This window comes from Nonomuraea sp. B12E4 (assembly GCF_039871825.1).
Taxonomy (GTDB): domain Bacteria; phylum Actinomycetota; class Actinomycetes; order Streptosporangiales; family Streptosporangiaceae; genus Nonomuraea.
Genome location: NZ_JBDPME010000013.1, coordinates 1 through 113,915, shown reverse-complemented (window position 1 = coordinate 113,915; position 113,915 = coordinate 1). Strand labels below are relative to the sequence as shown.

The 113,915-nt window shown below is 70.0% G+C and carries 104 protein-coding genes, 2 tRNA genes and 1 pseudogene (1 of these 107 running past the window's edge); 48 read left to right on the top strand and 59 right to left on the bottom strand.

Annotated elements, in window-relative coordinates:
• The 3 genes from ABGB18_RS27535 to ABGB18_RS27525 all read left to right on the top strand — a co-directional run.
• Positions 1-769 carry the 3' portion of a DMT family transporter gene (locus ABGB18_RS27535; protein ID WP_347698498.1) on the top strand. It extends 107 nt beyond the left edge of the window, so 769 of the gene's 876 nt are visible here — the last part of the coding sequence; its start codon lies beyond the left edge, outside the window; its stop codon occupies positions 767-769.
• A 234-nt stretch (positions 770-1,003) separates the two neighbouring features.
• Positions 1,004-2,677, top strand: a complete 1,674-nt coding sequence (locus ABGB18_RS27530) for a fumarate hydratase (protein ID WP_347698497.1) — start codon at positions 1,004-1,006, stop codon at positions 2,675-2,677.
• 393 nt (positions 2,678-3,070) lie between these two features.
• A complete protein-coding gene (locus ABGB18_RS27525; protein ID WP_347698496.1) occupies positions 3,071-3,295 on the top strand; it encodes a hypothetical protein in 225 nt (74 codons plus the stop codon).
• Between the two features lie 270 nt (positions 3,296-3,565).
• Here the strand turns inward: ABGB18_RS27525 and ABGB18_RS27520 are convergent, their stop codons facing one another.
• Together ABGB18_RS27520 and ABGB18_RS27515 are read right to left on the bottom strand one after the other, a co-directional pair.
• Positions 3,566-3,874: an N-acetyltransferase gene (locus tag ABGB18_RS27520; protein WP_347698495.1), complete on the bottom strand. Its 309-nt coding sequence runs from the start codon at positions 3,872-3,874 to the stop codon at positions 3,566-3,568.
• Positions 3,871-4,059, bottom strand: a complete 189-nt coding sequence (locus ABGB18_RS27515; RefSeq protein ID WP_347698494.1) for a DUF5999 family protein — start codon at positions 4,057-4,059, stop codon at positions 3,871-3,873. The genes ABGB18_RS27520 and ABGB18_RS27515 overlap by 4 nt, the downstream gene beginning before the upstream one ends.
• A 934-nt stretch (positions 4,060-4,993) precedes the next feature.
• Between ABGB18_RS27515 and ABGB18_RS27510 the strand changes: the two genes are divergently transcribed.
• The 3 genes from ABGB18_RS27510 to ABGB18_RS27500 are packed head-to-tail and all read left to right on the top strand — an operon-like array spanning position 4,994 to position 9,282.
• Positions 4,994-6,106 carry a serine/threonine-protein kinase gene (locus ABGB18_RS27510; protein ID WP_347698493.1) on the top strand — a complete coding sequence of 371 codons (1,113 nt, stop codon included), beginning with the start codon at positions 4,994-4,996 and terminating at the stop codon, positions 6,104-6,106.
• A gap of 35 nt (positions 6,107-6,141) precedes the next feature.
• Positions 6,142-7,839 carry a protein kinase gene (locus ABGB18_RS27505; RefSeq protein WP_347698492.1) on the top strand — a complete coding sequence of 566 codons (1,698 nt, stop codon included), beginning with the start codon at positions 6,142-6,144 and terminating at the stop codon, positions 7,837-7,839.
• A 57-nt stretch (positions 7,840-7,896) separates the two neighbouring features.
• On the top strand, positions 7,897-9,282 hold the full coding sequence (locus ABGB18_RS27500) for a class II fumarate hydratase (RefSeq protein ID WP_347698491.1): 1,386 nt from the start codon (positions 7,897-7,899) through the stop codon (positions 9,280-9,282).
• Here the strand turns inward: ABGB18_RS27500 and trpD are convergent.
• A complete protein-coding gene (gene trpD, locus ABGB18_RS27495; RefSeq protein WP_347698490.1) occupies positions 9,279-10,340 on the bottom strand; it encodes an anthranilate phosphoribosyltransferase in 1,062 nt (353 codons plus the stop codon). The genes ABGB18_RS27500 and trpD overlap by 4 nt on opposite strands.
• A 236-nt stretch (positions 10,341-10,576) precedes the next feature.
• Between trpD and ABGB18_RS27490 the strand changes: the two genes are divergently transcribed.
• The 5 genes from ABGB18_RS27490 to ABGB18_RS27470 are packed head-to-tail and all read left to right on the top strand — an operon-like array spanning position 10,577 to position 16,727.
• On the top strand, positions 10,577-11,329 hold the full coding sequence (locus tag ABGB18_RS27490) for an SDR family NAD(P)-dependent oxidoreductase (RefSeq protein ID WP_347698489.1): 753 nt from the start codon (positions 10,577-10,579) through the stop codon (positions 11,327-11,329).
• Positions 11,330-11,351: 22 nt separating this feature from the next.
• Positions 11,352-13,253, top strand: coding sequence for a GAF domain-containing protein (locus ABGB18_RS27485; protein WP_347698488.1), 1,902 nt, complete (start codon positions 11,352-11,354; stop codon positions 13,251-13,253).
• 55 nt (positions 13,254-13,308) lie between these two features.
• A complete protein-coding gene (locus ABGB18_RS27480; RefSeq protein ID WP_347698487.1) occupies positions 13,309-14,583 on the top strand; it encodes an MFS transporter in 1,275 nt (424 codons plus the stop codon).
• Entirely contained in the window at positions 14,580-15,584 is a 1,005-nt protein-coding gene (locus ABGB18_RS27475) for an alpha/beta hydrolase (protein ID WP_347698486.1), read from the top strand. Before ABGB18_RS27480 ends, ABGB18_RS27475 begins: the two co-directional genes overlap by 4 nt.
• Positions 15,585-16,727, top strand: a complete 1,143-nt coding sequence (locus tag ABGB18_RS27470) for a tannase/feruloyl esterase family alpha/beta hydrolase (protein WP_347698485.1) — start codon at positions 15,585-15,587, stop codon at positions 16,725-16,727.
• On the opposite strand, the gene ABGB18_RS27465 is transcribed toward ABGB18_RS27470, so the two are convergent.
• Entirely contained in the window at positions 16,720-18,708 is a 1,989-nt protein-coding gene (locus ABGB18_RS27465) for a glycosyltransferase family A protein (RefSeq protein WP_347698484.1), read from the bottom strand. The genes ABGB18_RS27470 and ABGB18_RS27465 overlap by 8 nt on opposite strands.
• A gap of 70 nt (positions 18,709-18,778) precedes the next feature.
• Positions 18,779-19,489 (bottom strand): lytic transglycosylase domain-containing protein, encoded by a 711-nt coding sequence (locus tag ABGB18_RS27460; protein WP_347698483.1) that lies wholly within the window; start codon positions 19,487-19,489, stop codon positions 18,779-18,781.
• Between the two features lie 267 nt (positions 19,490-19,756).
• Between ABGB18_RS27460 and ABGB18_RS27455 the strand changes: the two genes are divergently transcribed.
• The 3 genes from ABGB18_RS27455 to ABGB18_RS27445 are packed head-to-tail and all read left to right on the top strand — an operon-like array spanning position 19,757 to position 22,349.
• Positions 19,757-20,431: a response regulator transcription factor gene (locus ABGB18_RS27455; protein ID WP_347698482.1), complete on the top strand. Its 675-nt coding sequence runs from the start codon at positions 19,757-19,759 to the stop codon at positions 20,429-20,431.
• On the top strand, positions 20,428-21,840 hold the full coding sequence (locus ABGB18_RS27450; protein WP_347698481.1) for a HAMP domain-containing sensor histidine kinase: 1,413 nt from the start codon (positions 20,428-20,430) through the stop codon (positions 21,838-21,840). Before ABGB18_RS27455 ends, ABGB18_RS27450 begins: the two co-directional genes overlap by 4 nt.
• Positions 21,837-22,349, top strand: a complete 513-nt coding sequence (locus ABGB18_RS27445; RefSeq protein ID WP_347698480.1) for a hypothetical protein — start codon at positions 21,837-21,839, stop codon at positions 22,347-22,349. The genes ABGB18_RS27450 and ABGB18_RS27445 overlap by 4 nt, the downstream gene beginning before the upstream one ends.
• Here ABGB18_RS27445 and ABGB18_RS27440 read toward each other — a convergent pair.
• From ABGB18_RS27440 to ABGB18_RS27390, 11 genes are all read right to left on the bottom strand, one after another.
• The gene (locus tag ABGB18_RS27440) at positions 22,339-23,658 is read right to left on the bottom strand and encodes a PhoH family protein (protein WP_347698479.1); all 1,320 of its coding nucleotides are present in this window, start codon (positions 23,656-23,658) and stop codon (positions 22,339-22,341) included. The two genes, ABGB18_RS27445 and ABGB18_RS27440, sit on opposite strands and share 11 nt — an antisense overlap.
• A 205-nt stretch (positions 23,659-23,863) precedes the next feature.
• Complete coding sequence (locus tag ABGB18_RS27435) at positions 23,864-24,625, bottom strand: isoprenyl transferase (RefSeq protein ID WP_347698478.1); 762 nt, start codon at positions 24,623-24,625, stop codon at positions 23,864-23,866.
• A 57-nt stretch (positions 24,626-24,682) separates the two neighbouring features.
• Positions 24,683-25,159 carry a hypothetical protein gene (locus ABGB18_RS27430; RefSeq protein WP_347698477.1) on the bottom strand — a complete coding sequence of 159 codons (477 nt, stop codon included), beginning with the start codon at positions 25,157-25,159 and terminating at the stop codon, positions 24,683-24,685.
• 280 nt (positions 25,160-25,439) lie between these two features.
• A complete protein-coding gene (locus tag ABGB18_RS27425) occupies positions 25,440-25,913 on the bottom strand; it encodes a hypothetical protein (RefSeq protein ID WP_347698476.1) in 474 nt (157 codons plus the stop codon).
• Entirely contained in the window at positions 25,910-26,761 is an 852-nt protein-coding gene (locus ABGB18_RS27420; protein ID WP_347698475.1) for a DUF692 domain-containing protein, read from the bottom strand. The genes ABGB18_RS27425 and ABGB18_RS27420 overlap by 4 nt, the downstream gene beginning before the upstream one ends.
• Before the next feature lies 1 nt (position 26,762).
• A complete protein-coding gene (locus tag ABGB18_RS27415) occupies positions 26,763-27,710 on the bottom strand; it encodes a TIGR04222 domain-containing membrane protein (RefSeq protein ID WP_347698474.1) in 948 nt (315 codons plus the stop codon).
• 188 nt (positions 27,711-27,898) lie between these two features.
• Entirely contained in the window at positions 27,899-29,692 is a 1,794-nt protein-coding gene (locus ABGB18_RS27410) for a phosphoenolpyruvate carboxykinase (GTP) (protein WP_347698473.1), read from the bottom strand.
• A gap of 248 nt (positions 29,693-29,940) precedes the next feature.
• Positions 29,941-30,462 carry a hypothetical protein gene (locus tag ABGB18_RS27405; RefSeq protein WP_347698472.1) on the bottom strand — a complete coding sequence of 174 codons (522 nt, stop codon included), beginning with the start codon at positions 30,460-30,462 and terminating at the stop codon, positions 29,941-29,943.
• A 113-nt stretch (positions 30,463-30,575) separates the two neighbouring features.
• Positions 30,576-31,802 carry a C40 family peptidase gene (locus ABGB18_RS27400; RefSeq protein WP_347698471.1) on the bottom strand — a complete coding sequence of 409 codons (1,227 nt, stop codon included), beginning with the start codon at positions 31,800-31,802 and terminating at the stop codon, positions 30,576-30,578.
• A 41-nt stretch (positions 31,803-31,843) separates the two neighbouring features.
• On the bottom strand, positions 31,844-32,344 hold the full coding sequence (gene greA, locus ABGB18_RS27395) for a transcription elongation factor GreA (RefSeq protein ID WP_043628806.1): 501 nt from the start codon (positions 32,342-32,344) through the stop codon (positions 31,844-31,846).
• Between the two features lie 108 nt (positions 32,345-32,452).
• Positions 32,453-32,872: a DUF4307 domain-containing protein gene (locus ABGB18_RS27390; protein ID WP_347698470.1), complete on the bottom strand. Its 420-nt coding sequence runs from the start codon at positions 32,870-32,872 to the stop codon at positions 32,453-32,455.
• Positions 32,873-33,001: 129 nt separating this feature from the next.
• Here ABGB18_RS27390 and mca point away from each other — a divergent pair, with 129 nt between their 5' ends.
• The 3 genes from mca (at position 33,002) to ABGB18_RS27375 (ending at position 34,607) form a co-directional block, all read left to right on the top strand.
• Positions 33,002-33,886, top strand: coding sequence for a mycothiol conjugate amidase Mca (gene mca, locus ABGB18_RS27385; RefSeq protein WP_347698469.1), 885 nt, complete (start codon positions 33,002-33,004; stop codon positions 33,884-33,886).
• A gap of 258 nt (positions 33,887-34,144) precedes the next feature.
• Entirely contained in the window at positions 34,145-34,318 is a 174-nt protein-coding gene (locus ABGB18_RS27380; RefSeq protein ID WP_347698468.1) for a hypothetical protein, read from the top strand.
• On the top strand, positions 34,308-34,607 hold the full coding sequence (locus ABGB18_RS27375) for a GNAT family N-acetyltransferase (RefSeq protein ID WP_347698467.1): 300 nt from the start codon (positions 34,308-34,310) through the stop codon (positions 34,605-34,607). Before ABGB18_RS27380 ends, ABGB18_RS27375 begins: the two co-directional genes overlap by 11 nt.
• Here ABGB18_RS27375 and ABGB18_RS27370 read toward each other — a convergent pair.
• Positions 34,590-35,738: a hypothetical protein gene (locus ABGB18_RS27370; RefSeq protein WP_347698621.1), complete on the bottom strand. Its 1,149-nt coding sequence runs from the start codon at positions 35,736-35,738 to the stop codon at positions 34,590-34,592. The two genes, ABGB18_RS27375 and ABGB18_RS27370, sit on opposite strands and share 18 nt — an antisense overlap.
• 91 nt (positions 35,739-35,829) lie before the next feature.
• Between ABGB18_RS27370 and ABGB18_RS27365 the strand changes: the two genes are divergently transcribed.
• The 3 genes and pseudogenes from ABGB18_RS27365 (at position 35,830) to ABGB18_RS27355 (ending at position 38,387) form a co-directional block, all read left to right on the top strand.
• Complete coding sequence (locus tag ABGB18_RS27365; protein WP_347698466.1) at positions 35,830-35,970, top strand: DUF255 domain-containing protein; 141 nt, start codon at positions 35,830-35,832, stop codon at positions 35,968-35,970.
• A 77-nt stretch (positions 35,971-36,047) separates the two neighbouring features.
• Complete coding sequence (locus tag ABGB18_RS27360) at positions 36,048-36,341, top strand: hypothetical protein (RefSeq protein WP_347698465.1); 294 nt, start codon at positions 36,048-36,050, stop codon at positions 36,339-36,341.
• A 35-nt stretch (positions 36,342-36,376) separates the two neighbouring features.
• Positions 36,377-38,387, top strand: a pseudogene (locus ABGB18_RS27355) (thioredoxin domain-containing protein).
• 6 nt (positions 38,388-38,393) lie between these two features.
• On the opposite strand, the gene ABGB18_RS27350 reads toward ABGB18_RS27355, so the two are convergent.
• A complete protein-coding gene (locus ABGB18_RS27350; RefSeq protein WP_347698464.1) occupies positions 38,394-40,457 on the bottom strand; it encodes a transglycosylase domain-containing protein in 2,064 nt (687 codons plus the stop codon).
• A 215-nt stretch (positions 40,458-40,672) separates the two neighbouring features.
• Positions 40,673-41,152, bottom strand: coding sequence for an Lrp/AsnC family transcriptional regulator (locus ABGB18_RS27345; RefSeq protein ID WP_347698463.1), 480 nt, complete (start codon positions 41,150-41,152; stop codon positions 40,673-40,675).
• A 130-nt stretch (positions 41,153-41,282) separates the two neighbouring features.
• On the opposite strand from ABGB18_RS27345, the gene hppD reads away from it, so the two are divergent.
• Genes hppD through ABGB18_RS27330 form a run of 3 tightly spaced genes read left to right on the top strand, consistent with a single transcriptional unit; the run spans position 41,283 to position 44,284 of the window.
• Positions 41,283-42,365 (top strand): 4-hydroxyphenylpyruvate dioxygenase, encoded by a 1,083-nt coding sequence (hppD, locus tag ABGB18_RS27340; RefSeq protein WP_347698462.1) that lies wholly within the window; start codon positions 41,283-41,285, stop codon positions 42,363-42,365.
• Positions 42,366-42,399: 34 nt separating this feature from the next.
• Positions 42,400-42,843 (top strand): RDD family protein, encoded by a 444-nt coding sequence (locus tag ABGB18_RS27335; RefSeq protein WP_347698461.1) that lies wholly within the window; start codon positions 42,400-42,402, stop codon positions 42,841-42,843.
• Between the two features lie 46 nt (positions 42,844-42,889).
• Positions 42,890-44,284 (top strand): M1 family metallopeptidase, encoded by a 1,395-nt coding sequence (locus tag ABGB18_RS27330; protein ID WP_347698460.1) that lies wholly within the window; start codon positions 42,890-42,892, stop codon positions 44,282-44,284.
• A gap of 4 nt (positions 44,285-44,288) precedes the next feature.
• Here the strand turns inward: ABGB18_RS27330 and ABGB18_RS27325 are convergent, their stop codons facing one another.
• Positions 44,289-45,464, bottom strand: a complete 1,176-nt coding sequence (locus ABGB18_RS27325) for an FIST N-terminal domain-containing protein (protein ID WP_347698620.1) — start codon at positions 45,462-45,464, stop codon at positions 44,289-44,291.
• 170 nt (positions 45,465-45,634) lie between these two features.
• Here ABGB18_RS27325 and ABGB18_RS27320 point away from each other — a divergent pair, with 170 nt between their 5' ends.
• The 4 genes from ABGB18_RS27320 (at position 45,635) to ABGB18_RS27305 (ending at position 50,377) form a co-directional block, all read left to right on the top strand.
• Positions 45,635-47,026, top strand: a complete 1,392-nt coding sequence (locus ABGB18_RS27320) for a sigma 54-interacting transcriptional regulator (RefSeq protein ID WP_347698459.1) — start codon at positions 45,635-45,637, stop codon at positions 47,024-47,026.
• A 61-nt stretch (positions 47,027-47,087) separates the two neighbouring features.
• Positions 47,088-47,849, top strand: coding sequence for a hypothetical protein (locus ABGB18_RS27315; protein ID WP_347698458.1), 762 nt, complete (start codon positions 47,088-47,090; stop codon positions 47,847-47,849).
• A 51-nt stretch (positions 47,850-47,900) separates the two neighbouring features.
• Positions 47,901-49,868, top strand: a complete 1,968-nt coding sequence (locus ABGB18_RS27310) for a hypothetical protein (protein ID WP_347698457.1) — start codon at positions 47,901-47,903, stop codon at positions 49,866-49,868.
• A 53-nt stretch (positions 49,869-49,921) separates the two neighbouring features.
• Positions 49,922-50,377, top strand: coding sequence for a GNAT family protein (locus ABGB18_RS27305; RefSeq protein ID WP_347698456.1), 456 nt, complete (start codon positions 49,922-49,924; stop codon positions 50,375-50,377).
• 181 nt (positions 50,378-50,558) lie between these two features.
• On the opposite strand, the gene ABGB18_RS27300 is transcribed toward ABGB18_RS27305, so the two are convergent.
• Positions 50,559-50,981 (bottom strand): DUF6292 family protein, encoded by a 423-nt coding sequence (locus ABGB18_RS27300; protein WP_347698455.1) that lies wholly within the window; start codon positions 50,979-50,981, stop codon positions 50,559-50,561.
• Positions 50,982-51,120: 139 nt separating this feature from the next.
• Here ABGB18_RS27300 and ABGB18_RS27295 point away from each other — a divergent pair, with 139 nt between their 5' ends.
• Both ABGB18_RS27295 and ABGB18_RS27290 read left to right on the top strand, forming a co-directional pair.
• Complete coding sequence (locus ABGB18_RS27295; protein ID WP_347698454.1) at positions 51,121-51,255, top strand: hypothetical protein; 135 nt, start codon at positions 51,121-51,123, stop codon at positions 51,253-51,255.
• 10 nt (positions 51,256-51,265) lie between these two features.
• Positions 51,266-51,700 carry a hypothetical protein gene (locus ABGB18_RS27290; protein ID WP_347698453.1) on the top strand — a complete coding sequence of 145 codons (435 nt, stop codon included), beginning with the start codon at positions 51,266-51,268 and terminating at the stop codon, positions 51,698-51,700.
• 60 nt (positions 51,701-51,760) lie between these two features.
• Here ABGB18_RS27290 and ABGB18_RS27285 read toward each other — a convergent pair whose 3' ends face one another.
• A complete protein-coding gene (locus ABGB18_RS27285) occupies positions 51,761-52,900 on the bottom strand; it encodes a cystathionine gamma-synthase (protein WP_347698452.1) in 1,140 nt (379 codons plus the stop codon).
• Between the two features lie 120 nt (positions 52,901-53,020).
• Positions 53,021-53,206 (bottom strand): hypothetical protein, encoded by a 186-nt coding sequence (locus tag ABGB18_RS27280; RefSeq protein WP_347698451.1) that lies wholly within the window; start codon positions 53,204-53,206, stop codon positions 53,021-53,023.
• A gap of 139 nt (positions 53,207-53,345) precedes the next feature.
• On the opposite strand from ABGB18_RS27280, the gene ABGB18_RS27275 reads away from it, so the two are divergent.
• Positions 53,346-54,488 (top strand): histidine kinase, encoded by a 1,143-nt coding sequence (locus ABGB18_RS27275; protein WP_347698450.1) that lies wholly within the window; start codon positions 53,346-53,348, stop codon positions 54,486-54,488.
• 275 nt (positions 54,489-54,763) lie between these two features.
• Here ABGB18_RS27275 and ABGB18_RS27270 read toward each other — a convergent pair whose 3' ends face one another.
• Complete coding sequence (locus ABGB18_RS27270) at positions 54,764-56,134, bottom strand: cystathionine beta-synthase (protein WP_347698449.1); 1,371 nt, start codon at positions 56,132-56,134, stop codon at positions 54,764-54,766.
• Positions 56,135-56,261: 127 nt separating this feature from the next.
• On the opposite strand from ABGB18_RS27270, the gene ABGB18_RS27265 reads away from it, so the two are divergent.
• The 3 genes from ABGB18_RS27265 to ABGB18_RS27255 all read left to right on the top strand — a co-directional run bounded on the left by ABGB18_RS27265 (position 56,262) and on the right by ABGB18_RS27255 (position 59,947).
• Complete coding sequence (locus ABGB18_RS27265) at positions 56,262-57,245, top strand: SGNH/GDSL hydrolase family protein (RefSeq protein WP_347698448.1); 984 nt, start codon at positions 56,262-56,264, stop codon at positions 57,243-57,245.
• Between the two features lie 68 nt (positions 57,246-57,313).
• Positions 57,314-58,669 (top strand): PQQ-binding-like beta-propeller repeat protein, encoded by a 1,356-nt coding sequence (locus ABGB18_RS27260; RefSeq protein WP_347698447.1) that lies wholly within the window; start codon positions 57,314-57,316, stop codon positions 58,667-58,669.
• A gap of 60 nt (positions 58,670-58,729) precedes the next feature.
• A complete protein-coding gene (locus ABGB18_RS27255; protein ID WP_347698446.1) occupies positions 58,730-59,947 on the top strand; it encodes an acetyl-CoA C-acetyltransferase in 1,218 nt (405 codons plus the stop codon).
• A gap of 191 nt (positions 59,948-60,138) precedes the next feature.
• Here the strand turns inward: ABGB18_RS27255 and ABGB18_RS27250 are convergent, their stop codons facing one another.
• The 16 genes from ABGB18_RS27250 to ABGB18_RS27175 form a co-directional block, all read right to left on the bottom strand.
• A complete protein-coding gene (locus tag ABGB18_RS27250; RefSeq protein ID WP_347698445.1) occupies positions 60,139-60,546 on the bottom strand; it encodes a PPOX class F420-dependent oxidoreductase in 408 nt (135 codons plus the stop codon).
• A 54-nt stretch (positions 60,547-60,600) separates the two neighbouring features.
• The gene (locus ABGB18_RS27245) at positions 60,601-60,834 is read right to left on the bottom strand and encodes a DUF4287 domain-containing protein (protein ID WP_347698444.1); all 234 of its coding nucleotides are present in this window, start codon (positions 60,832-60,834) and stop codon (positions 60,601-60,603) included.
• Positions 60,835-61,003: 169 nt separating this feature from the next.
• A complete protein-coding gene (locus ABGB18_RS27240; protein ID WP_347698443.1) occupies positions 61,004-61,795 on the bottom strand; it encodes a Bax inhibitor-1/YccA family protein in 792 nt (263 codons plus the stop codon).
• A 463-nt stretch (positions 61,796-62,258) separates the two neighbouring features.
• Positions 62,259-62,331, bottom strand: a tRNA-Leu gene (locus ABGB18_RS27235).
• Positions 62,332-63,374: 1,043 nt separating this feature from the next.
• Entirely contained in the window at positions 63,375-63,887 is a 513-nt protein-coding gene (locus ABGB18_RS27230; RefSeq protein WP_347698442.1) for an ACT domain-containing protein, read from the bottom strand.
• Positions 63,888-63,970: 83 nt separating this feature from the next.
• Entirely contained in the window at positions 63,971-65,287 is a 1,317-nt protein-coding gene (locus ABGB18_RS27225) for an NAD(P)/FAD-dependent oxidoreductase (RefSeq protein WP_347698441.1), read from the bottom strand.
• Positions 65,288-65,382: 95 nt separating this feature from the next.
• Positions 65,383-66,177 (bottom strand): uracil-DNA glycosylase, encoded by a 795-nt coding sequence (locus ABGB18_RS27220; RefSeq protein ID WP_347698440.1) that lies wholly within the window; start codon positions 66,175-66,177, stop codon positions 65,383-65,385.
• A 224-nt stretch (positions 66,178-66,401) separates the two neighbouring features.
• The gene (locus tag ABGB18_RS27215) at positions 66,402-67,613 is read right to left on the bottom strand and encodes a hypothetical protein (protein ID WP_347698439.1); all 1,212 of its coding nucleotides are present in this window, start codon (positions 67,611-67,613) and stop codon (positions 66,402-66,404) included.
• A 173-nt stretch (positions 67,614-67,786) separates the two neighbouring features.
• Positions 67,787-68,734 (bottom strand): Ppx/GppA phosphatase family protein, encoded by a 948-nt coding sequence (locus tag ABGB18_RS27210; RefSeq protein ID WP_347698438.1) that lies wholly within the window; start codon positions 68,732-68,734, stop codon positions 67,787-67,789.
• A complete protein-coding gene (locus tag ABGB18_RS27205) occupies positions 68,725-69,213 on the bottom strand; it encodes a DUF501 domain-containing protein (RefSeq protein ID WP_347698437.1) in 489 nt (162 codons plus the stop codon). The genes ABGB18_RS27210 and ABGB18_RS27205 overlap by 10 nt, the downstream gene beginning before the upstream one ends.
• The gene (locus ABGB18_RS27200) at positions 69,203-69,619 is read right to left on the bottom strand and encodes a septum formation initiator family protein (RefSeq protein WP_347698436.1); all 417 of its coding nucleotides are present in this window, start codon (positions 69,617-69,619) and stop codon (positions 69,203-69,205) included. Before ABGB18_RS27200 ends, ABGB18_RS27205 begins: the two co-directional genes overlap by 11 nt.
• Positions 69,620-69,864: 245 nt before the next feature.
• A complete protein-coding gene (gene eno, locus ABGB18_RS27195; protein ID WP_347698435.1) occupies positions 69,865-71,142 on the bottom strand; it encodes a phosphopyruvate hydratase in 1,278 nt (425 codons plus the stop codon).
• Between the two features lie 49 nt (positions 71,143-71,191).
• Positions 71,192-72,148 (bottom strand): MazG family protein, encoded by a 957-nt coding sequence (locus ABGB18_RS27190; RefSeq protein ID WP_347698434.1) that lies wholly within the window; start codon positions 72,146-72,148, stop codon positions 71,192-71,194.
• Positions 72,149-72,150: 2 nt separating this feature from the next.
• A complete protein-coding gene (locus tag ABGB18_RS27185; RefSeq protein WP_347698433.1) occupies positions 72,151-72,765 on the bottom strand; it encodes a hypothetical protein in 615 nt (204 codons plus the stop codon).
• 30 nt (positions 72,766-72,795) lie between these two features.
• On the bottom strand, positions 72,796-76,284 hold the full coding sequence (gene mfd / locus ABGB18_RS27180; RefSeq protein WP_347698619.1) for a transcription-repair coupling factor: 3,489 nt from the start codon (positions 76,282-76,284) through the stop codon (positions 72,796-72,798).
• 143 nt (positions 76,285-76,427) lie between these two features.
• The gene (locus ABGB18_RS27175; protein WP_347698432.1) at positions 76,428-76,796 is read right to left on the bottom strand and encodes a signal peptidase I; all 369 of its coding nucleotides are present in this window, start codon (positions 76,794-76,796) and stop codon (positions 76,428-76,430) included.
• A 62-nt stretch (positions 76,797-76,858) separates the two neighbouring features.
• On the opposite strand from ABGB18_RS27175, the gene ABGB18_RS27170 reads away from it, so the two are divergent.
• The 3 genes from ABGB18_RS27170 (at position 76,859) to ABGB18_RS27160 (ending at position 79,791) form a co-directional block, all read left to right on the top strand.
• Complete coding sequence (locus tag ABGB18_RS27170; protein WP_347698431.1) at positions 76,859-77,578, top strand: class I SAM-dependent methyltransferase; 720 nt, start codon at positions 76,859-76,861, stop codon at positions 77,576-77,578.
• Between the two features lie 70 nt (positions 77,579-77,648).
• The gene (gene cysC, locus ABGB18_RS27165) at positions 77,649-78,863 is read left to right on the top strand and encodes an adenylyl-sulfate kinase (protein ID WP_347698430.1); all 1,215 of its coding nucleotides are present in this window, start codon (positions 77,649-77,651) and stop codon (positions 78,861-78,863) included.
• A gap of 7 nt (positions 78,864-78,870) precedes the next feature.
• Entirely contained in the window at positions 78,871-79,791 is a 921-nt protein-coding gene (locus ABGB18_RS27160; protein WP_347698429.1) for a sulfite exporter TauE/SafE family protein, read from the top strand.
• Between the two features lie 128 nt (positions 79,792-79,919).
• Here the strand turns inward: ABGB18_RS27160 and ABGB18_RS27155 are convergent, their stop codons facing one another.
• Entirely contained in the window at positions 79,920-80,981 is a 1,062-nt protein-coding gene (locus ABGB18_RS27155; protein ID WP_347698428.1) for a hypothetical protein, read from the bottom strand.
• A gap of 375 nt (positions 80,982-81,356) precedes the next feature.
• On the opposite strand from ABGB18_RS27155, the gene ABGB18_RS27150 reads away from it, so the two are divergent.
• Genes ABGB18_RS27150 through ABGB18_RS27125 form a run of 6 tightly spaced genes read left to right on the top strand, consistent with a single transcriptional unit; the run spans position 81,357 to position 87,876 of the window.
• Entirely contained in the window at positions 81,357-82,661 is a 1,305-nt protein-coding gene (locus ABGB18_RS27150; RefSeq protein WP_347698427.1) for a Wzz/FepE/Etk N-terminal domain-containing protein, read from the top strand.
• On the top strand, positions 82,658-83,956 hold the full coding sequence (locus ABGB18_RS27145) for a hypothetical protein (RefSeq protein WP_347698426.1): 1,299 nt from the start codon (positions 82,658-82,660) through the stop codon (positions 83,954-83,956). The genes ABGB18_RS27150 and ABGB18_RS27145 overlap by 4 nt, the downstream gene beginning before the upstream one ends.
• Complete coding sequence (locus ABGB18_RS27140) at positions 83,953-84,849, top strand: hypothetical protein (RefSeq protein WP_347698425.1); 897 nt, start codon at positions 83,953-83,955, stop codon at positions 84,847-84,849. Before ABGB18_RS27145 ends, ABGB18_RS27140 begins: the two co-directional genes overlap by 4 nt.
• Positions 84,846-85,700 carry a sulfotransferase domain-containing protein gene (locus ABGB18_RS27135; protein WP_347698424.1) on the top strand — a complete coding sequence of 285 codons (855 nt, stop codon included), beginning with the start codon at positions 84,846-84,848 and terminating at the stop codon, positions 85,698-85,700. The genes ABGB18_RS27140 and ABGB18_RS27135 overlap by 4 nt, the downstream gene beginning before the upstream one ends.
• Positions 85,688-86,968 (top strand): lipopolysaccharide biosynthesis protein, encoded by a 1,281-nt coding sequence (locus ABGB18_RS27130; protein ID WP_347698423.1) that lies wholly within the window; start codon positions 85,688-85,690, stop codon positions 86,966-86,968. The genes ABGB18_RS27135 and ABGB18_RS27130 overlap by 13 nt, the downstream gene beginning before the upstream one ends.
• Entirely contained in the window at positions 86,965-87,876 is a 912-nt protein-coding gene (locus tag ABGB18_RS27125) for a sulfotransferase (RefSeq protein WP_347698422.1), read from the top strand. The genes ABGB18_RS27130 and ABGB18_RS27125 overlap by 4 nt, the downstream gene beginning before the upstream one ends.
• Positions 87,877-87,959: 83 nt before the next feature.
• On the opposite strand, the gene ABGB18_RS27120 is transcribed toward ABGB18_RS27125, so the two are convergent.
• The 12 genes from ABGB18_RS27120 to ABGB18_RS27065 all read right to left on the bottom strand — a co-directional run bounded on the left by ABGB18_RS27120 (position 87,960) and on the right by ABGB18_RS27065 (position 99,643).
• Entirely contained in the window at positions 87,960-88,877 is a 918-nt protein-coding gene (locus ABGB18_RS27120) for a WecB/TagA/CpsF family glycosyltransferase (protein WP_347698421.1), read from the bottom strand.
• Positions 88,878-89,026: 149 nt separating this feature from the next.
• Positions 89,027-89,935 (bottom strand): glycosyltransferase family A protein, encoded by a 909-nt coding sequence (locus ABGB18_RS27115; protein WP_347698420.1) that lies wholly within the window; start codon positions 89,933-89,935, stop codon positions 89,027-89,029.
• Positions 89,932-90,831 (bottom strand): sulfotransferase, encoded by a 900-nt coding sequence (locus ABGB18_RS27110; protein ID WP_347698419.1) that lies wholly within the window; start codon positions 90,829-90,831, stop codon positions 89,932-89,934. Before ABGB18_RS27110 ends, ABGB18_RS27115 begins: the two co-directional genes overlap by 4 nt.
• 91 nt (positions 90,832-90,922) lie before the next feature.
• Positions 90,923-92,185, bottom strand: coding sequence for a sulfate adenylyltransferase subunit CysN (gene cysN / locus ABGB18_RS27105; RefSeq protein WP_347698418.1), 1,263 nt, complete (start codon positions 92,183-92,185; stop codon positions 90,923-90,925).
• A complete protein-coding gene (gene cysD / locus ABGB18_RS27100; protein WP_347698417.1) occupies positions 92,185-93,099 on the bottom strand; it encodes a sulfate adenylyltransferase subunit CysD in 915 nt (304 codons plus the stop codon). The genes cysN and cysD overlap by 1 nt, the downstream gene beginning before the upstream one ends.
• Before the next feature lie 18 nt (positions 93,100-93,117).
• On the bottom strand, positions 93,118-93,957 hold the full coding sequence (locus tag ABGB18_RS27095) for a 3'(2'),5'-bisphosphate nucleotidase CysQ (RefSeq protein ID WP_347698416.1): 840 nt from the start codon (positions 93,955-93,957) through the stop codon (positions 93,118-93,120).
• Positions 93,957-95,396 (bottom strand): sugar transferase, encoded by a 1,440-nt coding sequence (locus ABGB18_RS27090; protein WP_347698618.1) that lies wholly within the window; start codon positions 95,394-95,396, stop codon positions 93,957-93,959. The genes ABGB18_RS27095 and ABGB18_RS27090 overlap by 1 nt, the downstream gene beginning before the upstream one ends.
• A gap of 114 nt (positions 95,397-95,510) precedes the next feature.
• Positions 95,511-96,095, bottom strand: coding sequence for an aminoacyl-tRNA hydrolase (pth, locus tag ABGB18_RS27085; protein WP_347698415.1), 585 nt, complete (start codon positions 96,093-96,095; stop codon positions 95,511-95,513).
• Between the two features lie 64 nt (positions 96,096-96,159).
• A complete protein-coding gene (locus ABGB18_RS27080; protein ID WP_347698414.1) occupies positions 96,160-96,777 on the bottom strand; it encodes a 50S ribosomal protein L25/general stress protein Ctc in 618 nt (205 codons plus the stop codon).
• Between the two features lie 175 nt (positions 96,778-96,952).
• Positions 96,953-97,930, bottom strand: a complete 978-nt coding sequence (locus ABGB18_RS27075) for a ribose-phosphate diphosphokinase (protein WP_347698413.1) — start codon at positions 97,928-97,930, stop codon at positions 96,953-96,955.
• A gap of 64 nt (positions 97,931-97,994) precedes the next feature.
• Entirely contained in the window at positions 97,995-99,446 is a 1,452-nt protein-coding gene (gene glmU / locus ABGB18_RS27070) for a bifunctional UDP-N-acetylglucosamine diphosphorylase/glucosamine-1-phosphate N-acetyltransferase GlmU (protein WP_347698412.1), read from the bottom strand.
• Positions 99,447-99,571: 125 nt separating this feature from the next.
• Positions 99,572-99,643 (bottom strand) — tRNA-Gln (locus ABGB18_RS27065).
• Between the two features lie 301 nt (positions 99,644-99,944).
• Between ABGB18_RS27065 and ABGB18_RS27060 the strand changes: the two genes are divergently transcribed.
• From ABGB18_RS27060 to ABGB18_RS27045, 4 genes are all read left to right on the top strand, one after another.
• Complete coding sequence (locus tag ABGB18_RS27060) at positions 99,945-100,883, top strand: acyl-CoA desaturase (protein ID WP_347698411.1); 939 nt, start codon at positions 99,945-99,947, stop codon at positions 100,881-100,883.
• 79 nt (positions 100,884-100,962) lie between these two features.
• Positions 100,963-101,862, top strand: a complete 900-nt coding sequence (locus ABGB18_RS27055; protein WP_347698410.1) for a TetR/AcrR family transcriptional regulator — start codon at positions 100,963-100,965, stop codon at positions 101,860-101,862.
• Positions 101,863-101,977: 115 nt separating this feature from the next.
• Positions 101,978-104,038, top strand: a complete 2,061-nt coding sequence (locus tag ABGB18_RS27050; RefSeq protein WP_347698409.1) for an RNA degradosome polyphosphate kinase — start codon at positions 101,978-101,980, stop codon at positions 104,036-104,038.
• Positions 104,031-104,861: an NUDIX hydrolase gene (locus tag ABGB18_RS27045; protein WP_347698408.1), complete on the top strand. Its 831-nt coding sequence runs from the start codon at positions 104,031-104,033 to the stop codon at positions 104,859-104,861. The genes ABGB18_RS27050 and ABGB18_RS27045 overlap by 8 nt, the downstream gene beginning before the upstream one ends.
• 84 nt (positions 104,862-104,945) lie before the next feature.
• Here ABGB18_RS27045 and ABGB18_RS27040 read toward each other — a convergent pair whose 3' ends face one another.
• From ABGB18_RS27040 to ABGB18_RS27025, 4 genes are all read right to left on the bottom strand, one after another.
• Positions 104,946-106,118 (bottom strand): cytochrome P450, encoded by a 1,173-nt coding sequence (locus tag ABGB18_RS27040; protein ID WP_347698407.1) that lies wholly within the window; start codon positions 106,116-106,118, stop codon positions 104,946-104,948.
• On the bottom strand, positions 106,115-107,596 hold the full coding sequence (locus ABGB18_RS27035; RefSeq protein WP_347698406.1) for a CYTH and CHAD domain-containing protein: 1,482 nt from the start codon (positions 107,594-107,596) through the stop codon (positions 106,115-106,117). The genes ABGB18_RS27040 and ABGB18_RS27035 overlap by 4 nt, the downstream gene beginning before the upstream one ends.
• 49 nt (positions 107,597-107,645) lie before the next feature.
• A complete protein-coding gene (locus ABGB18_RS27030) occupies positions 107,646-107,996 on the bottom strand; it encodes a glyoxalase (RefSeq protein ID WP_347698405.1) in 351 nt (116 codons plus the stop codon).
• Between the two features lie 91 nt (positions 107,997-108,087).
• Positions 108,088-108,873, bottom strand: coding sequence for a trans-aconitate 2-methyltransferase (locus ABGB18_RS27025; protein WP_347698404.1), 786 nt, complete (start codon positions 108,871-108,873; stop codon positions 108,088-108,090).
• A gap of 57 nt (positions 108,874-108,930) precedes the next feature.
• On the opposite strand from ABGB18_RS27025, the gene ABGB18_RS27020 reads away from it, so the two are divergent.
• A complete protein-coding gene (locus ABGB18_RS27020) occupies positions 108,931-109,437 on the top strand; it encodes a MarR family transcriptional regulator (protein WP_347698403.1) in 507 nt (168 codons plus the stop codon).
• A gap of 188 nt (positions 109,438-109,625) precedes the next feature.
• Here ABGB18_RS27020 and ABGB18_RS27015 read toward each other — a convergent pair whose 3' ends face one another.
• The gene (locus ABGB18_RS27015; RefSeq protein ID WP_347698402.1) at positions 109,626-111,557 is read right to left on the bottom strand and encodes an ABC-F family ATP-binding cassette domain-containing protein; all 1,932 of its coding nucleotides are present in this window, start codon (positions 111,555-111,557) and stop codon (positions 109,626-109,628) included.
• A gap of 152 nt (positions 111,558-111,709) precedes the next feature.
• Positions 111,710-112,540 carry a sigma-70 family RNA polymerase sigma factor gene (locus ABGB18_RS27010; protein WP_347698617.1) on the bottom strand — a complete coding sequence of 277 codons (831 nt, stop codon included), beginning with the start codon at positions 112,538-112,540 and terminating at the stop codon, positions 111,710-111,712.
• Positions 112,541-112,649: 109 nt separating this feature from the next.
• Here ABGB18_RS27010 and ABGB18_RS27005 point away from each other — a divergent pair, with 109 nt between their 5' ends.
• Positions 112,650-113,024 (top strand): hypothetical protein, encoded by a 375-nt coding sequence (locus ABGB18_RS27005; RefSeq protein ID WP_347698401.1) that lies wholly within the window; start codon positions 112,650-112,652, stop codon positions 113,022-113,024.
• Positions 113,025-113,915 lie beyond the last annotated feature (891 nt).

Sequence of the window (113,915 nt, the reverse complement as noted above, 5' to 3'; positions counted from 1 at the left end):
GCGGTATCTCGTGGCAGCGGTCGTTCTGCTTGTCATAACGGGAGCGCTCGGCCTGCGGTTCGTACGCATGACGCCGCGCGAGATCCTCTGCCTCGTCGGGCTCACCCTGCTCGGCCTGGTGATCTTCAACGTCTGCGTGATCGAGTCCACCCGCGACTCCGGGCCAACGCTGGTCGGGACCGTTCTCGGCACCGTGCCGCTGGCACTGGCGCTGGCCGGCGGGCGGCCCAGGCCCCGGCTGCTCGCCGCGGCCGGCGTGGTGGTGGCCGGGGCGACACTGGCCACGGGGCTCGGCAGCGGCACCACCACCAGCCTGCTGTGGGCGCTCGGGGCGCTCGTGGGCGAGGTGGCCTTCTCGCTGCTGGCCATCCCGCTGCTGCCCAAGCTGGGTGCGATCCGGGTGTCGGCCTATTCGACGGCGCTGGCCGTACCGATGCTGGCCCTGATCGGGCTGGCCGACGAGGGCACGGGCATGCTCCGCGTGCCCACGACCGCCGAAGCGCTCGGGCTCGCCTACATGGCGCTGGTGATCACGGTGGGCGCGTTCTTCCTCTGGTACACCTCGCTGCCCAAGCTGGGTCCCGGCCGGGCCGGGCTGTTCGCCGGGCTCATCCCGGTGGGGGCGATCGTCACCGGGACGGTGCTCGGGGTGGCCGCGCCTACCGCATACGACCTGCTGGGCGCGGGGCTGGTGATCACGGGCATCCTGCTGGGCCTCACCGCCCAACGGTCCGGGGCGCGGGCGGCCGTCTCTCCGTCCGAGGCGTAATCTTGGAGCACCGAAAGGATGGACGTGACCCCTCCGCGCTCGAAAGAAGCGGCGTCCCAGGCCGCTGCCGTGTCCCGGCGGGCAGACCGTGCCCGCGGGACGGCGGGTGCCCCGGCGATCACTTGCCCCTTGTGGCCGGTCAATAGTATCGGTCAGCACTGACCGACATCCGAAAGGAGGAAGCGCGGGCACCAGGCTCGGACACGACGTCCGAAGACCTCCGCGCGGACTTTGATGGGCGAGTTCGACTACACCGACCTGCTTCCGCTTGGCGCCGATGAGACCGAATATCGGCTGATCACATCGGAGGGGGTGCGGAAGGTCGAAGCGGCCGGGCGTACGTTCCTCGAAGTCGAGCCGGAGGCTTTGCGGCTGCTGACCGAGACGGCGATCCATGACATCTCCCACTTCCTGCGCTCCTCCCACCTCGCCCAGCTCAGGAAGATCGTGGACGACCCGGAGTCCAGCGGAAACGACCGGTTCGTCGCGCTCGACCTGCTGAAGAACGCCTCCATCTCCGCCGGCGGCGTGCTGCCGATGTGCCAGGACACCGGCACGGCGATCATCATGGGCAAGCGCGGCCGCCACGTGCTGACCGACGGCAACGACGCCGAGCACATCTCGCGCGGCGTGTACGACGCCTACACCCGCCTCAACCTGCGTTACTCCCAGATGGCCCCGCTCACCATGTGGGAGGAGAAGAACACCGGCGACAACCTGCCCGCCCAGGTCGAGCTCTACGCCGAGGACCCGCACGGCCACCCCGACGAGTACAAACTGCTGTTCATGGCCAAGGGCGGCGGCTCGGCGAACAAGTCGTTCCTGTACCAGGAGACCAAGGCGGTGCTCAACGAGAAGCGCATGATGGCCTTCCTGGAGGAGAAGATCCGGTCGCTGGGCACGGCCGCCTGCCCTCCGTACCACCTGGCCGTGGTCGTGGGCGGCACCTCGGCCGAATACGCACTCAAGACGGCGAAATACGCCAGCGCCCGCTACCTCGACTCGATCCCGACCGAGGGGTCACCGTCGGGGCACGGGTTCAGGGACCTGGAGATGGAGGCCAAGGTCTTCGAGCTGACGCAGAAGCTGGGCATCGGGGCGCAGTTCGGCGGCAAATACTTCTGCCATGACGTACGCGTGATCCGCCTGCCCCGGCACGGGGCCTCCTGCCCGGTGGCCATCGCCGTCTCCTGCTCGGCCGACCGGCAGGCGCTGGCCAAGATCACTCCGGAGGGGGTGTTCCTGGAGAAGCTGGAGACCGACCCGGCCCGCTTCCTCCCGGAGACCACGGACGAACACCTCTCCGAGGATGTCATCCAGGTCGACCTCAACCGCCCGATGCCGGAGATCCTCGCTCAACTGACGAAATATCCTGTTAAAACCCGCCTCTCCCTCAGCGGACCGCTCGTCGTCGCCCGCGACATCGCCCACGCCAAGATCGCCGAGCTCCTGGACAACGGCGGCGAGATGCCCCAATACCTCAAGGACCACGCCGTCTACTACGCCGGCCCGGCCAAGACCCCCGAGGGTTACGCCTCGGGCTCGTTCGGCCCGACGACCGCCGGGCGGATGGACTCGTACGTGGGGCGCTTCCAGGAGGCCGGCGGCTCGATGGTGATGCTGGCCAAGGGCAACCGCTCGAAGCAGGTCACGGAGTCCTGCGCCCAGCACGGCGGCTTCTACCTGGGCTCGATCGGCGGCCCGGCGGCCCGGCTGGCCCAGGACTGCATCAAGAAGGTGGAGGTCCTCGAATACCCGGAGCTGGGGATGGAGGCGGTGTGGAAGATCGAGGTGGTCGACTTCCCCGCGTTCATCGTCGTGGACGACAAGGGCGACGACTTTTTTGACCAACGGCAACTAGACGGTGGAGCTACCTTCGTCGGCATCCCGACACGTTCGCCCAGGTGAAGGGCCCTCGACATCAGCCTAAAGCCCCATCTCACGGCATTCGCCGCGAGATGGGGCTTTTGCTGGGTCGGGGTTGATCGACCGACAGACGGCAACCGCGATCGTCATCCAGGGTCGTAGGGCCCTTCCAGCAGGTCAGAGGAAGATGATCTCTTCGTAGGCCAAGTTGACCTTCGGCCCACATAAGCTCAGAATCCACATTCAGTGCATCTTGTGCCATGTTTCTCCTGGCCAGGGGGCCGCTGGACGGTGCCGGGAAAGGGGCCACGGTTCGGGGGTTCCGGCTCGAACATGGCGGGATAAGTCCGGCACGATAACGATCAGCGGGGACCGGCGCAGCCGCCCGACGATCTCGGCGGCGGCCTCGGGCTACTCTGGGGGAGGGAGGATGACATGACCGACGAGAGCGACCAGGCGGACCCCGGCACGGACGATGCCGACGGGCAGCGCTGGAGCCGGCGGACCTTCAGCCCCGAGGCGGTCGAGCGAGTCCGCGCGAAGATCCGCGCCGAGCAGGCGGAGCGCCGTCGGCGATTGTTCGGCGACCGGCAGCCGTTCGCGATTCCCGAGGACGACATCGACGTCGACTTCGATCCGAACGTCGACCCCGGGGCCTGACACAGCGCTCCGGTCAGCGTGATGGGGCGCTCGCAGCCGCCGAGTGCGCAGGTCGCAGATCCCCGAGCCCAGCCGCCGATCACGCCCGCAGCCACCGACCAGACAGGCCGGAAGCGGGTCGTAGGGGGCCGCGGCGGCGACCCACGCCTCCAGGTCCTCGGCGCCGGAACGCGTGCGCATCATGTCCTTGTGCCGCAGTGACCCATGCGCGGCGCACAACCCCCACACCGCCCCGTCCCGCGGGCAGCCCGCCAGGATGCAGGGCTCGGTTCAGTCGTCGATCACCCGGTTGCGGTCCGGGACGAAGCCGCCACGCCGCTGATGGGCGGGCAGCACGGCGCAGGGCGCGAGGGCGAGCGCGGGGCTGCCGTCGATGTGGCAGCGGGTGAACAGAGCATGACCGGCGACGACCCCGTCGAGCTCGGCCACGATGGACAGGCCGGGAATCCAGGCGGGGTCCTTGCGGAGCGCGTCGACCAGGTCGGCTTCGAGCGCGGTGGTGAAGGCGGCGAGGTTGACCTCGCGGATCACCGGCACGTCACGCGCTTCCTCCGGCCTGGCGAGCCAGGAGAGCGTCACGCGGCGACCGGCGACCGGTGCGGCGCCACGACGGAGCCGTCAGGCAGCAGCAGGCCGGTGTCCTCGAACAGCACGACGCCGTTGCAAAGAAGGCTCCAACCCTGGTCAGGGTGAGCCGCGATCACGTGCGAGGCCTCACGGTCGGGAGACTCGGCACTCGGGCAAGCGGGGTAGTGACTGCACATGGCGCACCTCTCAGATTGCGCTCCAGATTGCGAGTTTTCAAAAGGGCAGGGAACGCCCTGACGGAGTGCGAAGGTCCAGGGCGGCTCTGGTCGGCCGCTTGGGTCGGCGACGAACCTGAGTCTGGCGCATCTTCATCACGTCCTTCTTAATGGTCGGTCATCAGTGGTGGAACCTTGGTGGTATGTCCTCAGTGTGACGATCGGTGCTGACACTTTCCGTCGGCTCCGGGAGCTTGCCTTGTTGCTTGGCCCAAGCATGCCCCCGTTCCCTTACGACAGCCTTACAACTCGCTGACGGGGTCCGGTGGTTCCTGTCAGCAAGCCTGCCGCACACGTGAAGTGTCCCTACTAGGCATCATGCACATTTATTCGCCATGCGAGTGTGCCGGTCGGCACAGACCGGGGGTGAGCTGGGGTAACAGCATCCAAAAAACCCGGCCAAGATGCGGGCATGCGGCGGCGGTAAGCCATCCGCGCAGGGGGACCCAACTGAGCCTCAGCACTTTGTCAAGGCGAGGCCTAGGCCACAAACCAGATGCAATTGAGAGCTATAGCGCGACCGCACCACGCGGTCAGGAGCCACGCAACCCCGACGTCGGGGAGTCGCGACGACACCCTCGGCACCTCACCGTATGCCAGGAGCAAAGGTGACGGCGAACGGGGACAGCCCCGCCGGGGCGGCCGGCGGCCGACATGGGTGCCGCCCGGCCGCCGCCTCGCCATCGAGCGAGGTCCGCCTGGACATGAGCACGGCCTCGCCGCGGGCGTTCGACGCCTGGAGGCGGCCGCCCCGACCGCGCCGAGCGCCCGCGGGCGTCGCCACCCGGACGAGGGCATGCTGACGTGACGAGTCAGGCGGGTTGACTTAAGTTCGCAACATTTTATCGGCCCCGCCTCTACTGGTCGGTTTACACAAATAGGTAAGCTGCCTGGCATGCGTGCGCCCTCCGGTTACCTACTCGCCGCGCGCTACCGGCTCGTGGAGCCGGTTGGTCGGGGCGGCATGGGCACCGTTTGGCGGGCACATGACGAGCTGCTCGACCGGGACGTGGCGGTCAAGGAAGTGCGGCTGCCGTCCGTGCTGGACGAGGAGCTGCGCGCCGAGCTGTGCGCGCGTACCGAGCGCGAGGGCAGGGCGACCGCGATGGTCGCGCACCCCTCGGTGATCACCGTCTTCGACGTGGTCACAGAGGACGACCGGCCGTGGATCGTGATGGAGCTGCTGCGGGCCAAGTCCCTGGAGCAGCTCATCCAGGAGGAGGGACCGCTCCACCCGCGCAAGGCGGCCGAGATCGGCCGGCAGATCCTCGGGGCGCTGCGTGCCGTGCACGCCAAGGGCATCCTGCACCGCGATGTCAAGCCGAGCAACGTGCTGGTGACCGAGGACCGTGCGGTTCTCACCGACTTCGGGCTGGCCGCGCTCGAAGGTGACGTTTCCATCACCCAGGCGGGCATCGTCCTGGGGTCGGCGGGATACATCGCTCCAGAGCGGGTGCTCGGTTCGAAGGCCAGTCCCGCCGGCGATCTGTGGTCGCTCGGGGCGACCCTCTACACCGCCGTCGAGGGCCGGGGACTGCACGGCCGCCGTACGGCCGCCGCCGCGCTCGCGGCCCTGACCAGCGGCGAGCCGATCCCGATGACCAAGGCCGGCCCGCTGGCCCCGGTGCTTGACGCGCTGCTCAGGATCGACCCGCAGACCAGGCTCGATTCCGTACGCGCCTCACTCATGCTGGCCAGGGTGGCCGCGGGCGGCTCGGCGGAGGAGCCGCTGGCCCCGCGCAGGCCCGTACGCCCCGCGCCCCAGCCCGGCCCGCCCCCTTCCGTCGCGCGCAGGCCCACGCACCGCGGGCTGCACCGGGCAGAGACGGCGGTGACGGCCGTGGCGACACCCTCGCCACGGCAGGAACGTAAGCCGGGCGAGGGCGTACACCGGAAGCGAGTTACGGCGCGACCGGCTCCGTCCGCTTATGCCCGTTTCAAAGCTACGGTGATAAAGTTGTGTCTTCCTCGGCGGTTCTGGCCCAGAGAACTTCGCAAGCGAGGGTAAAGCACTTCCCAAGCGAGAATCGATATCTTCTTCGTATGCCGGAACAGCAGACCCGCCTTCTCGCGGAGCGTTACGAGCTCGTCGCCCCTCTCGGCCGGGGCACGATGGGCACCGTGTGGCGCGCCCGCGACCGCGCGCTCGGGCGCGAGGTGGCGGTCAAGGAAATCCGTCAGGATCCCGGGCTCACCGAGGAACAGCGGGCCGAACTACGCGAGCGCATGGTGCGCGAGGGCCGTCTGGCCGCGCGGATCAACCATCCGTCTGTCGCCTCCATCCACGACGTGCTGATCCAGGACAACAGCCCGTGGATCATCATGGAGCTCATCGAGGCCCGCTCGCTGGAGCAGGTGATCGACGAGGAGGGGCCGCTCCCGCCGCGGCTGGTGGCGGAGATCGGTGTCGATCTGCTCGGGGCGCTGCGCGCCGCGCACGCCCGGGGGATCACGCACCGCGACGTCAAGCCGGGCAACGTGCTCATCACCGAGGGCGGCCGGGTGGTGCTGACCGACTTCGGCATCGCCAAGGCCGAGGGCGACTCGCGGCTCACGAAGACGGGCATGGTGATCGGCTCCCCCGGCTACACCGCGCCGGAACGTGCCAGGGGTGAATACACCGGACCCGAGTCCGACATCTGGTCCCTCGGGGCGACGCTCTACTTCGCCGTCGAGGGGCGGCCCGCGTACGAACGGGCCACGATCGCGGAGACGCTGGCGGCGCTGCTGACCGAGAGCGCCGACCCACCCACGCAGGCGGGGCAGCTCAGGCCCGTCCTGAACGGGCTGCTCAACAAGGACTACCGGCAGCGGCTCAGCGCTGCCAAGGCGGAGACCCTGCTGCGCATGGTCGCCGACACCCCGACGAGCGAGATGCCGGTGCTCACGGCCGAGGCTCTTACGGCGCAGGAGGCCGCTTTGTCCGACCCGTTCGCCGCCCCTGGTCAGGCATCCGGCCCCCATAACCTCGGAGGCCATGCCCCGGCCCATCCCGGACCGTACGGCGGCCCGCCCCAGGGCGGGCCAGGACGTCCCGGACCGATGCCCGGCGGCCCCGGGATGCAGGGACCTGGCGGACCGGTGCCCGGCGGGCCTGGGCAGCGTCCGCCGGTCGGGCAGCGGCCCCCGTCCGGCCCGCAGGGGCCGACGCACGGTCCGAGTTCGCCCACCGTGCCGCAGAACCCGATGCCCGGACGTCCCGGCCAGCAGCAGCTCGGCTCGCCGGCTCCCGGAGGCCAAGGGCCGGGCGGCGCCCCGGGCCCGTACGCGCGCGGGCCCCAGACCGGCCCTCAGGGTCCCCAGTACGGCGGGCCACCGGCCCCCGAGGCGGGCTACGACCCCGAGCAGACCATCAACATCGCCCGGCCCAAGTTCCCCGCGGCCCCGCAGCAGGCACGGCCGCCGCAGGGGCCGGACGATGAGAGCGCCGTCACCACCCGCCTCCGCACCCCGAAGAGCGGTCCCCCGGGGCAGCAGGTCTACCCCGTGCCCGCGCCGGACCGGCCGCCGCTGCCGCAGGGCCCCCAGGAGCGCCCGCAGCAGGGGCAACCGGGGCAGCAGGGGCAGGGGCAGCAGGGCCAACAGCACCACGGTGGTCTGGGCACGGACCTGTTCGCCATCGCCGGGCAGCCCGAGCAGCGACCGGCGGGCAACCGCAACGGCATGCTCGTGCTCATGGCGGTGGCCGCCGCCGCGGCCGTGGTGATCGCCGTGCTCATCGTGGCCCTGCTCTCAAGCTGACCACCATGGGGCGGTGCGGGCCCGGCTGATCAGGTGGCCGTGCATCAGACTGGAGTCATGAGCGAGTTCAGAATCGAACATGACTCGATGGGCGAGGTACGTGTGCCCGCCGGTGCCAGGTGGCGCGCCCAGACCCAGCGGGCAGTGGAGAACTTCCCGGTCTCGGGCCGGCCGCTGGAGCCGTCCCACATCGCCGCCCTCGGCCTGGTCAAGGCGGTGGCCGCCGAGGTCAACGGCGAGCTCGGTGTGATCGACAAGGACATGGCCGAGGCCATCGCCCAGGCCGCCGCCGACGTCGCCGAGAACGAGCACGACGCCCACTTCCCGATCGACGTCTTCCAGACCGGCTCGGGCACCTCGTCCAACATGAACGCCAACGAGGTGATCGCGACGCTGGCGGAGGAGCGGCTGGGCCGTCCCGTGCACCCCAACGACCACGTGAACGCCTCCCAGTCCTCCAACGACGTCTTCCCGACCTCGATCCACGTGGCGGCGGCGACTGAGGTGAGCTACCACCTGCTGCCCTCGCTCAAGCACCTGGCGGAGGCGTTGCGGGAGAAGTCGATCGAGTTCGGCGGGGTGGTGAAGTCGGGGCGCACGCACCTGATGGACGCCACTCCGGTGACACTCGGCCAGGAGTTCGGCGCGTACGCCACCCAGATCGAGCACGGGGTCGCCCGCGTCGCGTCGGCGCTGGACCGCGTGCTGGAGCTGCCCCTGGGCGGCACCGCGGTGGGCACCGGCATCAACACCCCGCCGGGTTTCGCCCAGGAGGCCATCGCCAAGCTGGGCGAGGCGACCAGCATCCCGTTCCGCGAGGCCGCCGACCACTTCGAGGCCCAGGGCGCGCAGGACTCCATCGTCGAGCTGTCAGGGCAGCTCAAGGTGGTGGCGGTCTCGCTCACCAAGATCTCCAACGACCTCCGCTGGATGGGCTCTGGCCCGCGCGCCGGGCTCGGCGAGATCAACCTGCCAGACCTGCAGCCCGGCTCGTCCATCATGCCCGGCAAGGTCAACCCGGTGATCCCCGAGGCCACGGCCATGGTCGCGGCGCAGGTCATCGGCAACGACGCGGCGATCACGTTCGCCGGCGCGTCCGGGAACTTCGAGCTCAACGTGCAGCTCCCGCTCATCGCCCGCAACATCCTGGAGTCGATCAGGCTGCTGGCGAACGTCTCCCGCCTGCTCGCCGACCGCTGCGTCAGCGGCATCACGGCGAACGTGGAGCGCCTGCGCGAATACGCGGAGTCGTCCCCGTCGATCGTGACGCCGCTGAACAGGTACGTCGGCTACGAGGAGGCGGCCAAGATCGCCAAGCAGGCCCTGGCCGAGCGCAAGACCATCAGGGAGGTGGTCATCGAGCGCGGCCACGTGGCCGACGGCGCCCTCACGGAGGAGCAACTCGACGCCGCGCTCGATGTGCTCTCCATGACCAGGCCCTAGCTACCGGGGGCCTGGCCGGCGGTGACGCGGGTGGCGTGGACCCAGCGGGTGAGCAGGGACAGGGCGGCGCCCGAGTCGACGGCGTCCGCGACCCGCTTGTACGCCGCGGTCAGGGCCGGCGTGAGCTCGGCCGCGGGCGGGGTGCCGTCCGCGGCCACCACGGCGGCGGCCGCGTTCAGCAGGACGATGTCCCGTACCGGCCCGTGTTCACCTGACAGGACCGCCCGCGCCACGCCCGCGTTGTGGGCGGCGTCACCGCCGCGCAGGTCCTCGGGGCGGGCCCGCGGGATCGACAGGTCGGCTGGGTCGAACGCGGTCGGCGTCACGGCGCCGCGGCGCACCACCCACACCGAGGAGGAGCCGCAGGTGGTGAGCTCGTCGAGCCCGTCGTCGCCCCTGAAGACGAGCGCGGAGGCGCCGCGCTCCGCCAGCACCCCGGCGATGACCGGCGCCATGACCGGGTGGTAGACCCCGACCGCCTGGGCGGACGGCAGGGCGGGGTTGGTGAGCGGGCCGAGGAAGTTGAAGACCGTGGGCACGCCCAGCTCGCGGCGCGGCTTCGAGGTCCGTTTCAGCGCGGGGTTGAAGGCGGGCGCGAAGCAGAACGTGATGCCGACCTCGTCCGCGATCCCGGCCACCGCGGCCGGCGGCAGGTCGATGACCACGCCGAGCTCCTCCAGCACGTCGGCGGCGCCTGCCATGGAGGAGGCCGCCCGGCCCCCGTGCTTGGCCACCTTCACGCCCGCGGCGGCGGCCACGACGGCGGCCATGGTGGAGATGTTCACGGTGTTGGCCCGGTCGCCGCCGGTGCCGACGAGGTCCACCAGGTCCCCGCGGATCCTGATCGACGCCGCTCTGCGCAGCATGCCCTCGGCCAGCCCGGCCACCTCCGCCACGCTCTCGCCCTTAGCCCGCAGCGCGACGGCGAACGCGGCGATCTGGGCGTCGGTCGCCGCATCCGACATGATCTGGTCCATCGCCCAGGCGGCCTGGCGCGAGGTGAGGGACACGCCGTCGAGCAGCGTGCTCAGCAGTCGTGGCCAGGTGGTGTCGGTCATGGTGAGCTCCCCTTGTTCCGTCAGTGCTCGACGGGGGGCCACACATGTCGAACGGCCGCCTCGTCGAGGCGGCCGTGCGTATGTCGCTGGGCGGTCCGCCTAGGAGGCGGGCCACCACGAGAACGAATACGCGATCACGGTCAACATAGCAGATCAGCACATCCACATAGGGCGGCCCGGATCTATGTCGGTGGCACCCATGCGTCCGGGTGCGATGACCGCCTAGGGTCGGGGGTATGGCGAAGGAGCTGACGGGGCGGACCGCGCTGGTGACGGGGGCAGGGGGCGGCATCGGGGCGGCCTGCGCCCGGCGGCTGGCCGCGGCCGGGGCCAGGGTGCTGGTCGTGGACATGCGGGCCGAGCCCGCCGGGAAGGTGGCCGCCGAGATCGGCGGAGTGGCCGTGGTGGCCGATCTGGGCGACCCGGGGTTCGTCACGGCGCTGCCGGACGAGCCCGTGGACATCGTGGTGAACAACGCCGGGTTCCAGCACGTCGCGCCGATCGAGGAGTTCCCGCCCGAGGTGTTCGCCACGATGCTGCGGGTCATGGTGGAGGCGCCGTTCCTGATCGCGCGGCGGGTGCTGCCCGGCATGTACGCCAGGGGCTGGGGACGGTTCGTGAACATCTCGTCGGTCCACGGGCTGCGGGCCTCTCCGTACAAGTCGGCCTACACGACGGCCAAGCACGCGCTGGAGGGGTTCTCCAAGGTCGTCGCGCTCGAAGGGGCGGCCCACGGGGTGACCTCGACCTGCGTCTGCCCCGCCTACGTGCGGACCGGGCTGGTCGAGGCGCAGATCGCCGACCAGGCCAGGGTGCACGGCATCCCACCCGGCGAGGTGGTGGAGAACATCATGCTGCAGCCCGCCGCGATCAAGCGGCTGATCGAGCCGGAGGAGGTGGCGGAGCTGGTCGCATACCTGTGCGGGCCGAGCGGGGCGTTCATCAGCGGCGTCTCCCTGCCCATCGACGGCGGCTGGACGGCGCGCTAGTGCCAAGCCGAGGACCCCGGGCATGACCAGGCGTTTCCTCGAACTGCTGGCCAGGGAGGCCTCGGCGGTCGAGTTCGAGGGGCCGATCATCCAGGCCAGGGCGGCGGGCGCGGACGCGGCCGCGATCGAGGCGCTGGAGCAGGCCAAGGTCGAGGCGCTCAAGGTGCGTGACCTGCTCAGGAGGCGGGCCAGGCGGGAGGCCGAGCTGTCGGCGCTCTACGACACGGCCGGCGACCTGGCCGCGCTGCGCGACCTCGACGCCGTGCTGGAGGCGATCGTGCACCGGGCCAGGCAGTTGCTGGCCACCGACACCGCCTACCTCACGCTGCACGATCCCGAGCGCGGCGACACGTACATGCGGGTCACCGACGGGACGATCTCGGCCAAGTTCCGGGCGGTGCGGCTGCCCATGGGGGCGGGGCTGGGCGGGCTGGTGGCGCAGACGGCCACGCCGTACGCGACCGCCGACTACTTCGCCGACGCCCGATTCCGGCACAAGGACGACATCGACGAGGCTGTGAAGGAGGAGGGCCTGGTCGCGATCCTGGGCGTGCCGCTGCGGCTGGGCCAGCGGGTGATCGGCGTGCTGATGGCGGCCAACCGCAGCGCGCGTCCGTTCCACCAGGAGGAGGTGGCGCTGCTGGCCAGCCTGGCCGCGCACGCCGCCGTCGCGATCGACAACGCCAGGCTGCTGCAGGAGACCAGGAACGCGCTGGAGGAGCTCTCCCAGACCCACCGGGCGCTCAGGGAGCACGGCGAGCACGTGGAGCGGGCGGCGCTGGCGCACGACCGGATGACCTCGCTGGTGCTGCGCGGCGGCGGGATCGAGGACGTGGCGGCCGTGGTGACCGACGTGCTGGGCGGGTCGCTGGCGGTGCTCGACGACCTGGGCCGGCCGCTCGCCGGCGAGGTGGGTCAGGTGGACGCGGGGGTGTTCGAGGCGGCGCAGGCGTCCAGGGCGCTGGGGCGTACCGTGCGCAGAGGCGATCTGCTGATCGCCTCGGTGGACGTGGGCGGGGAGCCGCTGTGCACGCTCATCCTGCGCAGCGACGACGCCGACGAGCGCATCCTGGAGCGGGCGGCGCTGGTGTGCGCGCTGCTGCTGCTGTTCCGCAGGAGCGTGGCGGAGGCCGAGGGGCGGGTCAGGGGCGAGCTGCTGGACGACCTGATCGCGCGGCCGGACTCCCCCGGCCTGGCCGAGCACGCCCGCCGGCTGGGCGTGGACCTGTCTGCGCCGCACGTCGTCGTGGTGGTGCGGCACGAGGGCCAGCGCGAGCGGGCGGCGTTCTGGGCCTCCTCGCAGGCCGCGCTGCGGCACGGGCTGGCCGCCGGGCGGGCGGGCGAGGTGGTGCTGCTGCTGCCGGGCGAGAACGCGGGCGGGCTGGCCCGCCGGGTGGCCGCCGAGCTGTCCGCATCGCTGCACGTACCGGCGACGGCGGGCGCGTCCGGGATCAGCACGGGCGGGACCGATCGGGGCGCGTCCGGGATCGATCCGGGCGCGTCCCACCGTCCGCGGGTGGGTGACGTGGCCGCCGCCTACCAGGAGGCGCGCCGGTGCGCGGAGGCGCTGATCGCGCTCGGGCGGGCCGGGGACGGGGCGAGCGCGGCCGAGCTGGGCTTCGTGGGCCTGCTCGTGGGCGACGGCCGCGACGTGCGCGGCTTCGTCGGCGAGGTGCTCGGCGCCGTCATCGACTACGACGCCCGCCGGGGCACCGCGCTCACCGAGACGCTGGCCGCCTACTTCGGCTCGGGCGGCTCCCCCTCCCGTACGGCCGAGGCCATGCACATCCACGTCAACACCGTCACGCAGCGGCTCGACCGGATCGGCAAGCTGCTCGGCGAGGGCTGGCTGGAGCCGGAGCGCGCCCTCGAGATCCAGCTCGCGCTCCGCCTGCACCGGCTGGGCCACACATCCATCGCCTAGACTGTGGGCTCCGGCCCCATATAAGTGACGCCGGTCACTCCTTACCGTGACCGGCATGGCCACTTCCATCAAGAAGATCGTCGCCGCGAGCCTGATCGGCACCACCATCGAGTGGTACGACTTCTTCCTGTACGGCTCGGCAGCCGCGCTCGTGTTCAACAAGCTCTTCTTCCCCGAGTCCGATCCGCTGACCGGCACGCTGCTGGCATTCCTCACCTATGCCGTGGGATTCGTCGCCCGCCCGCTCGGCGGCCTGGTCTTCGGCCACTTCGGCGACCGGTTCGGACGCAAGACGCTGCTGGTCCTCAGCCTGCTGATGATGGGCGCGGCGACGTTCCTGATCGGCTGCCTGCCGACGTACGAGAGCCTGGGCCCGGCGGCGGCGCTGCTGCTGACGGGGCTGCGGCTGGTGCAGGGCTTCGCGCTCGGCGGCGAGTGGGGCGGCGCGGTGCTGATCGTCTCCGAGCACGGCGACACCGGCCGGCGCGGCTTCTGGGCCTCCTGGCCGCAGGCCGGCGCGCCGGGCGGGAACCTGCTGGCCACCGGCGTGCTGGCGGTGCTGGCCGCCTGGCAGTCGGAGGAGGCGTTCCTGTCGTGGGGGTGGCGGGTGCCGTTCCTGCTGTCCGGGGTGCTGGTGCTGATCGGGCTCTGGATCCGGTTGTCGATCAGCGAGTCGCCGGTGTTCCAGCAGGCCGAGCCCGAGGAGCGGGCGCCGATCGTGGGCGTGCTCCGCGATCACTGGCGGGACGTGATCGTGGCCATCGGGGCCCGGCTGGCGGAGAACATCTCCTTCTACCTGCTGACCGTCTTCGTCATCACCTATGCCAAGGAAGTCAAGGTCGACAACTCCACGGTACTGAACGCCGTGCTGATCTCCTCGGCCATCCACTTCGTCACGATCCCGATGTGGGGCGCCCTGTCCGACCGGGTCGGCCGCCGCCCGATCTACCTGGCGGGCGCCGCCGGGATCGGGGTGTGGATCTTCGCCTTCTTCCCGCTGGTGGAGACGGGCAGCTTCCTGGCGATCACCCTCGCCGTGACCGTCGGCCTGCTGTTCCACGGCATGATGTACGGCCCCCAGGCGGCCTTCTTCTCCGAGCTGTTCGGCACCAGGATGCGCTACACCGGCGTCTCCATCGGCGCGCAGCTTTCGGCGATCGTGGCCGGGGCGCTGGCCCCGCTCATCGCGGTCGCGCTGCTGCAGGCCTATTCGAGCAGCGTGCCCATCTCCCTCTACCTTGGGCTGGCGGCGGTGCTCACCCTGGTCGCGGTCTACGCCGCCCGCGAGACCCAGGGCCGCGACCTGGCCGAGAGGATGCACGCTCGATGAAGGTCACCACGCCGAGGCTGACCCACCATGTCCTGACCGTCGAGGGCAGGACCACCGGAGAGCCCGTGCTGTTCGTGCACGGGAACGTCTCCTCCAGCGCCTTCTGGCGCGACACCATGGCGGCGCTGCCGGAGCGTTACCGCCCGCTCGCGGCGGACCTGCGCGGCTTCGGGGAGAGTGACCCGGCGCCGGTGGACGCCACCCGGGGCGTGCGCGACTGGTCCGACGACCTGGCCGAACTGGTCGAGTCGCAGGGACTGACGGAGCTCCACCTGGTCGGCTGGAGCCTGGGCGGCGGTGTCGTGCTGCAGTTCCTGCGCGACCACCCGGCCGCCGTCCGGAGCCTCACGCTGGTCAACCCGGTCTCCCCGTACGGCTACGGCGGCACGGAGGGTCCCGAGGGCCGGCTGACCCACCCCGACGGCACGGGCGCGGGGGCCGCGGCCGCCAACCCGGACTTCGTAGCCCGGCTCAAAGCAGGCGACATGTCGGACGAGTCCCCCACGTCCCCACGCAACGTCTTCCGCACGTCCTACGTGAAGAACCCCGACGGCATCTCCGACGAGGACTTCTACGTACGCTCGATGCTCACCACCCGCGTCGGCGAGCACAACTACCCGGGCGACCCCGTCACCTCCCCGGCCTGGCCCGGCGTGGCCCCCGGCAAGTACGGCGTGCTCAACGCCCTGGCCCCCACCCACTTCCGGCTGGACGACCTGCACGAGATCGACCCCAAGCCGCCCATCCTGTGGATCAGGGGCGCCGACGACGTGATCGTCTCCGACGCGTCCCTGTTCGACCTGGCCCACCTGGGCGCGCTCGGCGTGGTGCCCGGCTCCCCCGGCACCCCGGCCCAGCCCATGGTGACCCAGACCAGGGCCGTGCTGGAGCGCTACGGCCGCTACCGCGAGGCCGTGCTGGACGACTGCGGCCACAGCCCGCACCTGGAGCACCCGGCCGAGTTCCGGCGGCTGCTCACCGACCACTTCGGAGAGGCATAGATGATCGTCGCACTCACGCTGGTGGCGAGCCTGTTAACGGCACCTCACCAGCTCACCGTGCCCGGCGCCGAGCGGCAGGTGGTGGCCTCGCTCGCCGACCTGACCACGGCGGGCACCACGCAGACCGGCCACACCGACCCCGCGGACTGGGCCGGGCTGCACTCGTCCGCCACGGTCAACCCGACGGGCGTGCCCGGCATCCAGATCGACGGCTACTTCCCCGACACCTCCACCACCAACGCCACACACGGCTGGAACCATGACTCCCAGTTCGTGATCAGGCTCCCGGAGAAGTGGAACGGCGGCCTGGTCGTCGGCGGCACCCCCGGCAACAGGGAGCAGTACGCCAACGACTACACGATCTCCGACTGGGTCCTGGCCAAGGGCTACGCGTTCGCCTCGACCGACAAGGGCAACGTGGGCGCCGCCTTCCACGAGGACGGCCGCCGCCCCGGCGACGCCATCGCCGAGTGGAACGACCGCGTCACCCAGCTCACCGTGGCCGCCAAGGCCGTGGTCAGGCAGCGGTACGGCAGGCAGCCCAGGCGCACCTTCGCGGCCGGCATCTCCAACGGCGGCTACCTGGTCAGGTGGCAACTGGAGAACCGGGGCCGGCTCTACGACGGCGGCGTGGACTGGGAGGGCACCCTCTGGCGGGTCAAGGGCGACAACCTGCTGAACTTCCTGCCGCCGGCGCTGAAGGCGTACCCGGACGAGGCGGGCGTGCGGGCCGCCGGGTTCGCGGCGGGCTCGGAGTTCCTGTGGCCCTTCCACCGGCAGTACTACTGGGAGCTGACCCAGGAGCTCTACCAGAAGGAGCTGGACCCGTCCTACCAGGGCGCGGCGGCCGACTACGACTACGACGAGCGCAAGCCGTACGCGGCCATGGCGAAGATCGCGCTGACCGGCCGGATCACCAAGCCGCTGATCACCCTGCACGGCACGCTCGACACGCTGCTGCCCATCTCCCGCGACTCCGACGTCTACGCGAAGATGGTCGGCCCGCACCGGCCGTTCCGCTACTACCGGGTCGAGGGCGGCAACCACCTGGACAGCCTGGTGGACACCTATCCCGATCAATTGAAGCCGATGCTGCCCGTCTTCAGGAACGCCTTCGAGGAGCTGGAGGGCTGGGTCAGCTGAGGTAGCGGTGCTTGCCCACGCGCGCCAGGCGCACCAGGTGGCGCACGCCGGGCAGCCGCCGGCCGATGCGGTGCAGCACGGTGTCGCGGCCCAACGGCGAGCGCCGCCCGGGGTCCACCGCGGCGGCGGGGCGCACCTGGACCCTGCCCCTGCGCACGTCCAGCGAGAACCGCAGCCCGAGCTCCTCCTCCGTCGAGCGCAGCGACGGCAGCCAGCCACCCGCGCCGAGTTGGTCGCCGTCCGCCGCCAGCCGCCTGACCGGCACCCTGGCCACCAGTTGCCCGGCGAACCGACCCGGCACCCCGGCCTCGACCAGCGCGGGTACGGACACCTCCCGGCGCCGCCGCCCGGCGCTGCGCAGCACCAGCTCCAGCGGCGGCCCGCCGCTCGGCGGCACGTACGGCACCGGCAGCACCACGTACAGGGACCCGTCGAGCTGCTTGACGTCGGCCCCCGGCGAGACCAGCGCGATCGACTCCGAGAACGAGCGCGGCTCGATCGCCAGGCCCAGCTCCCCGTTGTCGCTCCAGCACGGCAGCACCAGCCGCGTCCGCGGCCGCTGGGCCAGCACGCCCAGGCAGTTGAGCGGGCCCTCGGTCCGGCTGACCCGGCTCCTGGCCTGGTTGGCGCCGCCGAACATGCGGACGTGCACCTCCCACTGGCCCGGCTTGAGCGGCCCGCCGAGCGCGACGGTGGCCACGTCCACCCGGGACTCGGCCTTGATCTGCACACGGGCGCGGCAGCCGTCCACGGTGCGTTCCACCCGCTGGGTCAGCGGCAGGAAGTGGATGACGCCGGTCTCCGCGTGCCGCACGTAGAGCTCGATGCGGGCCCGGTCGACCGCCTCGGTGACGTCGGTGACGCCCTCCGCCAGCGACTTGGTGTCGATCGAGCGCGGCGGGATCCAGTGCAGGCGGTCACCCTCCACCCGGTAGTGGTCGGGGGTGCCGTCGCCCGACATCACCTCCACGGTCAGCCCCAGCACCAGGACGTCGGCGTCCCAGCTCACCTCGGTCAGGTCCGCGCGCAGCCCGGCACGCCTGGTGGAGTTCGACAGGAGCACGATCTGGTCCAGGCGGCCCTCGCGGACGTAGGCGGCCACCACCCGAAGCTGGACGGGCAGGTAGCGGTCGAGACGCTCGGGGAAGCGCTCGGAGACGAGCTTCTGCACGACCCGGAAGTGCGGCCCCCTGTCGACGGAGGACTCGGCGAACTTGCTGGTCACCAGCGGGCGCAGGACGGCCGAGCGGAGCCAGTGGCTGTATATGCGGTCGCGCTGGCGGCCCTCGCCGACGAAGGTGTCGATGTCGTCGAGGAGCGATCGCAGTTCTTTCGCCATCGCCCGCGGCTCCTCGGCACCGGGCCGCTCGCCGAGGTGGCAGCAGACGTGCTCGGCCAGCACGGCGATGACCTTGGCCCGCAGGTAGGCACGCAGTACGAACGCCTGCTCGGCCAGCCGCCCGCCGGGCACCGCGAAGCCCAGCTCGTACACCTCCAGGAAGGCGCGACGGTAGAGCTGCTGCGGGACGAGCACGGTGAGCAGGCGGTCGCGCAGGATGTCGGCACGGGCGACGCTGCGCTCGAAGGCGGTCATCGGCGGCCCGAAGTCCCGGATCAGCCGGCCGACCAGCACGTCCGCGTCGGTCTCCACGGCCCGCTCGTACATGAGCTCGAGCGCGTCCCTCTCCAGCCGGTCGCCCTGGTCGAGGAAGTAGACGTACTCACCGGCGGCCGCCGCCAGGCCCACGTTGCGGGCCCGCGCCGCCGAGCCCGTGTGCGGCAGGTGCACCGCGCGCGCGTTGTCGCGGACGGTGGCGATGGCGTCGAGGCGATCCGCGATCCCGTTCGTGGACCCGTCGTCCACGAAGATCACTTCGTAGTCGTCCGCGGGCATCGTCTGCTCCAGAGCGGAGCGCATGCACGCGTCGTCGGCGCCACCCGGATTGTGAACATTGACGATCACGCTGACCTTCACACCCATGCGGCCAGCGTGCGCCCGTATATCCGAAAGGGCGCGACGGCTTGCCGATTGGAGAAGGAAAGTTGACCTGTTAGTACCAGCCCACCGACTGTGAGTGGCCCCAAGCGCCGCAGGGCGTGCCGTAGCGGCCCTTGATGTAGCCGAGACCCCACTTGATCTGGGTGGCGGCGTTGGTCTGCCAGTCGGACCCGGCGCTGGCCATCTTGCTGCCCGGCAGGGACTGCGGGATGCCGTACGCGCCGGAGTAGCGGTTCATCGCCCGCTCGTTCCAGCCGCTCTCCTTGGTCCAGAGGGCTTCCAGGCATCCCCACTGGCCGCTCCACCCCATGGAGGCGAGCATGGCCTTGGCGGTGGCCTTGTTGCTGCCCGGCGAGGGGTCGCTGCCCGGCGGGAAGTTCGCCGCGGGGAACCCGTCGCCGCCGGGGGCCTGCTTGGGGACGACCCAGCTCAGCTTGTCCTTGCCGTCGCCCGAGCGGTTCTTCTTCAGCAGGTCGGCGCGGTAGGCCTGCTCCGCGGCGTTCTTGAGCGCGTCGCCCTTCGGGTCCGGCGCGGACAGGTCGCCACCGGCCAGCATGCCGAGCTGTTCGAGGGTGAAGCCGTCGGTGGGCGGCTTGCTGGCGTTCTGGACGGCGCGGTAGGCGACGAATCCGCCTCCGCCGAAGACGATCGCCACCGACACGACGGTGATGAGGACGCGCTTCGGGGTGATACGCGAGGGCCGGCGCGGCACGGGGACCTCTTCCCGTGGGGCGCGCTCGCGCGTCTGCTGGCGGGGGCTCACGATCCATGAGCTTGCCCTGTCATGGGGGGTGGTCCGCAACCGAAACGCGGGAATCGCTTTACGCTAGTTTGGCTAACCACCAGGTTAGCACGGCGTTTCGGTCTCAGTGTGACATTGGTCACACAAGGCCGACTCCCCTTCGGGCGCCCGCCGACCGAAGGGGAGTGCCTCTCCAGAGTCGCCCAGGATCTTCCTGATCACATCTGCGACATGTCACAGTTTGGTGACTTAGTTCGGGCAATCAGGACATGGAATAATAATGTGCGCGTGGCTGGCATCCTCCTTGTTGAAGACGACCCCTCGGTCCGTACGGCTCTCGAGCTGGCGTTGACCCGGCAGGGGCATTCAGTCACCTCCTACGCGACGGGCGAGGAGGCCCTTGAGCACATCAGGGCGCGCCGCCCGGAGATCGCGATCCTCGACGTCATGCTCCCCGGCATCGACGGGGTGGAGGTGTGCCGCCGCGTACGCAAGCTCGACCAGCTCCCCGTCATCCTGCTCACGGCCCGCGGCGACGACCTGGACGTGGTGGTCGGGCTGGAGGCCGGCGCCGACGACTACGTGGTCAAGCCGGTCGAGCCGCGGGTGCTGGACGCGCGCATCCGCGCCGTCCTGCGGCGCGCCGAGTCCGCCGCCTCCGACCGCATCACCTTCGGCGACCTCGTGATCGACCGGGGCGCGCTCAAGGTCACGCTGGCCGGCAAGGAGATCCACCTGACGCCGACCGAGCTGCGGCTGCTGCTGGAGCTGGTCCGCCACCCCGGCCAGGTGCTCAACCGCCGCTACCTGCTGCGCGTGGTGTGGGACCACACGCACATCGCGGACTCGCGGCTGGTGGACGCCTGCGTGCAGCGGATCAGGGCGAAGATCGAGCCGCGTCCCGCCGAACCCGTGTTCATCCACACCGTGCGCGGGTTCGGCTACCGGTTCAGCCCGCCGTGATACCGCTGCCCACTGGGCTGCGCGCCCGGCTCGTCATCACCTTCACGCTCGTCGCCGTGGCCGCCTCGACGCTGGTCGCCACCATCGGCTTCGAGCTGGCCAAGACGGCGCTCGTGACGCGTACCGAGACCGCCTCTCTCAACCTGGTGACCAGGGAGCTGTCCGGCATCACCTTCCCAGTCGGCCGGCTCGCGCCCGGCGAGGCCCCGCCGACGACCAAGGAGCTCCAGCGCCTGGCCAACGCCATGTACGGGCCGGGACGCGGGGTGCTCATCGAATACCACAAGCTGATCGCCAGCGACGGCCCCATGACCATGAGCGACGTCCCCAACGAGCTGTACGGCCGGGCCAAGCAGAGCGTCGTCACCCAGCGCGCGATCATCCGCAACGAGCTCTGGCTCATCGTCGGCGCCGAGGTCTACCGCAGGACCGGCAACAGGGCCGAGGCCACGGGGCTGCGGGCGTTCGTCTTCTTCCCGATGCGCGACGACGAGCAGCAGCTTTCCACGCTCAGGAGCAGGTTCATCCAGGGAGGCGTGGCCATCGTGCTGATCGCCCTGGTCGTGGCGCTGCTGTCGGCCCGCCAGGTGCTGCTGCCGGTCAGGCGGCTCAGCGCGGCCGCGCAGGCGCTCGGCCAGGGCAGGCTCGACACCCGCCTGCCCGTCCACGGCCAGGACGAGCTGGCCGAGCTGACCGCCAGGTTCAACGACGCGGCGGCGGCGCTGGAGCTGAGCGTGTCCGAGCTGCGCTCACTGGAGGCCATGTCACGCAGGTTCGTGGCCGACGTCTCGCACGAGCTGCGCACGCCGCTGACCGCGATGACGGCCGTGGCCGACATGCTCTCCGAGGAGGCCAACCGGCTGCCCGAGGCGCCCGCGGAGGCCGTACGGCTGGTGCTGCGCGAGATCGCCCGCCTGCGCGTGCTGGTCGAGCACCTCATCGAGGTCAGCCGCTTCGACGCGGGCACGGCGACGCTCAACATGGAGCCGGTGAACGTGGCCGACGCCATCCAGGACTGCCTGGAGGTGCGCGGATGGAGCGACGACGTGAGCGTGCACGCCTCCCAGGGCTTGACCGCCAACCTCGATCCGAGGAGGTTCGACGTTATCGTGGCCAATCTCGTCGGAAACGCCCTCAAACACGGAGGCCCCCCGGTGGTGGTCAACGCCAGGGGCACGGAGAACGGACTGGAGGTCAAGGTGCGCGACCACGGCAGGGGCATCCCGCGCGACGCGCTGCCCCACGTCTTCGATCGTTTCTTCAAGGCCGGCGCGGGCCGGGCCCGCAGCCAGGGCAGCGGCCTCGGCCTGGCCATCGCCCGGGCCAATGTCCACCTGCACGGCGGCACGATCTCGGTACGGCTCCAGAGCCCCGGCACCCTGTTCACGGTCTGGCTGCCGCACTCATGAGAGCCGTCCCCGCCCTGGTGGCCGCTGCCCTGCTGGCCGTGACGGGCTGTGGCATCTCGCCCACCGACGTGCAGGACCGGGGCGCCACCCCGACGATCACGATCCCGCCGCCGTCCAAGACCTACTTCCTGATCAAGGACGGCAAGCTCTCGCTGGAGCCGGCCGACGTGGAGAACGACACCGTGGACAGCCTCCTGGGAGCGCTGTTCGAGGCCTCCGAGCAGCCGCTCGGAGACCGGGACACGGCGTTGCGCGGCTTCACGTACGACGGGATCGAGGACTCGGTCAACCCCGTGACACGTGACGAGGTCCCGCTCCCGCGCACCTCGACGCTGACCGTCTACCTGCGGGGCGACGGGATCCTGAGCAAGATCGCCATGGCCCAGATCGTCTGCACGGCGCAGCAGGACGTGGTGTTCGAGCAGGTCAAGATCGTGCGCGAGAACGAGGGCCGCCCCTCCAAGTCGGAGGGGCAGTACACCTGCGGCGAGCTCAAACCTACATCGTGATGTCTTCCAGCATCTCCGTCACCAGGGCGGCGATCGGGGAGCGCTCGGAGCGGGTCAGCGTGACGTGGGCGAAGAGCGGGTGGCCCTTCAGCTTCTCCACCACGGCCACCACGCCGTCGTGCCGCCCGACCCGCAGGTTGTCACGCTGCGCGACGTCGTGGGTGAGCACGACCCGGGAGTTGGCCCCGATCCTGCTCAGCACGGTCAGCAGCACCCCGCGTTCGAGCGACTGGGCCTCGTCCACGATCACGAAGGCGTCGTGCAGCGAGCGGCCGCGGATGTGCGTCAGCGGGAGCACCTCCAGCATGCCCCGGTCGAGCACCTCCTCGATCACCTCGGGCGAGGTGATCGCGCCCAGCGTGTCGTAGACCGCCTGCGCCCACGGGCCCATCTTCTCGCCCTCGCTGCCCGGCAGGTAGCCGAGCTCCTGGCCGCCCACGGCGTAGAGGGGACGGAAGACGACGACCTTGCGGTGCTGGCGACGCTCCAGCACGGCCTCCAGGCCCGCGCAGAGCGCCAGCGCCGACTTTCCCGTGCCGGCCCTGCCCCCGAGCGAGACGATCCCGATCTCGGGGTCCATGAGCAGGTCGAGCGCGATGCGCTGCTCGGCGGAGCGGCCGTGCAGGCCGAACACCTCGCGGTCGCCGCGGACGAGCCGCACCGACTTGTCGGCCTGCACCCTGCCGAGCGCCGAGCCCTTGGCCGACAGCAGCCGCAGGCCGGTGTGCGTCGGCAGGTCCCTGGCCTCCTCGAAGTCAGCGGTGCCCCGCTCGAAGAGCGTCTCGACGTCCTCGGCGGTGACCTGCAGCTCGGCCATCCCGGTCCAGCCGGACTCGTGCACCAGCTCGGCGCGGTATTCCTCCGCGGCCAGGCCGATCGAGGCCGCCTTGACCCGCAACGGCAGGTCCTTGGACACCAGGACGACGTCGCACCCCTCGGCGGCCAGCGAGCGCGCCACGGTCAGGATGCGCGTGTCGTTGTCGCCCAGGCGGAAACCCACGGGCAGGATGGACGGATCGCTGTGATTGAGCTCAACCCTGATCGTGCCGTCTCCCGTCGGCATCTGCTCGTCCAGTCTTCCGTACTGGATTCGCAGGTCGTCGAGGTAGCGCAGCGCCTTCCTCGCGAAGTAGCCGAGCTCGGGGTGGTGCCGCTTGCCTTCCAGTTCCGTGATGACCACGATCGGAAGAACGACGTCGTGCTCAGCGAATCTCGTCATGGCCGCCGGGTCGGCGAGCAGGACAGAGGTGTCCAGCACGTACGTTCGCTTGGTCGGCTTGGTCGAAGGGTTGCTCGAGGACACTGCCACACGTTCTCCCCCGGGCGCCCGATGGTGCGGCACCCTGCAGACGAGGCGGGAATCGGAAGGGACCCGCGTCCCCGACCGCGAACTGCCGGCGGTGCCGGGGACCGGCCCCCCTCGGCAGGTCTTGGTGCAAGGCGGACCCTCTCCGAAATGTCCGCCCTGTGGGCGGACATTTCCAACGTTACGTCCTGAATACCCAGTTGTCGCGTCAGGAACCGTAACGCCGGTGTCTCGCAGCGTAGTCACGCAGTGCTCGTAGGAAGTCGACCCTGCGGAAGTCCGGCCAGTAGGCCTCATGGAAGTAGAACTCGGAATGAGCGCTCTGCCACAGCATGAATCCCGACAAGCGCTGCTCGCCCGAGGTCCGGATGAGGAGGTCCGGATCGGGCTGGCCGCGAGTGTAGAGATGCTCGGCGATGTGCTCGACATCGAGTACCTCGACGAGGTCCTCGATGCTGGCCCCCTTGCTCGCTTGCTCCTGGAGCAGTGAGCGCACCGCATCGGCAATCTCACGCCTTCCTCCATACCCAACTGCAACGTTCACAATCAGGCCTGGACGGTGTGATGATGCTTCCTTTGCGTGTTTCAGGACATTCGCCGTCCTATCCGGCAGCAGATCGAGCGCGCCGACCGGGCTGATCCGCCAGCCCTCGGCCACCAGCTCCTGCGTCACGTCCTCGATGATGCGCAGCAGCGGCTCCAGCTCCTCGCGCGGGCGGTTGAGGTTGTCGTTGGACAGCATCCAGACCGTCACGACCTCGACGCCGGTCTCGCGGCACCAGCTCAGCAGCTCGGAGATCTTGTCCGCGCCCTTGCGGTGCCCGGAGGCCACGTCGCGCATGCCCATGGCGCGCGCCCAGCGGCGATTGCCGTCGATGATGACCCCGACGTGCCGGGGGATACTGTCTTTCGACAGCTTGGCCTCCAGCCGGTGCTCGTACAGCCGGTAGACCAGATCGCGCAGGCCCACGAAGTGCCTCCCACAGCGGTGCTGTGCCTTTTGGTCGAATGACCCAACAGGCAATTATCACCGCGTTTCGCCCGTGCCTGCTCCCTCTCCCGGATTCCTCTCCAGCTCTCTACCTTCCAGACACCCCTCGGCCTCGTGGACGAGACCTCGCATGAACAACGACAACTCCGCCGACGTCAGCACCGCCCGCATGCCCACTCCCGTGCTGCCCCACGCCTCCACGTAGGCCCTCCTGATGAGCCGCCAGCGGCCTGGGGCGGGCTGCCAGACGGGGATGGTCCTGAGCTGGCAGCGCAGTTCGCCGCCGCCCACCAGACCCATCCGCGTGCGATAGCGGAACGAGAACAGCTCGCTGTCCGGCTCCTCGTCGGGAAACCTGTCGTCGGGATCGGTCCACCGCCGGGCCGCTCCCCGGCCCTGACGGGCCTCGTCGACGCCGCGCGCCAGACGCGCCAGCAGCCAGCCGCACCGCTCTCCGACGCTCCCGTACGGGGTGCCGTCGCGGTGCAGCTCAAGGGTTATCTCGTACGGCATGCCGACGCTGTCCATGCACGCCACAGGCGTGACGGTCAGATAAGATCCGTCAACACAACGTAGTCCCCCCACTTTTCTCACAGTTTCCGGAGGCAAAGTGGGTTAAACGCCCCCATGTCGGGGGTTGCCAGTCGTGTTCCCGCCAACCGGGGGGCTGGCCATTGACCCATGTTGACGACCCGCGTGCTGCCTCCCAAGCGCTTGCTAAGATCAGCTTACGACAGGGGATCACAGGTGGGGCCTGCTCACCGCAGGAGGCGAGACCGCCAGCGGGGCCTGCTCACGGCAGGAGACGAGACCACCAGCGGGCTCTGCGGGGCGGATCCGGCAGGCGGCCGCGCTCGCGTAACCAGGCGGCGAAGTCGTCGGCGTCGGTGCGGTAGTCGGGCGGTGGCGCGGTACGGGCCCGGGCGTAGGCGGCGAACTCCGCGGCCAGGTCGCCGCCCGCCGCGGCGACGACGTCGGGACGGATCCTCGCCACGATGCCGCGCCGCTTGGAGATCAGGCTCGCCGCCTGCGCCCTCATCCGCTCGGGATCGAACCCCTCCGGCGGCTCCGCACCGGCGACCAGGGCGGCGACCACCCGCCCCTGCGCCTCGGCCAGCCGCCGCTGAACCACGTCCATACCCACCGCCTCATCGGCCGCCTCGCCCGCTTCCTCGTCGGCCGCCCTGTCGATCACCTTGTCCCTCGCACTGTCGGCCGTCCCGTCCGTCGCTCGGCCCCCGCACGCCGCCGTCGTCGTGACCGTCACCTGGGGCTCTTCGCCTTGACCCGGGACATCGCGGCCCGGATCCGTGACAGCTCGGTCGCCAGAGCCGCGTCGCTCGGGTAGTCGTCGTCCCACTCCAGCAGCACGCCCGGCGGGGTCACCCGGGCGCACAGCTCGCTGAGCACGTCGAGGACGGCCTGCGGCGCGGCGGTGGTGTGCGTGTCGTGCCAGATGCCGTGGCGCTCGTACCCGCCGGCGACGTGCACGTACGCCAGATGCTCCAGCGGCAGCGCGTCCAGCGCCGCCACGGCCGACAGGCCCAGGTTGAACTGGTTGGTGTAGAGGTTGGCCACGTCGATCAGCAGTTTGACCCCCGTACGCGCCACCAGCTCGGCCAGGAACTCGGCCTCGGTCAGCTCGTCGTCGGGCCAGCCGAAGATGGCGGCCACGTTCTCCAGGGCCAGCGGGACGGGCAGGGCGTCCTGGGCCCGGCGCACGTTCTCCGTGATGACCCTCAGGGAATCACGGGTACGCGGCACGGGCAGCAGGTGCCCCACCTCGATGCCGCCGCCACGGACGAACGCCAGGTGCTCGCTGACCAGCGGCGCGTCCAGCGCCTGCGCGCAGGCGGCCAGGTGGGCGAGCCGGTCCGGGGAGGGCCGCTCGGCGCCCCCGACACCGAGCGACACCCCGTGCGGAATCACCGGGAGCCCGCGGGCGCGCAGCACCCGCAGAGACTCCGGCAGGTCCGCGGGCCTGATGTTCTCGGCGACCACTTCGAGGAAGTCGACCCCCGCCATGCGCTCGATCGTCAGGTCGAGTTCGGCCCGCCAGCCGATGCCCACCCCGAGCCCCGACATATCGCGCTTCGAACCATCAAGCCCCGTCATATCAGCCTCCGCCGCCACAACCACCGCCGCCACAGCCGCCACCACCGCCGCAACTGCTGCTGCCGCCGCCACAGCCGTGGGACCCGCCCCCGCACCCGTGCGCGGGCACACCGGCCGAGCAACCGGACGAGCCGCCCCCGCCGGACGAGCCGCCCCGCCGGTACGACCGCCGCCCATGGAGCTGAGCGGGCCCGACCCCGAGCAGCTCTGCCTGCAGGCCAGGATTGCGCAGCTCGCCGAGCCCGTGGAGGGCGACGGCCACGGGGAGGTTCGTGTCACCCCGCGGGGCCGCGCGCCTGGCCGCCTCCAGCACCTCCCGGCCGAGTGAGGTCAGCGTGGCCCGCACGGTGCGCTGGTTCCGCCAGGCGACCACCATGGCGGCCACGCTCGCGCCCGTGCAGATGATCACCGCCGGGAACAGCAGCAGGCGCGTGCCTCCGAGCACGATGAGCACCAAGGAGAACAGCGCTCCGACGAGCGACACGGTCGACAGCGCCCCCAGCCCTCCGCCCAGCCGGCGCGCCCGGGTGAAGGAGCCGTCCGGCGGGATCATGCCGAGCCTCGCGAGATGCTGCTTGATCGTCTCCACGGCCAGGCTCCCGGCGACCATGCGCCTGAGCGAGCCCGCCGAGATGCCGGAGTTGGAGGCGACCGTGCCCAGCACCGTCTCCTCGACCGGCTCGCGCGACACCCTGGCGCCCTCGACGTGGTGCACGCGCCCCCCGCGGGCCACCCGGATGTCCCCGGCGTCGGCCAGCAGTCCGATGGCCGTGTCCGCCACCCGCTGCGCGCCGCCCGCCAGATAGGCCAGTTCGTAGTGGTCGAGATCGCGAGCGCGGTAATCCTCCGTGGCCGCGCCGATGGCGGCATGCTCGCGTTTGATCGTCAGAGTCGTGATGGCGGTGCCCGCCGCCAGGACCACTGAAAGAATCAGCAGGAACAGGTCCACGTACGGCCTCCCCTCATGCAGTCATCCGAGCTGGATGCCGGAAATGACGCGTAGGGAAAGCGTAGATAGCCCACTACCAGTGAAGCGGGTTTCGCGCAATTAGCTCACACCTCGGCCAGGTTTTCAGCCGTTGCGGTGCCATGCGGTACGGCGGAGCCCGCCGTACCGCATGGAGAGTCGTCCGCTGCTCAGCCGAGGCGGTCGAGCAGGGCGTCGTACTCCTCCCACAGCCGCTTCGGCAGTTGCGCGCCGAACTTCTCGAAGTGGGCCGGGATCAGTGCGGCCTCCTCGCGCCACACCTCACGGTCCACGCTGAGCAGCGTGCGCAGGTCCTCCTCCGACAGGTCGAGCCCCTCGGTGTCGAGGTCCTCCGGCAGGAGGCCGATCGGCGAGGGCACGGCCTTGGCCGTACCGTTGAGCCGCTCGACGATCCACTTGAGCACCCGGCTGTTCTCGCCGAAGCCCGGCCAGATGAACTTGCCGTCGGCGTTCTTGCGGAACCAGTTGACGTAGTAGATGCGGGGCAGCCGAGCGCCCGCGCGGCGGCCGATGTCGAGCCAGTGGCCGAAGTAGTCGCCCATGTTGTAGCCGCAGAACGGCAGCATGGCGAACGGGTCGTGGCGCAACTCGCCCACCTTGCCCTCGGCAGCGGCGGTCTTCTCGGAGGCGACGTTGGCTCCGAGGAAGACGCCGTGCTCCCAGCTCAGTGACTCCGTCACCAGCGGTACGGCGGTCGCCCGGCGGCCGCCGAACAGGATCGCCGAGATGGGCACGCCCTTGGGGTCCTGCCATTCGGATGCGATGGTCGGGCACTGGGCCGCGGGTGTGGTGAACCGAGCGTTCGGGTGGGCGGCCGGCTCGTCGCTGCCGGGCGTCCACGATCGGCCCTTCCAGTCGGTCAGGTGCGCCGGCGGCTCCTCGGTCAGGCCCTCCCACCACACGTCGCCGTCGTCGGTGAGGGCGACGTTGGTGAAGATGCTGTTGCCCCAGAGCGTCCTGATCGCGTTGGCGTTGGTCACCTGGCCGGTGCCGGGCGCGACGCCGAAGAAGCCGGCCTCCGGGTTGATCGCGTAGAGGCGGCCGTCGTCGCCGAAGCGCATCCAGGCGATGTCGTCGCCGATCGTCTCGACCTTCCAGCCCGGGATCGTGGGCTGGAGCATCGCCAGGTTGGTCTTCCCGCAGGCGCTCGGGAAGGCCGCGGCGATGTAGCGGGTCTCGCCGCTCGGCGGGGTGAGCTTGAGGATCAGCATGTGCTCGGCCATCCAGCCCTCGTCGCGGGCCATGACGCTGGCGATGCGCAGGGCGTAGCACTTCTTGCCGAGCAGCGCGTTGCCGCCGTAGCCCGAGCCGTAGGACCAGATCTCGCGGGTCTCCGGGAAGTGACTGATGTACTTGGTCGGGCTGCAGGGCCAGGGCACGTCCTCCTGGCCGTGCTCCAGCGGCGCCCCGACGGAGTGGACGGCCTTGACGAAGTCGTCGCGCTCTTCGATGAGACGCAGCGCCCGGTCACCCATCCTCGTCATGATCCGCATGGACACGGCCACGTACGCCGAGTCGGTGATCTCGACGCCGAGCTGCGAGATCTCGCCGCCCAGCGGGCCCATGCAGAACGGCACGACGTACATCGTGCGGCCGCGCATACAGCCCTTGAACAGCTCGCCGAACGTCTGGCGCATCTCGACCGGCGGGATCCAGTTGTTGGTGGGACCGGCGTCCTCCTGCCGCTCTGAGCAGATGAACGTACGGTCCTCGACCCTGGCCACGTCGCTGGGATCGGACTTGGCGTAAAAGCTGTTGGGCCGGGCGGCCAGGCGCGTGAGCGTGCCCTGTTCGACGAGGAGGTTGGTCAGACGCGTCCACTCCTCCTCCGACCCGTCACACCACTCGATCCGGTCGGGCTGGGTGAGGGTGGCGATCTCCTTCACCCACGCGGCCAACTCCCGATTGCTGGTAGGCGCCGGGACTTCTACGGAAACGGACACGACTACGACTCCTCCACTCTCTCAAGGCCCAGTCATCATTAACGACGAAGCGGCCTTGAAGCCAATTGGCATAGACCTATTGGCGTGGCCGTCGCCGCAGGCAGCGGCCCTGACGATTGGGGGAGCCTACCCAAGTCGAGCGAGTTTAAAAGAATGAATTTCGCGCAGTGGTCCAGTCCAATGGCGCTGGTCTAAACCAATTTCCGGACTGGTTTAGTCCATTCTCCGGGCCGTTTCCGCTGCGTGGTCTAGGAATTGACGTCGGGTCCCGCGGAGCGAACTCTGTCGACATGCTGGAGAGCATCCCGCAAATCGGCCAGCCACGTGTCGGTGTGCTTCCCGACCAGGCGCACGCACCAGGCGAGCGCGTCACTGCGACTCCTGGCCACGCCGGCGGCCACGAGCGTGTCGAGAACCTGGCGCTCCGCCTGGCGCAGCCGGGTCATCACCGGGACGGAGAGTGTGGTGAACATCACAGTCTCGCCGCCACAGACGATGCCCCACGACACCTTCTGCCGGAACTTGTGCTCGGCCTCTCTGGCGATCTCGATGCGCCGCTCGCGCGTCTCCTCCCTGAATCGCCGGGCCAGCCCCTCGATCATCGCGGCCCGCTCGGCCTCCGGGACATCCTCCGGCAGGTCGGGCAGCGTGCCGAGCACCGCGATCTCCTCGCGGTCCCTGACGATCTCGGGCGCACCGGTGAACCACCCCTCGGGCATCCGGCCGGCGAACCAGCCGTGCAGCTGTGCCGTCGTTTCATCCGTAGACATGTAATTAAGATTACACAGTTGCGGCCTGATTGCACGCACAAGTTTCGGACGCTGTGCGCGAAAACGAGCGGGCCGACCGGACCCGGGCGGGAGCCGGCGGACCGGGGCGAGGGCTAGCGAACCTGGGCGGCGGCGGCAGGGCTCACCCGGACGACCCCGGCCAGATTGCGGGTGTAGACCGGGGAGATCTTGACCACATCTCCGGTACGTGGCGCCTGGATCATCTTCCCGTCGCCCCAATAAATCGCCACGTGCGAGATGTAATCCGGATTTGTCGGGTCGAGGCGCCAGAAGATCAGGTCGCCGGGCTGCGCGTGCGCCAGGTCCACCTGCGGGCCGGTCACCCACTGCTGGTGCGTCACCCTGGGCATCCGCACCCCGGCCTGGGCATAGGCCCACTGGACCAGGCCCGAGCAGTCGAAGGTGTTCGGGCCCTCGGCACCCCACACGTACGGGCGGCCGAGCTTGGAGGCGGCGGCCTTGAGCGCGACCGTGATCTGCTCGCCCGTCATGAACGAGCCCGACGGCCAGTTCTGTGTGGCCTTCTGGGCCGGCGGCAGCACCGGGTTGATCGTGGCCACCTGGGTGCCCTTGGGCAGGTTCTTGAGGATGAGCCGGCGCAGCTTCGCGGAGTCGGTCTTGGGGGCGCTGACGATGAGCGCGTTGTCGTGCGGCAGGCCCAGCGTACGGCCGACATCCCTGGACACCAGGGCGTCCACGGCGCCGAACCCGGTGGTGGCGTACGCGCCGATCCGCAGTGGCCCGGCCGGGCCGTTCACCTGCCGGTGCAGCGTCAGCCCGCCGTCGTTGCCGAGCACGAACGAGACCGCCACGTCACCGGCCGCGACGTTGTGCCACAGCGCGTCGGACGAGGCGGTCACCTTGGGGGTGAAGGCCCGGAAGGTCGAGGGATTGACGGCCAGCGTCTGCACGCGTTTGCCGTCGAGCGTGATGGAGGCGGCGTCGGCCAGCTCCAGAGCCCGCACACCGCGCAGCTTGGCGACCTTCTGTAAGAGCTCGTTGGTGAACGGCTTGGTGGTGAGCACGAACAGGTTGGCCTTGTGCAGCGGCCCCAGCGGCGCCACCGGCTGGACGACCCTGGCCTGCGGCGGCTGCTGCCGCTGGTCCGCCATCAGCGTCTGCCGGGGCGCCGGCGGACGGGTGCGCTCGGCCACCGGCCGCGCCCCCTCCTGCGCCTGCGCCAGCAGCAGCACGTCCGCGGTCAGCACCGCGACCAGCACCACCACGATGAACGGCACCAGCTTGTACGTGTTGCGCCGCTTACGGGACTTGACGAGAAAGCTCAGGTCCTGCCGGATTTCCGAGGAATGCGAAAACACCGCCGGGCCGACGTGGGCCCGGCGGTCGCCGTCGAGGGGGGTCAGTTGCCGATGTACGGGACTGCCTCAAGGATTTCGACGGTGTTCTGGCGCCCGTTGGGCAGGGAGTAGGTCGCCTTCTCCCCGATCTTCTTCCCGTTGATCGCCGCACCGAGGGGGGACTTGGGGGAGTAGACGTCGATGGGGGCGCCGCTCTCCTCGCGGGAGGCGAGCAGGAAGGTGACCTCGTCATCGTCGCCGACGAACCGGATGGTCACGGTCATGCCGGGACCGACCACGCCCTCGGCCTTGGGGGCCTCTCCCACCTGGGCGTTGTCGAGAATCTGCCGGAGATGGAAGATCCGGGCTTCCATCTTGCCCTGCTCGTCCTTGGCGGCGTGGTATCCGCCGTTCTCACGCAGGTCGCCCTCTTCGCGGGCAGCCTCGATCTTCTTGGCGATGTCGACGCGCCCGGGGCCAGAGAGATACTCGTACTCCGCCTTCAGACGGTCGTACGCCTCCTGCGTCAGCCATGTGACGTTCTCATCACGAGAGTCGGCCACGGGTTCTCCTTGCTTGCCTAGGGGGCCCTGTGATCACTTGGGGTTACGCCTGGTTGAATTGCGAAAGGCTAACAAGTTAACCGCTCGCGCGCTTCCCCAAATGTCTCACTATACGAGATTGCAGTACTGGACGTGGACGGAAGTGGCCTCGCCGCTCGTGTCGAGGCTTTCCTTGAGCTGCTTACTACCCTCACCTGGCGGGATTCTTACTTCCTTGCTACCAACTTCCGCGTGATTGACGTCCAGTGCCCTGATCCGGCAGACGGCCACCCTATCGTTCGGCTTGTACACCTCAAAGGTGATCTCAGCCCGGCTCGGGCCGTCCACCTCGAACGTCACCACCTGCGACGGCACCTCCGTGCCGCCCGCCGTCATCGACCACATCACATAGCCCCAGCCACCTGCGATGATGGACACCAGCACACCGATCACGACGTGCACGACCAGCCGGCCGCCTCGTCTGGGACGGTCGGGGAAGTCGTCGGGGGTGCCGAGAACTGGCCCGTTCTCGACATCTCTGGTGGCCATGGCGGAATCTCCCTGCACTCCCTCGGCGTTATCCGAGACAATTGTCGCTCGCGGGGGGAGTGCCCTCGCGACCGCCCAGCAGAAACCGACCTCTGGGCGACTGACTGGTCCAATGAGGAGAGCTCATCCGTGAGTGCACCGCTGAGGCTGATGGCCGTCCACGCCCACCCTGACGACGAGTCGAGCAAGGGCGCCGCCACGATGGCGCGTTACGTGCGCGAAGGTGTGGAAGTGCTGGTCTGTACCTGCACGGGTGGTGAACGCGGCTCGGTGCTCAACCCCAAGATGGACCGGCCCGAGGTCGTGGCCAACATCGGGGAGGTGCGCAGGGCCGAGATGGCGCGGGCACGCGAGATCCTCGGCGTCGAGCAGCGTTTCCTGGGTTTCGTCGACTCCGGCCTGCCGGAGAACGAGGAGGAGGAGCTGCCCGAGGGCTGCTTCGCCGTACAGAAGATTGAAGACGCCGCGGCACCGCTGGTGGCGGCCGTACGCGAGTTCAGGCCGCACGTCATCATCACCTACGACGACGACGGCGGCTATCCGCACCCCGACCACATCATGACCAACAAGGTCTCCGTGGAGGCCTTCGAGGCGGCGGGCGACCCCGACCGCTACCCGGGCACCGGCGACCCCTGGCAGCCGCTGAAGCTCTACTACCAGATGGGCTTCACCAAGGAGCGCTTCGAGGCCCTCCACGAGGCCATGAACGAGCGCGGCCTCGGCTCCCCCTACTCCGACTGGATCTCCCGCTGGGAGGACCGCCCCGCCAAGTGGCCGGTGACCACGCGGGTGCCGTGCGGCGACTACTTCCAGATCCGCGACGAGGCGCTGCTCGCGCACGCCACCCAGGTGGACCCGGAGGGCTTCTGGTTCGTCTGCCCGCGCGAGCTGCAGCAGGAGATCTGGCCGACGGAGGACTACCACCTGGCGCGCTCGCTGGTGGACACCGAGCTGCCGGAGGACGACCTGTTCGCGGGCATCCACGCCGAGGACGTCTCCCCGGCCTGCCACTGACGGGACCTCCCAGCGCCCAGCGCCTACCGGCAACCGGCCGAAGCCCGGTGACCGGAGACCCGGCCACCGGAGCTTGGCCGCCGCCCACCGGCCAAGCTCTCCCCCCGGGCCGCCCGGCCCCGTGGTTTTGCCTGCCGCTGACCCGGACCCGCCTCATCCGCCATCGACAGGGCCTGACTTTGCCCGCCGATGACCTGACCGCATTCACCCCCACCGGCCGCTGGCCGGACCACCATCCGCTGGTGGCACACTGAAGGTGTGACAGTTCTAGCAGCGGATGATGTCAGTCCGGGTCTGCTCGGTTTCGTCGTGGTAGCCCTCCTCGGGCTGGCGCTGTATATCCTGATCAAGTCGATGAACAAGCAAATGTCGAAGATTCAGGTGCCACACGAGGGCGACCCAGACAAGAAGGCTGACGTAGATGCCGATTGAAGTAGTCGACAACTCGACCGAAAACCGCTTCGAGATCCTCGTTGACGGCAAGGTCGCCGGGTTCGCCGACTATCGCCTGCTGCCCAACAAGATCGCCTTCACGCACACCGAGGTGCTGCCCGCCTACGAGGGGCAGGGCCTGGCGAGCCGGCTCGTCGAGCACGCCCTGCGGGCCAGCGCCGACACCGGCCTCGGCGTCGTGCCGCTCTGCCCCTACGTGAAGGCGTACATCGAGCGCCATCCCGAGTTCCAGGACCTGGTGGACGGCAGCTCAGTCCCCGGGAGCTGACCAGGCGCGTTCGAGTGCCTTCGGCAGTCCCCACCAGCCCAGCGGCGTCAGCACCTCGTCAGCGTCCACGATGCCGAGATAGCCCCACAGGCTCACCACGGGCGTGAAGAGCCCCTCCGTGGCTGCGAGGTCGTCGACATCCGCCTCGTCCGCGTAGGTGTCCTCAGACTCGGCGATGAGCCGCGCCATGCGCTCGGGCGAGGCCAGCACCCCCGGCCCCAGCCGGGCCAGCGCCGTCACCCCGGCCAGCCAGTCGGCGTACTGGATCGTGCAGAGCTTGGCCAGCGTCGCGTCCTCCACGCTCAGCTCCCCGTCGAGATCGGCGAACTCCTCCACCAGGTCGCCGTCCTCCGACAGGTCCGAGACGGGATCGGCCACGCCCGCCGCCACCGACAACCACAGCTCCTGGTCGTCGTCGGGGAGCGGCTGGTCCTCGAACCCGGCGCACGCCCGCAGCACGTTGGCCGGGTAGCCGGGCAGGCCGAGCAGCTCGCGCAGGCGCGTCGCCGCCGTCTCCAGCTCGCCCAGCGGCAGGTCGGGCTGCTTGGGCAGGCCCGCGACGATGCGCCGCAGCTCGGAGAGCGCGAACGCCTCCTCCTCACCCCAGCCCGAATACGGCTCCTCGACCTGCTCGTCACCGACCGCGTAGCGGGGCACCCGGCCGTCCGGCAGCGGCGTGGACAGCCAGCGCTCCTGCAACTCCTCGTACGCGCCGCGGGCGGAGGAGTCCCCGCTCACCAGCGCGTCGGGATCGATCTCCCCGGCCTGGACCCGCTCCTCCAGGTGGGCGACCAGCAGCGCGAACATCTCGGCCGCCACCGGCCCGCGCTCGTCCTCCTCCGGCCACACGAAGTAGCCGGGCGTCAGCATGATCGGCTCGGTGCCGGTGGACTCGATCCAGCGCTGCACGTCACCGACCGTGGCCATGCCCGCCTCAATCGAGCGGAGCGTCGCCTGGGCCGACTCCCAGAACACCGGGGAGAGCCCGTTGCCCGCCGCCGCCATCGCACGCCGCAGGTCGGGCAGCGCCACGAGCGCCACCCCCGATGGCACCGCGAGCAGCGCGCGTGCCACGTCGCGGCGCGTGAGCGCGGTCACCGGACGTCCGGCGCGGCTGCAGACGAAAACCATATCCACGCCATGTAACCTACGCCGTTCCGCCCTGGCGAGTCAGCCGCGGCCCGCCCGTGCCCAGCGGTCTATGGCGAAAGGGGAGGTCCCGATGAACCGCTTGAAAGACGCCACGAGCCCTTGCCTGCTGCAGCACGCGGCCAACCCGGTGGACTGGCACCCATGGGGTGAGGAGGCGTTCGCGGAGACCCGCCGCCGTGACGTGCCCCTGCTGATCAGCGTGGGCTACTGAGCATGTCACTGGTGCCAGGTACTTCATGCGAGTAATGGAGATCTCGTCGTAGGCTGAAGGACGTGAAAGGTGGTGTCATGAGCGCTCAGCCGGTTCACAGTGGCGCAGTGGGGCATCCGAGAGTGCCGAGAACCATCGGCGGCATCTCCAGCGCGCTACGGGGCGGTCGCCGTGCGCAGTTCTTCGCCGAGCTCCTGGAAGCCCAGCAAGGTCCCGAGCTGGATGGTGTGCTCAACGCCTGGTGGGGCCGCGCGATGCTCGACACCGATCCCGACCGCGACCGGATCCGAGCGGCAGCCGAAGCCGGCACCTTGCCGACCACCTCGATGGACGACGTCCTGCGCCGACGGCAGCAGCGCGGCGCACGGTGAGCGAGGACGACCTATCCGTGTGAGAGCCTGGTCTCATGAACAGGCTTGGTAGAGAGACTTCTCCCTACCTCCTCCAGCACGCCAACAACCCGGTTGATTGGTGGCCATGGGGAGAGGAGGCGATGCGAGAAGCGAGTAGGCGGGACGTACCCCTGTTGATCAGTGTGGGGTACTCATCCTGCCATTGGTTACTCGCTTCTTGACATCACCTGGTGCCACGTCATGGCGCACGAGAGCTTCGAGGACGCCGAGACCGCGCGGCTCATGAACGAGCATTTCGTCAACGTGAAGGTCGACCGCGAGGAGCGGCCCGACGTGGACGCCGTCTACATGAGCGCCACGCAGGCGATGACGCAGCAGGGCGGCTGGCCGATGACGGTGTTCGCGACGCCCGAGGGACACCCGTTCTACTGCGGCACCTACTTCCCGCGCCCGCACTTCCGGCGCCTGCTCACCGAGGTCCACAACGTGTGGACGGGCGAGCGGGAGTCCGTGCTGCGGCAGGGGGCCAAGGTGGTGGAGGCGCTCAACGCGCACGCCACGCTGCCCGGCGGGCCCCTGCCCGGCGAGGAGACGCTGGCGCGCGCCGTGGACAACCTGCGGGGCTCCTACGACGAGGTGAGGGGCGGGTTCGGCAGGGCGCCGAAGTTCCCGCCGTCCATGGTGCTGGAGTTCCTGCTGCGCTCCGGGGAGCGCGAGATGAGCGGGCACACGCTGGCGGCGATGGCCCGCGGCGGCATGTACGACCAGCTCGGCGGCGGGTTCGCGCGCTACAGCGTGGACGCCGCGTGGGTCGTGCCGCATTTCGAGAAGATGCTCTACGACAACGCCCTGCTGCTGCGGGTCTACACGCACTGGTGGAAGGCGGGCGGCGGAGAGCTGGCCCGGCGGGTCGCCCTGGAGACGGCCGACTGGCTGCTGCGCGAGATGCGCACGCCCGAGGGCGGGTTCGCCTCGGCGCTCGACGCCGACAGCGAGGGCGTGGAGGGCAGGTTCTACGTCTGGACGCCCGAGGAGCTGCGTGAGGTGCTCGGCGCGGACGACGGGCAGTGGGCGGCGGACCTGTTCGAAGTGACCGGCACGTTCGAGCACGGCACCTCCGTGCTGCAGCTCCCGCGCGACCCCGAGGACCCCGAGCGCTTCCGCGCCGTACGCGAGCGCCTGCTCGCCGCCAGGGAGCGGCGGGTCCGCCCCGGACGCGACGACAAGGTCGTGGCCTCCTGGACCGGGCTGGCCATCGCCGCGCTGGCGGAGACCGGCTTGGTGTTCGAGCGGCCCGACCTGGTGGCGGCGGCCACGACGGCGGCCGAGCTGCTCGCCGGCACGCATCTGGTGGACGGCAGGCTGCTGCGCACCTCGCGGGACGGCCGCGCGGGTCAGAACGCCGGGGTGCTCGACGACTACGCCAATGTGGCGGAGGGACTGATCTCCCTGTACGGCGTCACCGGCGAGACCCGGTGGCTCCGGCTGGCGGGCACGCTGCTGGACACCGTGCTAGACCGGTTCACCGACGGGGCCGGCGGCTTCTACGACACGGCCGACGACGCCGAGCGGCTGTTCCAGCGGCCCCAGGACGCCACGGACAACGCCACCCCCTCCGGCCAGTACGCGGCGGCGGGCGCGCTGCTCTCCTACGCCGCGCTGACCGGCTCGGCCCGCCACCGGGAGGCCGCCCACGCCGCGCTCGGCACGGTGTCGGTCCTGGCCACCGGGCACGCCAGGTTCGCGGGCTGGGGCCTGGCGGTGGCCCGGGCGGCGCTGGCGGGGCCGGTCGAGGTGGCCGTCGTGGGCCCGCCCGGCGACTCGCGCACGGCCGCGCTGCACCGGGCCGCGCTGCTGGCCGACGTTCCCGGGCTGGTGGTGGCGCTCGGATCCGGTGACGACGGCGCTCCGCGTGATCCCCTGGCGGCCGGGGAGACGTTCCCGGGCCTGCTGGAAGGCCGCGGGCTGGTCGGCGGCGCGCCCGCCGCCTACGTCTGCCGGAACTTCACCTGCCGCATGCCCGTCACCACGACCGCGGACCTCCAGGCCGAACTGGGCGGATGACCGCGCTCACTCGATGCCGTCTCCTCCGCGGCCGCCCCGGTCAGGGCCCTGGACCGAGCCTCGGTCGGAGCCGAACGAGGGCGGCTGCTGCTGCTGGGGGATCTCCTCCATCGGCTGGTCGCTCTCCTGCGGCCGGTCCTCGGGCTGCTCCTCCGGGCGATCGGAGTCCGGCATGTCCGTCGGCGGCTCGTCGGTGAACGGAGGCTGGGTGAGGTCGGACTCGGGCGTGTCCCAGTCGTCCCGATAGGCCGGCGGGGACTGCTCCGGGTCGGACATGTCCCCGCCCCGGTCCGGGGAGGAGTAGTAGTCGTCATAGCCGTAATCGGACGGCTCGGGGAACTCCTCGACCGGCTTGCCCGCCATCGCCTCGGTCATGAACTCCCGCCAGATCTGCGCGGGCAACTGGCCGCCGAACTGCGTGCCGTACCCGGGGATCGTGACCGTGGCGTTGTCGTCGCGGAACATGTCCACCGCCACCGCGAGCTGCGGCGTGAACCCGTTGAACCAGACCGACGCCGACTCGTCCGTGGTGCCCGTCTTGCCGGCCACCGGGCGGTCGTAGAGCCTGGCGGCGGTGCCGGTGCCGTTTTTGACGACCTGCTCCATCGCGTACGCGGTGTCCGCGGCGGCCTGCTCGGCGATCACCCGCGTGGAGACCGGATCGACCACCTGCCTGCGCCCGGCCCCGTCGGTGACCGAGCGCACCACGTGAGCCTCCACGTGCACGCCCTTGTTGGCGAACGTGGCGAAGCCGGAGGCGTTCTGGACGGCGCTGACGGAGGCCACGCCGAGCGGGAACGAGGCGGCCTTCTCGTGCTGCTGGAGCTGGTCGGCGGGGATGCCCGCCTTCTCGGCGACGGCGGCGACCTTGTCCAGGCCGACCTTCTGGCCGAGGTCCACGAACGCGGTGTTGACGGAGTTCTCGGTGGCCGTGACCAGGTCGATCTGGCCGTACGAGCGGTCGCTGTCGTTGGGGATGGGCTGGTCCGCCGAGGCGACCTTCAACGGCGAGTTGCCGTTCACCCTGGTGGACAGGTCGAAGCCGTTGTCGAGCGCGGCGGCCAGCGTGTACGGCTTGAACGTCGACCCGGCCTGGACCTTGGCCGAGAAGGCGCTGTCGTAGTAGGCCGACTGCGAGGGACGGCCCCCGTAGAAGGCCACGACCTCGCCCGTGGCGGGATCGACGGCCGCCAGCCCGGTGCGCACCTTGGCCGGCGTGTCCTTGGGCAGCACGGCCTTGACCGCCCGCGCGGCGGCCTCCATGAGCTTCTTGTCGAACGTGGTGACGACCTTGAGCCCGCCGCCGTTGATGTCCTCGTCGGTGTAGCCGCGCCGGTTGAGCTCGGCGGTCACCTGTTCGAGCATGTAGCGGGACTGGCCCTTGAGCTCGAACGGCTTCTTCGGCGTCTTGAGCTCGGGGAAGTGCTGGGCCGCCACCTGCGCGCGGGACAGCGCGCCGGTCTGCCCCATGGCGTTGATCACCGCCTGCCAGCGGTATTTGACCGCCGCCAGGTCGGAGCCCTTGGGATCGGCGAACCGGCTGGGCTGCTGGATCACCGAGGCCAGGTAGGCGCCCTCGGCCACGGTCAGGTCGCCCACGTCCTTGCCGAAGTAGGCGCGGGCTGCGGACTGGACGCCGTTGGCACCGCGGCCGAAGTAGATCGTGTTGAGGTACTGCTCCAGCACCCAGTCCTTGGACTTGGACTGGTCGACCTTCATCGAGATGAGGATCTCTTTGAACTTGCGGGTGATGGAACGTTCCTGGCTGAGGCCGCTGTAGTAGTTGCGGACGAGCTGCTGGGTGATGGTCGAGCCGCCCTGGAGCTGCTGCCCGGTGATGGTCGACCACAGGGCCCGCAGGGTGCCCTTGAGCGAGACGCCGGCGTCCTGGTAGAAGGAGCGGTTCTCGGCCGCGATGACGGCGTCGCGTACGTGCTTGGGCACCTGGGCCAGTGCCACGTTCTTGCGGTCGACGCCCTGGCGCGCCAGCACGGACTTGCCGTCGCGGTAATAGATCACCGAACCCTGCGCGGTCGCCTGTTTCTGGGTGGTGTCAGGAATGGGAGTCATAGCCCATGCGATGGCGAAAAGTCCGACCAGCACGAGGATTCCAGCGCCGAAAGAAATCAACAGAAGTCGAAATATTCGCCGCTTCCGCATCCTGCTACCACCACCGATCCGCACCCTCGACCCCCTAGCCAAGCCTCGCCCAACCCCCGCAAGCTGGGCGAATGCCAAGGGTAAACGATCGACAATAGTGCCTCGTCCCTCAGGCGATATTACGACTACCGCGCTCCCCGACGCGGTACATCGGCCACCAATGGCAACACACGGTAGGGAACCGGAGTGTCCAGGGCGATGATCGAATTTGTCCTGAGCACGCCCCGAACTCCGACGATCTGATCAATAACCCTTTGCAGATCGGCATTTGTCCGCGCGACCACCCGGCAGAGCAGATCGCTGTCGCCGGTGATCGTGTGCACCTCCAGCACCTCGGGGATGAGGGCCAGCCGGTCCGCCACCGGGTCGTGCCCGGCGACCTGCCTGATCTCCAGGGTGACGAACGCGGTGACGTCGTAGCCGAGCGCCTCCGGCGACACGTCGGGCCCGAACCCGGTGACCACTCCCCTGTCCAGCAGGCGGTCGAGCCTGGCCTGGACCGTGCCACGGGCCACGCCGAGCCGGCGCGAGCATTCGAGCACGCCCAGCCTGGGCTCGGCGGCCAGGAGGGCGATGAGCCGGGCGTCCAGATCGTCGATCGTCATGCTGTACAGATTTACCCGATGTCTCGCGAATCAGCTAGGCAGATTGTGCACTCTCTGAGGTAACTGTTGCGCAAGTCGTCCAGATAAATCGAGAGTTGGAGGTATGAGTGATGTCTTTCCAGTCAATGGCATGGACGCCGTGGTGTTCGCCGTGGGCAACGCCAGGCACGCAGCGCATTACTACTCGACCGCGTTCGGCATGCGGCTGGTGGCCTACCGCGGCCCCGAGACCGGCACCCGCGACGAGGTCGGCTACGTCCTGAGGTCGGGCAGCGCCACGTTCGAGTTCCGGGCCTCGCTCCGCCCGGGCACGCCGCTCGCCCGGCATGTCGCCGAGCACGGTGACGGGGTGATCGACCTGGCCCTTCAGGTGCCCGACGTGGAGGCGGGCTACGGGCACGCCGTCGCCCATGGGGCCGAGGGGCTGGCGGAGCCGTACACGATGGAGGATGAGCACGGCAAGGTGCAGCTCGCGGCCATCGCCACCTATGGGCAGACGCGGCACACCCTGGTCGACAGGACCAACTACCACGGCCCGTACCTGCCAGGCTACGTGGCCGCGGAGCCGCTGGCGGCGCCGCCCGCGACGCGGACCGGGCGGCTGTTCCAGGCCATCGACCACTGCGTCGGCAACGTCGAGCTGGGCAAGATGGACGAGTGGGTGGCGTTCTACCGGAACGTGATGGGCTTCACGAACATGGCCGAGTTCGTCGGCGAGGACATCGCGACCGAATACTCGGCGCTCATGTCCAAGGTCGTGGCCGACGGCACGCGCAAGGTCAAGTTCCCGCTCAACGAGCCGGCCGTCAGCCGCAGGAAGTCGCAGATCGACGAATACCTGGAGTTCTACGGCGGTCCCGGCGTGCAGCACGTCGCGCTGGCCACCAATGACATCCTCGCGACGGTCGACCACATGCGGGCGGCCGGGGTGCAGTTCCTGGACACGCCCGACTCGTACTATGAGGACCCCGAGCTGCGGGAGCGCATCGGCGAGGTGCGGGCGCCGATCGAGGAGCTGAGGAAGCGCAAGATCCTGGTGGACCGCGACGAGGACGGCTACCTGCTGCAGATCTTCACCCAGCCGGTGCAGGACCGGCCCACGGTCTTCTTCGAGCTGATCGAGCGGCACGGCTCGCTCGGGTTCGGCAAGGGCAACTTCAAGGCGCTCTTCGAGGCCATAGAGCGGGAGCAGGAACGCAGGGGCAACCTTTAGTTTGTGCTGACTTGACGGTGGCGATCAGGACTTCATGGGATCGCCGCCACCGGGGCTGGCGGGGCGCTGGCGGCGGTTGTTCGCCGGCGTCCTCGACTGGCTCATCGTCAACCTCCTCACCGCACCCCTCGGCTGGGCGAGCTGGAAGGCCGCCTGGGACGCCGGCAGGGGCGTGTGGGAGGGCTACACGGTGCAGCACACATTCGCGGCCGCCCTGGTGGGATTCCTGTACTTCTGGCTGCTGCACTCCTTCTGGAACGGCCAGACGCCGGGCAAGAAAGTGTTCGGCATTAGAGTGGTGCAGGACGACGGCGCGAAAATACAGGTGGGGCAGACCGCGGTCCGGCAGGCCGTGGCTAGCGTGTTCGAGTGGCTCTGCGGCATAGGCATCCTGCTGGATCTCGGCTGGATTCTCTTCGATCCCCGCAAACAAGCCCTGCATGACAAGGCGGCCAGGACAGTCGTCGTCTATGCCTGACCCAGCGTAATATTCAGGTCACCATCCGAAGGGGGTCTCTACGTCGATGCGTTCCAACAGGCGCGGAATGGCTGTGGCGGCCGCGCTCATCAGCGTGCTGGCCTGTGCGCCCGCAGACGGTCCCGCGTTCCCGGCCGACGCCCGCCCGGGCGCGCCCGGCATCGGCGACGCCGACTTCCCCACCGACGGCAACGGCGGCTACGACGTCTCCCACTACGACCTGACCGTCGACTACACGCCCGCGACCAAGCGGCTCGACGGCGTGACCACCATCCGGGCCGCCGCCACCCAGGACCTGTCCAGCTTCAACCTCGACCTGGCCGGGCTCGACGTGAGCGACGTCACCGTGGACGGCTCCCCGGCGAAGTTCGCCCACAAGGGCGACGAGCTGACCGTGACGCCCACGACGGCGATCGGCGACATGAGCCGCTTCACCGTCAAGGTCACCTACTCCGGGGTGCCCACACCGGCCAGGGACCGTGCCAATCTGGGCTCCTACGGCTTCATGGCCACCGCCGACGGCGCGTTCGTGGCCTCCGAGCCCGACGGCGCCAAAACGTGGTTCCCCGGCAACGACCACCCTTCCGACAAGGCCACGTTCGACTTCACGATCACCGTGCCCGCCGGGGTGACGGCACTGGCCAACGGCGAGCAGGTGGGGCAGCCCACGACCGACGGCGGCCGGACCACGTTCAGGTGGCGCGAGCGCCATCCGATGGCGACCTACCTCGCGACCGCCACGCTCGGCAGGTTCGAGCTGCGCCAGGGCAGGACCCCCGGCGGCGTGGTCAACCTGGCCGCCGTCGATCCGGCCTTCAAGAACGCGCTCGACAAGCTCTACCAGACCTCCGCCGAGGTGACCGACTACTGGTCGACGGTCTTCGGCCCCTACCCGTTCTCCTCGACCGGCGGCGTGGTCGACAACTACGCGGCCGGCTACGCGCTGGAGACCCAGACCAAGCCGATCTACGGCGGCTTCGACCCCGACGCGACCATCATCGCGCACGAGCTGGCCCACCAGTGGTTCGGCGACAGCCTGACGATCAGCCGGTGGAAGGACCTCTGGCTCAACGAGGGGTTCGCCACCTACGCGGAGTGGCTCTGGTCGGAGCACAAGGGCGCGAAGACCGCCGACGCGATCTTCGACGACTATCACAGCCGCCCGGCCGACGATCCGATGTGGTCATACCCGCCGGGGCAGGCCAGGCCGCACGACCTGTTCAACCATTCGGTCTACGTGCGCGGCGCCATGACCCTGCACGCCCTGCGCAAGGCTGTGGGCGACGAGACGTTCTTCCGGCTGATCCGGACGTGGGCCGCCGCCCACCGCTACGGCAACGTCACCACCGAGCAGTTCGTCGACCTGGCCCAGCAGTTGTCCGGCAGGGACCTGCGGCCGCTCTTCGACGCCTGGCTCTTCCAGCCCCGCCGCCCGGCCTAGCGGCTCAGGCCGAGCCCGCGGCGCTGGAGAACACCAGCACCGAGGCCGTGAAGCCGTGCACGTGGTTGTGGCCCGCCACCGGGCCGACCTCGCCGGCCGCGAAGAAGCCCGCCACGCCGATGGGGCCGAGCGTGTCGCGCAGCGCGACCGGGTCATGGTCCGCCGTGCCGAACATGGCCGAGCCCCGCCCGTTGCAGGAGAACAGCAGCGCCCCCTCCACCTTGCCGAGCTCCTCGCGGTGGGCGTCAAGCAGGTCGTACAGGTCCTCGTCGGCGGTGGCCGCGTCGCGCACCTGGAACCGCACGGTCCTGCCGACCTCCACGATGTCACCGATGGCCACGGCCTCGCGTTCGGGGTCGATGCCGATGACTCCCCTGATGAGGAAGTCGCCGCGTTCGTGGCGTTCGGCGTACTCGTCCATGGCCAGGCCGATCTGCAGGCCGGAGGCGACCAGCTCGCGGTCGTCCTCGTCCAGCTCGCTGACGATGTCCTCCAGCCGGGCCAGCGCGGGCTGCCCGGCCAGCTCCAGCAGCATGTTCTCCTCGGCGGCCGTGACCGCCATGCTGGGGCCGATGGGCCGGCAGCCCTGGCTGACCACGGTGCTGACCTTGATCGGCCCGCTGAGCAGCACGCCGATCGCGCCCTCGGTGTAGATCTCGCCGTCGGCGAACAGCCGTACGGAGCCCCGGCCCTGCAGCCCGTTGGCCAGCCCGCCGATCAGCGGCAGGTCGCCGAGCACCTCCACCGAGCGCTCGACGAAGGCGTCGGTCGGGAACGAGTACGGGTCGGCGAGCAGGATGGCCACGTGGTCGTCTCCCCCGCGCTCCGGGAGCCCCACCACCACGAACCGGTCCTCCGCCGCCAGCGTCTCCAGCGCGAACGTGGTCAGCCGTGCCCCGTCCAGCGTCGCCGCCCAGGCGCTCACGGCCGGCGTCAGCTCCACGCCCTGCCCGTCGCCGATCACCCCCGTGGCGCTGCACCCGATCACGTGCGCCTCGGGCGCGAGCCTCATCGCCGCCTGCCCGGCCTTCACGACGTCCTCGGGGTCGTCGCCGCAGATGAAGAAGCAGACCAAGTCGGCTCGGCCGCTGAGCCTCGACAGGGCCCGCCCGACGGCGTTCTGCGCGGCCTCCACCAGGTCGGAACCCACGGCGAGGCCGTCGGCGAAGCGGCTTGTCATCAAGGCCACACGTCTCGCCTCCTCGACATGTCCAAGTTCCCTAGGCCCGATTCTCCCCACTAAAGGGACAAGCACGCCCACGAACCGTCACGCAATGGTCAAGATCCGAAATCTCCGCCAGGTGCGAAACTCTCTGCCACATTCCCCTCAGGGGACGTAGTCTCGATCCCGTGCATCAGCCACGTATTCTCCGCGAGTTGCGAGAGAGCGGCCACGTTCATCGCACCGTCAAAGCCGAGGTCAGGGAAAACCTGCTGGCCAAGCTGCGGGATGGCGAGCCCCGCTTCCCCGGCATCGTGGGCTTCGACGAGTCCGTCCTGCCCCACTTGGAGCGGGCTTTACTGGCCGGACATGATTTGGTGCTCCTCGGTGAGCGTGGGCAGGGCAAGACCCGGCTCATTCGCACCGTCACCCAGTTGCTGGACGAGTGGACCCCGGTGGTCGAGGGTTGCGAGATCAACGACCACCCGTACGCGCCGGTCTGCACGCGTTGCCTCGCGCTGGCACGAGAACTGGGAGAGGAGCTGCCCGTCGCGTGGAAGCACCGCGACGAGCGCTACGGCGAGAAGCTCGCCACGCCCGACACCTCCGTGGGTGACCTGATCGGCGACGTCGACCCGATCAAGATCGCCGAAGGGCGCACGCTCGGTGACCCGGAAACCGTGCACTACGGCCTGGTCCCGCGCACCAACCGGGGTGTCTTCTCCGTCAACGAGCTGCCCGACCTGGCCGAGCGCATCCAGGTGTCGCTGCTCAACGTGCTGGAGGAGCGGGACATCCAGGTGCGCGGCTACAACCTGCGGCTGCCCCTCGACATCCTGCTCATCGCCAGCGCCAACCCCGAGGACTACACCAACCGGGGCCGGATCATCACCCCGCTGAAGGACCGGTTCGGCGCCGAGATCCGCACGCACTACCCGCTCACGGTCGAGGACGAGCTCCGGCTCATCCGCCAGGAGTCCATGCCGGACATCGGGGCCGACATCCCCGAGCACCTGGTCGAGGTGATCGCCAGGTTCACCCGGCTGGTGCGGGAGTCGACCGCCGTGGACGCCCGTTCCGGCGTGTCGGCGCGCTTCTCGATCGCGGCGGCCGAGACCGCGTCCGCCTCAGCGGTGCGCAGGGCCGCGATCACGGGCGAGACGACGGCCGTCACGCGCGTGGTCGACCTGGCCCCGATCGTGCACAGCCTGCGGGGCAAGGTGGAGTTCGAGGTCAGCGAGGAGGGCAGGGAGACCGAGATCCTCGCCCATCTGCTGCGGCGGGCCACGTCGGAGACGTTCAGGAGCCGGCTGGGCGGGATGGACCTGTCGCCGGTGACCGACAAGTTCGCCGAGGGCAACCAGGTGGAGTCCGGCGAGTTGGTGCCCGCCGGGGAGCTGCTCCACCGGATCGGTCCCGTCACCGGCCTGGCCAAGGTCATGGCCCGGCTCGGCATGGGCGCCGGGGAGGAGTCGCCGGGGCACGCGGCGGCCGCGCTGGAGTTCGCGCTCGAAGGGCTCTACCTCATGCGCCGGCTGTCCAAGGAGGACCTCGACGGAGTAACGGTCTACCGGACGTGAACAATCGGGTGGTCTCCCTCGTCATAGAGAGTGTCGATAGCACTACCGGGGGAGACCATTCATGCGTCCGTTCGTCTGTGCCGCCGCTGCCGCCCTGAGTGCCGTCGTCGCGCACTCCGTGCCCGCCGAGGCGGCCACCACTCCGGTCGTCCACGGGATCGTTCACGGATACGCCTGGTCCGCCGGCCAGGGCCAGCTGCGGATCATGCCCCGGTCCGCCACCAGGGTCGACCGCGGTGGACACGTCCTCCACGCGCTGAAGCCCCTCTCCAAGGCCAAGGAGCTGCGGCTCGACTACACCACGGCCACCTACGGCCGGGTCACGACGGCCTGCGACCTGAAGGAGACCGAGGGGCGGGTCGCGGTGGACCGCGACGGTCTCGGACGCACCCGGTGCGAGCCCGCCGACCTGACCGACGCGCTGGCGCGCGGGCCCGTCCCGCTGCGCGCCGAGCTCCGGAACGGGAAGGTGACCAGGATCAACGAGTTCCTGGTCGCCGACTGGCCCGACCCGCGCACGGCCCGCGGCACGATCAGCCGGATCAACGACACCACGGTGTTGTTCGCGACCGGCAGAACGCGGCTCAAGCTCGGCTCCACGTCCGCCACGGGCTTCCAGCGCACCACCGCCCGGTGCGGGGACAAGTGGCTGGCGGGCCGCCCGGTCAACGCCGACGGGGACGGGCTCGGCAAGAAGAACTGCACGTCAGCGGACCTCACCAAGGTGCTCAAGACGGCCGGGCACCCCGTGCTGGTGAAGATCGACTACACGCCCGAAATCGGTTCCCTGAACCACGTGTGGGAGGTCTACGGGGACGCGTAGGTCCCGAGGGGTACGGCACGCGCGGGCGGATCGAGTTAGCTTGGGTTGGTGATGGCCTTCCGCTATGGCGAGTACCACGACGGCCCCGACCCCCTCGCTCCGCCCTACGACGTGCGGGCCGCCCTCGACGAGATGGGCGATGCGATCCTTTCGGGCTCGACGCCGGTCCACGCCCTGCGCGACCTGCTCAAGCGCGGCCTGCCCGGCGCGCAGGACCGCCGGGGGCTGGACGACATGCTCAGGGAGGTCCGGCGGCGCCGTCGTGACCTGCGCGAGCGGGGGCGGCTCGACGGGACGCTGGAGAAGGCGCGGGCGCTGCTGGACAAGGCGATCGGGCAGGAGCGGGCCGAGTTGTTCCCCGATCCCTCCGATGACGCCCGGCTGCGCGAGGCGGGGCTCGACGCGCTGCCCGAGGACACGGCCAGCGCGATCCAGGAGCTGAGCACGTACGACTGGCGCTCCAACGCGGCCCGCCAGACGTTCCAGGAGCTGCGCGACCTGCTGCGGCGGGAGGTGCTCGACAGCCAGTTCAAGGGGCTGCGGGACGCGCTGGCCAACCCTGATCCGGAGGCGATGGAGCGCGTCCGCCAGATGATGTCGGATCTGAACGACATGCTGGAGAAGGACGCCCGTGGCGAGCACAATCAGGCCGATTTCGACGCCTTTATGGGGAAATATGGCGATTTGTTCCCCGAAAAGCCGCGGAACCTTGAGGAGCTCGTGGACATCCTGGCCCGCCGCGCCGCCGCCGCGCAGCGCATGCTGGCCTCCATGACCCCGCGCCAGCGCGAGGAGCTCGGCAACCTCATCAACCAGACCCTCGAACAGGCCGGGCTCGCCGACGAGATGCGCCGCCTGGGCGAGTCCCTCTACGCCCGCCGCCCCGACCTGGCCTGGAACGCCCCGGAGCGCCTCACCGGCGAGGAGCCGCTGGACATGGGCGACGCCGTCACCGCCCTGGAGGAGCTGGCCGACCTCACCCAACTGGAGACCGCCCTGCGCCAGGACTACCCGGGCGCGCGGCTCGACGACATCGACGAGGCCGCCGTACGCCGGGCGCTCGGCCGCTCGGCGGTGGACGACCTGGAGGCGCTCAAGCGGATCGAGCGGGAGCTGGAGGAGCAGGGCTACCTGCTGCGCCGCCGCGGCAAGCTGGAGCTCACCCCCAAGGCGGTGCGGCGGCTGGGCGAGACGGCGCTGCGCCGGGTGTTCGCCTCACTGGACGCGGGCCGGCGCGGCGACCACGACCAGCACGACGCGGGCTCGGCCGGCGAGCTGACGGGCTCGTCCCGCCCGTGGCGCTTCGGCGACGAGCAGCCTCTCGACGTCGTACGCACTCTGGTCAACGGCGTCCGCAGCGGCGGCGTGACCACGGCCGGCCCGGGAGAGCGGGCGGCGGTGCGCCTGTCGGTCGACGACTTCGAGGTGGCCGAAACCGAGCGCCGCAGCGCCGCGGCCGTCTGCCTGCTCGTGGACCTGTCCTACTCGATGGCCCTGCGCGGCACCTGGGCCGCCGCCAAGCAGACGGCCCTGGCCCTGCAGGCCCTGGTGGCCTCGAAGTTCCCGCAGGACGCCGTGCAGATCATCGGCTTCTCCAACTACGCCAGGGTGCTGCAGCCGGATGAGCTGGCCGGCCTCGACTGGGACATGGTCCAGGGCACCAATCTGCACCACGCCCTGCTCATCGCGGGCCGCCACCTCGACCGCCACCCCGACTTCGAACCGGTGGTCCTGGTGGTCACGGACGGCGAGCCGACCGCCCACCTCATGCGGAACGGCAGGTCCGCCTTCGAGTGGCCGCCGTCGCACGAGACGCTGGAGCTGACGCTGGCGGAGGTGGACAAGATGACCCGCCGGCGGGCCACGATCAACATCTTCATGCTGGCGGCCGACGACCGGCTGAAGGAGTTCGTGGACGAGGTGGCCCGCAGAAACGGCGGCCGCGTCTTCTCCCCCAGCGCCGAACGCCTGGGCGAATACGTGGTCAGCGACTTCCTCCGCCTCCGCCGCGTCCGCTGATGCCGGGAGGGGTCGCGGGGATTCTGTCGGTGCCCTCCGGCAGAATCCCCGGCATGGACAACGGTGCCGTGCGGCTGAGAGACGTGGTGGAGGCGGATCTGGAGGTGTTCCTGGCGCAGGAGCACGATCCGGAGGCGGTGCGGCGGTCCAGGTTCGCGCCCCGGCCGCGGGAGGCTTTCCTGCGGCACTGGACCACCCAGATCCTCGACGACCCCACGGTCCACGTGCGGGCGGTCACCGTCGAGGGCGCCCTGGCCGGAAACCTGGTGGCCTGGTGGGAGGCGGACAAACGGTTCATCGGCTACTGGCTCGGTCGCGAGTTCTGGGGGCGCGGCGTCGGCACCAGGGCGCTGGGGCTCTTCCTGGAGCTGGAGAAGGTCCGTCCGCTGCACGCCGACCCCTTCCATGCGAACACCGCCTCGGTCCGCCTCCTGGAGAAGCACGGCTTCCAGCGGACGGGGACGGTCCAGCACGGCGAGGATGAGCACATCATGCTGGTGCTCGCCTGACCGCGAAGCGCCGGGCGACCCCGGAAACGCCGCAGCACAGACAACCCTGAGGGCAGATGATGACCGGTCGTGAGTCACTCAAGATCAGGCGGTGAGCCGGTCACAGGTATGCAAAGTCCGGCGACGAGCCGGCCCGCGAGGAGTGCGAGGCCCGCCGACGAGCCGGTCGAGTGGTTCGAGGTCAGGCGTCGACCAGGGACGAGTAGAAGGTGAGGGCGACGTCGAAGCCGTCGCGGCAGTTGCGGTGTGAGCGGTAGCAGGGCCGCCAGGCCGAGCTGGCGCCGATTCCCGCCCTGGCCTCACGCAGGGCCGTCGGCACCCGCTCCGGCCGGGGCAGCAGCCCGTGGCCCAGATAGCGGACGCCGTCCAGCTCGGTGTGGGTGTTGCGGGCCCCGGAGACGAACCCGCCGAGGCGCCAGCCGCTCTCCTCGTCCCAGACCAGCGCGTTCCCGTCGGCCAGCCGGAGCGTGACGCCGCGCGGATCGCACGGGCCGTCCCACCAGTCCGCCACCTCGCCTCCCAGCATGTCAACGACCTGGCGCGCATAGCCGATCGGCTGCTGCAGCCATTCGTCGGAGTAGGGCTCGACATGCCTGATGGCCACGGACGGCACCTCCTTGTGCCCTGGGGGTAAGAAAAAAGCGACGGTGAGTAACGATACCGGGGACGAACTTATTCCGTTGCCCAACCGTCTAGTCATTAAGGACGATATTGAGGTCCGCACCGGGGAGGGAGGGGTACCCATGATTGCCGCGATCGCCGCGACAATTCTGATCGTGCTGATGATCGTCGCCGTAGTGGCCAGGGAGCTGATCATGCGCTGCCCCGTGGAGGGCAAAGAGAGTGTCGAGTCCCCCACCGAGATCGCCGGGGACTAGTCTCTGCGGCATGTCGTCCCTGCTTCTCTGGCTGCACATCGGCTTCGCGATCTTCACGATCGGCCCGGTCACCGCCGCGACGATGACCGCGCCGCGCGTCATCCGTGACAAGAACGTGCCCGCTCTGCAAATCATCCAGCGCCTGACGAGGATCTACAGTGTGGGCACCCTGGGCGTCTTCGTCTTCGGACTGGTGCTCGGCGTGGTCCTCGGCAACGGGCTGCTCGGCAAGTGGTATATGACGGCTTCGATGACGTTGTTCATCGTGGCCGCCGTGCTGCTCGTCATCATCGACCGCGACCTGCGTACCGCTGTCCGCGTGCTCTCCAGCGAGAGCGCGGACGACGACGCGAAGGTCCAGAACGGGCGGATCGCCGCGATCAGCGGGCTGATCGCGGTCATCTGGCTGGTGATCCTCTTCCTGATGGTCGTTCCCAGCGGCTGAGCCGGCCCCGGGCGCTCCGGCCGGAGTGCCCGGACCGTGGCCAGGCGCCCGGGGTGGTGGTCAGCCCAGTGCCTGGGTCAGGTCGGCGAGCAGGTCGTCGATCGTCTCGATCCCGACCGACAACCGCACCAGGTCGCCGGGGACCTCCAGCGGCGACCCGGCCGCCGAGGCGTGCGTCATCCTGCCCGGATGCTCGATGAGCGACTCGACCCCGCCCAGCGACTCGCCCAGCGTGAAGAGCCTGGCCCGGTCGCAGACCGCCACGGCCTCGGCCTCCCCGCCCTCGACGCGGAACGAGACCATCCCCCCGAACCGCCTCATCTGCTTGGCCGCCACCTCGTGACCGGCGTGCTCGGGCAGCCCCGGGTAGAGCACCTGGGTCACCCGCGGGTGCGCGGTCAGCAGGTCCACGACGCGCTCGGCGTTGTCGCAGTGGCGGTCCATCCGCACGCCGAGGGTCTTGAGCCCGCGCAACGTCAGCCAGGCGTCGAACGGCCCGGCCACCGCGCCGATCGCGTTCTGGTGGTAGGCGAGCTCCTCGCCCAGCCCGCGGTCGGCGGTGATCAGCGCCCCGCCGACCACGTCGGAGTGCCCGCCCACGTATTTCGTGGTCGAGTGCACGACGATGTCCGCGCCCAGGGAGAGGGGCTGCTGCAGGTACGGCGAGGCGAACGTGTTGTCCACCACCAGCAGCGCCCCGCACTCGTGCGCCAGCTGGGCCAGCGCGGCGATGTCGGCGATGCCGAGCAGCGGATTGGTCGGCGTCTCGACCCACACCACCTTCGTCTTCTGCGTCATCGCCGCGGCCACGGCGTCGAGGTCGTTCAGCGGCACCGGGTCGAAGTGCAGGTCCCAGCGCTGATTGACCTTGGAGAACAACCGGTAGGTGCCCCCGTAGGCGTCATTGGGGATGAGGACGTGGTCCTGCGGCTTGCACACCGTGCGCAGCAGCGTGTCCTCGGCGGCCATCCCCGAGGCGAACGCCAGCCCGCGCACCCCGCCCTCCACCGCCGCCAGCGCTTCTTCGAGCGCGGTCCTGGTGGGATTGGCCGAACGGCTGTACTCGTATCCGGCGCGCAACCCGCCGACGCCGTCCTGTTTGTACGTGGACGTCGCGTAAATCGGCGGCACGACCGCACCCGTAGCCGGGTCGGGCTCCTGACCAGCGTGAATGGCCAGAGTCTCAAAACCGTTGCTCATAAAGGCCACGTTAACGGAAGTCGGCCCGCGATCCGTTCCCCTCCGGATCGCGGGCCGCTCGCGGGCCGTCCCCACGGTGCCCGCATGGCCCGCACCACTTTCCCGCGCGAGCCGGGCTGGTCAGGCCGCCTCGAACTCCCGGTGGTCCCCGCCTGACCGGGGCGGGAGCCGTACCACATCGGCCTCCGGCCGGCCGTCTTCCGTGCCCGCCCCACCGACACGGGAGAGCAGCACGGGATCGGCGAGCGCGAGCAGCACTGCCATGACCAGTCCGGCGCCCAGTAGCAGGAATCCGATGGCAACCATTTCCTTGTCCCCTTTCCGACATATCCCAGCATGGGCGACACATCCGCTCGCCGCCTCCGCTGAAGGGCGGGTCTCCGGCGAGCTCTCTCGGCCGAACGGTTGATACGACATGTCCGACTTCCGGCCTAGGCTCGGGGTCGTGGGGGATTCCAACCGCCTCGTGTACTGGATCCGCCGGCTGAGCGAGATCGCGATGCTCGGCTGGCTGGGCATGCTGCTCCTGCTCGACCTCGCGCTCGCGGTCAACATCGGCGGCCTGCAGTGGCTGGTGTTGGGCTGCGGGATCGCCGGCATCGTGTTCGTGGTGCTGCGGAGGCGGCTGCGGCTGGAGGGGTTCAGCGTCATGCTGGCCCTGTCGTTCAGCGTCTCCGCGATGATCGGAAGCGCCGGGGTCAAAGGCGTTCCCGGCCTGGTCGAGACGGGGTCACTGCTCATCCTGCTCATCGGGGTGCTCCGGCACGTCGAGCCGGTACGCCGGGCCGCCCAGTTGGCGTGCGTGAGCCTGATCGTCCTGATGGCGGAGTCCATGGGGCGCCACCACAACGAGTCGGAGCTGGCGCTGTCGTTCCTGCTGTTGGCGGCATGGTCGACGGCGGCGGGCATCGGCGGCTACCTGCGTTTCGTGAAGGAACGCCGCGCGGAGGCGGTGCACTCCGTACGCAAGGCCGAGCGGCTGGAGCTGGCCAGGGAGCTGCACGACCTGGTCGCCCACCACATCACCGGCATCGTGGTCCAGGCCCAGGCCGCGCGTACCGTCGCGGAAACCAGGCCGGATGCGGTGGCACCCGCGCTGGACGCCATCGCCACGGCCGGGTCGGAGGCGCTGACCTCGATGCGGCGCATGGTCACGGTGCTGCGTACCGAGGACGAGGCGGACCACAAACCGGGCATCATGCTGGCCGACCTGCGCCTGCTGGCCGACCGGTTCTCGGCCGACGGGCCGAAGGTGGCCTTCGAGATCGGGCCGGGGCTGGACGACCGCACGTTGCCGCCGGAGGTCATGACCACCCTGCACCGAGTGCTCCAGGAGTCGCTGACCAACGTGCGCAAGCACGCCTCGCGTACGGCCTGGGTCGAGGCGACCCTGCGGCGCTACGAGAAGGCGGTGGTGTTGCGGGTCCGCAACTTCGGCGCGGCCGCGGACCCACGGGCCTCCCGCCTGGGCGGCGGGTTCGGGCTGGTCGGGATGGCCGAACGAGTGGAGGCACTGGGCGGCCGCCTCCACGCCGGCCCGTCCCCCGAGGGTGCCTGGGAAGTGGTGGCCGAATTCCCACCACCCTGAGCCGAACTCTCACTCCCTGACCGGATCTCACTCCGTGAGCCGAACTCTCACTCCCAGAACCGGACTCCCACCGCCCGAACCGGGTTCCGCTCCGTGAGTCGGACTCCCATCCGCCCGGAGGCGACCTCCGACCACTTCGAGGCGATCCGCACATCCCCAAGGCGCCCAGGAGGCATTTCCGGCACGCCGCGGGTGGCCTCCCACCGCTCCGAGCCGACCTCCCCGGCCCCCCGGCGGCTTCGCGCCGCCCGCGGCGCATCGAGCCGAAACACCAGCTAGTGGTTGGCGAGGAAGGCGAGCAGGTCCTGGCGGGTGATGAGCCCGGCGGGTTTGCCGTTCTCCAGCACCACGGCGGCGTCGGCCTTCTCCAGCGCCTCGACCGCCCGCGCCACAGGTTCGCCGCTGCCGATCATGGGTAGCGGGGCGGACATGTGATCGGCGATCGAGTCATCGGAGGAGAGCCGGCCGTGATAGAGGGCTTCCAGAAGGTCCCGCTCGACGATGGAGCCGATCACCTCGGCCGCCATGACCGGCGGCTCCTCCTTCATGACCGGGAGCTGGGACACCGAGTATTCCCGCATGATCGAGATCGCCGTACCGACCGACTCGTGTGGATGTGCGTGCACGAACTCCGGCAGCCCCGGCCGCTTGCGCGCCAGCACGTCGCCGACCAGCCCCTCGTCGGACGAGGTGGTCAGGAAGCCGTAGTCGGCCATCCAGTCGTCATTGAAGATCTTCGACAGGTAGCCGCGGCCGCCGTCGGGCAGCAGCACGACCACCACGTCGTCGGGCCTGGCCGTGGCCGCCACCCGCAGCGCCGCCACGACGGCCATCCCGCAGGAGCCGCCGACCAGCAGCGCCTCCTCACGGGCGAGCCGGCGGGTCATGTTGAAGGAGTCCTTGTCGGACACCGCGATGACCTCGTCGCAGATCTCGGTGTCGTACGTGGCCGGCCAGATGTCCTCGCCGACCCCCTCCACCAGGTACGGACGGCCGGAACCGCCGGAGTAGACCGAGCCCTCCGGGTCGGCCCCGATGATCTTCACGCGGCCGTCGGAGACCTCCTTGAGGTAGCGGCCGGTGCCGCTGATCGTGCCGCCGGTGCCGATGCCGGCCACGAAGTGGGTCACCTGGCCCTCGGTCTGCTCCCACACCTCCGGGCCCGTCGAGTGATAGTGCGAGTCCGGATTGTTGACGTTGGAGTACTGGTCGGGTTTCCAGGCGTTCGGCACCTCGCGGGCCAGCCGGTCGGACACCGAGTAGTAGGAGTCGGGGTGCTCGGGCGAGACGGCGGTCGGGCAGACCACGACCTCCGCCCCGTACGCGCGCAGCACCGCGATCTTGTCCTGGGCCACTTTGTCCGGCACCACGAACAGGCACCGGTATCCCTTCTGCTGCGCCACGATCGCGAGGCCCACGCCGGTGTTGCCGGACGTCGGCTCGACGATGACGCCGCCGGGGCGCAGTGCCCCCGACTTCTCAGCGGCCTCGATCATGCGAACCGCGATGCGGTCCTTGACGGAGCCGCCCGGGTTGAAATATTCCACCTTGGCCAGCACACTGGCCGGCACTCCCGCCGTGACCTTGTGCAGTCTGACCAGCGGAGTGTTCCCCATCAGGTCGACCAGGGAATCGTAAACGCGCACCGAGGTGTTCACCTTCTTTGCCGAAGCTTGATCAGCTTGCCCGTGGCCGAGATCCAGTGGGGGTGGCAGGCGCTCGGCTAGCTTTCAAGCAAACGCTACCGCCGAGTTCGACGAGGAGGGCACTTACGTGGTCTGGGCACCTGGCATGGCAAGGGCGGCGCGCAAGATCGCCACTGCGGCGGCGCTCGGAGGAGGCGGGCTGACCGCCCTGGGAGCCACCGCGTACGGTCTGCTGATCGCGGAAGGGATGCTCGCGCGCAAAGCCATCGGGCGCCCCCACGGCATGGACGGCCCGGCCTCCGACGGCAGCTACGGCGAGTTCTCCGGCCCGCCGCTCAAGCTGGCCATGCTGGGCGATTCCACCTCGGTCGGACTCGGCCTGACCGATCACAACGAGACCCCCGGCGTCCTGCTCGCCACCGGCCTGGCCGCGGCCGCGGAGCGGCCGGTGCGCCTGCTGGTCGCCGGGAAGTCGGGCGCTTCGTCGGCCGAGCTGGGAGACCAGGTGGACGCGGCCCTGGCCATGCGGCCGGACGTGGCGGTGATCTTCGTGGGCGCGAACGACATCATCACGCAGACGCCGCCCGCGTTCGCCGTACGCCATCTGTCCAAGGCCGTGCGGCGACTGCGGGATGAGGGGATCGAGGTGGTCGTGGGCACCTGCCCCGACCTCGGCACGGTGCGGCCGATCGCGCAGCCGCTGCGCTGGGTGGCGCGGCGCTGGAGCCGCCAGCTCGCCGCGGCGCAGACGGTGGCCGTGGTGGACGCGGGCGGGCGGACGGTGGCGTTCGCCGACGTCCTGGGACCGGAGTTCGCGACAAATCCGACAGAAATGTTCGGACCCGATCGTTTCCATCCATCTGCCCGAGGTTACGCGCAGGCCGCTCACGCGGTGCTACCGTCAGTGTGCGCTGCGTTGGGGCTGTGGCCTGAGCCGGGGCCCGCGCGCGAGGAAGCACTGCAACCGATCTACCTTGCGGCGGCCACGGCCGCGGAGGAGCCCGGCACCGAGGTCACCGCGACCCGGGTCGACGGGCGGGCGACGGGCCTTTACGGCAAGTGGGTGACGTTGTTCCGCCGGCGGCTCGGCGCGACGGTCAACGACGCCTGACTTCGGCCAGAGCCGGTCACTCTGCGTGCCAGTGTCGCCACTCTTCGTCCCCTTGGAGTGGATTGCCCGTGCTGCGGCCCCGCTGGAAACCGTCCCTCGCCCTCGCCGGCACCCTCGCTGGAACCCTCGCCGTGCCCGCCTGCTCCGGCAGCGACGCGGCCACCTCGACATTCCCGGCCTGGGAGAACACCCAGGTCAACGTGGTCAGCCGGATGGCCGTCGCGAGCGGGGTCGCCGCCGCCACCTCCATGAAGTCCGACGGCACGCTCGAAACCGTCGCCATGGACCTGCGTGACGGCCGGCGGCTGTGGGCTCACCCGGCCACGATGGCGGGCAGGCTGCCCGGCATGGGCGTCTCCACGCCGGCGATCGTGGAGACCGCCAAGGGCCAGGGCATGGTCGTCGCGCTCGACCCGGCCAAGCAGGGGCGCTGGAACGCCACCCTGATGGCCCGTGACGCCCGCTCCGGGGCGCAGAAGTGGACCAGACCGGTGCATTCTACGTTCGGTCCGCAGCGCTGCGGGCCCTACATCTGCGTGTCCGAGCACACCGCGCTGGCCAAGGCCCGCATGGTGGTGCTGGAGCCGTCCACCGGCAAGCAGTTGTGGACACTGCCGGGCATCGCCGAGGTGGAGTGGTCGGGTCCGGACCAGGTCCTGCTCCTCAGGCTGGCCACCAATCCCATGATCGAGTCGTACGAGGTCAAGACCGGCAAGCTCCAGTGGCAGCAGCCGATCGAGCAGGCGCTCGGGCCCGGACTGGACCTGTCGGGCGGGTGGGCCTTCGGCGCCGCCGGCGACAACCTGGTCGGCTACGTCGCCCCCTACACGAACCCGCAGACGAAGAAGGTCTCCACGTTCGGCCTCTTCTCCATCAAGATCGGCAACGGGACGGTCAACTGGATGCGGCCCTCGGTCGTACGGGTCTATCCGAGCGGCAGCCCCGGATACGCCCCCGTCGTACGCCCCGTCGACCGCCAGGGCGCCTACGGCGGCTTCGCCCGGCTGGACTCGGAGAGCGGCCGGGTGCTCGGCCAGATCACCGCCTCCGACGTGCCCGGGTCCGGCTGGTGGCTGGCCTTCCCCGACCACATGGACAAGCTGGGCTTCCTCCAGCACAACGCCAAGGGCACGGCCTTCGACCTGGCCTCCGGCAAGGCGGTGCCGGTCAAGGACCAGCGCGGGTGGTCGTTCTGCGTCACCGACCCCAAGCCGCTGCCGCTGCGCGGGCAGGCTCCGGGCTTCTACCCGACGGCCGCGCTGTGCGAATACGACCTCACCACCGGAAAGCGGGTCTCCCCCGCGACGGCGCCGCCGCCCTGGTTCACCGGCAGCCAGGGAGGATGGCGGTTGTGGCGCGACGAAAAGGGAGCGATTCACGCCATCAACGACCAGACGGCGACCGCTCCGGGCATGTACGGCTAGAGGCGCTTGCGGGTAGAACTGGAATATAGTTCTACTATTAGCGCCGACAAAGGAGGAGTCATGCCCGAGGCAGTCATCGTCGCAACCGCGCGTTCCCCCATCGGACGAGCCTTCAAGGGATCCATGAAGGAGATCCGCCCCGACGACCTGACCGTGCAGATGATCCAGGCGGCGCTGGCCAAGGTTCCCCAGCTCGATCCGTCGACGATCGAGGACATCATGCTCGGGTGCGGGCTGCCCGGGGGTGAGCAGGGGTTCAACATGGCGCGGGTGGTGGCGGTGATGCTCGGGCTCGACAACGTGCCCGGCACGACCGTGACCCGCTACTGCTCGTCGTCGCTGCAGACCACGCGCATGGCCTTCCACGCCATCAAGGCGGGCGAGGGGGACGTGTTCGTCTCGGCCGGGGTGGAGACCGTCTCCCGCTTCGTCAAGGGCAACTCCGACTCGCTGCCCGAGACGCACAACCCGATCTTCCTGGACGCGCGGGACCGGACGAAGGAGTTCGGCGAGGGCGGCCACGTCTGGCACGACCCGCGCCAGGACGGGAACGTCCCCGACGTCTACATCGCCATGGGGCAGACCGCCGAGAACCTGGCCCAGCTCAAGGGGATCACCCGCCAGGAACAGGACGAGTTCGGGGTGCGCTCGCAGAACCTGGCCGAGAAGGCGCTGGCGGACGGGTTCTGGCAGAAGGACATCACGCCGGCGACCATGCCGGACGGGACCGTGGTGAGCAAGGACGACGGGCCCCGGGCGGGGACCACGTACGAGAAGGTCGCCGCGCTGGACCCGGTCTTCCGGCCGGACGGGACCGTCACGGCCGGCAACTGCTGCCCGCTCAACGACGGGGCGGCGGCCGTGATCGTGATGAGCGACGTCAAGGCGGCCGAACTCGGGATCACCCCGCTGGCCCGGATCGTGTCCACCGGGGTGAGCGGCCTGTCCCCCGAGATCATGGGCCTGGGCCCGGTGGAGGCCTCCCGCCAGGCGCTGTCCCGGGCCGGGATGGCGATCGACGACATCGACCTGGTGGAGATCAACGAGGCGTTCGCCGCCCAGGTGATCCCGTCGTACCGTGAGCTGGGGATCGACCTGGACCGCCTCAACGTCAACGGCGGCGCCATCGCGGTGGGCCACCCGTTCGGCATGACGGGCGCCCGCATCACCTCCACCCTGATCAACAGCCTCCAGCACCACGACAAGTCCATCGGCCTGGAAACCATGTGCGTCGGCGGCGGCCAGGGCATGGCAATGCTCCTCGAACGCTTGAGCTGAGTGAATTCCACCGATCGCGGCATGCCACCGGCTGTGGCATGCCGCTCCACATTTACGGGCCAATTCCATCCGTAACGATCCGTCACACGTGACAAGCAATTCCATCCGTTACGGCATGCCGTAACGGATGGAAGTTACCCGCCACATGCGGCCGATGGCCGAGCGCGACGTGTCGTGGCAGATGGCTGTGTTCAGCCGTGGCGATCGGGACCTGCCGTGATGGGGGTGATGGAGAGCAGGACGCGGCGGTCGCGCAGCATGGAGGCGCGGTAGTCGTCCCAGTCGGGGTGCTCGCCTGAGATGCCCCGGTAGTACTGGACCAGCCCGTCCATCGCCTCAGGCAGCGAGATGACCTCCGCCGTGCCCTCCACCTGGATCCAGTCGCCGTAGAAGGCGTCCGTGAACGCGCATACCGAGACGTGCGGGTCCCGGCGGGCGTTGCGGGTCTTGGCCGCGGTTTCGCGGGTGCTGATGACGATCCGCCCGTCATCGACCCCCGCGACCACCGGTGACATCTGCGGACGCCCGTCGCGGTGCCGGGTCAGCAGGATGGCGCGGTGGTTGGTACGGAGAAAGGCCAGCGCCTTGTCGAGGTCCATCACCCCATGATGACGCGCCCGCGCTTCTGGCACGGGCGCGGGGGATGGATGGGCTTAGATGAAGCCCATGCGGTTACGGCGGTGCCGCTCGTGCTCACGCACGATCGCCGCGGCATAGCCGTGGGACAGCCCGTGCTCGTCGGCAAGCCAGTTGGCCCGCTCGTCGCACCTCAGGAAAGCCGGGCCGTTGTCGATGGCTTGGAACCACTCTGGGAGTTCGCGTCCCGTTATCGTAGGGACCCTTGCGATGAGCTTCGTCTGCGTCTCCGGTGAGTGGTTCAAGGACATGGGCACCTCCGCGGATAAAGGTCCTTTGCTAGACACTGCAACACCCACGTCCAGATGGCAAGCCCCTAATCAGGCATCATTCGGTGACGGCACGTAGATTTTCGGTCGCAGACAGAGAGGGCTCCGCCGGGATCGGCGGAGCCCATGGAGATGACGAGCGGCTGAATGATCAGTCGCTGCTACTGAAATAGTGGATGAAACGCAGCACCTCGAGGTAGATCCACACGAGGCTCAGCGTCAGGCCGAACGCGCACTGCCACGCGAACTTCTCCGGCGCCCCCTGCCGCACGCCCTGCTCGATCGAGTCGAAGTCGAGCAGCAGGAAGAAGCAGCCGACCAGGATCATGACGATGCTGAACACCCAGCCGATCGGGCTGTCGGTGCGCAGGCCGAGCCCGCCGTCGTTGAACAGCCCGACGAGCATGTTGACGAGCAGCAGCCCGACCACCGCGATGGCGGCGGCGATGCCGAATTTCACGAGTTTGGGCGTGACGCGGATGATCCGCAGCGTGTAGACGGCCAGTACGGCGCCGAAGGCGAACGCCGTGCCGAGCACCGCCTGGAGCACGATGCCGCTGATGAGGCCGTCGAAGACGGAGCTGATCTTGCCCATGAACACGCCCTGGAAGAGGGCGTAGCCCAGGATGAGCGCCGGGTTGGTGCTCTGGGTGAACGAGGCGATCAATCCCAGGATCAGCGCGACGACCGCGGCGCCGATGGCGACCATGGGCGGGACGTTGAGCACCCACGACGCGGCCGCCGCCACGACGAGTGTGCCGAGGGTGAGGAACCCGCGCACCACCACGTCATCGAGCGTCATGGTCCGGTAGGCGGGCCTGGTGGGGGGTGCGTACGACGGTGAGTCGTACATGTTCTGCAGCTGGGCCGGGGACGGGGACGGCCCAGCCCAGCCACCGGTCTGCTGCCGCGACCTGCTGAATACGGGGTTCTTGCTCTCCATCGCTGCCTCCTGTGACGCCGAGCCTACGGGGCCTGGCGGCACCTTGGTCAACTGACGCGTCAGATCGATGTTCATTCGGGAACTTCGGCAGCGATCCAACGAACGACCGCGCCGCCGAGTTCCCAAGGTCATCCGACCACGGCCACCGCCTCTCCGGCAGGAGCACCGCCGGGCCGACCGGCGCTGTTTCCAGCCCGCCGGCCACCGTTGCGAAAAGGTTGTATGTAATCCGTAGTCAACCATTCACAGAAAGAAAACTTCGAGAAAGCAGAAACGGGGCGGCTTGTCAATATGCGGGAGCGAACTCGGCCAGAAGAGGACAGGAGCGACCGGTCCCCCGACATCGAGGTGGCGACCAGTCGGTAACAACTCGATATCGGCCGTGAACTGCGGAAGCCGACTCCGTCGGACGATGGCGGTAAATCCCCAGGTCAGTGACCCTAAAGCCAATGAAGATGGCAAGTGCCCCCGGCGGGATTCGAACCCGCACGTCAACCCTTTTAAGGGGTTTGCCTCTGCCATTGGGCTACGGGGGCGCCGCAATCATACGAAACGGACCATGCTTCCGAGGAGCACAACTTCGCATCAGGCGTCACAAGTGTGAAGTCTGCGGTGAAGTGATAGTGCTCCGGGGACTCTGTCCAAGAAGAGTAGACCGTCCAGATGGTCCAGTTGGTGCTGAATGCAACGAGCTTCGAAGGCATCAGCCTCGATGGTGACGGGCTCGCCGCTTCCTGGCAAATGCCCATGTACGGTGATACGCGTGGCGCGGCGCACATCCGCAGTGAGCCCGACGACCGACGCGCACCCCTCCCTGGCGTGGTCCCAGTGGGAGGCGGCCACGAGCCGAGGATTGACCAGGACGAGCTCTCCGGCCCATGACCGGGTCCTGGGGTGGAGCCGGGTGTCAAAGGCGATCAGGCGCCAACTCAGGCCGATCTGAGGGGCCGCCAGGCCGGCCGTGGACGATACGTGTCGCAGGGTAGCCAGGAGATCGGCGGCGGCGGCCACGACCTCGGGGGCGCACGGGTCCACCGGCACGGCCGCCACGGACAGCAACCGATGCGGCGCCCCCAGCACCTCACGTGGCCTCCCCACCTCACTCGACGTCCCCGCCGAATCCGACGCCCCCGCCGAACCCGAAGTTCCCATCGAATCTGACGCCCCCGCCGAACCCGAAGTTCCCACCGAATCCGACGTCCCCGCCGAACCCGACATCGGCACCGCGCCCGACATCCTCCCCGGGCCCGGCGTCCCGACCTCACGCGGCGGCCCCGTGGCGTCCTGGGACTCCGGCCCCGGCGTCCCCTCGGCATCCTGGAGTCGCCCACCGGACGTGCCACTGAGGTCGCAGGGCTTCTCCGGAGGCGCTCCTCCGGCGCCCCTCTGCCCTCCGGGCCGGTTCACCTGTGGCCCGTAGTGTGGGGCGCCTGTCTTTCAGGGCGGCAGGAGAACGCGGAACGGTAAGTCATGAGGGACTCCCAGTTTTGTCGGTGAGGGTCGCTAGCGTGCTCGGCATGTCGCGTTACCGACTCGCCCAGTGCCGTTGGAGTCCCCGGCCTTCAGGCAGGGGAGGATGTCAGATGAGGTCCGGTTCGACGGGGCGGAAGGTGATCTCGGAGTCGAGGCTGGCGCCGACGGCCGCCAGCCTGCGCATGAGCGCCACCACGTCCACCTCCTTCGGCAGCTCGACATCGGCGATCAGCACATACAGGCGCCCGGTGAGCCTGGTGCTCATGCCGGTGATGTTCCCGCCGTCCGCCGCGAGCACGGCGCTGACCGCGGACACGATGCCGGGCCGGTCCGGGCCGTGCACGGTCAGCACATAGCCCAGGCCGTCCCCCTCGTCGCAGAAGTGGCGGCGGGCCTCGATGGCCGAGGCGGTCACCACGAGGTCGGACGCGCGCAGCCGCTTCAGGAGCTCGGCCGAGTCCAGTTCGCCCGACACCAGCAACATCATCGCCACATGACCGCCGAGCAGCGTCATGGTCGAGTCCTGGATGTTCGCCCCGCACTCGGCGAGCGAACCGGTGACCGCGGCGATCACACCGGGCCGGTCCATGCCGAGCACGGTCACCGCTGAGAGCCCCACCCCGTGACACCCCTTCCGCCTCACATCCCAGGAGCGCCGAAACGCCCCGGCGAATCGATCGCCGGGGCGCAGCCGTATCCGGGCTAGCGGTGGGTCGTCGCCACGGCGGCCCTGAAGCCCTCGCGCGGGTGCTCCATCTCACCCAGTGAGATCGTCTCTCGCTTGAAGAACAGGGTCAGGGTCCAGTCGACGACGACACGGACCTTGCGGTTCAGCGTCGGCACCCGCGACAGATGGTAGGTGCGGTGCATGAACCACGCAGGAAATCCGCGAAGCTTGACGCCATAGACATTGGCGACGCCCTGATGGAGGCCCAGCCCGGCAACCGATCCGACATACTTGTGGCGGTATTCGACCAGTTCTTCGCCGCGCAGGTGGCGGACGATGTTGTCGGCGAGCACCTTGGCCTGGCGGACCGCGTGCTGGGCGTTCGGGGCGCAGAACTGGCCGGGGTTCGTCACGTCGGGCACGCCGGCGGCGTCCCCGGCCGCGAAGGCGTCGGGGGTGCCCGCGACGGTGAGCCGGGCGGTGCCCTTGATCCGGCCGCGCTCGTCCAGGGGCAGGTCACTGTCCCGGACGACGGGGCTGGCCTTGACGCCCGCGGTCCACACGAGCGTCTCGGCCTCGAACTCCGTGCCGTCCGACAGCATCACGTGCCCGCCCACGCAGGACTCCAGCCGGGTTTCGAGCCTGACGTCGATCCCGCGCTCGCGGAGCTGCTCCAGGGTCCACTTGCCCATTTCGGGGCCGACCTCGGGCAGCACCCGGTTCGTCGCCTCGACGAGCACCCAGCGCAGGTCGGACGGCCCGATGTTGCGGTAGTAGCGCCTGGAGTCCTTGGCCATGTCCTCCAGCTCGGCCAGCGCCTCCACGCCGGCGAAGCCCGCCCCGACCACGACGAACGTCAGCGCCCTGCGCCGCACGTCCGGGTCGTCGGTCGACTCGGCCAGGTCGAGCTGGTGCAGCACGCGGTTGCGCAGCGCGATGGCCTCGCCCACGGTCTTGAACCCGATGCCGATGTCGGTGAGACCCGGGATCGGCAGCGTCCGCGAGATCGATCCCGCCGCCATCACGATCACGTCGTACGTCAGTTGCCGCGGCTCCCCCTCGGCCGGCTGGAACGTGACGGTGCGGTCGGAGTGGCTGACCTTGGTGACCGTGCCGTTCAGAATGCGCGCCTTGGGCAGGATGCGCCGGAGCGGGGCCACGACATGCCGAGGCGAGAGGTTACCCGCCGCCGCCTCAGGCAAGAAGGGCTGGTAGGTCATGTAGGACTGGGGGTCGATGATCGTGATGCGAACCTCGCCACCGTGCAGCTCCCGACGGAGTCTGCGCTGCAGCCGGAGCGCCGTGTACAAGCCGACGTACCCACCGCCGACGATCAAGATGTGCTTCTTCATCCTGAGGCCCCATCCCTCGTGGAGTGCTTGTGAAAGCATTCACAAGCTTACGTCAAGCCCCCGCGACGGATCCAATCCAGGCGTGGTGCAACGCGTCACACAGCCAGTGACCTGGCCCTGGTGAAGATGTCGTCCAGCATTTGGGCGGTGACGCGGCCGGTGAAGGTGTTCTGCTGGCTCGGGTGATAGCAGCCGATCAGGGTCACCGGCGCGTCGCCGTACCGGACCTCGGTCTCGGCCCCGTGCCCGAACGGCGGCCTGGCCGGGGGCAGGTCGTAGCCCGCGTCCTTGAGCGCGGGCCACATGGCCTGCCAGGCGTAGCCGCCGAGCGCCACCACCACCCGCACGTGCGGCGCGACCAGCGCCACCTCGCGTGACATCCACGGCAGACACGTGCCCTTCTCCTCCGGCGTGGGCTTGTTCGCCGGCGGCGCGCAGCGCACCGGCGCCACCACCCGCACGCCCAGGAGCCGCTGGCCGTCGCCCGCGTGCGTGCTGGTCTCCTTCTCGGCCAGGCCGCAGCGGTGCAGCGAGGCGAACAGCCAGTCGCCGCTGCGGTCGCCGGTGAAGATCCGCCCGGTCCTGTTGCCCCCGTGCGCGGCCGGCGCCAGGCCGACCAGCAGGATCCGCGGCCGCTCGTCGCCCCAGCCCGGGACGGGACGGCCCCAGTACGTCTCGTCCGCGAACGCCCGCCGCTTCACCGTGGCGACCTCCTCCCGCCAGGCCACCAGCCGCGGACAGGCCCGGCAGACGGACTGCGCGGCCGTGAGCTCCGCGAGGGTGTCGCAGGCGGAGGCGAGGCGGCGCACGTCCGCGGGGTCGTGGGCGACCGGGGTGTCAGCGGTCGCCGGGTCGCCGGGCCAGCCGGTGCCGGGAGGTACGAAGGTCATGACACCGATGGTGCCCGATCACTTCGTCGCGCTCGGACTGGGCGTGGGCGTCGGGGTGGCCGAACCGCTCGAACCGGGCGCGCCGGAGCGGGCGTCGGAGCGGCCGAGCCGCTTGAAGCGGGCGTCGGGATGGCCGAGGTGCTCGGGCAGGGAGACATGGCAAACGAAAAACCGGGTGACACCCGAAGGTGTCACCCGGTCAGGTCACTCGACCTCTGGATCGCTTACTTGACCGGCAGCGGAAGCGTCGTCGCCGAAGCGGTCGGAATCGCGGTCGCGGTCGTGGTCGGCTTCGGAGCCGGCGCCGCCGGCTCCGGAGCCTTGCAGGCGCTGTAGGACGCCGTGTACGACTCGCTGTTCCTCGGGCCCGAGACCTTCAGGGTGACCGAGCCACCCTTCGCGGCCGAGCCGTTCAGCGCCCGGGTCATGCTCACGCCCTGCGTGCCACCGTCGCGGCCGAAGGAGACGTTACCGCCACCCGCCGTCTGCCCGTTCAGCAGCCAGGTGTAGCTGACCTTGGCGGCACCGGTCGTGAAGATCGAGCCGCTCGCGCTGACCTTGCAGTCGCTGGTGGTGGACGCCGACACGCTGGCGTTCACCTTGGCACCGTAGGACGGAACGGAGTGCGAGTGCTCGTCCCTGTCCTTGCCCTTGCACCAGACCTTGTAGGCGGCCCGGTTGGAGGAGGCGCGGTCGGGGCTCAGCACCTGCAGCTGGGCATAGCCGTGCTGGCTGTGCCGCGGCGAGATGGAGAAACCGACCTTGCGGCTGTCGTGCACCTTGATCTTGCCGTAGTCGACCACGTGACCGTTGAGAACCCAGCGGTAACGCACCCACGCCGACCGGTTGGACGAGATCACACCGGTGAAGGAGATCCGCTTGCCGAAGGTGCAGGAGCCGACGTACGTGCTGGGGCTGGCCCAGGCGCGCGCCGACACGTTGAGGTGCGTACGCGCCTCGTTCAGCTTCATCGGCTCCTTGCAGGAGACCGAGAAGTAGCCCTTCTTGGACGTGACCTTCTTCGGACCGAGGACCTGAACGGCCTCCCAGCCCTTGACGTCGTCCTTGAAGGCGATGGACTGCTTGACCGTCACCGACTTGCTGCCATGGCCGGTGAGCGTGAGGCTCTTGACCTTGCCCTTGGACCCGTCGCCGTGCAGCCAGCGGTAGGCGAGCTTGGTCTTGCCCTTGACGGGCACCGTGATCTTGGCCGAGAAGTCGACCTCGGTCGGGCAGGACCCCTCGTAGTCACGCACGGCGGCCTTCGGCGTGGAGACCGAGACCTTCGCGGACCCCGACGTGGCCTTGGAAGCGGCGGCCGTGGCCGAGGTCGCCGCCTGAGCGGGACTGGCCACCAGCCCCGCGCCCAAGGCGGCCAGCACGGCGGCGGACGCGCCGGCAGCCGCCGCCTTACGTGCCAACCCAACAGACATCATGTGAGAGTGCTCCATTCCGTGAGAGGAAGAGACGCGCTCGGGAACGGTCGCCACGCCGACACCTCCTGTGCACGGCTATATGGCAAAGCCCCCGTAATGCCCCTTTACCTAATCACAATACTGATTGCACGCTCAACATGATCCATGTTCACGAAATGTCCGGATTTCTTCAGCTAACGCGCGATGGTCCAGGCAATACCGTCGAGGATGTCGTGTTCGCTAACAATGACCTGCGAAAACGCGAAACGGCGAACGATCCTGTCGAGAATAAGCGCGCCGGCGCCAATCACATCGACCCTTCCCGGATGCATGACCGGGACCTGGGCACGGTCACGATGCGTCATCGCGAGCAACCGACGGGTAACCTGGTGCACCTGCACGTCCGAAATCCGCGAATGGTGGATCCGGGCCGAGTCGTAGGCCGGCAGATCGAGCGCCATTCCCGCGATCGTCGTCACCGAGCCCGCCAGGCCCACGAGCGTGTGCGCCCGCTCGACCGGCACCTCGGCCGCCACCCGGTCGAGCGCCGCCTCGATGTCGGCCACCACGGCCTCCAGGGCGGGCGCGGCGGGCGGGTCGCCCGCGTCCCGCAGGTGCCGTTCGGTGAGGCGCACGCAGCCGATGTCCACCGACAGCGCCGCCTCGGCGTGCACGGTGCCGACCACGAACTCGGTGGACCCGCCGCCGATGTCCACCACCAGGTAGGGAGGCAACGGTCCCTGCGGCAGCTCGGTCTCCGGCGACAACCGGAGCAGGCCCCTGGTCGCGCCGACGAACGACAGCTCGGCCTCCTCGGCCCCGGCCACGACCTCGGGCTCCACCCCGAAGATCTCGCGGACGCCGTCGACGAACTCCTGCCGGTTGGCCGCGTCCCGGGTCGCGCTGGTGGCCACCACACGGGTCTCGGTCGCGCCGTGCCGGTCGATCAGCTCGCGGTAGCCCCGCATGGCCTTGAACGTGCGTTCCAGGGCCTCAGGGGCCAGCCTGCCGGTCCTGTCCACGCCCTGGCCCAGGCGGACGATCTCCATCAGCCGCTCGACGTCGTCCAGCACGTCGTCGCGGACGTCCGCGATGAGCAGGCGTACCGAATTGGTGCCGCAGTCCACGGCGGCTACACGCATGGTCCGTCACTCCACCACTCGGGGAGCGCGTCCAGCGCCTCCCTGCCGAACGGGTTGGCACCGGGCACCGCGAGCTCGTGCGCGACGAGCGCGTGCAGGCACTTGACCCGCCGCGGCATCCCGCCCGTGCTCTGCATGTCGCCGGGCAACGGCGCCAGCCCCTGGTCGTGTGCCGCCTTGTCCCGCCTGGCGACGTAGTCGTCGTGCGCGGCCTGGTAGGCGGCGGCCAGCTCGGGCTCGGCGGCGAGCCTGTCCTGCATCTCGCGCATCAGCCCCGAGCCTTCGAGCGTGCCGATGGCCGAGGCCGCCTTGGGGCAGGTCAGGTAGTAGAGAGTCGGGAACGGCGAGCCGTCCGGCAGCCGTGGCGCGGTCTCCACCACGTCGGGGTGGCCGCAGGGGCAGCGGTGCGCGACCGCGCGCAACCCCCTGGGGGGCCGCCCGAGCTGCTTCCGCACGACCTCGACGTCATCACTGTCCAACGGTTTCCTTTCCGGTGACCGCCCTGCGTCCGGTGCCCTTGTCGGCGGCCTCCACGGACTCCCAGAGCGTCTGGTACCACGGCGGCACCGCCACCGGCTGCTTCACGGCCTTCTGTTCCTTGCCCTGGTGGGGCTCCATCACCACGTAGCACTTCTCGCCGGGCCCGCAGTAGTGCAGCCGCTCCTTGGCCGTCTTCTTGATCCAGTTGGGATCGCGGCTCTGCCGGTCGCGGGCCAGCAACGCCTGCTTCTCCGCCTCGACCTCGGCCCGCTCCGCGCGCAGCTCGGAGATGCTGCGGCGCAGACTGATGTACTCGCGCACAGGGTAGGCCAGGCTCATCGCGATCGCGCACACCACGACCGCCAGGATGGCGGCCCGCCCGGTAAGCTGCGGCCTCTTCGCCACTTGCTGCACCCCCTGATCACTGCGTCCACGGCCTCACCACGTGAGGCGGGCTCGGTCGCGAGCGAGCGCCGATGCCGCGCTCCCTCGCAGTGTTGATGGCCTCACTCCGTTCGGCAGCTCGGTCGCCCGGATGCCCACCGCCTTCCAGCGCTGATGGCCTCACTCCGTGAGGCAGCTCGGTCGCCCTGATGCCGCTCCCTCGCCGGGTCACGGCCGATTCGGGGCGCCGCGAGCCGTACTCGAAACTAGCGCTGAAAACGCGGGAATGCCGCGCGACCCGCGTAACGGGCGGCGTCGTCGAGAAGTTCTTCGATGCGGAGGAGCTGGTTGTATTTGGCCACCCGGTCGGAGCGGGCCGGGGCGCCGGTCTTGATCTGACCGCAGTTGATCGCCACCGCCAGGTCGGCGATCGTCGTGTCCTCGGTCTCGCCGGAGCGGTGGCTCATCATGCACCGGTAGCCGCTGCGGTGGGCCAGGTCGACCGCGTCGAGGGTCTCCGACAGCGTGCCGATCTGGTTGACCTTGACCAGCAGCGCGTTGGCGGCGCCCGCCTTGATGCCGCGCTCCAGCCGCTCGGGGTTGGTGACGAACAGGTCGTCGCCGACGAGCTGCACCTTGTCGCCGAGAGCCCGGGTGATGGCCTGCCAGCCCTCCCAGTCCTCCTCGTTGAGCGGGTCCTCGATGGACACCAGCGGGTAGTTGGCGACCAGGTCCTCGTAGAACGCGATCAGCTCCTGCGAGGACAGGCCCTTGCCGTCGATCGTGTAGACGCCGTCCTTGTGGAACTCGGAGGCGGCCACGTCGAGCGCCAGCGCGATGTCCTCACCCGGCGTGTAACCGGCCCGCTCGATGGCGACCAGGATCAGGTCGAGCGCGTCGCGGTTGGAGGGCAGGTTGGGCGCGAAGCCGCCCTCGTCGCCCAGGCCGGTGGCGTAGCCCTTCTCCTTGAGCACGCCCTTGAGCGCCTGGTAGACCTCGGTGCCCATGCGCACGGCCTCGCGGAACGTCTCCGCCCCGATCGGCGCGATCATGAACTCCTGGATGTCGACGTTGGTGTCGGCGTGGGCGCCGCCGTTGAGGATGTTCATCATCGGCACGGGCAGCACGTGGGCGTTGGGGCCGCCGACGTAGCGGAAGAGCGGCAGGTCGGCGCTGTCCGCGGCGGCCTTGGCCACGGCCAGCGAGACGCCGAGGATGGCGTTGGCGCCGAGCTTGGACTTGTTGGGCGTGGCGTCCAGGTCGATCATGACCTGGTCGATGATCCGCTGGTCCTCGGCCTCGATCCCGCTGATCTCGTCGAAGATCTCGTCGGTGACGGCGAGCACGGCCTTCTCCACGCCCTTGCCGCCGTAACGCTTGCCGCCGTCACGCAGCTCGACCGCCTCGAACTGACCGGTGGACGCGCCGCTCGGTACGGCCGCCCGGCCGGTGCTGCCGTCGTCCAGCACCACCTCGACCTCGACCGTCGGGTTGCCCCGGGAGTCGAGGATCTCGCGGGCGTATACGACCTCGATGGTAGCCACGGGATGCGCTCCTCAATCGGAAAGGCAATATGCCGTCAGAGCCTATCGGTCACCGCTGATCACGCGTATGCTCGGGCCCCTGACCAGCCTCCCAGGCGCGTACGCGGTCGCGATAGGCCCGGGCGGCGGCCCGCAGCTCGGCCTCGGCGTCCAGCCCGCCCTCGGCGGCCCGGCGGACGAGATCGAACAACTCCCTGGCCACGCCCTGGCCCACCCCGGCCGCCAGCGCCTCGGGCGCCCCGGCCCGCTCGGCCCGGCGCACCAACTGGGCGGCCAGCGACAGCGCGGCCTGCCCCATGGGCACGCCGTCCAGCGCCGACTCGCGGCCCTTCGACGCCCGCTCGGCCGCCTTGATCGCCTCCCAGTTGGCGTTCACCTCGTCGGCGTTCTCGACGCTCACCGAGCCGAACACATGGGGATGGCGGCGGACGAGCTTGTCCACGATCCCGGCCGCGACGTCGTCCATGTCGAAGTCCTCGGCCACCCGCGCGTGGAAGACCACCTGGAGCAGCAGGTCCCCCAGCTCCTCACGGAGTGCCTGGTAGTCGGCCTCCTCGATGGTCTCCAGCACCTCGTAGGCCTCTTCGAGCAGGTAGGGCGCCAGTGTCTCGTGCGTCTGCTTGCGATCCCACGGGCACTCCGTACGCAGCCGCTCCATGACCCCGACCAGGTCGAGCACCCGCGCGCCCGGCAGGTCGTAGGAGCCGGGCACGACCTCGATCAGCGGCGGCTCGGCGAGCGCGACCGCCGCGTGCCCGACGGCGCGCATGAACGCCTCGTCGTCCGACGCGAGCCACACCACGGTCTCGGTGACCGCCCGCCCGGCGAGCGCCGCCGGGTCCGGCTCGACGACCTCGACGTCGATCCCGGCCTCGGCCAGATAGGGGAGCTGGGGATGCGCGGCGGAGCCGGTCAGCACCGGCCCGGAGCGCAGCGCCTGCCACGCCTGGTGACTCAGCAGCCCGGGCGCCACCCGGGGCGAGGTGGTGACGACGATCAGCGGCACGATCAGCCCTGCGGCTGCGGCTGCGGCTGCGCCGGCTGCTGGGTGAGCTTGCCGAACCTGCCGGTGTCCACGAACAGGCCCGGGTTGTCCTGCGACGGCTGCAGGTTGAGCGTGCCGTAGCGGGGGTTGAAGGTCTGCTTGATCGCGCCGAGCTCCTTGGCCACCCGCTGCTGGCCGCTCTGCCCGCCGAACTGCTGCTGCAGCTTCGTGAGACCGACCACCGCCCGGCCGTATTCCTGGGCGGACCGCGGCGGGATGCCGGAGGCCAGCAGGTTGATCTCGGGCGACTCGAACTGGCCCGGGTTCTTGAGCGCGGCGTCGACCTCCGTCTGGGTCACCGCGATCCGGTAGCGGTCGATGAGCTGCCGGGAGGCGCTCACGTTGGCCAGGCCACGCAGCACGAACTGGCCGGCGGGGATGCCGCCCAGCGCGGTCTGCTCATCCAGCTTGGCCCGCTTGAGCGCGGCCAGGTAGTCCTGGGTGGCATCGTTGAGCTGATTGGTGGAGATGCGCTCGTTGCCCACCACGGCCGCGGCCCCGGCGTGCATCGGGGATGAGCAGGCGGTCAGCGCGATGCCCGCCGCCGCGGCGGCCACGGCCACTCGTATCGACTTCACGTAAGTCCCTTTCCAACCCAAAAATCGCCGCTAGCTTACCCGTGCGGGCTCCAGGAACATCGCCTCGACCAGGTCACCGCACCATTTGAGCAGGTCGAGATCGCGCAGCGGCTGCCCGCCCAGCGGCTTGGTCTTGGGAATCGGCACCAGCAGCGTCTCCGCCGCCTGCTTGTATATCGCCTTCTTGTACAGCCGGTCGAGCCGCACCTGCTGCGACTCCTTCAGCCGAACGGGACCGAACTTGATGTTCTGGCCCTGCAGCGTGACGTCCGTGAGCCCGGCCTGCCGCGCCTTGATCCGGAACCTGGCCACCTCCAGCAGGTTTTCCACCTCGACCGGCGGCTTGCCGTAGCGGTCGGTCAGCTCGTCGCGCACCTCGTCGATGTCGATCTGCGCGGTGATCGCCGCGATCCGCTTGTACGCCTCCAGCCGCAGCCGCTCGGAGGTGACGTAGTCGTGCGGGATGTGGGCGTTGATCGGCAGCTCCACCTTGACCTCGGCCTGCTCCTCGGGCACCTCCGCGCCCGCCAGCTTGGCCTTCTGCTCCTGTACGGCCTCGGCCATCAACCGGACATAGAGGTCAAAGCCGACACCCGCGATGAACCCGGACTGCTCGGCCCCCAGCACGTTGCCCGCGCCGCGGATCTCCAGGTCCTTCATCGCGACGTACATGCCCGCGCCCATCTCGGTGTGCTGCGAGATCGTGGCCAGCCGCTCGTGCGCGGTCTCGGTCAGCGGCTTCTCCGGCGGATAGAGGAAGTAGGCGTAACCGCGCTCCCTGCCCCGCCCGACGCGCCCGCGCAACTGGTGGAGCTGCGACAGGCCGTAGTTGTCGGCCCGGTCCACGATCAGCGTGTTGGCGTTGGGCACGTCGAGCCCGGACTCGACGATCGTGGTGGAGACGAGCAGGTCGTATTCACGCTCCCAGAAGCCCACCATGATCTTTTCGAGCTGGTGCTCGTTCAGCTGCCCGTGCGCCACCGCGATGCGCGCCTCGGGCACGAGCTCGCGCAGCCGCGCGGCCACCCGGTTGATCGAGGCGACCCGGTTGTGCACGAAGAAGATCTGGCCGTCGCGCATGAGCTCGCGCCGGATCGCGGCGCCGATCTGCTTCTCCTCGTACGGGCCCACGAACGTGAGGATCGGATGCCGCTCCTCCGGCGGCGTGAGGATCGTGGACATCTCGCGGATGCCCGTCAGCCCCATCTCGAGCGTGCGCGGGATCGGCGTGGCCGACATGGCCAGCACGTCCACCTGCGTGCGCAGGTGTTTCATCGCCTCCTTGTGCTCGACGCCGAACCGCTGCTCCTCGTCGATGATGATCAGCCCCAGGTCCTTGAACCTGACCTCGGGACTGAGCAGCCGGTGGGTGCCGATCACCACGTCCACCGCGCCCGACCTGAGCCCGTCGAGGGTGCCCTTGACCTCACTGTCGGTCTGGAAGCGGGAGACCGGCCTGAGCGCCACGGGGAAGCTGGAGAACCGCTCGGTGAACGTCGACATGTGCTGCTGCACCAGCAGCGTCGTCGGCACCAGCACCGCCACCTGCTTGCCGTCCTGTACCGCCTTGAACGCCGCCCGCACCGCGATCTCGGTCTTGCCGTAGCCGACGTCGCCGCAGATCAGCCGGTCCATCGGCACGCCGCGCTCCATGTCGCGCTTGACCTCGTCGATGGCCGCGAGCTGGTCGCCCGTCTCGGCGTAGGGGAAGGCGTCCTCCATCTCCCGCTGCCAGGGCGAGTCCGACGCGAACGCGTGGCCGGGCGAGGCCATACGGGCGGAGTAGAGGCGGATGAGCTCCCCGGCGATCTCCTTGACCGCCTTCTTCGCCCTGGACTTGGCCTTGGCCCAGTCGGCGCCGCCCATGCGGTTGAGTGTGGGGGACTCGCCGCCGACGTAGCGGGTGACCTCGTCGAGCTGGTCGGTCGGCACGTAGAGGCGGTCGCCCTTGGCGTATTCGATCACCAGGTATTCGCGGGTCGCGCCCTGGACCGTACGCTGCACCATCTCGACGTAGCGGCCCACGCCGTGCTGCTCGTGCACCACGTGGTCGCCGACCTTGAGCTGGAGCGGGTCCACCATGTTGCGGCGGCGCGAGGGCAGGCGACGCATGTCCTTGGTGGAGGCCTTCTGCCCCACCAGGTCCAGATGGGTGAGGACGGCCAGGCTGGGCGTGATGAAGCCGTGCTCGATCAGCCCGGTCGTGACGTGCACGACCTTGGGCTCGGGCGCCTTGTCCAGGAACGTGCGCAGCCTGGCGGGCACGTCAACGCCCTTGAGCAGCTCCACCATGCGCTCGGCGGGCCCGTGACCCTCGCTGAGCAGCACGACCGCCTTCTCGTCGGCCAGCCAGCCCTTGATGTCGGCCAGCGCCTTGGCCGTGTCGCCGCGGTAGGCCTCCGAGTCCTGCGCGGCCAGCTCCACCCCGGCGCCGAACGGCGCCATCGTCCACCACGGCTGCCCCAGCGCGTCGGCGTGCGCGCGGATCTCCTCCAGCGAGCGGAACGCCGCCGCCCCGAGGTCGATGGGCGCCTCGCCACCGGCCGCCGCGTTGATCCAGGAGGCTTCGAGGAACTCCTGGGAGGTGCGTACGAGCTCCTCGGCCCGCCCCCTGAGCCGCTCGGGGTCGCACACGAACACCGCCGACCGGATCGGCAGGTGGTCGAGCAGCAGGTCCATCTCCCCGGCCAGCACCGGGGCGAACGCCTCCATCCCCTCGACCGGCGTGCCCTCGGCGAGCTGGTCGAGCACCTCGGCCAGCGCGGGGTATTCCTCGGCCAGCTCCCGTGCCCTGGCCCGGACCTCGCCGGTCAGCAGCAGCTCCCGGCACGGCGGCGCGAACAGCCCGTCCTCCGCCGCCTCCAGCGAGCGCTGGTCGGCCACCTTGAACCAGCGGATCTCCTCGACCGTGTCGCCCCAGAACTCCAGCCGCAGCGGGTGCTCCTCGGTCGGCGGGAACACGTCGAGCAGCCCGCCCCGCACGGCCACCTCGCCGCGCCGCTCCACCATGTCGACCCGGTGGTAGCCGTTGTCGACGAGCTGGTCTACCACGTCTTCGAGGTCGGCGTCGTCGCCGGCCCGCAACCTGATCGGCTCCAGGTCGCCGAGCCCCTTGACGATGGGCTGCAGCAGCGCCCGGATCGGCGCCACGATCACGCTGAGCGGCCCGGCGGCGGTGTCGCCCTTGACCGGGTGCGCCAGCCGCCTGAGCACGGCCAGCCGCTGCCCCACGGTGTCGCTGCGCGGCGAGAGCCGCTCGTGCGGCAACGTCTCCCACGCCGGGAAAACCGCGACCGAGCTGGGCTCGATGAGGCTGGTCAGGGCCGCGGCGAGGTCTTCCGCCTCGCGCCCGGTCGCGGTCACGGCCACCACGGTCCGCTGGTCGTGACCGGCCAGCGCGGCCACGCCGAACGGCCGTAGCGCCGCGGGCGCGATCAGCGAGACATCGCCGCCCTCTTCGAGAGCGGCGGTCAGTTTCGGGTCGGCGCGAACAAGGTCAAGTAGCCCGGAAAGACTCATCAGATACGCCCACAGCCCCAGATGCGGCAACACGACTACCCCCGGCCGGGTCAGGTCGCGGGGGTCTCCCCCAAGGGTACTCGCGCGTCCGTCCCCCCGAGCCGCCGACCAGGCTCGACCAGGCTCATCGCCGGCCGTCCGCCCTACGGCCCGGGCACCTTGTAGCCCGGCACGGACGGCCAGCGCACGGTGAGCACCGTCGACTGCTCCTCCGCCCGCCACGTGTGGTCGACGCCCTTGCCCCACACCACATAGTCGCCCGGCTCGGCCAGCAGCACGCTGCGGCCCGGCAGTTCGACCCGGAACCGGCCGCTGATGAGCACGAGCAGCGCCGTACGGGCCTCACCCCGCACCCACTCCGCCCGCTCGTCGCCCGGCGGGTGCACACCCCACTTGATCTCGACATCCTCGCTGTGCCGGGGATCCCCGGGGGGTTTGAAGTGGCCGAGGAGCCAGCCTCGGTCGCCCGCAGCGTCAATGCCGGCATTGCCGGTGTACACCCCGTCACTCACGGGAAGGACGCTAGCAGGGAAAACGCCTTACTCTTAATGCTCGACTGATTACTGTAGGTAACATGTCTGAGGTGCGATCGGTCGCCTGGAAAGGCGATCTCTTCGGTCAAAGGATCCGCGAACACTGCGCGGAGCAGCTGAGCAGGCGCCTCGACGTGCTCGTAGCAGGATGCGCGCACGACGAGCCGCTGGAGCTGGAGCACATCGAGACCAGGTCCATGGGGGCCGACGAGGACCACCCGGTGATCCGGGGCGTCATGGAGGAGCGGGCGGACCTGGTCTCGTGGTCGCTCGGCGACCTGCGCAGCATCCCGCTGAAACCCAGGTCCTATGACGTGATCCAGCTCTCGTTCCTGCTGGAGCGCATCCGCCACGCCGAGCTGGTGCTCGACCGCCTGCTGCAGGCCCTGCGCCCCGGCGGCCTGGTGCTGCTGCGCATGCGGGACCGCGGGTCGGCATACGGCCTGCTCGACCGCCTCACGCCGTCGTGGCTGCGCCGCCTGCTGTGGCGGCCCCTCGTCGGCACCGAGCGGCCGGGCCCGCTGCCCACCGTCTACGAGCGGCTGACGTCGAGCGACGGCATGCACGCGTTCTGCCTCAGCCGGGGCCTGCTGATCACGGACGACGTCCGCAACACCAGCGGCCCCGCCCGCAACGGCCGGATCGGCGGCGCCGCGGTCGCCACCATCGCCAAGCTGACCTATGGTCGCTACCCTGCCTCTCACGACGAGATCACCATGGTGATCAGGAAGCCTCAGCACCACTTCGCCCGGCTTCTCTAGCGACGCACTGGCATCAGTCGGTAGACTCCTTTCCTACCAATTTAATCGGAATAGTTGGGACGTAGGAAACGTGGAGTGGACCCCCGAGCCGCGCGAGCTGGCCGATCTCGAACTGCTGCTGTCCGGCGCGTTCGAGCCGCTCACGGGGTTCCTCGGTCATGATGACCTGCACGCGGTGCACGAGCGCGGCAGGCTGGCCGACGGCACCCCGTGGCCCGCGCCCGTCACCCTCCATCTGGACGCCGAGGTGTCCCCGGGCGACGAGGTCACGCTGCTCGATCCGGAGGGCCTGCCGCTGGCCGCGCTCACGGTGAGCGCCCAGGAGGCCGACGGGCTGACCTCGGGGCCGATCAAGGGGCTCGGCACGCCGGAACACGGGCCGTTCGCGCGCCTGCGGCGCACTCCCGCGGAGGTGAGGGAGGAGCTCGGGGGGCGCCCGGCGCTGGCCGTCACCATGCGCGGCCCGCTCGACGACCTCTCCGAGATCGTCGCCACCGCCAAGGAGCTCGACGCGGTGATCGTGCTGCTCCCCCTCTCGTACGGCGAGGCGGGCCCCGCCGTCGTACGCGCCGCGCTGCGCGCCCAGGAGCGGTTGCCCGCCGGCACGATCGTGGTCTCCGTGCCCCTGGCTCCGCGCGAGGAGCCCGAGATCGACCTGGAGCTGCGCGAGCACGTCGCCACCGCCTACGGCGCCGCCGAGCACCTGGCGGGCCCCGAGCCGGTGACCATCCCCGGCCCGCCGCACCGCCGCGGCCTGGTGGTCTTCTTCACCGGCCTGTCCGGCTCCGGCAAGTCCACGATCGCCCGCGGCCTGCGCGACGCCCTGCTGGAGCTGGGCAGCCGCACGGTGACCTACCTCGACGGCGACGTGGTGCGCCAGTTGCTGTCCAAGGGGCTGACCTTCTCCAAGGCCGACCGCGACCTGAACATCCGCCGCATCGGCTTCGTCGCCGCCGAGGCCGCCCGCCACGGCGGCCTGGCCATCTGCGCGCCCATCGCCCCCTACGAGGCCACCCGCGCGGAGGTGCGCGAGATGGTCGAGTCCGTCGGCGCCGACTTCCTGCTCGTGCACGTCGCGACGCCGCTGGAGGAGTGCGAGCGGCGCGACCGCAAGGGCCTGTACGCCAAGGCCCGCGCCGGGCTCATCCCGGAGTTCACCGGCATCTCCGACCCCTACGAGGAGCCGGACGACGCCGATCTCGTGATCGACACCACACACATCACCATCGATGCGGCAGTCTCCCAGGTGCTGGAGGCGCTGCGGTCAGGAGGCTGGGTCCGGTGAGTGACCGATGAGTGCGGACTGGGCGTTGATCGGCGGGTCCTTCGTCGTCGCGGTGGTGGTCGGGCTGACCGGGATGGGCGGCGGGGCGCTCATGACGCCGATGATGATGTTGTTCTTCAACGTCCCGCCGCTGGCCGCCGTCTCCAGCGACCTGGTCGCCTCGGCCGTGATGAAGCCCGTCGGCAGCGTGGTCCACCTGCGCCGGGGCACGGTCAACCTGCGCCTGGTGGGCTGGCTGTGCGCGGGGTCGGTGCCGGCCGCCTTCTGCGGGGTGTTCCTGGCGCGGGCGTTCGCGGTCAGCGACGCGGTCTCCTACGCGCTGGGCGTGGCGCTCCTGCTGGCCGTCGCGGGCATGGCGGTCAAGAGCTGGCTCGGCGCGAGGGGCGGAACGGCGAACACGCACGAGATCGTCGTGCGACCAATTCCGACCCTACTGGTCGGTACGGTAGGCGGACTGGTGGTCGGCATCTCCTCCGTCGGATCCGGATCCCTGATCATCGTGGCCCTGCTCGTGCTCTATCCCGCGCTCAAGGCCAACCAACTCGTCGGCACCGACCTGGTGCAGGCCGTGCCGCTGGTCGCCGCGGCCGCCATCGGCCACCTGCTGTTCGGCGACTTCCAGCTGCACCTCACGCTGTCGCTGCTCATCGGCTCGATCCCGGGCGTCTATCTGGGCGCCCGGATCTCCTCCCGCGCCCCCGGCGGCCTGATCAGGGCCCTGCTGGCGATCGTCCTGCTGGCCTCGGCGCTCAAGCTGCTCAACGTGAGCACCATGGTGACCGTCTGCGCGCTCGCCACCGCCTCGGCGGTCACCGTCGCGGGGTGGCGCCTGCGAGGGAGTGCCGTCGCCTGGAGGAGCGGCGGGAGCGAAGCGACCAGAGCGGGGGAAGGCGGCGGCATCAGGCGACCGAGCCGCCTCACGCAGTGAGGCCATGAGACACGCGAGGGAGTGCCGTCGCCTGGAGGAGCGGCGGGAGCGAAGCGACCAGAGCGGGGGAAGGCGGCGGCATCAGGCGACCGAGCCGCCTCACGCAGTGAGGCCATGAGACACGCGGGTCAGGGTCGCGGTACGCGAGTCGATCGAAAGTACGGATCTCGCGCGAGTTCCGTGAACGCCCGGCCGGCCCCGGACCCCGTGTCGAAGCTCGTGTCACCGCGTGGCGCCTGCGGTGAGTCGAAGTAGAGCAGCGCCTTGATCTGCGGATAACGCTTGATCTGCCGGCGCACCGACTCGAAGAACGCCCGCTTGAACGCGGGATCCTCGGCCCGCCCGAACACCCCCCACTCCGCCACCATGACCGGCTTGCCGGGGAAGCGCGCCTGCATCCACCGGTAGAACCCCGGCCAGTCCGGATATTCCTTGCGCCGCTTGTTGACCAGCCCGTCGAAGTCGCGCACCCGGTCATCTGCGTAGGGGTCCATGGCCACCCAGTCCACCACGTCGTCGCCCGGATAGAGGTCCTCGAACCAGCGCTTGGCCGCCCAGTTGGGCGCCCCCATGTACGTCATCACCATGACCGCGTTCTTCACCCCCTCCTCCCGCAGCCGGAGCACCACGTGCCGGAACATGGCCGCGTAGTCGGTGGCCCGCATGCCCGAGCCGGCCGAGTCGTCCACATCGTTCTCCGGCTCGTGGTGGACGGTGAGGAAGAACCGCTCGGGGAAGGTACGCCTGAGGTGGCCTGCCAGCCGGGTGATCCGGGCATCGAGGGCGCCGTCGGCGATCTCCGCCCAGGTGTGCTCGAACGACGGCTTCCAGTTGATCATGAGCAGCCGCGGCCTGGCCGGGTCGCGGGCCAGTCTGATCTCGGCGCCGGTGGGGAACAGCTCGCTGCCCCGGTGGTAGACGTGCAGGACGTCGGCGGCGGCGCCCATGCGCGACTCCGCGGCATGCAGCGCCTGGTCCACCGGCGCCCCGCTGAAGACCTCGGGCGCGATGCCCCACCAGACGCCGCACGACGGGATGAGCCTCGTGGTGGCCGTGCAGGAGGGCGCGCCCGCCACCGTCGCCGCCCCCGGGGCCCTGACCGCCTCGGGAGTCGCTCCGGGAACCGGCGTCGTGACCGCTCCGGCGGCCGTCGCCGGGAGCGTCCCGGTGACCGTTCGCGGGGCCGCCACCGCCGTCGGGCGTGCGTGGGAACCGGCCGCGCCGGAGCAAGCGGCCAGCATCGCGACCATCGCCGCGATGAACGCGATATTCGTAGCAGAATGTGAAATTCCCCGTAGCTGCAAAGCCTTTCAACCCCCTCGTCGAATGACCCCCGCCTATCAAACCTGAACCTTGCCATGTGATTCCTGGAACTTCAGCCAGTGTGAGAGTCTCCCCAGCTCATCACGGCTCCCGGTCGCCAGAATTTCCGGATATTTCGCTTTAAGAAGTGACGCTTTTTCGGCCGTACGGAAAAAATCTTGTGTATTGCCCCAGGGAATTGACCGGTCGCCCTATAGTGGGCGGGCACCCCGGCACGTGACGAATCCAGGAGAAACTCCCCCATGAGCTCCGGCACGGACCTGGACGAGCACCTCGCCCTCTTGCGCAGGCGGTGGCTGGTCCTCGTGGGCTGCGTCGTGTTCGGCGGCACGGCGGGGCTGGCGCTGATGCGCCTCACACCGCCCGCCTACACCGCGACCACCCAGGTGCTCGTCATGCCGGTCGGCGCGCAGGAGCCGGGCAACCAGGTGACCGCCCGTCAGCGCGAGCCGCTCAACCTCGACACCGAGGCGCAGATCGCGCGGTCGGCCGTGGTCGCGGCGCGGGCGGCCGGGGCGCTGGCGGGCCGCGCGCCCGAGCCGGCCGAGGTGTCGGTGCCGCCCAACTCGTCGGTGTTGTGGATCTCGGTGACGACCGGTGAGCCGGTCGGCGCGGCGGCCCAGTCCCGCGCGTACGCGGAGGCCTACCTGGCCAACCGCCGCGAGTCGACGCTGACCGCGATGGCCGCGCAGCAGCAGGCCGTGCTGGCCAAGCTCAAGCAGGTCAACGCGGGGATCAGCCTGGTGATCAAGGAGCTGGGCGGGCTGCCCAGGGGCAGCGCCGAGCACGCCATCGCCGCCCAGCGCCAGGGCGTGCTCAACCGGCAGGCCGCCAGCCTGGCGCTGAAGTACGACGCGCTGCGGACGGTCGCGGTGACCCCCGGCACGATCATCAGCCAGGCCACGCCGCCGGCCGCGCCCAGCTCGCCCAGCCTGCCGCTGCACCTCGGCACCGGGCTGATGGCCGGGCTGCTCGTCGGCTCCGCCGCCGCCTACACCCGCGACCGGCTCGACCGGCGGCTGCGCACGGCCGCCGACGTCGAGCGGCTGACCGGGCTGCGGGTGCTGGCCGACCTGTCGGGCCCGCGCGATCCCGACGTGCTGCACGAGCTGGCCTGCACCGTGGTCGCCGCGTGCCAGGGGGCGACCACCCGCCGGCGGCTGCTGGTCAAGGCGCTGCCCGCCGACCTGTACGCGTCATCGCTGGCCGAGCCGCTGGCCGTCACCGCGCCGCTGTCGGTGCTCGACGGCTCCGACGTGCGCGACCTGGCCAGGGCGGAGGCGGCGCTGCTGCTCGTGGGGCTGGGCCGGGTCAGCTCGACCGAGGTCTCCGCCGCCGCGCGCAAGCTGGCCGAGCACGACGTGCCGGTCGTCGGCGTGGTGACGGCGACCGACGCGGTGCCCTCGTTCGTACCGCTGCTGGAGCCGCGCCCGCACACCTCGCTCGGCAAGCTCGTCGCGACCGGCGAGCTGGAGGTGAGCGTGTCCGCCGAGACCACGCCCATGCAGGCGTTGCACCACCGGCGGCGGCCCGGCAATCCGACGTGAGGGGGCCCGCGTGGCCCATCGGGGCCCTGCTGGTCGGCTACCCGCTCTGGTGGGCGCTGGGGTTCGGCGGGCTGTCGGTGATCGTGCTCGCGGTGCCGATGGCGGTGGTGCTGTGGCGGCGCAGGCCGGTCAGGGTGCCGCGCGGGTTCGGGCTGTGGGCGTTGCTGCTGGCCGGATACCTGGTGAGCGCACTGATGCTGGCGGAGTCGCCGCCCGGCACGTACGGCGACCTCGGACCCGGCCGGGTGATCGGCTACGTCATGCGGCTGGCACTCTACGTGGCCGTCCTGGTCATGGTGCTCTACCTGGGCAGCCTGACCGAACGCGAGCTGCCGCAGCTCCGGCTCGTCCGGATGCTGGGTGTGCTGTTCGTCACCACGGTCGCCGGCGGGCTGCTCGGCGTGTTCTTCCCCGGCTTCGCCTTCACCGCTCCGATGGAGCTGCTGCTGCCCGACTGGCTGGCGGGCAACTCGTTCGTACAGAACCTCATCCACCCCACCGCCGCGCAGACCCAGAAGGTGCTGGGGTTCTCCCTGCCGAGGCCGGAGGCGCCGTTCGAGTGGGCGAACGCGTGGGGCAGCAACGCGTCGGTGCTGCTGGTCTGGTTCGTGGTCGGCTGGTGGGTGTACGGCGGGTCGCGGCAGAAGGTCTTCGTGGCCGCCGTGCTCGCCCTGGCCGCGATCCCCGTCGTCTACTCGCTCAACCGCGGCCTCTGGATCGGCCTCGGCCTGGCCGTGCTCTACGTGGTCGTCCGGGTGGGCGGGCGCACGAGGGTCGTCCTGTGCGGGGCGGTGACGGCGGCGGCGCTGGCGTTCGCGCTCAGCCCGCTGGCCTCCCTCGTCATGCAGCGGCTGGACAAACCGCACTCCAACGACATCCGGGCCTTCACCGTGACCGCGACCCTCGCGGCGGCCGGCCACTCTCCGATCATCGGCTACGGCAACACCCGCAACGCCCTGGGCAACCACCGCACGATCACCACGGGCAAGACCCAGTGGTGCGAGGGGTGCGGGCATCCGCCGCTGGGCAGCGACGGGCAGCTCTGGCTGCTGATCATCACGCAGGGGTTCACCGGGGCGGCGCTCTACGTGGCGTTCTTCCTGGGGGCGATCCGCCGCCACTGGCGTGACCGCAGCCCGGTGGGGCTGGCCGGGGTGCTGGTGATGGGGCTCGTCCTGCTCTACATGTTCGTCTACGACGGCCTGGTCACGCCGCTCAGCCTCTATCTCATCTCATTCGCCCTGCTGTGGCGGAACTCCACGCGGAGTGACGCCTGCCTTCGGAGTAACGCATGAACGACGCCGCGGTCCGGCTCGAATACCTCGCGGACACCGTACGGCTGCTGTATCCGGGGGCGGGCTCGCCCCGGGCGTACACGGTGCTGCCGCACGCGGCCGTGCCCCGGCGGCTGGCGCCGCGGCGCTGGTGGCATCCCTGGCCCCGGGTCGTGGTGCCGGTCGAGGGGTCCATCGCGGCGCATCTCGGCGAGGTGTTGGGGCGCCCGGTGGAGACCGTTCTCCACGTACGGCCGGCGTTGCGGGCCAACCGGAAGCCCGTCCTTGAGGCCCGGTCCGGCGGGCGGCGGCTGGCGTTCGTGAAGATCGGTGACAGCGAGCGGGCTCGCGCCCTGGTCACCGCAGAGGCGGCGGCCCTGCGCCGGCTGGCCGGACTGCCGCTGGACACGGTCACCGTGCCCCGCGTGCTGCACCACGGCTCCTGGCGGGGGCTCGCGGTGCTGGCACTTTCACCACTGCCGGTACGCCGCCGCCAGGTGCCGCGGCGGCTCCTCCTCGACGCGATCAAGGAGATCGCGGGCACCGGGGGGCCGTCCCCGGCCTGGCACGGGGACCTCGCGCCGTGGAACATGTGCCCGTCGCGGGACGGCCGGGTGCTGGTGTGGGACTGGGAGCGCTACGAGGTCGGCGTCCCGTACGGCTTCGACGCCGTACACCATTTCTTCCAGCGGGCGCTGCGCCGGATGGACCCGCCGCTGGCGGCGCAGGCGTGCCTGGCGCGGGCCGCACGCGAGCTGGCGCCGCTCGGCGTGTCCGGGGCGGCGGCCAGACAGACCGCGCTGCGCTACCTGATCGCGCTGGCCGACCGCCACGCCGCCGACGGGCACTCACCGCTCGGGCCGCCGGAGTCCTGGCTCAGCCCGGTCGCCGACCACGAGGAGCTATTGACGTGAGAACGACGAAGCGGTCACTGATGTCGGTGTCGCGGGCGGCAGGACGGCTGTCCGCGCGGGCGCGGGTGTTGCCGTCGTTCCTGATCGCGGGGGCGCAGCGGTGCGGCACCACCTCGCTCTACCGGGCGCTGGCTCAGCACCCGCTGCTGCTCAAGCCGGTGCTGCACAAGGGGGTGCACTATTTCGACGTCGGCTACGGGCGCGGAATGCCCTGGTATCAGGCGCACTTCCCGCTGCGGATGAGCGCGGCGCTGCTAGCCCACCGGTACGGCGCCGGGGCCCTCGCCTTCGAGTCCGCCCCCTACTACCTGTTCCACCCGCTGGCCGGGGAGCGGATCGCGGCCGACCTGCCGGGGGTGAAGCTGATCGTGCTGGTCCGGGACCCGGTGGCGCGGGCCTCCTCCGCCCACGCCCACGAGCTGGCCAGGGGCTTCGAGACGGAGTCCCACTTCGAGTACGCGGTGGAGCTGGAGGCGCGGCGCCTGGCCGGGGCCGAGGAGCTGCTGCGCGAGTCGCCCCACGCCCTGCACCACTCGCACCGCCACCACGGCTACCTGGCGCGCGGCCGCTACGCCGAGCAGCTCGACCGGCTGGAGCCGCTGATCGGCCGCGAGCACATCCTGGTGCTGGACAGCCACCGGTTCTTCGCCGAGCCGGAGCCGGTCTATGACCTGGTGCTGGAGTTCCTGGGGATGCCGCACCTGGGCTATCCGGAGTTCGAGCGGCACAACCGCCGCGCCCTCCCCCGGCCGGTGCCCCAGGCCCTGGAGCGGGCGCTGCGGGACCACTTCGAGCCGTACGACGCTCGGCTGGCGCGGTGGCTGGATGGTGAGCCCTCGTGGCGGCGGTGACCGGCGTGCTGGGGCGCAAGGGGATCGCCGGGGTCACCGGGGCGGTGGCCTGCGCGGGGCTGCAGCTCGCGCTGGTGGTGGTCGTGACCAGGGCGTTCGCTCCGGCGGAGGCGGGGGCGTTCTTCACCGCGACCGCGCTGGCGCTGATGGTGGCCGGGGTCGCGAAGCTGGATGCGGGGAACGGGCTCGTGTACTTCATCGCGCGAGCGAAGGCGTATGGGTATCTCGGCATATCCGGATATATCCGGGCGGCCGTGGTGCCGTGCGCGGTGGTGTCCTGCACCGCCGGAGTGGCGCTGTATCCGCGGCTGGGGCCGCTGGCGGTGGCACTGCCGGTCATGGTGGTGGGAGACGTCCTGCTGGCCGCCACCCGGGGGTTCGGGGCCGTGCGGCCCACCGTGGTGCTGGACGGGGTGGTGGTGCCCGGGTGCCAGCTCGCGCTGGTGGCCGTCGTCGCCTGGGCGGCGGCTGGCGGGGAGGTGTCCGGTGCCGGGGTGGCCGGGTGGCTGGCGTTCGCGTGGGCGGCACCGTACGCGGTGGTGCCGGTGCTGGCGGCGGCGGCGCTGCGCGGGCGGGTGCCGCCCGGTCGCTACCTGCCGGGCACCGGGCGGGATCTGTGGCGGTACACCGCTCCCCGGTCGGTCGCGGGGGCGGTCCAGGCGGTGTTCCAGCGGGTGGACATCGTGATCGTCGCGCTGCTCGCCGGGCCGGCGCAGGCCGCCGTCTACACGGCCGCCACCCGGTTCAAGGTGGCGGGGCAGCTCGCCAACCAGGGGCTGGCGCAGGCCGTACAGGCTCGGTTGGTCAGCGCGCTGGCGACCGGGGAGGCGGCGCTGGCCAGGGAGCTGTACCAGGCCGCGACGCTCTGGCTGGTGCTGCTGACGTGGCCGGTGTGGCTGGCCTACGCCGTGCTGGCGCCCGTGGTGCTGCGGGTGTTCGGCCCCTCGTACGACGCGGCGGCGCCGGTGGCGCTGGTGCTGGCCGGGACGATGATGGTGGCCACCGCCTGCGGGATGGTGGACGTCGTGCTGACGGCGGCCGGGCACACTGGCACGAGCCTGCTCAACCTGCTGGCCGCCGTCTCCTGCACCCTGGTCCTGGACGTGGCCCTGATCCCGGCGCACGGGGCGCTGGGGGCGGTCATCGGCTGGTCGGGCGGCGTGATCGTGAAGAACCTGCTCCCCCTGTGGCAACTGCACCGCCGCTACCGCCTGCACCCGTTCGGCCGCCACACCCTGACGGCCCTGCGCGTCCGGGCGGCGGCATGAGCGAGGAGCCGCCTCCCGTGCTGGTGACCGGGCTCCCGAGGAGCGGCACGAGCTGGACCGGCCGGATGCTGGCCGCCGGCGGCGACCTCGTCTACGTCAACGAACCCCTCAACCCCGAGCACCCGCCCGGCCGCTGCCCGGGGGTGCTCAAAGCCCCCGTGACCCACAGGTTCCAGTACATCTGCGACGACAACGCCGCCTCCTGGCTGCCCGCCTTCCGCGACACGGTGGCGCTGCGCTACCGCTGGCTCGCCGAGCTGCGCGCCAACCGCTCCCCGTACGACCTGGCCCGCCTCCTCCGCTACGGCACCGCCTTCGCCTTCGGCCGGCTGGCGGGCCGGCGCGCCCTGCTGGACGACCCGTTCGCGGTGCTGAGCGCGGGCTGGTTCGCCGCGCGGCTGGGGTGCCGGGTGATCGCGCTGGTACGGGACCCGGTGTCGTTCGTGGCGAGCTGGCGGCGGCTGGGGTGGACCGTCTACTTCCACGAGCTGCTGGAGCAGCCGCTGCTGGTCCGCGACCATCCGGAGCTGCTGGAGCTGCGTGCCCTCGTCGGCTCCCAGGACCACGTGGCCAAGACGGCCGCCCTGTGGCGGGCGACCCACACGATCCTGGCCCGCACCCCCGGCATCCTGCTCACCTCGTACGAGTCCCTGGCCGCCGACCCGCTCCCCGGCTTCCAGCGCCTGTACGCCCACGCGGGCCTGCCCTGGACCCCGGCCGCCGAAGGCCGGATCACCCGCGCCTGCACGGACCGGCCAGGCTCAGCCCGCGCGACCGGGGCGGGTTTCACCTGGTCCGGCCTCTCCCGCACGGCCTACCGCCGCATGGACCCCCGTCACGCCCTCAGCCACGCCACCCGCGGCCTGACCCCGGACGAGATCACCCGTATCCGCACCCTCACCACGTAGACGGGCGCGCTCTCATCGCCTGGACGGACCTGCTCCCCTGTCGCCTCGGCGTCCTGCTCCCCTGCCGCCCGCGTGGGCGCCTCTCATCTCCCGAGCCGCACGGCCAGGGCGCCGCCCAGCAGGCGCCCCGCGAACGGCAGGCCGTCCACCAGGTAGCGCCGCGCCAGCCGCCTGGGCTCGCCGGCCAGCCGGAACGCCCACTCCAGCCCTGCCCTGCGCAGCCATTCCGGCGCCCGGGGGGCGGTGCCCGCCGCGAAGCCGACGGCCGCCCCGCAGCCCAGGAACCAGGTGCCCGGCAGCGCGTCCCGCAGGCCGGCGACGAGCCGGTCCTGCCGGGGGAACCCGAGCCCGGCGAACACCAGCTTGGGCCGGGCCGCGACAACCTTCGCCCGGACGCTCTCGATCCCCTCCGGGGTGGCGTCGAAGCCGTAGGGCGGCGCGTGCGCGCCGCACACCCGCAGCCGTGGGTGGCGGGCGGTGAGCCGGTCGGCGGCCTGGAGCGCCACGCCCGGCGGGCCGCCGAGCAGGTAGACGGGCCAGCCGTGCCGGGCGGCGAGCTCGCTGAGCGACCAGATGAGATCGGCCCCCGTGACCCGCTCGGGCACGGGGGTGCCGAGCAGTCTGGCGGCCCAGACCAGCGGCATCCCGTCGGCCACCACGAGGTCGGCGGCGCACACGAGGTCCCGGAGCGCGGGATCGCTGGCGGCGGCCCGGCAGATGTCGACGTTCGGGGTGACGATCCGGCCGCCCCGTCCCGCCGCCAGCTCGGCGGCCACCCACCGGACGACCTCGCCCTCGGTGAGCGCGTCGAAACCGATCCCGCCCACCCACACCCGCTCGGCGGCGGTCCGCCCGGGCACCGGACCAGTCCATTCCGCAGCGACCGGTGTGAGCTCGGCCGCCGCGGGCGCGGGCCTGTCCACTATGTCAGCGCCCCCCACCACGCCCGCCACCACGCCCGCCACCACGCCCGCCACCACGCCCGCCACCGGGCCAGGCACCGCAGAAGCGGAAGCTAACGCCACGGACACGGTGGGCATCGTCAGAGCGAAGGGCGGCGCTACCTGCGCGGGCTCGGCCGCCACGGATGTCGTTGCCCGGGTCGGGTCGGCACCGGGGCGTTGGGCGAGGATGCGGGGATCGGGTGGGGTCAAATGCCGTGCCCCCGGTTGTGCAGGGCCGAGAGCACTCTGGGTGCCGACACGAGGCCGGCGGCGACCGCCAGGGCGATCGGGGCGCGCGGTTCGGCGAAGCGGGCCTTGAGCGACCGGGCGGCCCAGCGGGCGGCTTCGCGCCGGTGCCCCAGGGCCGCGTGGCCGAAGGCCAGCTGGCCGTAGACCCGCGCCGCGCCACGCCGATCCACGGCCAGTTCGGGGTGCCGGGCGAGCATCCAGTCGAGCCCGGCGATGCGATCCGCCCATCGGGCGACATAGTGGGATCCGCCCCATCGGACCCGGACGAGCGGCCGATCGACGTGCACGATGGGATGCCTCCGGGCGGCGCGCAGGGCCAGGTCCCAGTCCTCGTTCTGACCGGCGGGCGCGCTCTCGTCGGCCCACAATCCGCCACGCTCGAACAGGAACGTCGACGAGTGCACCATCACCATCCGCGAGCGGACCAGATCGTCCACGGTCACGACCGAGGTCCCGGCGAGCCGGGGCACGCGGCGGCACCCGTACTCCACCTCGATGCCGCAACTGGCGAACTCACCGCCGTCCCGCAGCGCCCCCACCTGCGCGGCGAGCTTGCCCGGCAGCCAGAGGTCGTCGTCGTCGCAGAAGGCTACGAGGTCGGTGTCGCAGGCCGCGATGCCGGTGTTGCGCGCCCCGGGGAGCCCGGCGGTGAGCGTGTTGGGCAGGACGCGAACCGTGTGGCGAGCCCCGATGACGACACTCGCCACCTGGTCGGCCACCACACCATCCGGGAGCGGGGCGTCCACCACCACGGCCACGGAGAGCCTGCCCGGGTAGTCCTGGGCCAGCACCGCCGCCACCGCCTCGCGGAGCTGGGCGGGCCGGTCGCCGCGGGTGGGTACGACGACGCCGACGGACGGGGTCACGCCGCCGCCCCCCGGTAGCCGTACCTGGCTCTGAGCGGCCAGGTGAGGGCGTCGACCACCCGGCGGTCCCGCCGGGGCAGCCCCGACACCCACGAGTCGTCCCTGCGCAGCTCCACCCGCCCCAGGTGGAAACGCATCGGATTGCCGGAGGCGGTGTGCGAGGGGCCCAGCCACGCGGTGCGCCCGTCGAGGAACGGCCGCTCCGGCTCGGCCAGCCCGAGCAGCCGGGCCAGGGCCACGAGCATGTCCTCCGGGGCGGCGACGAGGTCCTCGTAGCGGATCCTGATCACCCGCCCACCACGGCCGTGGAGCAGCTCGATGGCGGCGTTCTGGGCGGTCCAGTGGATCGCCGTGCGGGCCGGGCCCCAGCGGGTCATGGGGCGCCCGTCCTCGGGCCGCCGTACGGTCCTGCCCCAGGAGTGGGCGACCGCGCGCGGGTCCCTGACCACGTGGATGATCCGCAGGTCCATCCCGCTCGCCAGCAGGCAGCAGGCCAGCGACGCGTGCTTGCTGGAGTCGATCACGACCGGGGCGTCCACGGCGTCGTACAGGAGCCGGTGGATCCGCGCGTATTCGGCCAGATCGGGATGGGCGATCCGGCCGATCCTGCGCGTGCGGTCGACGCGGCGCCGGAGTTCGAGGACCCGCTCGGCCAGCGGCCGGGTCCATCCGCCGAACGCGCGCTCCCCCACCTGACGCCAGAAGGCGCAGGCGGGGAACGCCACGCCGCACCCGCAGAGCTCCTCCGAGATGACCCCCCTCTCCCAAAGGTGCGTCACCTCCCCGAGTGCCACCACGCCGGGAAGCTCGCCCAGGAGCCTCTCCAGCAGAGTGGTGCCGCTGCGGCCGAGACCACCCAGGTAGATCACTCGGGCGGTGATTGCACGATCATTCACGGAGAAGGGCCTTCGCGTGGTGAATACGGAACGCGAAGACCCTAACGCGGAGAGTAATCAACAGGTCACGGAACGACCAAAAGATCTACCTTCAGTTCGCGTCGATGACCATGCCGGCGCCGACCGTGCCGTTGGTGGCCTCGTCCACCAGGATGAACCCGCCGGTCTGCCGGTTGCGCGCGTAGTCGTCCACGAACAGCGGCTGCGTGACCCGCAGCGACACCCGGCCGATCTCGTTGAGGCCGAGCGAGGTGGCCTCCTCGTCCCGGTGCAGGGTGTTGACGTCGAGCCGGTAGTGCAGGTCGCGTACGAGGGCGCGGGCCGAACGGGTGGTGTGCTTGATCGACAGCTTGGAACGCGGCGTCAGCTTGACCCCGTCGGCCATCCAGCAGACCATCGCCTCCAGCTCCTGCGCGACCTGCGGCTGGTTGTTGGGCCGGGCGATCATGTCGCCGCGCGAGATGTCGAGGTCGTCCTCGAAGCGCAGCGTCACCGACATGGGCGGGAACGCCTCCTCCACGGGCCCGTCGAAGGTGTCGATCGAGGCGATCCGCGTGGTCAGCCCCGAGGGCAGGTGCACGACCTCGTCGCCGGGCTTCAGCACGCCACCCGCGACCTGGCCCGCGTAGCCGCGGTAGTCGTGGAAGGCGTGCTCGGTGGCGCGCTGGGGGCGGATGACGTACTGGACGGGGAAGCGCACGTCGGTCAGGTTGCGGTCGGAGGCGATGTGCACGTTCTCCAGGTGGTGCAGCAGCGACGTGCCGAGATACCAGGGCGTGTTCTCGGAGCGCGAGACCACGTTGTCGCCGTTGAGCGCGGAGATCGGGATGAAGGTGAGGTCGGCGACGTTGAGCTTGGAGGCGAACGCCGTGAACTCCTCCCTGATCTCCTCAAAGCGCTCCTGCGAGTAGTCGACCAGGTCCATCTTGTTGACCGCCAGCACCAGGTGCGGCACCCGCAGCAGCGAGGTCAGGAACGCGTGCCTGCGCGACTGCTCCAGCACGCCCTTGCGGGCGTCGATCAGGATGATCGCCAGGTCGGCGGTGGAGGCCCCGGTGACCATGTTGCGGGTGTACTGGATGTGGCCGGGCGTGTCGGCGATGATGAACTTGCGGCGTGGCGTCGCGAAATATCGGTACGCCACGTCGATCGTGATCCCCTGCTCCCGCTCGGCCCGCAGGCCGTCGGTCAGCAGCGACAGGTCGGTGTATTCGGTGCCCCGGTCGCGCGAGGTGCGCTCGACCGCCTCCAGTTGGTCCTCGAAGATGGCCTTGGAATCGAAGAGCAACCGACCGATGAGGGTGGACTTGCCGTCGTCGACGCTCCCCGCGGTCGCAAAGCGAAGAATGTCCATTAGAAGTAACCCTCTCGCTTCCGATCTTCCATGGCGGCCTCGGACGAGCGATCGTCGGCCCTGGTGGCCCCGCGCTCGGTGATCCGGGTGGCCGCGATCTCCTCGATGATCTCCTCAACCGTGGCGGCCGGGGACTGCACGGCGCCCGTGCAGGTCATGTCGCCCACGGTCCGGTAGCGCACCACCGCCTCGAACAGCGGCTCGTCGTCGCCCCGCTGCACGACCTCGGAGTCGGGCAGCAGCATGCCGTCGCGCTCGAACACCTTGCGGGTGTGGGCGAAGTAGATCGAGGGGATCTCGATGCCCTCGCGCCGGATGTAGTCCCAGACGTCGAGCTCGGTCCAGTTGGACAGCGGGAAGACGCGGATGTGCTCGCCCTTGCGGATGCGCGCGTTGTAGAGGTTCCACAGCTCGGGGCGCTGGTTCTTCGGGTCCCACTGCCCGAAGTCGTCGCGGAAGGAGAACACCCGCTCCTTGGCCCTGGCCTTCTCCTCGTCCCGCCGGGCACCGCCGAAGACCGCGTCGAACTCGTGCTCCTCGATCCCGTCGAGCAGCGTGGTGGTCTGCAGGCGGTTGCGCGAGGCGCGCCGCCCGGTCTCCTCGACCACCCTGCCCTGGTCGATCGAGTCCTGCACGCTCGCCACGATCAGCCGCGCGCCCAGCTCCGCGGCGCGGCGGTCGCGAAACTCGATGACCTCATCGAAATTGTGTCCCGTGTCAACGTGCATGAGCGGGAACGGAATGGCCGCCGGCCAGAACGCCTTCTCCGCGAGGCGGAGCATGACGATCGAGTCCTTGCCCCCGGAGAAGAGCAGGCAGGGACGCTCGAACTCTGCCGCCACCTCTCGCATGATGTGGATGGCCTCGGCTTCGAGCACGTCGAGCTGCGACGTCGTGTAGTCGCGCTGGAGCATGGGAGCTTCCTCCGGCGGTTAGCGATGCAGGTCCCGAATCCCGGCGAGCAGCGATGCCGCCAGCTCCGGTAGGGAAACAAGGATATCCGGTAGTGACGGGTCGGCCTGGTTGTAGGTCAGCTCGGACCCGTCGATGCGGCTCGCGTGCGCCCCGGCCGCCTGGGCGACGGCGACCGGCGCGGCGGAGTCCCACTCGTACTGACCGCCGGCGTGCACGTATGCCTCGACCTCGCCGGTGAGCACGGCGGAGATCTTGGCCCCGGCGGACCCGATCGGCACCAGGTCGGCGCCGACGAGATAGGCGAGTTTCTGTACGAACTCGGGCGGCCTGGTGCGGCTCACGGCAATCCGGAAGCGGCCCCCCTCGTGGACGGGCCGCTTGGGCGGGTCGGCCGTGGTCAGCGTGCGGCCCTGGGCGGGCAGCGCCACGGCGCCCGCCGCCAGCTTGCCCCGCTCCCACAGCGCCACGTGCACGGCCCAGTCGGAGCGGCCCTCCGCTGTGCCGATGGTCGCGCTCCCTTCGGCCCCGTCCTGGTTACGCGGGCTGCCGCTTCCGGGGCCGGCTCGCCGCTCCGAGAACTCGCGGGTGCCGTCGAGCGGATCGACGATCCACACCCGGTCGGCGCGGAGCCGGCGCGGGTCGAGCCGCTCCTCGCGGGTGGCCTCTTCGGACAGGATGTTGTCACTCGGCCGCAGCCGGGCCAGCGACTCCATCAGAAAGACATGGGAGGACCGGTCGCCCTCGGCCCGCAGGGCGGACGAGTCGCCGAATCCCAGCCGGTCGCGAACCCGCAGCAGCCTCTCGCCTGCTTCGGTCGCCAGGTCGGCGGCCACTGCGTGGTCGTCGCGAATCGTCATCAATAAGCTCCTTGCCCACGGGCGACGGCCGACCAAGTCTTCCACAGGATCTGGAGGTCCATGGTGAGGGACCAGTTCTCCACGTAACGCAGGTCTAGGCGAACGGATTCCTCCCACGATAGGTCAGATCTTCCACTCACCTGCCACAGCCCGGTGAGGCCGGGGCGTACGAGAAGGCGTCTGCGCACGTCGTCACCGTAGCGCGCGACTTCCTCCGGCAGCGGGGGCCGGGGGCCGACCAGGGACATGTGGCCGCGTACGACGTTGATGAGCTGGGGCAGCTCGTCAAGCGAGTGCCGGCGCATGACCGTGCCGAGCGGCGTGACCCGCGGATCGTTTCGGATCTTGAACAGCACCCCGGAGCGGTCGCTGACCAGGGTGAGCCTCTGCTGCTCCGAACCACGACGCATGGTACGGAACTTCACGATCGTGAAGAGCGTGCCGTCCTTGCCCACCCTGGTCTGCCGGAACAGCGCGGGCCCCGGGCTCGTCACCCGCACGGCGACCGCGAGGCCCGCCAGCAGCGGCGCCAGCAGCACCAGCAGCGCGGCGGCGACCAGCCGGTCGAAGATGTTCTTGGCGAGCTGCCTGGCCCCGGCCAGCTCGGGGTGCTCCACGTGCAGCAGCGGCAGCCCGGCGGCCGGTCGGATCATGATGCGCGGCCCGGCCACGTCCATCAGCGCAGGGGCGACCACCAGCTCGGTGTGCGTGCGCTCCAGCCGCCAGGCCAGCCGCCGCAGCGTCTGGCCGTCCATCTCGGGGCAGGCCAGTACGGCCACGGTGTCGGCGCCGAACTGGCCGACCACGATCGCCACGTCGCTGAGGTCGCCGGCGACCGGCACGTCGCCCACCTGCCCGCCCGGCGCGCCGCCCGGCGCGCAGGCGGCCACGACGTCCATGCCGTGGTAACGCTCCCTGCGGAAAAGCTGCACCAGCTCGGCGATCGAGGCCGGATGGCCGACCGCGACCACCCGGCGCATGCACTCGCCCCGCGCCCGGCGCCGGTGCAGGCCGCGCCGCAGGGCGTACCGGAAGACGAGGGTGAGCAGCGTGACGAGCGGCAGGGCGAGCACGACGTAGCCGCGCGCGACGTCGGTCTTGGTGAGGTAGGAGCCGATGGCGGTGCCCGCGATGAGCGCCACACCCGCCTGCATGACCCGGCGGAACTCCTCGGAGCCGACGCCCAGCATCCGCGGCTCGTAGGCCCGGTTGAGCGCCACCGCGCAACACCACACCACCGGCAGCGCCAGGCTGACCAGCAGGTACGGCAGCGCGTACGGGGTCAGCCCGCCGAACCGCACCCAGAAGGCGCCGCAGGCCCCGATGCCCGCCCCGCACAGGTCGGCCAGCACCGCGTGCAGGCGGTAGGAGCGGACCCAGGCCGGCGTGCGCGGGCTCCCCCGCCGGGACGCGGCGGGCCCGGAGCCGACAACGGTCATCAGTCCGCGGGCTTCACCGCGCACGCGCGCCTCCAGGTGACCATTCCTGAACGGACAGTCACTGATCGTAGTCGCGGGAATGCGCGCGAACCGGCGAACGGCTCTATGCGGTGATCAGCGTGGAGGGCCGGATATGTGCAGATCAGCCCGGTGGTACTCGTTCTGGGTGGTCTCCAGGCCGCGGGCCATCAGCGACTCCACGACGTCGGCCGCCCGGTCGACCAGGAAGGGCAGGTCCTTGCGCTCCATGGTGGCGAAGTCCCGCAGCACGAAGCTCGCGGGGTCCATGCGGCCGGGCGGACGCCCGATACCGAAGCGGATCCGCAGGTAGTCGCGGGTGCCGAGGACCTTGGTGATCGACTTGAGCCCGTTGTGGCCGTTGTCGCCGCCGCCGAGCTTGGCCCGCAACGCGCCGTAGGGGACGTCGAGCTCGTCGTGGACGACGATCAGCCGGTCCGGGACGATCTTGTAGAAGTCGGAGAGCGCCTTGACGGGGCCACCCGACAGGTTCATGTAGGTCAGGGGCTTGGCCAGGACGGCCTCGCGCGTCTCGCACACCTCGGCCCTGCTCTTGTGCGCCTTGAACCGCCCGCCGGCCCTGGCTGCCAGCTCGTCGAGCACCATGAAGCCCGCGTTGTGCCTGTTGCCCGCGTATTCCGGCCCTGGGTTGCCCAGCCCGGCGATCAGCCAGCGATCCATCTGCACCCCTTACCAGCGGAACGGGGCGGCCCGTACGGCGCCGCCCCGTTCACCGGAGAACGTGTTATTCGGCGGCGGGGGCCTCGGCGGCCTCGCCCACGGCCGCGACCTCACCCTCGGCGGCCTCTTCCTCCGCCGGAGCCTCGACCGGCTTGTTGATGACGTGGAGGACCACGGCCTCGGGGTCGGCGGCCAGCGTGGCGCCCTGCGGGAGCCGGAGCTGGGCGGCGGTGATCGCGGTGCCGACCTCCAGGCCCTCGACGTCGACCTCGACGCCGGTCGGGATGTGGGTGGCCTCGGCCTCCACGGCGATGCTGACGAGCTGCTGGTCGAGCAGGCCGTCGGGGTTGACGTCGCCGACGGTGGTGACCGGGATCTCGACGGTGACCTTCTCACCGCGCCGGACCAGGAGCAGGTCGACGTGCTCGACGAAGCCCTTGATCGGGTCGCGCTGCACGCCCTTGGGCAGGGCCAGCTCGTCGACGTCGTCACCCTTGAGGTGGATCAGCACGTTGGGCGTGCGCAGCGCGAGCAGCACCTCGTGGCCGGGCAGGGTGAGGTGCTTGGGGTCGATGCCGTGCCCGTAGAGAACGGCGGGCACCTTGTCGGAGCGGCGGATCTTGCGGGCTGCGCCCTTGCCGAACTCGGTGCGCTGCTCGGCGGCGATACGTACTTCGGACACGACATCTCCTAGGGATGCACGGGATTCGACTGGTCGAGCGCTCACCCTCACCCGCCCTAGCGGAAGGCGTTACGAGCGCAACCCCGTCAGTCTACTGCGTTGTCCGCCGCGCTTCGTTCTGGTCCGGGGCGCGACGAGGCGACGGGCGCCCGTCGCGGCCCGGATCAGTCACGGCTCAGGTGTCACCCTCGAACAGGCTCGTGACCGAGCCGTCGTTGAACACCTCCGTGATCGCGCGGGCGATCAGCGGTGCGATGGACAGCACCGTCAGCTTGTCGAAGCGGTTGGCCTCGCCCAGCGGCAGCGTGTTGGTGACGATGACCTCGGAGATGCGCGAGTTCTTCAGCCGGTCGACCGCGGGATCGGAGAAGACCGCGTGGGTCGCGGCGGCGAGCACGTTGGTGGCGCCCTGCTCATAGAGGGCGTCGGCGGCCTTGCAGATCGTGCCCGCGGTGTCGATCATGTCGTCGATCAGCACGCAGGTGCGGCCCTGCACCTTTCCGACGACCTCGCTGACCTTCACCGAGTTGGCCACGTCGAGGTCGCGGCGCTTGTGGATGAACGCCAGCGGCGTGCCGAGCGTGTCCGCCCAGCGCTCCGACAGCCGCACGCGGCCGGTGTCGGGCGAGACGACGGTGGTGTTCTCCAGGTCGAGCTTGTCCTTGAGGTAGCTCTCCAGCACCGGCATCGCGAACAGGTGGTCCACCGGGCCGTCGAAGAAGCCCTGGATCTGCGAGGTGTGCAGGTCGATCGACATGAGCCGGTCGGCGCCCGCGGTCTTGAACAGATCGGCCATCAGGCGGGCCGTGATCGGCTCGCGGCCGCGGCCCTTCTTGTCCTGGCGGGCGTAGCCGAAGAACGGCATGACCACGGTGATGCGCTTGGCGGAGGCCCGCTTCAGCGCGTCGACCATGATCAACTGTTCCATGATCCACTTGTTGATGGGGCCCGTGTGGCTCTGGATGACGAACGCGTCGCAGCCGCGTACGGACTCCAGATAGCGGGCGTAGATCTCGCCGTTGGCGAAATCGATCAGTTTGGTGGGAGTGAGCGAGACGCCGACGTGCGCGGCGACCTCGTCGGCCAGTTCGGGGTAGGCCCGGCCGGAGAAGAGCATGAGATTCTTCTCGCCCGGCTGCTTGATGCTGGTCATGAGACCTCCTTCGGCGGCCTCATGACCGTGTGGCTGTGCTTGTTGATGACCTCGACGAGCTCGGTCATGATTCCTTCTCCTGCTGTGCTCGCTCGGCCAGCGCCCGTTCGGCGGCCGCTGCCGACTTCGTCCCCGCGCGCCTGCGCAAGACCCATTTCTCGATGTTGCGCTGCCGTGCCCGCGCCACTCCGATCGCGCCCGGCGGAACGTCGTCGACGATCACCGAGCCGGCCGCCGTGTAGGCGCCGTCGTTGACGGTCACCGGGGCGACGAGCATGGTGTCGCAGCCGACGAACGCGCCGTCTCCCACGGTCGTGTGGTTCTTGTCGACTCCGTCGTAGTTGACGAAGACGGTGGAGGCGCCGATGTTGGCGTCGTCGCCGATCGTGGCGTCACCCGCGTAGGTCAGGTGCGGCACCTTGGAGCGCTCACCGACCTGGGCGTTCTTCATCTCGACGAACGTGCCGGCCTTGGACTTGCGGCCGAGCACGGTGCCGGGGCGGAGGTAGGCGTAGGGGCCGACATTGGCCTCGGGGCCGATCTGGGCGCTGTCGCAGACGGCGTTGCGGACGATCGCGCCCTCGCCGACGCGCGTGTCGGTCAGCGTCGTGGCGGGGCCGACCTCGGCACCGGTCTCGATGACGGTGTCGCCGTGGAGCTGGGTGCCGGGGTGGATGACCGCGTCGGCGGCGATCCGTACCCCGACGTCGATCCAGGTGCTGGCCGGGTCGACGATCGTGACCCCGGCGCGCATGTGGGCTTCGAGCAGGCGGCCGTTGAGCACCTTGCGGGCGGCGGCCAGTTGCACGCGGTCGTTGACGCCCTCGACCTCGACGAAGTCGGCGGCCACGCAGGCGCCGACCCGGTGGCCGTCACCGCGCAGGATGGCCAGCACGTCGGTGAGGTATTCCTCACCCTGGGCGTTGTCGGTGGACACGCGCTTGACGGCGTCGGCCAGCAGCAGGCCGTCGAAGGCGTAGATGCCGGAGTTCATCTCCCTGATGGCGCGCTGTTCGGGGCTGGCGTCCTTCTCCTCGACGATCTCCAGCACCGCGCCGACCCCGTCCCGCACGATCCGGCCGTAGCCGGTCGGGTCGGGCACCTCGGCCGTGAGCACGGTGACCGCGTTGCCCTCGGTGGCGTGCCGTTCGAGCAGGTGAGCGAGGGTCTGGGTGCGCAGCAGCGGCACGTCCGCGTAGGTGACGAGCACCGTGCCGGTGATCGTGCCGACCTCCTCGAGCACCGTGCGCACGGCGTGGCCGGTGCCACGCTGCTCACGCTGGACGACGGGGCGGGCGTCGGGGCTGGTGGCGGCCAGGTGGCCGCCGACCCGCTCCAGCGCGTGGCCGATGACGACGATGAGCCGCTCGGGACCGAGGTCGCGGGCGGCCGAGAGCATGTGGTCGACCAACGCGCGGCCACATAGCTCGTGCAGGACTTTCGGGGTCTGGCTCTTCATCCGGGTGCCCTCGCCGGCGGCGAGGACGATGACGGCTGCCGGGCGCGGCACACTCACGGACTGAGGCTCCCTGTGACTGGACGGATCAGGGCTATTGGTACGGCTACCGCACCGCTACCCTCCCGACACCGTGAGGATACCTGGCCTCCCCCGGAACATTCTCGCCGGGGAGCACCTCAGAGCTCCCGGAAGAGGACTCGAACCCCTACAAAGTGGACCAAAACCACTTGTCCTGCCGATTAGACGATCCGGGATAGATCGGACACAGGGCGTCCGATGCACTCCTACGATACCGAGCCCGCACCCGCCCGCGCGCCCGTAATTACACGTTGCCCCCGCGCGGGACCGAACTTCCCTGGCGACGGGCCTGTTCGGCGAGCCGTCCCCGTATAACAGACCATCCGAAAAGGCGCAAGCCACGAACCCCACCCACCTTGCGCGCCAGTACGTCACCTTCCGCACATTCACGGCTTAGGGCTTCCTTACTTACGCTGGCGTAGGTTACGGTTGCGTAGACCGGACATAAGTCCTCATAGATGCTGTTGGAGGTAGCCCATGACCGTTCTCGCCGAGCGCTCCGCACCTACCCCGAAGCCCGAATTCGAACCCGAGCCCAAGACCCGAACAGAGCTCGTGACCTTCGGAATCGTCGTCGGGCTGCCCCTGGTGGCCATCGCGGCAGCGGTGCCCCTGGCCTGGGGATGGGGTCTCGGCTGGACGGACATCGCGATCGCCTTCGTCTTCTACATGGTCTCCGGCCTGGGCGTCACCGTCGGGCTGCACCGCTACTTCACGCACGGGTCGTTCAAGGCCAAGCGGCCGCTGAAGATCGCCCTGGGCATCGCCGGCACCCTGTCGCTGGAGATGTCGGTGCTCGACTGGGTGGCCACGCACCGCAAGCACCACAAGTTCTCCGACAAGGAGGGCGACCCGCACTCGCCGTGGCGGTTCGGCCCCGGCTTCAAGTCGCTGTCCAAGGGCCTGCTCTACGCCCACATGGGCTGGCTGTTCGAGAGCGAGCGGACCAACAGGGAGAAGTACGCCCCCGACCTCTGCAAGGACCCGGACGTCCAGAAGCTGCACAGGTGGTTCGGCCCGCTGGCCATCGCCTCGGTCGCGCTCCCCGGTGTGCTGGGCCTGCTGCTCACCTGGTCCTGGCAGGGCGGGCTGACCGCGCTGTTCTGGGGCTCGCTCGTACGCATCGGGCTGCTGCACCACGTGACCTGGTCGATCAACTCGATCTGCCACGTCTTCGGCGAAGAGTCCTTCGAGGTGCGCGACAAGTCCCGCAACGTGGCGTGGCTGGCCATCCCCTCCTTCGGCGAGTCCTGGCACAATCTGCACCATTCCGACCCGACCTGCGCCAGGCACGGCGCGCTCAAGGGCCAGATCGACCTGAGCGCCGGCCTTATCCGCATATTCGAGAAACTCGGCTGGGTCCACGACGTTCGCTGGCCGACACCCGAGCGGCTGGCGGCGAAGCGCATTGCCTGACGTCAAACAGCCGATGAGCGGCCGCCAAGGCGTGGCCGTCATTATGGAGACCGTGACCGAACCCCGATATCGCAGGCGTATGTCCGGTAGCGAGCGCAGAGAGCAGCTGATCCGCATCAGCCGCACCCTCTTCGCGGAGAAGGGGTTCGACGGGACCTCTGTCGAGGAAATCGCGGCTACCGCACAGGTGTCGAAACCCGTGGTGTACGAACATTTCGGTGGCAAGGAAGGGATCTACGCGGTCGTGGTCGATCGCGAGATGCAGAAGCTGCTCGGCATGATCACCGAGGCCCTGTCCGCCAGCCACTCACTGGCCAAGCTGGAGCGCGCCGCGCTGGCCCTGCTGCAGTACATCGAGGAGCACAGCGAGGGCTTCCGCATCATGGTGCGCGACTCGCACGCCGCCTCCGGCACGGGCACCTTCGCGAGCCTGATCAGCGAGATCGCGAGCCAGGTCGAGAACGTGCTGGCAGACGAGTTCGCGGCCCGCGGCTACGATCCCAAGCTCGCCCCGATGTACGCCCAGATGCTGGTCGGCATGGTCGCGCTGACCGGGCAGTGGTGGCTCGAAGTGCGCAAGCCCGGCCGCGAGGAGGTCGCCGCCCACCTGGTCAACCTCGCCTGGAACGGTCTGACCGGGCTCAACCCGAGCCCGTCGATCACCGCCACCGCCCGCGAGCCCACCTCCCCCGCCAAGCCGCGCGCCGGCGACAAGGGGCTGCGCGAGCTGGAGAAGGCCAGGGAGAAGGAGATGAAGGAGGCCGAGAAGGTCCGCCAGAAGGAGATGAAGGAGGCGGAGAAGGCCCGGGTGCGCGACCTGAAGGAGCGCGAGCGACTGCTCAAGGAGGCCGAGAAGGCCCGCGAGCGCGAGGAGAAGATCCGCCAGAGGGAGGCCCGGCTGGCCGAGCGCGCCGCCCGCCTCGAACAGACGGACCCGCCCGGAGTGGCACCCGTCCGGCGGTCCGAAGCCCCGGAGTGAGTTCCCCCGCGAGGGAGCCGTATACCCTGAAGTGCCGGGCTTTTGAGCCCAGGCAGAGTGAGTCGTTGCGACTACGTTAACGTTCTGTTCAACCAAACGGGGCAATATACGCCATATGTCCGCGGAACCATTCCACCCCGTCAACGACCTGCCCCTCCCGCAGGAGCGGTTCCTCAACCGCGAAGAGACCTGGCTCCAGTTCAACGAGCGGGTGCTGGAACTGGCCGAGGACCCCTCGCTCCCGCTGCTGGAGCGGGTCCGCTTCCTGGCGATCTTCGCCAGCAACCTCGACGAGTTCTTCCGCGTCCGGGTCGCCGGCCTCAAACGGCGCATGGCGACGGGCCTGCTGCTGAGGACCAAGAGCGGGCTGAAGCCGCGCGAGGAGCTCGCCCGAATCGCGACGATCGCCGATGAGCTGGCCAGGCGGCACGCGGCGGCCTTCCATGAGCAGATCTGCCCGCAACTGGCCGCCGAGGGCATCGAGATCGTCCGGTGGGACGGTCTGGGCCGCGAAGAGCGTACGGAGCTGCGCAAGCTGTTCAGGGAGCGGATCAGGCCGGTGCTGACGCCGCTGGCCGTGGACCCTGCCCATCCTTTTCCCTATATTTCGGGCCTCAGCCTGAATTTGGCTGTTTTGGTGAGAAATCCCGCCACCGAACATACCGTTTTCGCGCGGGTTAAGGTTCCGTCGCAGTTGCCCAGATTTGTACCGGCGTCCAAGGACAGATTTGTCCCGCTTGAGGATGTTATTGCGGCGCATTTGGGGCAGCTTTTCAAGGGTATGGAGATCCTCCAGCACCACGCCTTCCGCGTCACCAGGAACGAAGACCTCGACGTCGACGAGGACGTCACCGAGAACCTCATGCAGGCGCTGGAGAAGGAACTGCTCAAAAGGCGGTTCGGCCCCCCGGTGCGGCTGGAGGTCGAGGACACGATCACCCCCGAGGTGCTGGCACCGCTGGTGGAGGAGCTGGAGCTGGCGCCGCACGAGATCTACCGGCTGCCCGGGCCGCTCGACCTGTCGGGCCTGCACGCCATCGCCGACCTCGACCGGGGCGAGCTCAGCTACCGGCCCTTCGTGCCCGCCGAGGTGATCAACGCCGAGGACGACATCTTCTCGACGCTGCGCGAGCGCGACGTGCTGCTGCACCACCCGTACGACTCGTTCGCCACCAGCGTGCAGCACTTCATCGAGGTGGCCGCCAACGATCCCCGAGTCCTGGCGATCAAGCAGACCCTCTACCGGACCAGCGGCGAGTCCCCCATCGTGGACGCGCTGATCGACGCGGCCGAGGCGGGCAAACAGGTCGTGGTGGTCGTGGAGATCAAGGCCCGCTTCGACGAGCACGCCAACATCTCCTGGGCCCGCAAGCTGGAGAAGGCCGGCTGCCACGTCGTCTACGGCGTGGTCGGGCTGAAGACGCACTGCAAGCTCGCCCTCGTGGTCCGCCAGGAGCCCTCGGGCGAGCTGCGCCGCTACTGCCACATCGGCACCGGCAACTACAACCCCAAGACCGCCCGGCAGTACGAGGACTTCGGCCTGCTCACGGCGGACCCGCTGGTCGGCGAGGACGTCACCGACCTGTTCATCCACCTGACCGGCTACTCCAACCACTCCGCCTACCGCCGGCTCCTGGTCGCTCCGCACAGCATGCGCAGCGGGCTGCTGGCCAGGATCGAACGCGAAATCGCCCACCAGCAGGCCGGCCGGCCCGCCAGGATCAGGATCAAGACCAACTCGCTGGTGGACGAGCCGATCATCGACGCCCTCTACCGGGCGTCCAGGGCCGGAGTACCGGTGGACGTGTGGGTGCGCGGCGTCTGCATCCTCCGCCCCGGCATCCCGGATTTGTCCGAAAATATCCGCGTAAGGTCGATTCTCGGCAGGTTCCTGGAGCACTCCCGGGTCTACGAGTTCGGCCTGGGACGGCGCCCCGAAATCTGGGTCGGCAGCGCCGACCTCATGCGCAGAAACCTGGACCGCCGCGTCGAAGCCCTGGTCAAGGTGACGTCGCAGCAGCACAAGGCCTATCTCATCGACCTGATGGACCGGGCCATGGCCGAAACCACTAACGCGTGGTGGCTGAACTCCGATGGCACGTGGGCCCGCCACCCGGGCGAGGACCTGCAGAGCCATCTCGTCGGGACCCGACGCTGGAGGACCGTTGATGACTGATCTGCTCCGGGCAGCCGGAGCCGTGGTCTGGAGGGGCGAAGAGACCAGCCCCGAAGTGGCCGTCATCCACCGACCGAACTACGACGACTGGACCTTTCCCAAGGGCAAGCTGAAGTCGGGCGAGCACGTGATCGCCGCCGCGCTGCGCGAGGTGCACGAGGAGACCGGGCTGACCGTCGTGCTCGGCCGCGCCCTGCCACCCATCCACTACATCAGCGCCGGCCGGCTCAAGCGGGTCGACTACTGGACCGGCCGGGTCCACTCCGGCGACGGGTTCACCCCCAACGAGGAGGTGGACGAGCTGCGCTGGCTGCCGGTGGAGGAGGCCAGGCGGCTGCTGTCGTACGAGTGGGACGTGGGGCTCTTGCGGGCCCTGGGGGCGGCTCCCCTGGTGACGGTGCCGCTCGTGCTCGTACGGCACGCGTCGGCCGGCTCCAGGAGCGAGTGGCCGGGCGAGGACGCCGCGCGCCCGCTCGACACCGACGGCTGCTCCCAGGCCGCGGCCCTGGCCACCGCGCTGCCCGCCTACCGGCCCGAGGTGCTGTTGAGCTCGCCCGGTGCCCGCTGCGTGCAGACGCTGGAACCGTACGGCGGGGAGATCAGGATCGAGCCGCTGCTCAGCGAGGAGGGCCAGGATCCGCGGAAGACGCCCGCCCTGGTCAGGGACGTGACCGTGCCCGCGGCCGTGTGCAGCCACCGCAAGGTGCTGCCCGGGCTGATCCGCACCCTGAGCGGCAAGGACGTGCACCTGCGCAAGGGCGCGTTCGCCCTGCTGCACAGGACCGGCGAGCAGGTGGTCAGCGTCGAACGGTACCTCGCCTGACCACGTCCCGGGTGGCACGCCGCCTGACCATGTCAGCGTCTGGACGGTGCGCCACCCGGTCAGGTCGAGCGGTCCGGCGCCTGGTCACCAGGTGACGGGCAGACTGGCGAAGCCCTGGGTGATCCTGCCCACTTTGTGCGGCAGCTCCTCGATCGGCACCGCCAGTCGCAGCGTCGGGAAGCGCTGGAACAGCCTGCTGAACACGGCCTCCAGCTCCACCCTGGCCAGGCTGGCGCCGACGCAGAAGCGCGGGCCGTACCCGAAGCTCAGGTGCGGGTCCGTCTGCGGACGGCGGATGTCGAACACGTCCGGATCGGGATAGATCCGCTCGTCCCGGTTGGCCACGCCCGGAGTGATCACGATGGCCTCACCCCGGCGGATCGTACGACCGCCGATCTCGATGTCCTCGTGGGCGTACCTCGGCAGGCCGTGCAGGCTGGGCGAGGCCACCCGCAGGATCTCCTCGACCGCGCCGGGGGCCAGCGCCGGGTCGGCCCTGAGCAGATCGAGCTGGCCTGGGTTGGCCAGCAGGAGCAGCACGCCGAAGTCGATGCGGTTGACCGTGGTCTCGTGCCCGGCGAACAGCAGCGTGCCCGCGAGCTGCGCGATCGTGCCGTCGTCGTCCAGCTCGTTCGCCAGGTCGGACAGCACGTCCTCGGCCGGTTCCCGGCGCTTGCGCTCGATCAGGCCGGCCACGTACACGCCCATCTCCTCGCGCGCGGCCTCGCCCTTCTTCAGGTCCAGCATGTCGCCCATGCGGGCCGAGACGCCGCTGAAGTACTCCCTGTCCTCGAAGGGCACGCCGAGGAGCTGGCAGATCACCAGTACGGGCAGCGGGAAGGACAGCTCCGCGTGCAGGTCGACCGGCGGCGCCAGCTTGGCGATATGGTCCAGCCGCTCCTCGACCAGGGATCCGACGTGGTCGCTGAGCGCCTTCATCCGGCGGGCCGAGAAGGACGGCATGAACAGCTTGCGCATGCGGTCGTGCTCGGCCTTCTCCGTGGCCACGTCGCCCTGGGGGCCGCCGATCAGCGCCGAGCCCGACAGCCGGGCCGCCTTGTCCGGCTCCGGGTGGGAACGTCCCAGCCTGGGGTCGTTGAACAGCTTGCGCGCGTCCTCATAGCCGCTGACGAGCCAGACCTCGTCGCCCGCGGGAGTACGTACTCGTGCGATACCCTCCTTGACCCGAAGCTCCCGGTATGCCGCGGGGACGTCGAGTATGCTGCCGCGTTCGAAGGGTATGACCGGAATGCTCATAGCGCCTTCCTCACTGCCTTGACTGTTTCCGCCCATACTCTGGGGAAGTCGGCGTGAGCCCGTTCCGCCGCGCTGCGTTCGATCCCGATGAGCAGCCCGTACGTGAACGTGTCCTCGCCGGCCTGGCGGGCGGTTTCCGCCTCCTTCGCCAGGGTTTCCTGCGCGACCACGCCGTCCTGGTGCGTCCCCAGTACTTCCTGGATGTCCTCGGCGAGCTTGGCCAGCTTGGCCATGTCCGCACCGAGGGTGGGTTGGAGCGCTTCGGCGGTGTAACGAGCTCGTTTGGCCGCCTTGCGCACGTCGTGCATGGCTATTTCGCGACGTTCCGGGTCTGCGATGGCCTGGGCATTGTCGTAGGTCCTGGTCACCCTCTCCCAGTTGGCGGCCGCGATGGCGCTGAGCCGCTCCTGGGCCGGCTTGGCCGCCGCCTTGCCCAGGTTCGGGGAGGAGACGAGGTCGTCGAGCGCGTTCAGGAGGGCGTAGTAGCGGTCGCCGCTGAGCGCCTCCTTGATGCGGCCGTACGCCTCCTCCTCGCGTTTGAGCAGGTCCGAGCCGAGCCGGTTCTGGATGGGGCCCGTGACGAGCTCGGGGGCCAGCCCGGCGAGCAGCTTGGCGAACCTGGCCCTGGTCACCTCCAGGTCGCGGGCCTCGCCGAGCACCGCGCCGAGCCACCGCAGCTCCTCCTGGATCTGCTCGGTGTCCACCACCACGGTCTTGAACGCCTTGAGCGCGCTGCGGAGGCGGCGGGCGGCCACCCGCGCCTGGTGCACGGCGTCGTCCTCGGCCCTGCGGACCCGGGGATCCTGTGCGAGGAGGGCGGCGACCTGGCTCGCGAGGTAGTTCACGACGACCTCGCCGGCGGTGCCCGCCTTGGTGGACGCCTTGGCCGGTGGGGCGGGTTTGAGGAGTCTGGCCAGCTTGCTGGCGGCCTCCGACGGGGTCGCGCCCGCTTTCCTGAGCCGCTTGCCCACCTTGGTCAGCAGCGCCGGCGTGCCGCCTTCGAGCAGCTCGGCCTCGACCTCGCGCCACCGTACGATCTCGGGCTCGTCCTTCTTGAACGCCGTGCCCTTGACACGGTCGTCGGCGATCTCGGCCAGCCTGGTCTCGCCGTCCAGCAGGAGGGTGACGGTCCTGCGGGTGTCGAGCTCGGCGACCGGCTGGAGCTCGACCCCCCTGGTGTAGGCGCGGACGAGCTCGGCCAGTGCCGACGGCACGACCTTGGTGCTGGGAGTGAGCGGATGGGTGATCTCCTGCCGTGCACCCTTGGCCTTGGGCAACTTCAGATGCCAGCCGGGATCGGCACCGCCGCGTCTTCGCCGGAGCGTGACACCGCGAGCCGCCAACCGCAAATCCGGGGTGTCGTAGTAAAGGGCCACCAGCTGGTAGCTCTTCGGCCCTACGACGTCGGCCAGGCCGCTCAGGTCGGGAATCACGTACTCGGCGGGAACGTCGAACTTGTCCTCGATCTCGATGCCCACTGCACCTCACAAGAGTCCGATTTCGGACAATCATGCCACTACCTTGTGCTTACCACACTGGTTGCAGAAGCTCGATTCTGTTGCCCACGGGGTCGGAAACGTAAATGCGCCGGTATCCGGGCAGTAGGTCGTCGGGGATGGCGCCCTGGATTTCGGCGGCGTACGCGTCGATGTCGTCAACCAGAAACGCCGGGTGAGCCTTACGCGCGGGCCGGAAGTCGTCCTCGACGCCAAGGTGGATCTCCACGCTCGCGCCCCGGAACCAGACACCGCCGCGGCCGGCCAGCCCGGGCGGCTTGGGCACCTCCCGCAGGCCCAGCACGCCCTCGTAGAACTCCCTCAACAGCGGCTCGCTGCCCGCGGGCGCGGCGAGCTGGACGTGGTGCAGCGCCTTGATCATGCCTTTACGACCCCAATTCCGCCGGCCCAATTCCGCCGGCCAACGGCCACCTGTCCGCCTATTTGCCTGCCCGCCTGTCTGCGCGGCGGCCCTATTTCTGTGCCACCGCTTTCTGTGCCACCACGAAGATCCGCCGGAACGGGAACGGGGTGCCATAGCTCCTGGCCGGGTACGACTCGGCGAGCAGGCCGGACAGTTCCTGCCTGAAGCGCTGCTGGTCGCCCGGGTCGAGCCGGTCCAGGATCGGGCGCAGGGCGGTGCCGGAGACCCAGCCGAGCACCGGGTTGTCGCCCTGGAGCACGTGCACGTAGGTCGTCTCCCACGTGTCCACCTGGCAGCCGCCGCCGGTGAGCAGGTCGAGATAGTCGACGGGGTCGCTGACCGGATCGTCCCGCACGACGCCGCCGAGCCGGTCGGACCAGGTCGGGGAGGAGCACAGCTCGCGGATGGCCCGGTGGCTGGGGGCGTCGAAGTTGCCCGGCACCTGGAAGGCCAGCCAGCCGCCCGGCGCCAGCTCCTCGACCCAGTGCTCCAGCACGTCGCGGTGCTCGGGCACCCACTGCAGGACGGCGTTGGAGACGATCACGTCCAGCGCCCGGTCGGGGCGCCAGGTGGTCACGTCGGCGACGGCGAACCTGGCCTTCGACTCGAGCTTGCGCGCCTCGGCGATCATGGCGGGCGAGGAGTCGAAGCCCTCAACGGTCGCGCCGGGCCAGCGCGCGGCGAGTTGCACGGTGAGCTCGCCGCTGCCGCAGCCCGCGTCCACCACGTAGTCGGGCTCAAGTGCGCCCACCCTGGACATCAGGTCGACGAACGGCCGCGACCGCTCGTCCGAGTACACCGCGTAGGTCGTGGGGTCCCAAATATCTCTCGACATAGAGATAATTGATATCGAGAGAGATATCTCGATGTCAAGACAGTACACTCTTGTGTCATGACGGAGGATGCTAGAGACGAGGTCGATCTCCTCGTCGCGGCTTGGCGAGCGGAGCGCCCCGACCTCGACGTCGAGCCGCTCCAAGTGCTCTCCAGAGTGTCACGGCTGGCCAGGCATCTCGACCGCGCCAGGCGGGCGGCATTCGCCGAGCACGATCTGGAGCCATGGGAGTTCGACGTGCTCACGGCGCTGCGACGGGCCGGCAAGCCTTACGAGCTGAGCCCGGGGGCGCTGCTGCGGGCCACGCTGGTCACGTCCGGGACCATGACCAACCGGATCGACCGCCTCGCCCAGGCGGGGCTGGTGCGGCGGCGGCCGGATCCCGACGACCGACGGGGGGTGTTGGTGTCACTGACGGACACAGGGCTGGCGCGGGTGGACGCCGCCTTCGCCGACCTGTTGCGACGCGAACGCGACCTGCTGTCCGGGCTCGGGCCCGAAGGCCAGCGATCTCTGTCCTCTCTCCTGCGCACCTTGCTCGCCCCGTTCGACTCTCCGCTGTAACCGATCTGGTCAGTGATTTTTTACGCGGGCCAAGTTGACCGGACTCGCCGACGTTGGTGATCGTCTGTCCAGCGCCGGTCATCTTGGCTCACGGGGGGCTCGCCGTTACGAGCGCATAGTTGACCGTGTTCTTCGGTGAAGTGGCGGCCTCGCGAGCGGACCCTTGCCGCGCGGCCGCTTGGTTGCCGTTAGTCGCCCAGGCGGTCGGCCACGTCCAGCCATTCGGACTCGATCTCGTCCTTCTGGGCGGTGATCTCGCGTAGCTGGGCGTCGAGGGTGCCCAGCTTGGCGTAATCGCTCGCGGCTTCGGCCATGGCGGTGTGGAGGTGGTTCTCCTGGGCCGTCAGCTTGTCCAGTTGGCGTTCGAGGCGGTTGAGCTCCTTGCGGAGTTCGCGTTCCTCCTTGGCCGACAACCCAGGTTTCGCTGGAAGTCCTTGGGCTGCCGGGTCGTGACCGCCGCCCGGGCCCGCCTGGCCTGGGGCCTGGGCTGATGTGGCATTCCCCGGGCCGCCGGAGGTCGTGCTCGCCAGGTGACCCGAGGCGGTGTCGGCGGGCGCGCCGGCGCCGCGGGTGGTGGTGGCTCCGGTGCGGGAGTTCGTGCCGAGGCGGGCGGTCAGGGCGGTGCCCGCGGCGCGTCGTTCGAGGTATTCGTCCACGCCACCGGGCAGCATCGACAACTTGCCGTCGCCCAGCAGGGCCACGCAACGGTCGGTCACCCGCTCCAGGAAGTAGCGGTCGTGGCTGACCAGGATCAGCGTGCCCGGCCAGGCGTCCAGCAGGTCCTCGAGCTCGTTCAGCGTCTCGATGTCGAGGTCGTTGGTGGGCTCGTCGAGCAGCAGGACGTTGGGGTCGTCCATGAGCAGCCTGAGCAACTGCAGCCGCCGCCGCTCACCGCCGGACAGGTCGCCGATGACCTTCCACTGGGCCTCGCCCTTGAAGCCCAGGCGTTCGAGCAGTTGGGAGGCGGTCCACTCCCGCTTGCCGACCTGGAGGTACTTGCGTACTTCCTCGACCGACTCCAGCACCCGGCGCGCCGGGTCGAGCTCGTCCAGCTCCTGTGACAGGTGCGCGAGGCGTACTGTCCTGCCCCTGATCACGCGCCCGGAGTCGGGCGCGACCGTGTCGGCGAGCAGGCGCAGCACCGACGACTTGCCCGAGCCGTTCACCCCGATCAGCCCGATCCGGTCACCCGGCCCGAACTGCCAGGTGAGACGGTCGAGCACCAGCGGCCCGTTGCCCGGCCCGCCGGCGTGCAGGGTGACATCTTCGAGGTCGTAGACGGTCTTGCCGAGCCGGGCCGCGGCGAACCGCATCAACTCGACGGACTCGCGGGGCGGGGGCTCGTTGGCGATCAGGGCCTGGGCGGCCTCGATGCGGAACTTGGGCTTGGACGTGCGGGCGGGCGGGCCGCGGCGCAGCCAGGCGATCTCCTTGCGCATGAGGTTTTGGCGACGCTCTTCCGCGGCCTGGGCGATCCGCGCCCGCTCCGCCTTGGCGAGCACGTAGGCGGCGTATCCCCCCTCGTAACGCTCGACCCGCCCGTCCACGACCTCCCACGTGCGGGTGGACACGGCATCGAGAAACCACCGGTCGTGGGTCACGACCAGCAGGGCGCTCTTCCTGCCGGACAGATGGCCGGCCAGCCAGGCGATGGCCTCGATGTCGAGGTGGTTCGTCGGCTCGTCCAGCATGATCAGGTCGTGGTCGCCGATGAGCAGGTGAGCCAGCGCCGTACGCCTGCGCTCGCCGCCGGAGAGGTCGGCGGCCTTGCCGTCGAGGTCGAGGTCCCCGATGAGGTTCGTCAGGATCTCGCGAACTCCCTGGTCCCCGGCCCATTCGTGCTCCGCCAGCTCGCCAAGGACGATCTCGCGGACTGTGGCGCCCGGATCGAGTGCGTCGTGCTGCGACAGGAACCCGACCCGCAGCCCGCGATTGTGGGTGACCCGACCGCTGTCCGGCCGCAGGTCTCCTGCGACGACGGACATCAGGGTCGTCTTTCCGCCCCCGTTACGTCCGACGACGCCGATGCGCTCCCCTGCTTCAACGCCTAGGGAGACATCGTGGAGAAGCGGTTTGGGTCCGTAAGCATGAGAAACCGACTCAAGGTTGACCAGATTCATGGCCTTCCCAGGGTATCGGCTCCCCACCTCATCGCGTTCCGTCCGCGGCAGCGGTCTGTGCGGCGGCGCGCTAGGTGTACTGACCCGGGACATTGGTTGTGGCACTGAGCAGCGGGTGCCCTGAGAACGAGGCTGGTGCTTGACCGCTGGCTCTACCCGAGGTTGTTGGTGAGCTGCTCAATGCGGGGCCTATCGAGGAGTGAATAGATCTGAACGATTCGGCCGTGTGAGACGACGAAGGCCATGATCGAGACGGGCTGGTGGTCAGTGCGCACGATGACGGCTGCACTGGCATTCACCGTGATCGGCTGGAACGTGGCATCGGGGATGGCGAAGGCCGCTGCACGCCTCGTCACGTTCTCTCGGCCGCGGATCGTGGCAGTCGCGGCAGGTCTGGTGGTCCCGCCATCGGCGTGGAACGTGATCTCTGGGTGCAGCAGATCAAGGAGGGTGCCGAGATCTCCATCGCGGGATGCTGCGAAGAACGCGTCGACCACGCTGCGCTGGCTGAATGGGTCGGTCTCAATCTCGGTCGGATCGATTGCGTGCACCCGTCTGCGGGCCCGGCTGGCGAGCTTGCGAGTCGCTTCGACTGACTTGTCCAGCATGGTGGCGATCTCGCCGAACGGAATCCCGAACGAGTCGTGGAGCACGAACGCGAGGCGCTCAGGTGGTGTCAGGCTCTCGAGAACGATGTGGAGCGCCAGACTGACCTGCTCAGCGAGAAGAGCTTGGTCCTCTGGGCCCAGGGCATCGTCCGGTCTCACGACGAGGTCGGGGCCGGTTGCATCTGTCGGCTCTTCGGGGCGCGCCGCGCGGGCTCTGAGCCTGTTGAGGCATGTGCGCGAAACCACCGTGGTCATCCACCCGTCGAGGTTGGTGACAGCAGTCGTATCTGTTGCGCCGGGGCGGCTGAGACGGACCCAAGCGTCCTGGACTGCATCTTCCGCTTCGGCGCTGTTGCCGAGAATTCGGTAGGCCAGTGCGATCGGGCGCGTACAGCATCAGGGGGTGGTGTACGCCCAAGGTTCGGAGGTGACCATGCGAGTAGCCGCGAAAGATCTCCCGTACGCAGGGATCAAGGTCTGGCTGATGAGCGAGATCGACGACCGTGCCCTGTTGCCTGGGCTGGCTCGTCGGGAACTGCGGGCGTGGGTGGGCGGTCATCCGGCGCTTGAGGACCTTCAGACGATCGGGTCGGAACTGGTGACGAACGCTGTGCTTCACGGTGGTGGCGCGTGGGTGCGGATGAGCCTGCGGCCGGTGGAAGAGCGAGAGCGCCGCTACTGGCGGTTGACCGTCGTAGACCCTGGCCTATCGGCGGCGGTCCCGATGCCCCGCTCGCCTGGCCCGTATGAGACGACGGGCAGGGGTCTGTGGGTCGTGGACTCGCTGACCAACGGATGCTGGGAGACCCGCCTCACGCAGGCAGGCGAACGCATGGTGTCGGCTCTGCTGCCCCGCTGAGCGCCGATCAGGGGAGGGAACGGCGATGACGGCCAGTGCGTACGAGAGTCCGGCGGGACGTCTGGCGCGGGAGTTGGCGGCGGCTCTGCGTGGCCGTGGGATCGACTCGCAGATCTTCGAAGCTCATGGGATCGCGCTGGTGGGGATCTGGTCGGTGGGCTTGACCGTGTGGTGCGAGTGGAGTTGCGACGGCTGGCGTTTCCGTTGGTGCCTGAACGATGCAAGCGGTACGGGGAGATGGGATTACACCGTTTGTCCGTGTTCGGCGATGGAGACGGCTGCCCGGCGGATCGAGGGCTTGTACCAGGAGCGATACAGGCGGCTGTACGGTGCTGCTGCGCTGCGCGCGCACCACGGAGCGCAAGCCTCGGAAGGCTCCGCGCCGCCACGTGCTCAGCTCCCGGAGCACGTTGGTGCCGCAGCGGAGCGAACACCGCCTACACCTACCGAGGGCGGTCTTTCGCGCGTCGGTTCAGGGGTGAAGGGAAGTGGGGTGTGAGCAAGACAGTACGGATGCTTCTCCTTGAGCGCTTGGCATCGTTCCCTGACGGAGGCTGCCTCTCCGCCGAAACGACCACAGATGAGGCGCTGACCAGCGAAACCGCCAGCGAGGGGCCGCTCACGGGCCATACGGGCCAACACGGGGCAGCGTAGCCGTAAAACCCCAGGTAAACCCCCTGAGTCTGGATAAGCGGTCGCGCTCCACATAGCCGTGGCCGTGGCCTACCTGCGTCTCCCTCGGCAACGGCGGCCAGGCCCGGCGAGGCCGCGTCCATGATCGTGGTGTATGAGAAGACCACTCGTAATCCGGCGAATTCTTAAGCGGTAATCGCCTCAATATTCACTTTAGCATCATTCGTCTCATTCGTCTCATTCTGGGTGTCGGCGTGC

What these genes read in the sequence shown, in the direction of transcription:
- ABGB18_RS27530 (WP_347698497.1), top strand. Translation starts at nt 1,004, where the DNA reads ATGGGCGAGTTCGACTACACCGACCTGCTTCCGCTTGGCGCCGATGAG.
- ABGB18_RS27525 (WP_347698496.1), top strand. Translation starts at nt 3,071, where the DNA reads ATGACCGACGAGAGCGACCAGGCGGACCCCGGCACGGACGATGCCGAC.
- ABGB18_RS27515 (WP_347698494.1), bottom strand. Translation starts at nt 4,059, where the DNA reads ATGTGCAGTCACTACCCCGCTTGCCCGAGTGCCGAGTCTCCCGACCGT.
- ABGB18_RS27510 (WP_347698493.1), top strand. Translation starts at nt 4,994, where the DNA reads ATGCGTGCGCCCTCCGGTTACCTACTCGCCGCGCGCTACCGGCTCGTG.
- ABGB18_RS27505 (WP_347698492.1), top strand. Translation starts at nt 6,142, where the DNA reads ATGCCGGAACAGCAGACCCGCCTTCTCGCGGAGCGTTACGAGCTCGTC.
- ABGB18_RS27500 (WP_347698491.1), top strand. Translation starts at nt 7,897, where the DNA reads ATGAGCGAGTTCAGAATCGAACATGACTCGATGGGCGAGGTACGTGTG.
- trpD (WP_347698490.1), bottom strand. Translation starts at nt 10,340, where the DNA reads ATGACCGACACCACCTGGCCACGACTGCTGAGCACGCTGCTCGACGGC.
- ABGB18_RS27490 (WP_347698489.1), top strand. Translation starts at nt 10,577, where the DNA reads ATGGCGAAGGAGCTGACGGGGCGGACCGCGCTGGTGACGGGGGCAGGG.
- ABGB18_RS27485 (WP_347698488.1), top strand. Translation starts at nt 11,352, where the DNA reads ATGACCAGGCGTTTCCTCGAACTGCTGGCCAGGGAGGCCTCGGCGGTC.
- ABGB18_RS27480 (WP_347698487.1), top strand. Translation starts at nt 13,309, where the DNA reads ATGGCCACTTCCATCAAGAAGATCGTCGCCGCGAGCCTGATCGGCACC.
- ABGB18_RS27475 (WP_347698486.1), top strand. Translation starts at nt 14,580, where the DNA reads ATGAAGGTCACCACGCCGAGGCTGACCCACCATGTCCTGACCGTCGAG.
- ABGB18_RS27470 (WP_347698485.1), top strand. Translation starts at nt 15,585, where the DNA reads ATGATCGTCGCACTCACGCTGGTGGCGAGCCTGTTAACGGCACCTCAC.
- ABGB18_RS27465 (WP_347698484.1), bottom strand. Translation starts at nt 18,708, where the DNA reads ATGGGTGTGAAGGTCAGCGTGATCGTCAATGTTCACAATCCGGGTGGC.
- ABGB18_RS27445 (WP_347698480.1), top strand. Translation starts at nt 21,837, where the DNA reads ATGAGAGCCGTCCCCGCCCTGGTGGCCGCTGCCCTGCTGGCCGTGACG.
- ABGB18_RS27430 (WP_347698477.1), bottom strand. Translation starts at nt 25,159, where the DNA reads ATGCCGTACGAGATAACCCTTGAGCTGCACCGCGACGGCACCCCGTAC.
- ABGB18_RS27420 (WP_347698475.1), bottom strand. Translation starts at nt 26,761, where the DNA reads ATGACGGGGCTTGATGGTTCGAAGCGCGATATGTCGGGGCTCGGGGTG.
- ABGB18_RS27405 (WP_347698472.1), bottom strand. Translation starts at nt 30,462, where the DNA reads ATGTCTACGGATGAAACGACGGCACAGCTGCACGGCTGGTTCGCCGGC.
- ABGB18_RS27390 (WP_347698470.1), bottom strand. Translation starts at nt 32,872, where the DNA reads ATGGCCACCAGAGATGTCGAGAACGGGCCAGTTCTCGGCACCCCCGAC.
- ABGB18_RS27375 (WP_347698467.1), top strand. Translation starts at nt 34,308, where the DNA reads ATGCCGATTGAAGTAGTCGACAACTCGACCGAAAACCGCTTCGAGATC.
- ABGB18_RS27370 (WP_347698621.1), bottom strand. Translation starts at nt 35,738, where the DNA reads ATGGTTTTCGTCTGCAGCCGCGCCGGACGTCCGGTGACCGCGCTCACG.
- ABGB18_RS27365 (WP_347698466.1), top strand. Translation starts at nt 35,830, where the DNA reads ATGAACCGCTTGAAAGACGCCACGAGCCCTTGCCTGCTGCAGCACGCG.
- ABGB18_RS27360 (WP_347698465.1), top strand. Translation starts at nt 36,048, where the DNA reads ATGAGCGCTCAGCCGGTTCACAGTGGCGCAGTGGGGCATCCGAGAGTG.
- ABGB18_RS27350 (WP_347698464.1), bottom strand. Translation starts at nt 40,457, where the DNA reads ATGACTCCCATTCCTGACACCACCCAGAAACAGGCGACCGCGCAGGGT.
- ABGB18_RS27345 (WP_347698463.1), bottom strand. Translation starts at nt 41,152, where the DNA reads ATGACGATCGACGATCTGGACGCCCGGCTCATCGCCCTCCTGGCCGCC.
- hppD (WP_347698462.1), top strand. Translation starts at nt 41,283, where the DNA reads ATGGACGCCGTGGTGTTCGCCGTGGGCAACGCCAGGCACGCAGCGCAT.
- ABGB18_RS27335 (WP_347698461.1), top strand. Translation starts at nt 42,400, where the DNA reads ATGGGATCGCCGCCACCGGGGCTGGCGGGGCGCTGGCGGCGGTTGTTC.
- ABGB18_RS27330 (WP_347698460.1), top strand. Translation starts at nt 42,890, where the DNA reads ATGCGTTCCAACAGGCGCGGAATGGCTGTGGCGGCCGCGCTCATCAGC.
- ABGB18_RS27325 (WP_347698620.1), bottom strand. Translation starts at nt 45,464, where the DNA reads ATGACAAGCCGCTTCGCCGACGGCCTCGCCGTGGGTTCCGACCTGGTG.
- ABGB18_RS27315 (WP_347698458.1), top strand. Translation starts at nt 47,088, where the DNA reads ATGCGTCCGTTCGTCTGTGCCGCCGCTGCCGCCCTGAGTGCCGTCGTC.
- ABGB18_RS27310 (WP_347698457.1), top strand. Translation starts at nt 47,901, where the DNA reads ATGGCCTTCCGCTATGGCGAGTACCACGACGGCCCCGACCCCCTCGCT.
- ABGB18_RS27305 (WP_347698456.1), top strand. Translation starts at nt 49,922, where the DNA reads ATGGACAACGGTGCCGTGCGGCTGAGAGACGTGGTGGAGGCGGATCTG.
- ABGB18_RS27295 (WP_347698454.1), top strand. Translation starts at nt 51,121, where the DNA reads ATGATTGCCGCGATCGCCGCGACAATTCTGATCGTGCTGATGATCGTC.
- ABGB18_RS27290 (WP_347698453.1), top strand. Translation starts at nt 51,266, where the DNA reads ATGTCGTCCCTGCTTCTCTGGCTGCACATCGGCTTCGCGATCTTCACG.
- ABGB18_RS27285 (WP_347698452.1), bottom strand. Translation starts at nt 52,900, where the DNA reads ATGAGCAACGGTTTTGAGACTCTGGCCATTCACGCTGGTCAGGAGCCC.
- ABGB18_RS27280 (WP_347698451.1), bottom strand. Translation starts at nt 53,206, where the DNA reads ATGGTTGCCATCGGATTCCTGCTACTGGGCGCCGGACTGGTCATGGCA.
- ABGB18_RS27255 (WP_347698446.1), top strand. Translation starts at nt 58,730, where the DNA reads ATGCCCGAGGCAGTCATCGTCGCAACCGCGCGTTCCCCCATCGGACGA.
- ABGB18_RS27250 (WP_347698445.1), bottom strand. Translation starts at nt 60,546, where the DNA reads ATGGACCTCGACAAGGCGCTGGCCTTTCTCCGTACCAACCACCGCGCC.
- ABGB18_RS27245 (WP_347698444.1), bottom strand. Translation starts at nt 60,834, where the DNA reads ATGTCCTTGAACCACTCACCGGAGACGCAGACGAAGCTCATCGCAAGG.
- ABGB18_RS27240 (WP_347698443.1), bottom strand. Translation starts at nt 61,795, where the DNA reads ATGGAGAGCAAGAACCCCGTATTCAGCAGGTCGCGGCAGCAGACCGGT.
- ABGB18_RS27225 (WP_347698441.1), bottom strand. Translation starts at nt 65,287, where the DNA reads ATGAAGAAGCACATCTTGATCGTCGGCGGTGGGTACGTCGGCTTGTAC.
- ABGB18_RS27220 (WP_347698440.1), bottom strand. Translation starts at nt 66,177, where the DNA reads ATGACCTTCGTACCTCCCGGCACCGGCTGGCCCGGCGACCCGGCGACC.
- ABGB18_RS27215 (WP_347698439.1), bottom strand. Translation starts at nt 67,613, where the DNA reads ATGATGTCTGTTGGGTTGGCACGTAAGGCGGCGGCTGCCGGCGCGTCC.
- ABGB18_RS27210 (WP_347698438.1), bottom strand. Translation starts at nt 68,734, where the DNA reads ATGCGTGTAGCCGCCGTGGACTGCGGCACCAATTCGGTACGCCTGCTC.
- mfd (WP_347698619.1), bottom strand. Translation starts at nt 76,284, where the DNA reads ATGAGTCTTTCCGGGCTACTTGACCTTGTTCGCGCCGACCCGAAACTG.
- ABGB18_RS27170 (WP_347698431.1), top strand. Translation starts at nt 76,859, where the DNA reads ATGTCTGAGGTGCGATCGGTCGCCTGGAAAGGCGATCTCTTCGGTCAA.
- ABGB18_RS27160 (WP_347698429.1), top strand. Translation starts at nt 78,871, where the DNA reads ATGAGTGCGGACTGGGCGTTGATCGGCGGGTCCTTCGTCGTCGCGGTG.
- ABGB18_RS27150 (WP_347698427.1), top strand. Translation starts at nt 81,357, where the DNA reads ATGAGCTCCGGCACGGACCTGGACGAGCACCTCGCCCTCTTGCGCAGG.
- ABGB18_RS27140 (WP_347698425.1), top strand. Translation starts at nt 83,953, where the DNA reads ATGAACGACGCCGCGGTCCGGCTCGAATACCTCGCGGACACCGTACGG.
- ABGB18_RS27125 (WP_347698422.1), top strand. Translation starts at nt 86,965, where the DNA reads ATGAGCGAGGAGCCGCCTCCCGTGCTGGTGACCGGGCTCCCGAGGAGC.
- cysN (WP_347698418.1), bottom strand. Translation starts at nt 92,185, where the DNA reads ATGGACATTCTTCGCTTTGCGACCGCGGGGAGCGTCGACGACGGCAAG.
- cysD (WP_347698417.1), bottom strand. Translation starts at nt 93,099, where the DNA reads ATGCTCCAGCGCGACTACACGACGTCGCAGCTCGACGTGCTCGAAGCC.
- ABGB18_RS27095 (WP_347698416.1), bottom strand. Translation starts at nt 93,957, where the DNA reads ATGACGATTCGCGACGACCACGCAGTGGCCGCCGACCTGGCGACCGAA.
- ABGB18_RS27090 (WP_347698618.1), bottom strand. Translation starts at nt 95,396, where the DNA reads ATGACCGTTGTCGGCTCCGGGCCCGCCGCGTCCCGGCGGGGGAGCCCG.
- pth (WP_347698415.1), bottom strand. Translation starts at nt 96,095, where the DNA reads ATGGATCGCTGGCTGATCGCCGGGCTGGGCAACCCAGGGCCGGAATAC.
- ABGB18_RS27075 (WP_347698413.1), bottom strand. Translation starts at nt 97,930, where the DNA reads ATGACCAGCATCAAGCAGCCGGGCGAGAAGAATCTCATGCTCTTCTCC.
- ABGB18_RS27060 (WP_347698411.1), top strand. Translation starts at nt 99,945, where the DNA reads ATGACCGTTCTCGCCGAGCGCTCCGCACCTACCCCGAAGCCCGAATTC.
- ABGB18_RS27055 (WP_347698410.1), top strand. Translation starts at nt 100,963, where the DNA reads ATGTCCGGTAGCGAGCGCAGAGAGCAGCTGATCCGCATCAGCCGCACC.
- ABGB18_RS27050 (WP_347698409.1), top strand. Translation starts at nt 101,978, where the DNA reads ATGTCCGCGGAACCATTCCACCCCGTCAACGACCTGCCCCTCCCGCAG.
- ABGB18_RS27045 (WP_347698408.1), top strand. Translation starts at nt 104,031, where the DNA reads ATGACTGATCTGCTCCGGGCAGCCGGAGCCGTGGTCTGGAGGGGCGAA.
- ABGB18_RS27040 (WP_347698407.1), bottom strand. Translation starts at nt 106,118, where the DNA reads ATGAGCATTCCGGTCATACCCTTCGAACGCGGCAGCATACTCGACGTC.
- ABGB18_RS27030 (WP_347698405.1), bottom strand. Translation starts at nt 107,996, where the DNA reads ATGATCAAGGCGCTGCACCACGTCCAGCTCGCCGCGCCCGCGGGCAGC.
- ABGB18_RS27025 (WP_347698404.1), bottom strand. Translation starts at nt 108,873, where the DNA reads ATGTCGAGAGATATTTGGGACCCCACGACCTACGCGGTGTACTCGGAC.
- ABGB18_RS27020 (WP_347698403.1), top strand. Translation starts at nt 108,931, where the DNA reads ATGACGGAGGATGCTAGAGACGAGGTCGATCTCCTCGTCGCGGCTTGG.
- ABGB18_RS27015 (WP_347698402.1), bottom strand. Translation starts at nt 111,557, where the DNA reads ATGAATCTGGTCAACCTTGAGTCGGTTTCTCATGCTTACGGACCCAAA.
- ABGB18_RS27005 (WP_347698401.1), top strand. Translation starts at nt 112,650, where the DNA reads ATGAGCGAGATCGACGACCGTGCCCTGTTGCCTGGGCTGGCTCGTCGG.